At 60.1% G+C, this 111,475-nt stretch carries 117 protein-coding genes, 2 tRNA genes and 4 pseudogenes; 80 read left to right on the plus strand and 43 right to left on the minus strand.

The genetic code is table 11. From position 1 onward, the window contains the following. Positions 1–25: 25 nt before the first annotated feature. Positions 26–102 (plus strand) — tRNA-Met (locus tag BKD14_RS17055). Between the two features lie 162 nt (positions 103–264). Here BKD14_RS17055 and BKD14_RS17060 read toward each other — a convergent pair. Then, positions 265–531, minus strand: a complete 267-nt coding sequence (locus BKD14_RS17060) for a hypothetical protein (RefSeq protein ID WP_075657376.1) — start codon at positions 529–531, stop codon at positions 265–267. 211 nt (positions 532–742) lie between these two features. On the opposite strand from BKD14_RS17060, the gene BKD14_RS17065 reads away from it, so the two are divergent. Both BKD14_RS17065 and BKD14_RS17070 read left to right on the plus strand, forming a co-directional pair. Further along, positions 743–1,633 (plus strand): nucleotidyltransferase, encoded by an 891-nt coding sequence (locus BKD14_RS17065; RefSeq protein WP_075657377.1) that lies wholly within the window; start codon positions 743–745, stop codon positions 1,631–1,633. Further along, positions 1,588–2,139 carry a hypothetical protein gene (locus BKD14_RS17070; RefSeq protein WP_075657378.1) on the plus strand — a complete coding sequence of 184 codons (552 nt, stop codon included), beginning with the start codon at positions 1,588–1,590 and terminating at the stop codon, positions 2,137–2,139. The genes BKD14_RS17065 and BKD14_RS17070 overlap by 46 nt, the downstream gene beginning before the upstream one ends. A gap of 79 nt (positions 2,140–2,218) precedes the next feature. On the opposite strand, the gene BKD14_RS17075 is transcribed toward BKD14_RS17070, so the two are convergent. The 7 genes from BKD14_RS17075 to BKD14_RS17100 all read right to left on the minus strand — a co-directional run bounded on the left by BKD14_RS17075 (position 2,219) and on the right by BKD14_RS17100 (position 5,553). Next, positions 2,219–2,443 (minus strand): hypothetical protein, encoded by a 225-nt coding sequence (locus BKD14_RS17075; RefSeq protein WP_075657379.1) that lies wholly within the window; start codon positions 2,441–2,443, stop codon positions 2,219–2,221. Continuing rightward, entirely contained in the window at positions 2,427–2,804 is a 378-nt protein-coding gene (locus BKD14_RS17080) for a hypothetical protein (RefSeq protein WP_075657380.1), read from the minus strand. The genes BKD14_RS17075 and BKD14_RS17080 overlap by 17 nt, the downstream gene beginning before the upstream one ends. 107 nt (positions 2,805–2,911) lie before the next feature. Beyond that, on the minus strand, positions 2,912–3,343 hold the full coding sequence (locus BKD14_RS19200) for a sel1 repeat family protein (RefSeq protein WP_139316468.1): 432 nt from the start codon (positions 3,341–3,343) through the stop codon (positions 2,912–2,914). 340 nt (positions 3,344–3,683) lie between these two features. Further along, entirely contained in the window at positions 3,684–3,890 is a 207-nt protein-coding gene (locus tag BKD14_RS17085) for a hypothetical protein (protein ID WP_075657381.1), read from the minus strand. 330 nt (positions 3,891–4,220) lie between these two features. Beyond that, positions 4,221–4,541, minus strand: a complete 321-nt coding sequence (locus tag BKD14_RS17090; protein ID WP_075657382.1) for a hypothetical protein — start codon at positions 4,539–4,541, stop codon at positions 4,221–4,223. 73 nt (positions 4,542–4,614) lie between these two features. Then, entirely contained in the window at positions 4,615–5,157 is a 543-nt protein-coding gene (locus BKD14_RS17095; RefSeq protein WP_139316469.1) for a hypothetical protein, read from the minus strand. A gap of 9 nt (positions 5,158–5,166) precedes the next feature. Beyond that, positions 5,167–5,553: a hypothetical protein gene (locus BKD14_RS17100; RefSeq protein ID WP_139316470.1), complete on the minus strand. Its 387-nt coding sequence runs from the start codon at positions 5,551–5,553 to the stop codon at positions 5,167–5,169. 77 nt (positions 5,554–5,630) lie between these two features. Here BKD14_RS17100 and BKD14_RS17105 point away from each other — a divergent pair, with 77 nt between their 5' ends. Next, positions 5,631–6,011 carry a hypothetical protein gene (locus tag BKD14_RS17105; RefSeq protein WP_075657385.1) on the plus strand — a complete coding sequence of 127 codons (381 nt, stop codon included), beginning with the start codon at positions 5,631–5,633 and terminating at the stop codon, positions 6,009–6,011. Between the two features lie 331 nt (positions 6,012–6,342). On the opposite strand, the gene BKD14_RS17110 is transcribed toward BKD14_RS17105, so the two are convergent. From BKD14_RS17110 to BKD14_RS17160, 10 genes are all read right to left on the minus strand, one after another. After that, on the minus strand, positions 6,343–7,278 hold the full coding sequence (locus BKD14_RS17110; RefSeq protein ID WP_075657386.1) for a hypothetical protein: 936 nt from the start codon (positions 7,276–7,278) through the stop codon (positions 6,343–6,345). 380 nt (positions 7,279–7,658) lie between these two features. Next, complete coding sequence (locus tag BKD14_RS17120) at positions 7,659–8,333, minus strand: hypothetical protein (RefSeq protein WP_075657388.1); 675 nt, start codon at positions 8,331–8,333, stop codon at positions 7,659–7,661. Between the two features lie 299 nt (positions 8,334–8,632). Continuing rightward, the gene (locus tag BKD14_RS17125) at positions 8,633–9,022 is read right to left on the minus strand and encodes a DUF6074 family protein (protein WP_075657389.1); all 390 of its coding nucleotides are present in this window, start codon (positions 9,020–9,022) and stop codon (positions 8,633–8,635) included. A gap of 11 nt (positions 9,023–9,033) precedes the next feature. Further along, a complete protein-coding gene (locus BKD14_RS17130) occupies positions 9,034–10,104 on the minus strand; it encodes a helix-turn-helix domain-containing protein (protein WP_175576130.1) in 1,071 nt (356 codons plus the stop codon). 415 nt (positions 10,105–10,519) lie between these two features. Further along, on the minus strand, positions 10,520–10,759 hold the full coding sequence (locus BKD14_RS17135) for a helix-turn-helix domain-containing protein (protein ID WP_075657391.1): 240 nt from the start codon (positions 10,757–10,759) through the stop codon (positions 10,520–10,522). 274 nt (positions 10,760–11,033) lie between these two features. Further along, positions 11,034–11,246, minus strand: a complete 213-nt coding sequence (locus tag BKD14_RS17140; RefSeq protein ID WP_075657392.1) for a helix-turn-helix domain-containing protein — start codon at positions 11,244–11,246, stop codon at positions 11,034–11,036. 96 nt (positions 11,247–11,342) lie between these two features. Beyond that, a complete protein-coding gene (locus BKD14_RS17145; protein ID WP_075657393.1) occupies positions 11,343–12,110 on the minus strand; it encodes a hypothetical protein in 768 nt (255 codons plus the stop codon). Continuing rightward, the gene (locus BKD14_RS17150; RefSeq protein ID WP_075657475.1) at positions 12,103–13,377 is read right to left on the minus strand and encodes a site-specific integrase; all 1,275 of its coding nucleotides are present in this window, start codon (positions 13,375–13,377) and stop codon (positions 12,103–12,105) included. Before BKD14_RS17150 ends, BKD14_RS17145 begins: the two co-directional genes overlap by 8 nt. A 174-nt stretch (positions 13,378–13,551) precedes the next feature. Next, a complete protein-coding gene (locus BKD14_RS17155; protein ID WP_075657394.1) occupies positions 13,552–15,204 on the minus strand; it encodes a recombinase family protein in 1,653 nt (550 codons plus the stop codon). Between the two features lie 19 nt (positions 15,205–15,223). Further along, on the minus strand, positions 15,224–15,415 hold the full coding sequence (locus BKD14_RS17160) for a hypothetical protein (RefSeq protein WP_245293675.1): 192 nt from the start codon (positions 15,413–15,415) through the stop codon (positions 15,224–15,226). A gap of 292 nt (positions 15,416–15,707) precedes the next feature. Between BKD14_RS17160 and BKD14_RS17165 the strand changes: the two genes are divergently transcribed. The 28 genes and pseudogenes from BKD14_RS17165 (at position 15,708) to BKD14_RS17310 (ending at position 43,927) form a co-directional block, all read left to right on the plus strand. Then, positions 15,708–16,013, plus strand: coding sequence for a hypothetical protein (locus BKD14_RS17165; protein WP_075657396.1), 306 nt, complete (start codon positions 15,708–15,710; stop codon positions 16,011–16,013). Next, positions 16,010–16,456 carry a PIN domain-containing protein gene (locus BKD14_RS17170; RefSeq protein ID WP_075657397.1) on the plus strand — a complete coding sequence of 149 codons (447 nt, stop codon included), beginning with the start codon at positions 16,010–16,012 and terminating at the stop codon, positions 16,454–16,456. Before BKD14_RS17165 ends, BKD14_RS17170 begins: the two co-directional genes overlap by 4 nt. Further along, on the plus strand, positions 16,453–17,844 hold the full coding sequence (locus tag BKD14_RS17175) for an SIR2 family protein (RefSeq protein WP_075657398.1): 1,392 nt from the start codon (positions 16,453–16,455) through the stop codon (positions 17,842–17,844). The genes BKD14_RS17170 and BKD14_RS17175 overlap by 4 nt, the downstream gene beginning before the upstream one ends. Continuing rightward, complete coding sequence (locus BKD14_RS17180; protein ID WP_075657399.1) at positions 17,845–19,839, plus strand: DUF87 domain-containing protein; 1,995 nt, start codon at positions 17,845–17,847, stop codon at positions 19,837–19,839. 393 nt (positions 19,840–20,232) lie between these two features. Then, positions 20,233–20,619, plus strand: coding sequence for a transposase (locus BKD14_RS17185; RefSeq protein ID WP_139316471.1), 387 nt, complete (start codon positions 20,233–20,235; stop codon positions 20,617–20,619). A gap of 201 nt (positions 20,620–20,820) precedes the next feature. Then, a pseudogene (locus BKD14_RS17195) lies at positions 20,821–23,403 on the plus strand (strawberry notch family protein); the annotation flags it as partial. Further along, entirely contained in the window at positions 23,403–24,443 is a 1,041-nt protein-coding gene (locus BKD14_RS17200; RefSeq protein ID WP_075657401.1) for a toprim domain-containing protein, read from the plus strand. The pseudogene BKD14_RS17195 and the gene BKD14_RS17200, both read left to right, overlap by 1 nt. A 332-nt stretch (positions 24,444–24,775) precedes the next feature. Next, entirely contained in the window at positions 24,776–25,711 is a 936-nt protein-coding gene (locus tag BKD14_RS17205) for a DUF2493 domain-containing protein (RefSeq protein ID WP_075657402.1), read from the plus strand. A gap of 160 nt (positions 25,712–25,871) precedes the next feature. After that, positions 25,872–26,288 carry a hypothetical protein gene (locus BKD14_RS17210; RefSeq protein WP_075657403.1) on the plus strand — a complete coding sequence of 139 codons (417 nt, stop codon included), beginning with the start codon at positions 25,872–25,874 and terminating at the stop codon, positions 26,286–26,288. A 703-nt stretch (positions 26,289–26,991) separates the two neighbouring features. After that, on the plus strand, positions 26,992–27,393 hold the full coding sequence (locus BKD14_RS17215; protein ID WP_075657404.1) for a single-stranded DNA-binding protein: 402 nt from the start codon (positions 26,992–26,994) through the stop codon (positions 27,391–27,393). A 239-nt stretch (positions 27,394–27,632) separates the two neighbouring features. After that, on the plus strand, positions 27,633–27,884 hold the full coding sequence (locus BKD14_RS17220) for a hypothetical protein (RefSeq protein ID WP_075657405.1): 252 nt from the start codon (positions 27,633–27,635) through the stop codon (positions 27,882–27,884). 98 nt (positions 27,885–27,982) lie between these two features. Continuing rightward, on the plus strand, positions 27,983–28,261 hold the full coding sequence (locus tag BKD14_RS17225; protein WP_075657406.1) for a DUF2285 domain-containing protein: 279 nt from the start codon (positions 27,983–27,985) through the stop codon (positions 28,259–28,261). A gap of 110 nt (positions 28,262–28,371) precedes the next feature. Then, positions 28,372–28,659: a DUF6499 domain-containing protein gene (locus BKD14_RS19595; protein WP_075657407.1), complete on the plus strand. Its 288-nt coding sequence runs from the start codon at positions 28,372–28,374 to the stop codon at positions 28,657–28,659. Continuing rightward, on the plus strand, positions 28,637–29,143 hold the full coding sequence (locus BKD14_RS17235; RefSeq protein WP_235911234.1) for a DUF2285 domain-containing protein: 507 nt from the start codon (positions 28,637–28,639) through the stop codon (positions 29,141–29,143). Before BKD14_RS19595 ends, BKD14_RS17235 begins: the two co-directional genes overlap by 23 nt. Before the next feature lie 141 nt (positions 29,144–29,284). Next, positions 29,285–29,566: a helix-turn-helix domain-containing protein gene (locus BKD14_RS17240; RefSeq protein WP_075657408.1), complete on the plus strand. Its 282-nt coding sequence runs from the start codon at positions 29,285–29,287 to the stop codon at positions 29,564–29,566. Between the two features lie 18 nt (positions 29,567–29,584). Beyond that, complete coding sequence (locus BKD14_RS17245) at positions 29,585–30,766, plus strand: replication initiator protein A (RefSeq protein WP_075657409.1); 1,182 nt, start codon at positions 29,585–29,587, stop codon at positions 30,764–30,766. Continuing rightward, positions 30,763–31,416: a ParA family partition ATPase gene (gene parA / locus BKD14_RS17250; protein ID WP_075657410.1), complete on the plus strand. Its 654-nt coding sequence runs from the start codon at positions 30,763–30,765 to the stop codon at positions 31,414–31,416. The genes BKD14_RS17245 and parA overlap by 4 nt, the downstream gene beginning before the upstream one ends. Next, a complete protein-coding gene (locus BKD14_RS17255) occupies positions 31,413–32,159 on the plus strand; it encodes a site-specific DNA-methyltransferase (RefSeq protein ID WP_075657411.1) in 747 nt (248 codons plus the stop codon). The genes parA and BKD14_RS17255 overlap by 4 nt, the downstream gene beginning before the upstream one ends. Continuing rightward, complete coding sequence (locus tag BKD14_RS17260; RefSeq protein WP_075657412.1) at positions 32,156–32,410, plus strand: hypothetical protein; 255 nt, start codon at positions 32,156–32,158, stop codon at positions 32,408–32,410. Before BKD14_RS17255 ends, BKD14_RS17260 begins: the two co-directional genes overlap by 4 nt. Then, the gene (locus tag BKD14_RS17265; protein WP_075657413.1) at positions 32,407–32,925 is read left to right on the plus strand and encodes a DUF2840 domain-containing protein; all 519 of its coding nucleotides are present in this window, start codon (positions 32,407–32,409) and stop codon (positions 32,923–32,925) included. The genes BKD14_RS17260 and BKD14_RS17265 overlap by 4 nt, the downstream gene beginning before the upstream one ends. Further along, the gene (locus BKD14_RS17270) at positions 32,922–33,467 is read left to right on the plus strand and encodes a S26 family signal peptidase (protein ID WP_075657414.1); all 546 of its coding nucleotides are present in this window, start codon (positions 32,922–32,924) and stop codon (positions 33,465–33,467) included. Before BKD14_RS17265 ends, BKD14_RS17270 begins: the two co-directional genes overlap by 4 nt. A gap of 45 nt (positions 33,468–33,512) precedes the next feature. Continuing rightward, on the plus strand, positions 33,513–33,848 hold the full coding sequence (locus tag BKD14_RS17275; RefSeq protein WP_075657415.1) for a DUF736 domain-containing protein: 336 nt from the start codon (positions 33,513–33,515) through the stop codon (positions 33,846–33,848). Next, complete coding sequence (locus BKD14_RS17280) at positions 33,849–34,616, plus strand: lytic transglycosylase domain-containing protein (protein ID WP_075657416.1); 768 nt, start codon at positions 33,849–33,851, stop codon at positions 34,614–34,616. A gap of 243 nt (positions 34,617–34,859) precedes the next feature. Beyond that, positions 34,860–36,599 (plus strand): VirD2 family relaxase/mobilization nuclease, encoded by a 1,740-nt coding sequence (locus BKD14_RS17290; protein WP_075657418.1) that lies wholly within the window; start codon positions 34,860–34,862, stop codon positions 36,597–36,599. Positions 36,600–36,623: 24 nt separating this feature from the next. Further along, positions 36,624–38,606, plus strand: a complete 1,983-nt coding sequence (locus BKD14_RS17295) for a conjugal transfer protein TraG (RefSeq protein WP_075657419.1) — start codon at positions 36,624–36,626, stop codon at positions 38,604–38,606. 5 nt (positions 38,607–38,611) lie between these two features. Next, positions 38,612–39,070 (plus strand): CopG family transcriptional regulator, encoded by a 459-nt coding sequence (locus BKD14_RS17300; protein WP_075657420.1) that lies wholly within the window; start codon positions 38,612–38,614, stop codon positions 39,068–39,070. Positions 39,071–39,567: 497 nt separating this feature from the next. Beyond that, entirely contained in the window at positions 39,568–40,764 is a 1,197-nt protein-coding gene (locus BKD14_RS17305; RefSeq protein ID WP_075657478.1) for an efflux RND transporter periplasmic adaptor subunit, read from the plus strand. 10 nt (positions 40,765–40,774) lie between these two features. After that, positions 40,775–43,927 carry an efflux RND transporter permease subunit gene (locus tag BKD14_RS17310; protein WP_075657421.1) on the plus strand — a complete coding sequence of 1,051 codons (3,153 nt, stop codon included), beginning with the start codon at positions 40,775–40,777 and terminating at the stop codon, positions 43,925–43,927. A gap of 9 nt (positions 43,928–43,936) precedes the next feature. Here BKD14_RS17310 and soxR read toward each other — a convergent pair whose 3' ends face one another. Then, a complete protein-coding gene (gene soxR, locus BKD14_RS17315) occupies positions 43,937–44,389 on the minus strand; it encodes a redox-sensitive transcriptional activator SoxR (protein ID WP_075657422.1) in 453 nt (150 codons plus the stop codon). Between the two features lie 104 nt (positions 44,390–44,493). Between soxR and BKD14_RS17320 the strand changes: the two genes are divergently transcribed. From BKD14_RS17320 to BKD14_RS17330, 3 genes are all read left to right on the plus strand, one after another. Next, positions 44,494–45,093 carry a superoxide dismutase gene (locus tag BKD14_RS17320; protein WP_075657423.1) on the plus strand — a complete coding sequence of 200 codons (600 nt, stop codon included), beginning with the start codon at positions 44,494–44,496 and terminating at the stop codon, positions 45,091–45,093. 116 nt (positions 45,094–45,209) lie between these two features. Then, positions 45,210–45,545: a ferredoxin FdxA gene (gene fdxA, locus BKD14_RS17325; protein ID WP_075657479.1), complete on the plus strand. Its 336-nt coding sequence runs from the start codon at positions 45,210–45,212 to the stop codon at positions 45,543–45,545. Between the two features lie 12 nt (positions 45,546–45,557). Further along, positions 45,558–46,136 carry a flavin reductase family protein gene (locus tag BKD14_RS17330; protein ID WP_075657424.1) on the plus strand — a complete coding sequence of 193 codons (579 nt, stop codon included), beginning with the start codon at positions 45,558–45,560 and terminating at the stop codon, positions 46,134–46,136. A gap of 54 nt (positions 46,137–46,190) precedes the next feature. Here the strand turns inward: BKD14_RS17330 and BKD14_RS17335 are convergent, their stop codons facing one another. Both BKD14_RS17335 and BKD14_RS19205 read right to left on the minus strand, forming a co-directional pair. Further along, positions 46,191–47,090, minus strand: coding sequence for a LysR family transcriptional regulator (locus BKD14_RS17335; RefSeq protein WP_075657425.1), 900 nt, complete (start codon positions 47,088–47,090; stop codon positions 46,191–46,193). 493 nt (positions 47,091–47,583) lie between these two features. After that, complete coding sequence (locus BKD14_RS19205; protein ID WP_175576132.1) at positions 47,584–47,748, minus strand: hypothetical protein; 165 nt, start codon at positions 47,746–47,748, stop codon at positions 47,584–47,586. A 131-nt stretch (positions 47,749–47,879) separates the two neighbouring features. On the opposite strand from BKD14_RS19205, the gene BKD14_RS17340 reads away from it, so the two are divergent. The 3 genes from BKD14_RS17340 to BKD14_RS17350 all read left to right on the plus strand — a co-directional run bounded on the left by BKD14_RS17340 (position 47,880) and on the right by BKD14_RS17350 (position 51,094). Beyond that, positions 47,880–49,274 (plus strand): LLM class flavin-dependent oxidoreductase, encoded by a 1,395-nt coding sequence (locus BKD14_RS17340; RefSeq protein ID WP_075657426.1) that lies wholly within the window; start codon positions 47,880–47,882, stop codon positions 49,272–49,274. After that, positions 49,274–50,218: a flavin reductase gene (locus BKD14_RS17345; RefSeq protein WP_075657427.1), complete on the plus strand. Its 945-nt coding sequence runs from the start codon at positions 49,274–49,276 to the stop codon at positions 50,216–50,218. Before BKD14_RS17340 ends, BKD14_RS17345 begins: the two co-directional genes overlap by 1 nt. A gap of 90 nt (positions 50,219–50,308) precedes the next feature. Then, the gene (locus tag BKD14_RS17350; protein WP_075657428.1) at positions 50,309–51,094 is read left to right on the plus strand and encodes a hypothetical protein; all 786 of its coding nucleotides are present in this window, start codon (positions 50,309–50,311) and stop codon (positions 51,092–51,094) included. 113 nt (positions 51,095–51,207) lie between these two features. On the opposite strand, the gene BKD14_RS17355 is transcribed toward BKD14_RS17350, so the two are convergent. Then, a complete protein-coding gene (locus BKD14_RS17355; RefSeq protein WP_075657429.1) occupies positions 51,208–52,122 on the minus strand; it encodes a DMT family transporter in 915 nt (304 codons plus the stop codon). 199 nt (positions 52,123–52,321) lie between these two features. Further along, positions 52,322–53,899 carry an aldehyde dehydrogenase (NADP(+)) gene (locus BKD14_RS17360; protein WP_075657430.1) on the minus strand — a complete coding sequence of 526 codons (1,578 nt, stop codon included), beginning with the start codon at positions 53,897–53,899 and terminating at the stop codon, positions 52,322–52,324. A gap of 242 nt (positions 53,900–54,141) precedes the next feature. Here BKD14_RS17360 and BKD14_RS17365 point away from each other — a divergent pair, with 242 nt between their 5' ends. Then, the gene (locus BKD14_RS17365; RefSeq protein WP_083647269.1) at positions 54,142–55,503 is read left to right on the plus strand and encodes an MFS transporter; all 1,362 of its coding nucleotides are present in this window, start codon (positions 54,142–54,144) and stop codon (positions 55,501–55,503) included. A 93-nt stretch (positions 55,504–55,596) separates the two neighbouring features. Here the strand turns inward: BKD14_RS17365 and BKD14_RS17370 are convergent. Beyond that, positions 55,597–56,696 (minus strand): IS3 family transposase gene (locus BKD14_RS17370; RefSeq protein ID WP_245293676.1). Its coding sequence is split into 2 segments (ribosomal slippage): positions 55,597–56,435 and positions 56,435–56,696, totalling 1,101 coding nucleotides; the frame shifts between segments, so codons are not numbered across the junction. Between the two features lie 181 nt (positions 56,697–56,877). Here BKD14_RS17370 and BKD14_RS17380 point away from each other — a divergent pair. Further along, positions 56,878–57,684, plus strand: coding sequence for an IclR family transcriptional regulator (locus tag BKD14_RS17380; RefSeq protein ID WP_139316473.1), 807 nt, complete (start codon positions 56,878–56,880; stop codon positions 57,682–57,684). Positions 57,685–58,069: 385 nt separating this feature from the next. Then, a complete protein-coding gene (locus tag BKD14_RS17385) occupies positions 58,070–58,519 on the plus strand; it encodes a transposase (protein ID WP_210215527.1) in 450 nt (149 codons plus the stop codon). Between the two features lie 328 nt (positions 58,520–58,847). Here BKD14_RS17385 and BKD14_RS17395 read toward each other — a convergent pair whose 3' ends face one another. Beyond that, entirely contained in the window at positions 58,848–59,234 is a 387-nt protein-coding gene (locus tag BKD14_RS17395; RefSeq protein ID WP_075657433.1) for a helix-turn-helix domain-containing protein, read from the minus strand. A gap of 124 nt (positions 59,235–59,358) precedes the next feature. Between BKD14_RS17395 and BKD14_RS17400 the strand changes: the two genes are divergently transcribed. The 4 genes and pseudogenes from BKD14_RS17400 to BKD14_RS19600 form a co-directional block, all read left to right on the plus strand. Further along, on the plus strand, positions 59,359–60,204 hold the full coding sequence (locus tag BKD14_RS17400) for an NAD(P)H-binding protein (protein WP_075657481.1): 846 nt from the start codon (positions 59,359–59,361) through the stop codon (positions 60,202–60,204). A 12-nt stretch (positions 60,205–60,216) separates the two neighbouring features. Further along, positions 60,217–60,615: a DoxX family protein gene (locus tag BKD14_RS17405; protein ID WP_075657434.1), complete on the plus strand. Its 399-nt coding sequence runs from the start codon at positions 60,217–60,219 to the stop codon at positions 60,613–60,615. A 23-nt stretch (positions 60,616–60,638) separates the two neighbouring features. Further along, positions 60,639–60,827, plus strand: a complete 189-nt coding sequence (locus BKD14_RS17410) for a hypothetical protein (protein ID WP_075657435.1) — start codon at positions 60,639–60,641, stop codon at positions 60,825–60,827. 370 nt (positions 60,828–61,197) lie between these two features. Then, positions 61,198–61,707 (plus strand): annotated as a pseudogene (locus BKD14_RS19600) (NAD(P)-dependent oxidoreductase); the annotation flags it as partial. Between the two features lie 135 nt (positions 61,708–61,842). Here the strand turns inward: BKD14_RS19600 and BKD14_RS19035 are convergent. Both BKD14_RS19035 and BKD14_RS17425 read right to left on the minus strand, forming a co-directional pair. Next, positions 61,843–62,080: pseudogene (locus BKD14_RS19035) on the minus strand (LysR family transcriptional regulator); the annotation flags it as partial. A 595-nt stretch (positions 62,081–62,675) separates the two neighbouring features. Beyond that, positions 62,676–63,887 carry an IS256 family transposase gene (locus BKD14_RS17425; protein WP_064332381.1) on the minus strand — a complete coding sequence of 404 codons (1,212 nt, stop codon included), beginning with the start codon at positions 63,885–63,887 and terminating at the stop codon, positions 62,676–62,678. 56 nt (positions 63,888–63,943) lie between these two features. On the opposite strand from BKD14_RS17425, the gene BKD14_RS17430 reads away from it, so the two are divergent. The 20 genes from BKD14_RS17430 (at position 63,944) to BKD14_RS17525 (ending at position 80,561) form a co-directional block, all read left to right on the plus strand. Continuing rightward, positions 63,944–64,969, plus strand: a complete 1,026-nt coding sequence (locus tag BKD14_RS17430; protein WP_075657438.1) for an NAD(P)-dependent alcohol dehydrogenase — start codon at positions 63,944–63,946, stop codon at positions 64,967–64,969. A 16-nt stretch (positions 64,970–64,985) separates the two neighbouring features. Next, on the plus strand, positions 64,986–65,447 hold the full coding sequence (locus BKD14_RS17435) for a cupin domain-containing protein (protein ID WP_075657439.1): 462 nt from the start codon (positions 64,986–64,988) through the stop codon (positions 65,445–65,447). 11 nt (positions 65,448–65,458) lie between these two features. Continuing rightward, on the plus strand, positions 65,459–66,250 hold the full coding sequence (locus BKD14_RS17440) for a carboxymuconolactone decarboxylase family protein (protein ID WP_245293678.1): 792 nt from the start codon (positions 65,459–65,461) through the stop codon (positions 66,248–66,250). Between the two features lie 19 nt (positions 66,251–66,269). Further along, the gene (locus BKD14_RS17445; protein WP_075657440.1) at positions 66,270–66,743 is read left to right on the plus strand and encodes a cytochrome P460 family protein; all 474 of its coding nucleotides are present in this window, start codon (positions 66,270–66,272) and stop codon (positions 66,741–66,743) included. Positions 66,744–66,793: 50 nt separating this feature from the next. Then, on the plus strand, positions 66,794–67,879 hold the full coding sequence (locus BKD14_RS17450; RefSeq protein ID WP_210215529.1) for an alpha/beta hydrolase: 1,086 nt from the start codon (positions 66,794–66,796) through the stop codon (positions 67,877–67,879). 87 nt (positions 67,880–67,966) lie between these two features. After that, the gene (locus tag BKD14_RS17455) at positions 67,967–68,404 is read left to right on the plus strand and encodes a cyclophilin-like fold protein (RefSeq protein WP_075657441.1); all 438 of its coding nucleotides are present in this window, start codon (positions 67,967–67,969) and stop codon (positions 68,402–68,404) included. Positions 68,405–68,512: 108 nt separating this feature from the next. Then, positions 68,513–69,709, plus strand: coding sequence for an MFS transporter (locus BKD14_RS17460; RefSeq protein WP_075657442.1), 1,197 nt, complete (start codon positions 68,513–68,515; stop codon positions 69,707–69,709). A 26-nt stretch (positions 69,710–69,735) separates the two neighbouring features. Further along, complete coding sequence (locus BKD14_RS17465) at positions 69,736–70,287, plus strand: DUF6152 family protein (protein ID WP_075657443.1); 552 nt, start codon at positions 69,736–69,738, stop codon at positions 70,285–70,287. After that, positions 70,284–70,781 (plus strand): DUF6644 family protein, encoded by a 498-nt coding sequence (locus BKD14_RS17470; protein ID WP_075657444.1) that lies wholly within the window; start codon positions 70,284–70,286, stop codon positions 70,779–70,781. Before BKD14_RS17465 ends, BKD14_RS17470 begins: the two co-directional genes overlap by 4 nt. A gap of 147 nt (positions 70,782–70,928) precedes the next feature. Then, positions 70,929–71,909, plus strand: a complete 981-nt coding sequence (trbB, locus tag BKD14_RS17475; RefSeq protein ID WP_075657445.1) for a P-type conjugative transfer ATPase TrbB — start codon at positions 70,929–70,931, stop codon at positions 71,907–71,909. Between the two features lie 134 nt (positions 71,910–72,043). Next, positions 72,044–72,316: a TrbC/VirB2 family protein gene (locus BKD14_RS17480; protein ID WP_245293681.1), complete on the plus strand. Its 273-nt coding sequence runs from the start codon at positions 72,044–72,046 to the stop codon at positions 72,314–72,316. Next, positions 72,316–72,597, plus strand: a complete 282-nt coding sequence (locus BKD14_RS17485) for a VirB3 family type IV secretion system protein (RefSeq protein ID WP_075657446.1) — start codon at positions 72,316–72,318, stop codon at positions 72,595–72,597. Before BKD14_RS17480 ends, BKD14_RS17485 begins: the two co-directional genes overlap by 1 nt. A gap of 14 nt (positions 72,598–72,611) precedes the next feature. Then, entirely contained in the window at positions 72,612–75,068 is a 2,457-nt protein-coding gene (gene trbE, locus BKD14_RS17490; protein WP_075657447.1) for a conjugal transfer protein TrbE, read from the plus strand. Further along, positions 75,065–75,832 (plus strand): P-type conjugative transfer protein TrbJ, encoded by a 768-nt coding sequence (gene trbJ / locus BKD14_RS17495; RefSeq protein WP_075657448.1) that lies wholly within the window; start codon positions 75,065–75,067, stop codon positions 75,830–75,832. Before trbE ends, trbJ begins: the two co-directional genes overlap by 4 nt. A gap of 20 nt (positions 75,833–75,852) precedes the next feature. Continuing rightward, positions 75,853–76,140, plus strand: a complete 288-nt coding sequence (gene trbK-alt, locus BKD14_RS17500) for a putative entry exclusion protein TrbK-alt (protein ID WP_075657449.1) — start codon at positions 75,853–75,855, stop codon at positions 76,138–76,140. Between the two features lie 3 nt (positions 76,141–76,143). After that, positions 76,144–77,505: a P-type conjugative transfer protein TrbL gene (gene trbL / locus BKD14_RS17505; RefSeq protein ID WP_075657450.1), complete on the plus strand. Its 1,362-nt coding sequence runs from the start codon at positions 76,144–76,146 to the stop codon at positions 77,503–77,505. After that, entirely contained in the window at positions 77,502–78,191 is a 690-nt protein-coding gene (gene trbF / locus BKD14_RS17510; RefSeq protein ID WP_075657451.1) for a conjugal transfer protein TrbF, read from the plus strand. Before trbL ends, trbF begins: the two co-directional genes overlap by 4 nt. Continuing rightward, on the plus strand, positions 78,188–79,171 hold the full coding sequence (trbG, locus tag BKD14_RS17515; RefSeq protein WP_075657452.1) for a P-type conjugative transfer protein TrbG: 984 nt from the start codon (positions 78,188–78,190) through the stop codon (positions 79,169–79,171). The genes trbF and trbG overlap by 4 nt, the downstream gene beginning before the upstream one ends. Further along, positions 79,168–80,322 carry a TrbI/VirB10 family protein gene (locus tag BKD14_RS17520; RefSeq protein ID WP_075657453.1) on the plus strand — a complete coding sequence of 385 codons (1,155 nt, stop codon included), beginning with the start codon at positions 79,168–79,170 and terminating at the stop codon, positions 80,320–80,322. Before trbG ends, BKD14_RS17520 begins: the two co-directional genes overlap by 4 nt. Before the next feature lie 2 nt (positions 80,323–80,324). After that, the gene (locus BKD14_RS17525) at positions 80,325–80,561 is read left to right on the plus strand and encodes a DUF2274 domain-containing protein (protein ID WP_075657454.1); all 237 of its coding nucleotides are present in this window, start codon (positions 80,325–80,327) and stop codon (positions 80,559–80,561) included. Here the strand turns inward: BKD14_RS17525 and BKD14_RS17530 are convergent. The 6 genes from BKD14_RS17530 to BKD14_RS17555 form a co-directional block, all read right to left on the minus strand. Beyond that, on the minus strand, positions 80,518–81,483 hold the full coding sequence (locus BKD14_RS17530) for a LysR family transcriptional regulator (RefSeq protein ID WP_075657455.1): 966 nt from the start codon (positions 81,481–81,483) through the stop codon (positions 80,518–80,520). The two genes, BKD14_RS17525 and BKD14_RS17530, sit on opposite strands and share 44 nt — an antisense overlap. 128 nt (positions 81,484–81,611) lie before the next feature. Then, complete coding sequence (locus BKD14_RS17535) at positions 81,612–82,901, minus strand: MFS transporter (protein WP_210215530.1); 1,290 nt, start codon at positions 82,899–82,901, stop codon at positions 81,612–81,614. Positions 82,902–83,112: 211 nt separating this feature from the next. Further along, positions 83,113–83,685: a TetR/AcrR family transcriptional regulator gene (locus BKD14_RS17540; RefSeq protein WP_075657457.1), complete on the minus strand. Its 573-nt coding sequence runs from the start codon at positions 83,683–83,685 to the stop codon at positions 83,113–83,115. Between the two features lie 38 nt (positions 83,686–83,723). Then, positions 83,724–84,224 carry an NUDIX hydrolase gene (locus BKD14_RS17545; RefSeq protein WP_245293679.1) on the minus strand — a complete coding sequence of 167 codons (501 nt, stop codon included), beginning with the start codon at positions 84,222–84,224 and terminating at the stop codon, positions 83,724–83,726. 200 nt (positions 84,225–84,424) lie between these two features. Beyond that, entirely contained in the window at positions 84,425–84,970 is a 546-nt protein-coding gene (locus BKD14_RS17550; RefSeq protein WP_083647271.1) for a PTS sugar transporter subunit IIA, read from the minus strand. 95 nt (positions 84,971–85,065) lie between these two features. Further along, positions 85,066–85,479 carry a GreA/GreB family elongation factor gene (locus tag BKD14_RS17555; protein ID WP_075657458.1) on the minus strand — a complete coding sequence of 138 codons (414 nt, stop codon included), beginning with the start codon at positions 85,477–85,479 and terminating at the stop codon, positions 85,066–85,068. Positions 85,480–85,767: 288 nt separating this feature from the next. On the opposite strand from BKD14_RS17555, the gene BKD14_RS17560 reads away from it, so the two are divergent. The 3 genes from BKD14_RS17560 (at position 85,768) to BKD14_RS17570 (ending at position 88,788) form a co-directional block, all read left to right on the plus strand. Beyond that, positions 85,768–86,307 (plus strand): hypothetical protein, encoded by a 540-nt coding sequence (locus tag BKD14_RS17560; protein ID WP_075657459.1) that lies wholly within the window; start codon positions 85,768–85,770, stop codon positions 86,305–86,307. Beyond that, positions 86,307–87,560 (plus strand): MFS transporter, encoded by a 1,254-nt coding sequence (locus BKD14_RS17565; protein ID WP_075657460.1) that lies wholly within the window; start codon positions 86,307–86,309, stop codon positions 87,558–87,560. Before BKD14_RS17560 ends, BKD14_RS17565 begins: the two co-directional genes overlap by 1 nt. Positions 87,561–87,822: 262 nt before the next feature. Continuing rightward, positions 87,823–88,788, plus strand: coding sequence for an AraC family transcriptional regulator (locus BKD14_RS17570; protein ID WP_075657487.1), 966 nt, complete (start codon positions 87,823–87,825; stop codon positions 88,786–88,788). Between the two features lie 46 nt (positions 88,789–88,834). Here BKD14_RS17570 and BKD14_RS17575 read toward each other — a convergent pair whose 3' ends face one another. The 3 genes from BKD14_RS17575 to BKD14_RS17585 form a co-directional block, all read right to left on the minus strand. Beyond that, positions 88,835–89,584, minus strand: a complete 750-nt coding sequence (locus BKD14_RS17575; protein WP_075657461.1) for a MerR family transcriptional regulator — start codon at positions 89,582–89,584, stop codon at positions 88,835–88,837. Continuing rightward, complete coding sequence (locus tag BKD14_RS17580) at positions 89,577–91,472, minus strand: S9 family peptidase (protein WP_075657462.1); 1,896 nt, start codon at positions 91,470–91,472, stop codon at positions 89,577–89,579. Before BKD14_RS17580 ends, BKD14_RS17575 begins: the two co-directional genes overlap by 8 nt. Before the next feature lie 303 nt (positions 91,473–91,775). Continuing rightward, positions 91,776–92,654, minus strand: a complete 879-nt coding sequence (locus BKD14_RS17585; RefSeq protein ID WP_210215531.1) for an aspartyl/asparaginyl beta-hydroxylase domain-containing protein — start codon at positions 92,652–92,654, stop codon at positions 91,776–91,778. Positions 92,655–93,025: 371 nt separating this feature from the next. Between BKD14_RS17585 and BKD14_RS17590 the strand changes: the two genes are divergently transcribed. The 5 genes from BKD14_RS17590 to BKD14_RS17610 all read left to right on the plus strand — a co-directional run bounded on the left by BKD14_RS17590 (position 93,026) and on the right by BKD14_RS17610 (position 98,222). Beyond that, positions 93,026–94,051, plus strand: coding sequence for an NADP-dependent oxidoreductase (locus BKD14_RS17590; protein WP_348625534.1), 1,026 nt, complete (start codon positions 93,026–93,028; stop codon positions 94,049–94,051). Between the two features lie 52 nt (positions 94,052–94,103). Then, entirely contained in the window at positions 94,104–95,213 is a 1,110-nt protein-coding gene (locus BKD14_RS17595; RefSeq protein WP_083647273.1) for an alpha/beta hydrolase, read from the plus strand. Positions 95,214–95,292: 79 nt separating this feature from the next. After that, the gene (locus BKD14_RS17600) at positions 95,293–96,363 is read left to right on the plus strand and encodes an ankyrin repeat domain-containing protein (protein ID WP_075657489.1); all 1,071 of its coding nucleotides are present in this window, start codon (positions 95,293–95,295) and stop codon (positions 96,361–96,363) included. Between the two features lie 4 nt (positions 96,364–96,367). Next, positions 96,368–97,399, plus strand: a complete 1,032-nt coding sequence (locus tag BKD14_RS17605) for a saccharopine dehydrogenase (RefSeq protein ID WP_075657465.1) — start codon at positions 96,368–96,370, stop codon at positions 97,397–97,399. A 253-nt stretch (positions 97,400–97,652) separates the two neighbouring features. Continuing rightward, complete coding sequence (locus BKD14_RS17610) at positions 97,653–98,222, plus strand: TetR/AcrR family transcriptional regulator (RefSeq protein WP_075657466.1); 570 nt, start codon at positions 97,653–97,655, stop codon at positions 98,220–98,222. A gap of 61 nt (positions 98,223–98,283) precedes the next feature. Here BKD14_RS17610 and BKD14_RS17615 read toward each other — a convergent pair whose 3' ends face one another. The 4 genes and pseudogenes from BKD14_RS17615 to BKD14_RS17625 form a co-directional block, all read right to left on the minus strand. Continuing rightward, on the minus strand, positions 98,284–98,970 hold the full coding sequence (locus BKD14_RS17615; protein ID WP_075657467.1) for a type II CAAX endopeptidase family protein: 687 nt from the start codon (positions 98,968–98,970) through the stop codon (positions 98,284–98,286). Positions 98,971–99,140: 170 nt separating this feature from the next. Beyond that, positions 99,141–99,344, minus strand: a complete 204-nt coding sequence (locus BKD14_RS19605) for a prolyl oligopeptidase family serine peptidase (RefSeq protein WP_348625535.1) — start codon at positions 99,342–99,344, stop codon at positions 99,141–99,143. Between the two features lie 92 nt (positions 99,345–99,436). After that, positions 99,437–101,038, minus strand: a pseudogene (locus BKD14_RS17620) (prolyl oligopeptidase family serine peptidase); the annotation flags it as partial. Positions 101,039–101,193: 155 nt separating this feature from the next. After that, positions 101,194–101,790: a TetR/AcrR family transcriptional regulator gene (locus BKD14_RS17625; protein WP_083647276.1), complete on the minus strand. Its 597-nt coding sequence runs from the start codon at positions 101,788–101,790 to the stop codon at positions 101,194–101,196. Positions 101,791–102,023: 233 nt separating this feature from the next. Here BKD14_RS17625 and BKD14_RS17630 point away from each other — a divergent pair, with 233 nt between their 5' ends. The 7 genes from BKD14_RS17630 (at position 102,024) to BKD14_RS17660 (ending at position 109,800) form a co-directional block, all read left to right on the plus strand. Then, positions 102,024–102,932 carry a glycine betaine ABC transporter substrate-binding protein gene (locus BKD14_RS17630; protein ID WP_075657468.1) on the plus strand — a complete coding sequence of 303 codons (909 nt, stop codon included), beginning with the start codon at positions 102,024–102,026 and terminating at the stop codon, positions 102,930–102,932. Between the two features lie 43 nt (positions 102,933–102,975). Beyond that, positions 102,976–104,139: a betaine/proline/choline family ABC transporter ATP-binding protein gene (locus tag BKD14_RS17635; protein ID WP_075657469.1), complete on the plus strand. Its 1,164-nt coding sequence runs from the start codon at positions 102,976–102,978 to the stop codon at positions 104,137–104,139. A 9-nt stretch (positions 104,140–104,148) separates the two neighbouring features. Next, positions 104,149–104,988 carry an ABC transporter permease subunit gene (locus tag BKD14_RS17640; RefSeq protein WP_075657470.1) on the plus strand — a complete coding sequence of 280 codons (840 nt, stop codon included), beginning with the start codon at positions 104,149–104,151 and terminating at the stop codon, positions 104,986–104,988. A 56-nt stretch (positions 104,989–105,044) separates the two neighbouring features. Beyond that, positions 105,045–106,382, plus strand: coding sequence for an LLM class flavin-dependent oxidoreductase (locus BKD14_RS17645; protein WP_075657471.1), 1,338 nt, complete (start codon positions 105,045–105,047; stop codon positions 106,380–106,382). 362 nt (positions 106,383–106,744) lie between these two features. Further along, positions 106,745–107,416 (plus strand): response regulator transcription factor, encoded by a 672-nt coding sequence (locus BKD14_RS17650; protein WP_075657491.1) that lies wholly within the window; start codon positions 106,745–106,747, stop codon positions 107,414–107,416. Then, complete coding sequence (locus tag BKD14_RS17655; protein WP_075657472.1) at positions 107,416–108,753, plus strand: HAMP domain-containing sensor histidine kinase; 1,338 nt, start codon at positions 107,416–107,418, stop codon at positions 108,751–108,753. The genes BKD14_RS17650 and BKD14_RS17655 overlap by 1 nt, the downstream gene beginning before the upstream one ends. A gap of 222 nt (positions 108,754–108,975) precedes the next feature. After that, a complete protein-coding gene (locus BKD14_RS17660; protein WP_075657492.1) occupies positions 108,976–109,800 on the plus strand; it encodes a DUF3313 domain-containing protein in 825 nt (274 codons plus the stop codon). Positions 109,801–109,936: 136 nt separating this feature from the next. On the opposite strand, the gene BKD14_RS17665 is transcribed toward BKD14_RS17660, so the two are convergent. The 3 genes from BKD14_RS17665 to BKD14_RS19410 form a co-directional block, all read right to left on the minus strand. Then, on the minus strand, positions 109,937–110,392 hold the full coding sequence (locus BKD14_RS17665) for a MarR family transcriptional regulator (RefSeq protein WP_075657473.1): 456 nt from the start codon (positions 110,390–110,392) through the stop codon (positions 109,937–109,939). Further along, positions 110,389–110,814 carry an organic hydroperoxide resistance protein gene (locus BKD14_RS17670; RefSeq protein ID WP_075657474.1) on the minus strand — a complete coding sequence of 142 codons (426 nt, stop codon included), beginning with the start codon at positions 110,812–110,814 and terminating at the stop codon, positions 110,389–110,391. Before BKD14_RS17670 ends, BKD14_RS17665 begins: the two co-directional genes overlap by 4 nt. Before the next feature lie 372 nt (positions 110,815–111,186). Then, positions 111,187–111,249 (minus strand) — tRNA-Ser (locus tag BKD14_RS19410). Positions 111,250–111,475 lie beyond the last annotated feature (226 nt).

Consider the following 111,475-nt stretch of genomic DNA (forward strand, 5'->3'; position numbering starts at 1 on the left):
CCTCACAGGCTTGTACTAATTTTGACGCGGGGTGGAGCAGCCCGGTAGCTCGTCAGGCTCATAACCTGAAGGCCGCAGGTTCAAATCCTGCCCCCGCAACCAAATTCCGCAAGGAAGTCAAATAGTAAGCCCGGCAAGAAATTGCCGGGCTTTCGTTTTTTGTATTCCGTGCGCCACCTGTGCGCCACCATGAAAAAAGTGGAGATTGTGCGTCCGCCAAGCATGCGAAGCGGGCAATAAGCCCGCCTCGCATCGCCGATACGATCAGGCCGTTATGGCCGCCAGCAAGCGCAGCTCGGCATTCTCAACGACGGCTGCAAGCGCGCGCAGATAGCGTTCGGCGTCGGCGAGGCTGTCGATGAGTTCGATCCCTGTCTGCTCGTCCTGCTCCATCCGCCGGGCAGTCAAGCCGACTGCGTGGTCGCCTTGGCAGCACAGTAGGAGCGCCGCCCGGATCGCAGGGGCGATCTCGGTCAGGCGGGGCAGGGGATCAAAGCCGTCAAGGCTGAGGTCGAGGGGATGTTTTTGCATTGATTTCTCCGTTTTTGGTTATGAACGGCTCCCCACAATATGAGTGGATTTAATCCGCTCAAGTTGGAAAGGGTTGGATAGCAGTTGGAAATCTTCCGACGGCTTCTATATCGCTCCGGCGCTCATCCGTAGCCGGAAGAGCTGACACCCATGGTTGACAATTACAACCGGATGCTCCGCTGTGTACTCAGTTTAGAAAAGGACGATTCGCATGTGGATTGGGGTGCGACAGCGGTTCCGCCGCTTTCATGAAGAGCTTAGATTATCTGCGGATCAGATCGATGATGGCTTAGGCAAGCAACTTGGCGTCCGAAAATCGCTTCACCGGGCTTACTATGATGAGACCACAGAAACGCCACGCGGTTTCATTGTCGGATCATGGGGAAAAGAAACAGCCATCGCTCCCCCGAGCGATGTTGATATTTTCTTTGAATTGCCGACGGCGGTTTATCATCGGATCGAAACGTACCAAGGCAATAAACAGTCGGCATTGCTTCAAGAAGTCCGTGGTCACCTTCTGACCACTTACCCTCAAAGCAGCATCCGCGGTGACGGCCAAGTGGTTATCGTCGGTTTCAATTCGGTGGCAATCGAAGTGGTGCCAGCATTTAGATACGATAATAACGGGCGCTTCTATATGCCCGATACAAACGACGGTGGGCGATGGAAGCTGGTTGATCCGCAGGCGGAAATTGCATTTCTTGAAGCGGCCGATCGGAATTCAAACGGAAACGCGCGCGCGATGGCGCAAATGCTCAAAACATGGAAACGGGAATGTAATGTCCCGCTCAAATCCTACCAGATTGAATTGCTGGTGGCGGAGTTCATGACAAGCTATGAAAACCGATACTATGATTATTATTGGTATGACTGGTTTATGAGAGATTTCTTCGCCTGGCTGTGCACTAAGGCATGGGCGAATTTGACCATTCCCGGGACTTTCGAGTTGGTCAATTTGGGCAACGACTGGCTGTCGAAGGCGCAAACTGCTCGTGATCGAGCACTGACGGCATGCTCTCACGAATACAACGATTACACAATCTTGGCAGGTGAAGAATGGCAGAAGATATTCGGCAACCGAATTCCGATCCACGTTCTGTAGAAGACGTCCGCAAGGCGATCATTGCGGAGTGCAGGCGGCAGGAGGAGAGCTGCCTTTATACGTCCACCTCCCTTTACATTTGGCTTCGCAGCGTTCGCTGTCAAAAGCGGTTTTTCGTCGCTGCGCCGATCGTTATCGGTGGCATCGCCGGTTTGTCGATCTTGCAAGATTGGGGGTGGGATTGGGTCTCTGCGCTGCTGGCTCTCCTTGCCAGCTTGTTCCCCGCCCTGGCCGATGCGTTGAAGTTCGAAACCAGCGTGGACGAAACGTCGCGCTTAGCAGCGGAATTCAAGGCGCTACAGGATCGCTTCCGTCGCACAGCAAATGTCACCGCTCTAGGCGATGTGCAGGCGGCGGAAAAAGCCTTGGCTGAATTGATGGATCGAATGGATGTCGCGAGAAGCGTAAGCATCACGGCGCCAGAGTGGGCTTTCAAAGAAGCTCAGCGGAAAATCGCCGAAGGTCATTATAGCTTTGCTGTAGATCAAGTGCCTTCGGATAAGTGACAGCGAAGGGCGCTAAACGCGCCCCTTCGCATTCAAACATGATCGTTGAATACGACCTTGAGCGCTTCCGCGATATTCTTCATTGCGTCGAGCGAGCCTTCGCGCGCCCCGCTTTCCGGGCATTGAGGGCGATGATGCAGAGATCACGAAATCGCGCCATGGCCTTCGGGCTGGTGCTGACCGGATTGATTTCCATCGCCTTGAGGCCTTTGATATCGCCCGCCTTAGCGAGGGCGACGATCTCGCCGAGCTTATTGCGGAAGCGCGCATGTGTCGGCGCAGAGAAATCAGGGACGGCGGGCATCTTGCCGTTCTGCGCAGCTTCGAGGATCGCAGCGCTTGCCGCCTGCGGACTTGTCGGCCTTCGGCTTCCGCTTCGCCTTCTCGGCTTGGCGTTTCGCAGGGGCCGTGCCACTGCGTGCAGCGTCGATCATGTCTTTCGGGACGAGAACGGTCATCTTGTCGGGCGTGATGCCGTAAATGAGACATGGCTTGCCGCCGTTCTCGGCGCTGATCCGGGCCGCGATCTCGGCAGCTTTCGCAAGCGTCGGAGCTTCGCGATTGATCTTGTCGGCCGGGCCTTTGCGCAGATGCACGTTGAAGCGGATCGCGGTGGCGATCTTTGCGCGATCGGCGATGTCGGCGGGATGTGGTTTCTTCTGCATGGGGTGCTCCTTTTAGATGGAGGTGTGTTATCCCCACGTTCGAAAAGAGCAACTCCGGAAATGCAAAAGGCCGGGATAACCCGGCCTGGATATTGCCGCAGAAGTTATCAAAAATCCATACAGTCTACAAATTGACTGGTTACGCAAATATCCGCAGCCTTCTCAACGGCCTTAATCTCGATAACAGTGAGTAGAGACTCATAGCGGCTCGTTAATTCAGCCTTTTTGTTCGGTTCTTTACGGTTAGCCACGATCTTCCACATTAACGATCTCTTCCAGTCCTGTGGAACGCCTTTTCCAACTCCGTACATAGACGATATTATGCTTTGAGGATAATACCAGCCCGATTTAGCCGCCTCTCGATAAAGCCGAAATGCTTTTTCATATTCATGGAGTTCTGAAAGGCGATCTGCTTCATTAGTTAATGCAACAACTTCGTTGCTAGATTGCGCGGTTCTCGACTGCGCTATGATCGTTGCGCTTGTTAAAATGACCGACGAAGTTAGCACTAGTATGACGATATATGTTCCAACACGCACAGTTATGTTCCCCTTCATTATTGGTACATATACAGTTTTAAAAAACAATAACTCGAATATAAAATTCTTCGATCACAATCAATAAGTGGTAGTATCAAAAAAAAAAGCCAGCCGCTTCAACTCGGCCGACTTTTCAAAGTAGAAGTCCGTATGGACAACTTTCTTCAAAAGCAATTATACCTGATGCGCATCCGACAAGCAATGATATTGGAGAATTCGGCTAACAAATATGCTGCGGCAGTTCAGAAACGGCGAAATTTGTTTTATTATCCACAAGCTTACGTAATGGATTTTCCGGTTGCGTTTGATGATAGATCGGCAGGAAACCCCATCAGCACGCTTAGTTGGATTTCAGGTGATTTGGCAGCGGAAAATAGAACTTTTGCGCCAGCAGCATTTTAGCTGAAATAAAGCCAATCGCAACAGCGTGAGCGGATATCATGTCGGCCGCCGCTTTTAAAATCGATTTGTTGCCAATTATCGCCGCACAGGAGGCGTGATTTCGCGCACGCGCATCCTTCTGGTAGGTAGGTAACCCCGAAGCCATCGACTGCGCTGAAAGGGCAGATACTCAATGCTTCCAGCGGAAAGAATGCATGTCTACGGCGCGGGGAGGATCAGGCGCGATGATGAAAGCTCGCACGCGCGATTAAGCTCATTCACCCTATCACAGAATTAGCTATCTCTGAACCACTCAGAATTCAATAACAAACCAATAGTCTATAGGGCGGGCGCGTTAAGCGCGCCGCCCCGTTTATGATTTATGTGACTAGTGATGTTACAGAGTTCATACTGAGGAGTTCTGTTAACAAGTATAAGTAACTTAATCGCGCGCACGTTCGCGTACGTGAGGAAATCCCCGTCCATCGCGTCTCCGCTATTGCGCCGCAGGCTGATCCACCTTACGAGCCTTCGCCCCTAACCGATAGCCGATGTACGCCATGACAGCGATGATCCCGACTGTCCAATATAAGGGTTCGCCGACAAGCTGAAATCCGTAGAAGTCGATGTAACTGCCGACCCGCTTGCCTTCTTTGATGATGGCAGTGATTTGCTCCGGCGGAATTCCGTCCGGCATAGGCTTGCCGTCGAGTGTTTGAACTATGCTTACGCCCGGCAAACCTAACAGCATGAAACCCAAGAATGCGAAGAATGCTGTGGAAGTGAGCGGAATAATCCAATTTCTAATAAAGCGCATGTTGCCCCCGTCGAACTGCTAACCTGAATACGGAATATTCTTTTGAGGCGCAACTATGCGCAAGAGCAGCAACTTATTGCTGTCCGTAAGCGATCCCGTCGTTCGTCAGGCCGACAGCGATCAGCGCGAGCGCCTTATCGCGTCCCCTATAGGCGGTCGACCTCGACCAGCCGCGTCGTTTGATCGCTTCGCCGAACGTCATCCCCTTTGACAGTCTCGCACGCACCCAATGCTTCAAGACGCGTGCTGCGCCGGGTTCATCCTTGAGATAGGTCGCCTGCCACCACAGTGCGCGATCGAGCTGCGATACGCGAGCCGGGGAAAGTGAACGCCGCATTGGACGTGCTTCCAGATCGGCCATCGGAGGCCAGCCATCGAAATCCCGATCTGACGAGATCATAGCAAGATCAGGCATCCCTGATTTGATACGTGCCGGACCAACATAACCGGCGCTTCTGTTCGCCCAACGCACAGCTTCGAGCAATTCTTCGCCAACGATTTTTGGCGTCCATACGCCGGGATCAATGTCGTGCAATTGATATCCTTCGGGAAAGCGTGACGGGGAAAAGTGATGTGGAATGTAACGAAATGTGCGGTTTTTCAGCGAAAACGTCACGCTCCGGCGTTACCGCCAAGGCAGGATTGCGATTAGAGAAGCCCGCTTTAATCCGCCGTGATGGACGGCGATACAGCCGCGATCTGCCAGACGGCGAAGGTGGTAAGGAATGGCGGCGATATCGAGCGCGGTCGCGTCGGCAAGCTGTGCGCGCGTTACGGTGCATGTAAGCCCATCAGCCATAGCAGCGATAGCGCTGGCGACACGGAAAAGGGTTGCTGAAATGGTGCGGTCGCGACGTAGGCGGTCAAGCCATAGATCGACCATGGGGATGTCGGGATCGGCTGTGGAAACAGGTTCAAATGTGGCAGGAATGGCAGCGGCGTTCATGACAACTCCCGTATTCTTGAGCCGCTTATCAATAGCAGTTTTGCGTCCGTGTTTACAGCAAAACAATGCTCTGCCAACGGATGAAATGGCGGATTTGCGACGGTTTACCCTGAATTCTCGCGCTGCCAGCCGATTGTTCTGCGATGAAGGCGATCGCGTTCACGCTGCTCCGCGCAGGGCGTGCAGAAGCGATTGCGCTTGCCGGGACGGCGATGGAGATCGGCGCCGCACTGCTGGCACACGAAATGCTTATGGGCTTTCAGCGGCCGACAAGCATCGCAGAAGCGTGGCGGCATTCCGGCCTTCCGTTCATGCGGGATCAGCTTTGCACAGATGCGGCAGACCGGACGGCGGTCGGCTTTTGCCGCCGCCTCCTTTTCCCGACAAGACGGACATTTCAGCGGCGTCCGGCCGGGAAGCGCTTGCCGCTCGAAAAAGACACCGCAGCCACGGCATTTGATGGAAAAAGAGAGCATCAAAGTCACCTTTACAATGTGGTTTCAATGAGTTCGGCGGCTTGGTGAAAACCAACCAAAGTGCAAATTCTGAAAATGGAGAAACACTGAAATATCGGGGGGCGGCGACCCCGCAAGGCTTGGCCTTTGGGGTAAGGTACCTATTCGACCCCCTCTCGACCCCTCTCCTTGCCCCATATCAGCCCGTGCACGCGCTTCTCGCGCCTTGCCCTATGCTTGACATCATCCGTCGCCTCTCGCCTCTGTACGGCCTGCCATGAGGATTAAGGTTTTTCGTCCTTTGGGTAGATTGAGGCGAGTAGGGGCGCGGGTCCTACTCGCCCCGCTACGTCTGGGCAAGGACATGGGATGGATTACCCACTAAGCCCGGACGAACAGCTTAGGCTTCAATGCCGAGAAAGGCGCGTGGGTCGAGATCAACACGCCGGGCAATGATATGCCCATCAACTTCTGCGGTTGAGATCAACTGCTCCTCAATCCGTTCGAGTTCAAGACGTGCGGCGGCAAGATCACCGAAAGCGGCCTCGCGTTCATCATCGGTCAGCGCCCCGGTCTGTGGAAGCGCGTCGATCATTGCGCTGACCTTTTTGCGTAGTTCTTCATGCATCAGCCAGACCATCACGTCCGAGCCACCGGTGCCGACAATCGAGTTGTTATTGCCGGAATGGATGGCCAGCTTACGGGCAAGTGCCAGCGGTTCAGCGCTTCTATTGGCAGGATGTATTTTCAGAGCGCCAAGCGCGGCGATCCGATCAATCTCAGCAAATGCCCGATCTTTCAAGTCAGACGCCGGAGCCGGTGCATTCTCCGCTTTCGCGAAAGCTTCCTCGGCCTCCGCAATACGAGCGCGGACCTTTGCGACCTCTGCGGAAAGATCGGTACGGGCCGTTAGCTTGAGATCGACTGGACGCGCCTCACGGAAGCGCCCATCTGATCCGGCTCTGCGAATCCACGTTTCGATGTTATCGAGGAAGCCAAAGGCATTCTGCCGCTCCGCTGCTCGCTCGCGTGCATCGACTGCGACTTGCAAAGCGCGCTTTGCGGCTGCGACCGGCGCGTCAATGCGCTCCGCTACAGCCTGCTTGTCCTCTTGCTGCCTGTGGCCCTGAAATGAAATGGTCGAACCCTGATGGGCTTCCTTCTGTTGCTGTGCCAATCCCGAAACAAAACCAAGTTCAGCACGGGCTTCCTGTTCGCGGTCACTTGCCGCGCGATAGGCCGCATGTGCCGCATCACGATCAGAAAGTTGGCGTTCGAGTTTTATGCGAGAGACTGGTGGAAGTGTTGCTAAAATTGCTTCTGAAAGATTGAGCATTGGTAGGCTCCGGCTGGCTGGTTTGTTTCGTTGAGTATGCCGAAGCCTCTCCGGATAATCGTCTGACAGGGTGCGACAAGAACTGCCACAGAAAGAAAAAGGCGGCTCTAAAGCCGCCTCTATTGTCCGAAAAGCCTACGCTTGCTGACCCACAATCGCCCGCCAACTTTTATTGATATGTCCCGTTCTCGTACCCATCGCCACAACGTCCGTTCTGAAACTCTTGCGGCAGCCGCCGCTTGCTGCGGTGTCATCCAAGCGCCGTCCATAAGGTCGATTTCGAGGGGATCGGGAGGCCATGCCGGGTCTGTTCTGTCGAATAATTCCATTTTCGCGCCTCACAATTTGGCTGCTACGGCCGTAGGGCCGCCGCGCCGTCGTCATCCGTGGATAGTCGCCTGCGCGCCCTCGGCGTTAAGCGCGTCCGTCGTGCGCTTCCACGCTGCCCGATTGCGAGCGTTCGGGTCCGCTTTCACAAAGGGGTCAGGAGCCGGTGCGAAGCCGACGCTTGCGCCTCCGGTTGCGCCTCCGGCTTCGACCGTCGCTATAGTTCCGGCGCTTGCGTCGAAGGCAACAAGCCCACCCGGCGCGTTACACGTACGAGCTATGTGTGACGGTAGGCTTTGGAGCGTTTCAGCCTTACCGCCCGGCTTGACCGTAAATAGCAGCGCAAGGGCTTCGGATGCACGCATGTCGGTGCCGAATGCAAGATGCTTCGCGGCTTCCATACGATTTTCAGCTAAAGGATCGGTCAGGATAGCGCGGATGCGGTTACGCTCTGCGGTGGTGCCGTTTTGCTCGCCCTGTAGGCGGGCTTCCTCAAGCGCTAAACCAGAGGTCGGTTGATTTGACGCTATAGGGGCGGCGTTCGCCTGCATTCCTGCAAAGACCGCCTCGGCATGTCGTAAAATTTGATCATTTGTCGACCCATTGCCAAGTGTGCCGTAGGCTACGGCAACAGCACGGACAAAATCCGTATCTTTACCGAGCTTATGTCGCTCGCTGCCTAGAATACGCTCGGCTGCTGCCAGCAGGTGCGGTTCGATGGCTCTCATATTTTTGATCCTTTGGTCAGTTGATTGTCTTGGTTGCTATGAGCGTGTTGCCGTCGAGGTCAGTTTGTTCAGTCCGTTCCTCAATTGTGATGCGCATTGCCTCGCAGTTATCCAAAAGCGCCCGCTCGTAACCTGTCGCGAATGCTACCAACGTCTGCCGGTCATTCCAAAGCTAGGTTTCTGTCTGGCCGGGTTGGGATCGCACGGCTGCAATGAAGCCTTGCAGATATTCCGGTGTTGGGTCGCGGCCTCCGCAGATAGCCGCTGCCGTCAAAATCCATTGATCGCTTGGCGGGCGTTTAAGCTGTTTGCTTCGCATGGCTTGCCTCATTGCGTGGGGTCGAGAAATCGAAGGGGATCAGCGCGTCGTCGCGGTCGCGCCAGCGGGTCGGCGGCGGGGTCGGTCGGCGATATTCGGCGCGGATCGCTTTTTCAAAATCCATCACGTCTTCGTGCGCTTGCTTGAACGTCAGGCCGTCATCACGGCGGCTTCGAAAGAAACGGCGCGCGCAGTCGTCCATGAATTTCTTCTGCTCGGCATCGTTGCGAATTGAGCGCAAGCGGGCTGCAAGCGTTTGAACCATTAAGTTGCGCGTCAGCGGGAAGACGACAAGCTCACCCCGGCGCTCCGGTTCTGCCTCCGGCACCGGAGCCGGGATCGGTTGATTGAAATCAAGTTCGAACTGCATCGCGTTGCTCCTCAAAAGTTTATGACTTCGCTGTGGACGGCCATTTCTTCGTCGCTCAGTCCTGCTGAGGCTACGTTGTCTCGGATTGCCTCACGGAATGTTTCTTCCACGAGCCGGACGGCTTCGCCGATAGGGAGGCCGGTTGCGTCGGAAACGTTAGCGGCAAACGGCAGGACGGTTTGTGTGTTCGGCTCGTCTTCGACCTTCGAGAGATCGGTTATGCTTGCGACTAGGCGCGAGACGAAAGCGGCGAGGTCAAAGGCATTATCTCCTCGCCGGTCGGCCGTCAGGCCGTCGGGGTCGCGGGGTGTCCCCGCGTCGTCTTCCGCTTCCTCAACTTGAACGAATGCGCCTTCGCCAACTTCGATCAGGTCGCCGGTATGAGGACCGTCGGGATCGTATTCTGGCCTTTCGATGTTCGGACAGCTATCGAGATCGATTTCGTCGGCTTCCGACGGCCCTGCGTAAGCAGAGGGCCGTTGAAAGAATGAATTCTCCTCATCTATTAATTGGTGAGAGGAATGGTTATTTGTGGCGATGGCCGCTTGGGCGGCCTCGCCCCTATCTGTCGGTCCTCTGTCGTTACTATGAGACCGGCGGCCCACCGCCGGTTTTGATACGCTGGATCGCCGGTTTAACGACGCTTCATCGCCGGTTTTAATCTCATTCAAAACCGGCGGCCCATCGCCGCTTTTAACTTCAACCTCCGCGACAAACTTTCGGGCCATGCATCGCTCTCGCGTCGCTTCGTCCGGCCATGCTGGACGATAATGCAGCCCGCGCTTTGACCGAGGCCGGGTCCGATCTTTTCCCGACAGGACAATGATCCATCCGGCGGCTTCCAGAGCCTTTAAGTGATCGCGGACCTGCCGCACCGATATGGCGGTCAGTTCGGCAAGCTCGTCCTGACCGGCGAACGCTTCACGGGAGCGGTTGTTCATCAGGTCTTCGAGAACTGTTGCCAGCCGGTATGCGGAGGGGTGGATTTCTGTCGCGGCTGCAATGCCTCGACGCCACCGGCTGCGCTCGATGTGGTCGAGATGCAGCCGGATACGCTTGTTTTTTTCTCGTGGCTCTGCCATATTTGGGTCTGTCATTTTCTTACCTTCCAAGGCCGATCTGGTTGCTGTCAGATCGGCCTTTTCATTTGAGGATCAGCCCGCGATCTTTAGGATCGCAAGAGCGGCGTTGAAGCCGACGAGAGCCGCGAAAACTGCGGTGAAGATCGGCAGGCGGTTGAACTTTGCGACAAGGTTTGCCATTGTGATCTGAACCCTTCATTTCTACTGGTGGACGGTTCTTGAAGCCCGTCGCTCCCCACGAGCGGCGGGTTTTGCTTTTGCGGTATGTTCTGCGAGGAGCGCCTCAAGTTCCGCTCTTGCAAATGCTTTTGATTGACGCTTCCGGGGCGGTGTGAGGCCGCGAGGCAGGCCGTAATCGTTTATTTGATCTGTGCCATTTCGGCGGAGCCGATCAGCCTCTGCGCGGCGCTGATAATCAAATTTCGCCATCACACGCTCCATCAACGATATGATTTTGCAAGCCGAGCAGTTTCGCGAGTTTGGCAACCGGAACGAGGATTCTGTGACCGATTTTTATCGTGGGTAAATCACCTGATCGGGCAGCGTCATAGGCGGCATTTTTCCCAACACCGAGGATAATTCCGGCCTCAGTGACGCTGATTGTCGGGCGGGTTAGCGCTTCTGCAATTCTTGTGATTTCTGGCTTTTTGGCCATTTGTTATTCTCCGCAAAAGTTAAAAATAAAGCGCCAGTACGCTTTTTTGATTCATATCTTCGCGGCTTCTTTCTGGGCCGTGAATGTATAAAAAAATATAAATGGGGATGCGTCAAGCTAAACAGTTATCGATTTTCAAGAATTGAACTGTCGATCTGGGGATAATATTTTATTGATGTTTCGTTCTGTATTTGGATTTTGAATTTTTAATTAAAATCTATTATTGATTTTCAAAACAAAGCCCGCCGTTTTGGCGGGCTGTTTGCCTATTGCTTTAGGCGGCGACGTTGGATGCAAGCCAAGCGTCGAGATCGGTCTTGCGATACAGAGTTTTGCGTGACGATTGACGGATGAAGGTCGGGCCATCGCCATACATTCGATATTTCGCCAATGTCGAGGTCGAAGTGCGGAGATAAATTGCCGCTTCCACTGCGTCCATAACATCAAGGCGTGCAATAAATTTCGGATCGAGATTGCGCTTATTCATGTCGGGTTCCTTTTGTTAAAGTCGCCCGATAGTTGCTCTTGTCGTTCCGTTTTAATAGGCGGGCGTTTTTCGCCCGCTCCAATAGAAAAGTGTCGCCTAATCCGAATAGCCTTGTGATTGATCGTTCTCGTACCAGTATCGACGGGGTTCACGAAGGGCATCGAGGATTGATCGTGGCGACTTGTTTTTCAGTTTGACGAGCCGGTCAAACGAACGCTTGTCGCTGGCTGGAACGACGGCCAGCGCACGATCAGCGACCTGCACGACGAACTCAGCCGCGAATTGCACGGCTGGGTGTCGATCCGCTCCCCATTCGTTCGCGGGGAACGCCACAAGGCTCTCTGGCTTGAGTGATCCTAGAATTGCGACGCAATACTCAAAAAGCTGATCCTCACCAAGCACGAGATTTGCATCCACCCGCCGCTTTTTTTGATCCAGCAAGCCTTTAGCCAGATCGCCTATTGCGGCTGCGCCAAGCGTCGTCGTTTCATCGAGGCCGTTTGCGCGCGCCGTCACAATCAATACATCGCGGGCGCTTTGAGCGCCCTCGCTACCGGGCTGCGATAGCAGTGTCCGAGCCGGATCGGCTGCAATCCGCTTAAGCTCGGCGTTCCGCTCGTCCTCATGCTGGCCGTCGGTGCCTGCTGTGAAAAATCCGATCAGGTTTCGAGCGGATCGAGCTACCGCTTCATTCAACAGCTTTGCTTGTTCATCGTCGGCGGAAATTTCCAAACAAGACGCCAATTGCGCGATTTGGTCGGCGCTCAACGGCTCAATGACTGCGGTTGTGTTTCCTTTCTTCAATTGGTTGCGGAAGCTATCAATCGACGCCAGAAGGCCAGCGAGGGCGGTTTCCTCACTCATCGACGACCGCCTTTCGCATAGGGATCACCTCGCCCTTGCGGCCAGTCATAGACGCGGCAATACGTCCGGCGACGGTATCGGCTGCGGCCTTGAGGGGATCGTCTGCAAGGTGCGCATATCGAGCGGTCGTGGCCGGGCTTGCATGGCCGAGCATCTTTCCGATGACGGCAAGCGGTACGCCACCCGAAGCGGCGACCGAGGCGAAGCTATGGCGCAAATCGTGGAGACGAACGTCTTCAAGACCCGCATGGGCGCGGATCGCTCTCCAAGGCCGGTTGAGATCGTGCCGGGGCTTATCGCGAGCGTCGCCCCTGATCACGTAATCGCCAAGGTTCTGTATCTCTTGCAGGAGTGTAAGGGCCGGGGCAGGCAGGACGGCATAGCGCCGTCCGGTCTTGGTGTCGGGCAGGAGAGCGACACCGCGCTCGAAGTCAATGTCGATCCATCGCATATTCAGGACTTCCCGAAGCCGGAGGCCGGTCAATATCAGAAGCCGGATCGCATCGCAGGCGTGCCGGTCAATAATTGTCCGTTGGTTGCCCTTCGGTACGTGCTTGCTCTCGCTGGTCTTCCAAGGTAGGCCGTCGCTCTCAGCGAGCGCCAGAGCATCGCCGAGGCGTGCAAGCTCCTCGGCCGAAAGAAAGCGCTCCCGGCCTTCCTCGCGATAGGCTGCAATATCGTTTGCAGGGTTGTGACCTTTTGGGATGTGTCCCGCGAGGGCGGCGTGCCGATAGATCGAGGAGACAATCTCAAGCATTCGGTTTGCTGTCGTTTGCATGGTTTTACCCATCTTCCGATGAAGCCGGGCAACGTCCGCTGTTGTGATCTTATCAATCTGCAACGTGCCAAACGCCGGGATTATGTGCTTGTTGATTGCACTCTTGTAATTCGCCAGCGTTCGGGGCTTGAGACGCCCTTCCTCATCTTTGAGAAATGTATCGACTGCAAAGTCCTGAAAGCGTGGAATAGACCTTTCCTTCGACCGTTCCGCTGCCGGATCGCCGCCAAGGCGAACGGCCGCAAGAACATCGCCCGCTCGCTTACGAGCCTCCTCCGGGCTGATCTCAAGCGTTGTTCCTATCGTGAACCGCTTCTTTGCAACATTGCGGCCACCTGCGCCGGGACGATACTCAACGAAATACGTTTGCCGTCCCGTAGGCTCTACGCGAAGGCCAAAGCCCGCAAGCTCTGCGTCGTAAAAGGTCGTTCGTTTATCAACGGGTTTAATCGACGCGAGGCCGCGCCGCGTAAGCTTTGCAATTGGCATCTTCATACACCCTTTGGGGTCGTCGTTCGCCACCGTGCGCCACATGTTCGCCACGGCGGATTGAATTACATGGAACGACGTTAAGCGAAATAATATGAAAAAATCAATATGCCCCAGTTATTTAGTAGAAACATGAAACGACACGAAACGATAAAGAATAATAGAAAATCAAACTCATAACCTGAAGGCCGCAGGTTCAAATCCTGCCCCCGCAACCATCTTTACTTGCGACGACCCCGCCCCCAAGGCGGGGTTTTTCGTTTGTGCGGAAATCATAAGGATTCCAGCGAGATCGCCCTGAACGTCGATCTCAACCTTACCATCCACCGGCGTCAGCACGATCAGGTCCACGAGCGAGCGCAGAATGTCGGCCGCCTCGACCCGCTTCTCTTCTTCCTCGTGCTGCAAGGCTTCGTAGAGCTGCTGGACCCGCTTGCGGTATTGCACCGCCATCGAGGGATGCAAAAGAGGAGGTGGCTCCTCGGCTTCGGCCAGAAACGCCTTCAGCTCTGCTTTCCGAGCTTCCAGCTGTTTCATATCCTCCACTATGGCCTCGATCGGCCCGCCAGCCTTAATGGCGGTCAACAGCTTCGCCAGTTCACGGTCGGTCTTTTCGATCTCAGCCTCGGCCGAGGCGATGCCGGCGCGGCCTTCCATGCGCAGGCGGTTCATCTCCTGCGTGAACACCTCGCAGAAGCGGGCAAACATGACGGGATCGACGAGCTTGGTGCGCAGCGCGTTCAGCACGCGCGTCTCCAGCTCGTCTCGGCGGATGTTCACCCGGTTGGAGCAGGTACCCTTGTTGCGGGCCGTCGAGCAGCCGATTAGGGTGGCCGAGATCGCGGAATAGCCCCCGCCGCAGCAAGCGCATTTGGTCAGGCCCGAAAACAGATATTTGGGCCGGCGGCGATAGTTCATCGTTCGGACGTCGGCGACGCCGCTTTCGTTGCGCTCGGTGCGGTTCTCGCCCTGCCTCGCCTTCACGGCGTTCCAGAGATCGTCGTCGAGGATGCGAAGTTCCGGCGCTTCCTGAATGACCCATTCCGATTCCGGGTTGGGGCGGGCTTGTCGCTTGCCGGTATCGGGGTCTTTGACGAAACGCTGGCGGTTCCAGACGATCTTGCCGACATACATCTCGTTGTTGAGGATGCCGTTGCCACGCTTCGGATTGCCATTGATGGTGCTGAAACCCCAATCGCCGCCGGAAGGAGCTGCGATGCCGTCCCTGTTCAGGGCAAAGGCGATGGTCTTGGCGGACTTGCCGGCGGCATAGTCGCGGAAGATGCGGCGCACGACCTCGGCTTGTGCTTCGTTGATCGTGCGATCGCCGCGGATCGGTTCGCCGTTAGCGTCCAGCTTCTTCACCACGTCATAGCCGTAGGAATTGCCGCCGCCCGACTTGCCCGCCTCGACCCGGCCGCGTTGTCCGCGCCGGGTCTTGTCGGCCAGATCCTTCAGGAACAGCGCGTTCATCGTGCCCTTGAGCCCGACATGCAGATGCGAGACTTCACCCTCGGAGAGGGTGAACATTTTCACGTCGGAATAAGACATGCGCTTGAAGAGGCCCGCTATGTCCTCCTGATCGCGCGAAAGCCGATCCATGGCTTCGGCCAGGATCAGATCGAAACGCCCGCGCGTGGCGTCGGAAATCAGGGCCTGGATGCCGGGGCGCAGCAGAGACGAACCAGAGATCGCGTGATCGGAATACTCCTCGACGATCTGCCAGCCCTGCTTCACCGCATGAAGGCGGCACATGCGGAACTGGTCGGCGATCGAGGCGTCGCGTTGATTATCGGACGAGTAGCGGGCGTAGATCGCGACCTTCAATGCACCTCTCCTTTCGGCATCAGGAGGTGCGCTTTCCCCGTCGCCTCGTCATCTTGACTTCTTCCGCGTAACATTCCCGTGCCGCCTGCCGCGCCAGAAGGTCGACCAGACGCAAAAGCCGCGGGTCGGGATCGCCCCTTGGAGTAAAGGTCAGTTCCGGCTCGTCGATGAGCAGGGATTCGAGCAGCGCTTCGCGCTCGTTCCTTGTCATCTTCGCCGACGCTTGGATTGATCGTGAGGTCATACATCCAAGCATTCACCCAAATATCAGTGTAAGCAATTGACATAACACGCGTATATTGGGCGGCAAATAGCCTGTTCTCGGCGGCTTCGGTGAAGTCTGGCGTATTCCCTCGTACCGCAGCATATGGAAAATACTGGCGCAAATGCACAGTATTCTTCTGCATTACCTCACTGCGGTGGGCGGCCCAAGGCATCGCTGACATCCCTTGTTTGCAAGGCCAATATCGGCTATATGTCAGGATATAGCACGGAGGCCCGTCATGAGCAATGCGGCACAGAAGAGAGCGATCGAAAATTACCGGGCACGCTTGACGCAGCGTGGCTTCAAGCGCTTCGAGGTCTTAGCACTGGAATCCGACCGCGAGCTAATCCGGTCGCTTGCTCGCCAACTGGCGGAGGAGGGGCCGGAAGCGGAAAAGGCGCGGGCTGCGGTCAAGGCGGCCCTTGTTGCAGGTGAGCCGCCAAAATCCGGTGGCATCCTGTCTGCCCTTCGCCGTTCCCCCCTTGTCGGCGCGGATCTCGATCTGTCGCGTCCACGCGAAGAAGGGCGCCGGGTCGATCTGTGACGCGTTATCTTCTCGACACCAACATCATTAGCAACATCGTCAAACCGCAGCCATCCGAAACCCTTCTGGATTGGATGGCTGCGCAGCAGGACGAGGATCTTTTCGTCACTACGTTGACCATCGCTGAGATCCGACGTGGCATTCTGGAAAAGCCGCGTGGGAAAAAGCGCGATGCGCTCGATGCCTGGTTCTCGGGACCGGAAGGGCCACAGGAACTGTTTGCCGGTCGCATTCTCTCGTTCGATGAAAAAGCTGCCCTCATCTGGGCGCGATTGATGGCGGAAGGGAAGGCGGCGGGTCGTCCACGAAGCGGACTCGATATGATTATCGCCGCGATCGCGGGAGCATACGACTGCGTAGTCGTCACAGATAACGAAAAGGATTTCAGGGGGCTTCAGATTGTCAACCCCTTGCGCCGTGGAGCAGAGGGGGAGGAGACATGACAACAGCGGCACCTGTGCCGATAGAATACCAGCTCATTGGCCTTACGGAGGGCGGCGGCGTTGGTGATCTGCTTTCCGGGCTTGATCAGAAGCAAGGGCGCATTCGTCTACAGGCGTTGATCTCGGAATGGCTGCGTATGGAGAATCTCGTCGTCCTGACGGGATCGGGCACCTCGGTCTCGGCAGGCGGCAAGACCATGGCCAACCTGGAGAAGGACGTTCTCGCAACCATTGAAGCGCTGCCCGACCTCCCGCCCTCGATCGCGCCCATCATACAATCGCGGAAGAATGCAGTGGCGTTTGCGGACATTCTCGGTGCACCAATCGGTTTTGAGGCATGGCTGTCCTTCGTCGCCAACGCCTTGGTCGTCGCCGAATCTGCAGGCGCACCGTTTTCTGCTGTCACTTGGCCAGAAACGCCGGCCCCAAATACCGCCGATTTGGGTTGGTTCGTTCGCCGCCTGCGGATCGCCATCTTCGCGGAATGTGCGCTATCACTGCCGGACACCATGTCCGCGACTTCGGCGAAGGGGATCGCACCCCAATTGGCGTTTCTATCAAAACTGGTTGCCCGCGATAGCAATCTCGGGCGAACCCATCTTTTCACCTTGAACTACGACACCCTATTCGAACAGGCGCTGGAACTTCTGGGCGTCCAGTACTTCGATGGGTTCACGGGGCGCGCGGCGGCGCGCTTCGATCCGTCCGTCTATGGGCTCGACATCTATTATCCCGGCGAGGTGGCGGAAGGCCGTGTCCGCCGTTTCGACAAGTTTCTGCATTTCTACAAGCTGCACGGCTCGATCCACTGGTTCGAGCAGGGCGATGAAATGCGCGCCCGTCATCCCGACCTGACGCCTTTCCAGTCCTATGCAGCGAAGAGTCCGGCGGACAAGGCGGCGGCACTCGTGCCACTGGCTGACAAGACGCCCTCGGTAGGCATCCTGCCCACCGCCAACAAGTTCGCGCAGACGCTGACCATGCCCTACGCGCATCTGTTCCGGTCGTTCCAGGTTCGACTCGGCATTCCCCAAACCTTTTTGCTCGTCCTCGGTTATGGGTTCGGGGATGAGCATGTCAGCCGGATCATCGAGAATGCCTTGATGAATCCTTCGCTGGTGATGCTGGTAATCGAACCCAATCCAGAAAGTCCGGTCATCGAACGCATCCGACGCTACAAGGATCTCGGCAAACGCGCCTTCGTTCTCTGCCCCACGACAGATGCTTTCGCCGCCGCGCCTTTCACACTAGCGACGTTCGACGACTTTGCGACCTCGGTGATGCCCGACGTGCAATGGCTCGACGACTTCCTGCGGCTGCGGCGTTTCGAGAAACAGATTGCCTCCTCTGAAACGCCAACCGATCCAAACGCCGGCGTGGGGGCTTAGATGGATAATCCTCGGCTTGTCGGCCATATCGTCTCGGTCCAGGGTTTTCGGGTCAAGGTGGAGTTGCTCCCCGAAACCCGTTCGGCGTTACGTGCCACTCTGGATGGCGTTCAGGTCGCGATCGCGATCAATGCTTACCTGACCTTCTCGCTCGGAGCGGGGGAGACCGTCATCGGCATCATCACCGATCTGGAGGCCCGCGAGGCCTTCGATCCGAACAGCGGCGATGATCTCAGTCTCGAACTGATGAAGCCGCGCCGCGTCGCCAGCGTACAATTGCTGGGCACCATCGAGCATGCGGACGATGAACTCTCCTTCAGCCCAGGCATTTCCGTTCTGCCGACGCTCGATACGCCGACCGAGATCGGATCGCCCGACATATTACGGGCGGTCTTCGAGATTCCTCCCCGCCGCAATAAGCCGGAAGACTACGAAGATAAGGACTTCGACAGTGACCTCAGAATAGGCTTTCCGACTGGTCAGGCCCGCAACGTCGTGCGCGCTTCCTACAATGACCTGTTTTCGCGGCCCCTAGCTATCGTGGGTAATACCGGCTCGGGAAAGTCCTTCTCCGTAACGAGCTTGATTCAGAAAGCCATGAAGGCGCTGGATGGCGCGGCCGAGGAACCGCACGTCTTCATTCTGGATATAAATGGGGAATACGGCAAAGCCTTCCCAACGGCGGCAACGGCTGCGCGTTTGCCAGACCGTATCTATCTGAATGGCAAGGAGTTCAGTCTCCCTCTATGGTTCATGAATGCCGAAGAAATCTGTGCCTGGCTCAGTGCTGCGGAGCAGACCCAAGAGCCTGTGTTGAAAGATTGGTGGGCGATCGCCAAGGGCGGCGATGCCGCGGCCGCTGTCAACATGAACTCCCTCCAAAACGCTATGAGCGCGCTCGATCAGCTTCTCAGCGAGCTGACCAAGATCAAGAAAAAGGCAGCAGGTTCTCATTGTGATGCTGTGACAGGGCATCTGGCAGATACCGGCATTGATACCGTAGCCTTCGAGGCGCTGTTTCAGAGCCATCGCCTCGCCAACGACTTCAACACTGAGGTCATGAACAACCAAGCCGCAATTGCGGCCGAGGCGGAAAAGCTCAAGGACGCTATCCGCAGTAAGATTGTGGGAGGGAGCGCGACTGCAGAAGCCGGAGTGCGAACAGCCGACTCCCCGCTGCCAATTGGCCGGGCTACCCTGACCGATCCTTCCCTTATCAACCGCGCGGTCTCGAAGGAGGATACGTTTCGCGTTGACGCCCATCTGACGACGCTGAAACTGCGCCTCAAGACTCGTTTGGATGATAAACGGTGGCGGGTCTTTCTCAACTACGAGGATACCGACACGAAAATTGAGAATCTTTCAGGCTGGTTCCGGCGCTTCGGGCTTGGTGCGGCAATGGGACCAAAGGTTTCAGTTCTCGACCTCTCCATGCTCAGCAACGAGGTTCTGCCCTACGCCTGTGCGATAATCGGCCGTGTGTTGCTGGAGGCGCGTGAGCGGCTGCCGGCGGCTTCGCGCTACAGGAATCCCTGGGTTCTGGTGCTCGAGGAAGCACACAATTATGCTCGTCCAGCCAGATCCGATGAGGATCGGGGACATCGCCTTGCGCGTCTTACTTATGAACGGATCGCAAAGGAAGGACGTAAATTCGGTCTTTCGCTTATCATTGCCAGCCAGCGGCCGAGCGAGATCAGCCAGACCATCATCAGCCAATGCGCGAACTTCATCAGCCACCGGCTTCAGAACCCCGACGATATCGACCATTTCCGCCGGATCATCCCCATGCAAGCGCGGCGACTGTTGGATCAGGTGACCATCCTAGCCTCCGGTGAGGCGATTGTTTTCGGCAGTGCCTTCCATATCCCTACACGCGTACAGTTCGACCGGCCTGATCCGGGTCCGTACAGCCAGACTGCAGCTCCGTTCCATGAATGGTCAAAGAGTAGCACGCCATTTCCCCTCGATACCGTGATTGATGCGTGGGGCACCTGACCGGACATTTCGTCGGATAATCCACTGGGCGAGCGGTCAGTCGGGGCTGCACCCTTAGACGTTGATCTCCTCGGCATTTGGGGAGGGGAACGCCTTCCCCCTGGCCGGCGCTGCGGTCGCCGGCACACCCCCTTCTGCGGGGAGCCTCCCCGCAACGCCCCCCTAGAGTGAGAGTGCGGACGGGTTTTGCCGCGACGGGTTGAGGGCCGGAGGAGAGTCTTCCGGCGCCCGTCGCGGAGAAGCGCGATGTCCAGACATGATCGCAGCGTTCGCACCGGCTCGGACCGGACGAACCTCTATGACGAAATCACGTAACCGCTGTTTCGATCCCACATTTTCCGGCGCTGTTTGATCTGCGAAGTGCTTTTCATGGATGGATGAAGGAGTTTCCCCATGGGGCCTACGGTGGAGTTTCTCACCCCTGAGAAGAGTATTAGCGGGGGAAGCAATAAATGGACGCCGGAATTCAAGGCCAGACTGGTTTCAGAAACGCTTCTGCCTGGTGCCCGTGTGGTTGATGTGGCACAGCGTTATGGTGTTCGAGCAAACAGATTATCTATGTGGCGAACGCTAGCCAAGCGCGGTCAACTGGTTTTGCCAGCACCGGAAGACGGAATAGAATTCGCAGGGTTGGTGATCAGTGAGCCCTTGGCGGAACAATCGGGCTCTGACACCAGCTGCGTGGAGATATGCATTGGTTCCGTGACAGTACGTCTTGAATCGGGTGCGCCGATTTCGCGTATTGTTGCAGTTGCGCGTGGACTGGCAGTCTCGTCATGATCTTCCCTTCCAATCGGGTGCGTATCATGGTGGCGACAAAACCTGTCGATTTCCGTAAAGGCCACGACGGCTTAGCGTCGCTAGTGAAGAACGAATTGCGCAAGGATCCGTTTACGGGAACAGTATTCGTGTTCCGCTCGCGCAAGGCCGATCGGTTAAAACTGATCTACTGGGATGGCACAGGGATGGTTCTGGCTTTTGCGGGTCAAGCAAATCGTCGAATGGTTGGGCTCCGACTTCGATGGAGTGATCGTTTTCGACGAGGCGCATGCCATGCAGAACGCCGCTGGGGGCAAGGGAGAACGCGGTGACGTCGCAGCATCGCAGCAGGGCCGCGCCGGCCTGCGCCTCCAGCACGCGCTTCCGAATGCCCGCGTCGTCTATGTCTCCGCCACCGGCGCGACCACCGTTCACAATCTCGCTTATGCGCAGCGGCTCGGCCTGTGGGGCGGCGAGGATTTTCCGTTCGCCACCCGCGCCGAGTTCGTCGAGGCGATCGAGGCCGGCGGCGTGGCGGCGATGGAGGTGCTTGCCCGCGATCTTCGCGCCCTTGGCCTCTACACCGCCCGCTCGCTCTCCTTCGCCGGCGTCGAATACGAACTGGTCGAGCATGAGCTGACGCCCGAGCAGGTCCGCATCTACGATGCCTATGCCGGCGCCTTTGCCATCATCCATAACAATCTGGATGCGGCGATGCAGGCCGCGAATATCACCGGCGGCGGCGAAGGCGGCTCCGGCACGCTGAACAGGCAGGCGAAATCCGCCGCCCGTTCGGCCTTCGAAAGCGCCAAGCAGCGCTTCTTCGGCCATTTGTTGTGCAGCATGAAAGCGCCGACCCTGCTGCGCTCGATTGCTGCCGATCTGGAGGCGGGCCATTCGGCCGTCATCCAGATCGTGTCGACCGGCGAGGCGCTGATGGAACGGCGGCTGGCGGAACTGCCGACCGAGGAGTGGAACGACGTGCGCGTCGACATCACGCCGCGCGAGTACGTTCTCGACTATCTTGCCCATTCCTTCCCGGTGCAGCTTTACGAGCCCTTCACCGATAGCGAGGGCAACCTGTCGTCGCGGCCCGTCTATCGCGACGGCCAGCCGGTCGAAAGCCGCGAAGCCGCCTCGCGCCGCGATGCACTCATCGCAAAGCTCGTCAGCTTGCCGCCGGTTCCCGGCGCCCTCGACCAGCTCGTCCAGCATTTCGGCACGGATATGGTTGCCGAGGTGACGGGCCGGTCGCGACGCATCGTGCGCAAGCGCGGCGGCAGCGTCACCATCGATCGGCTCGTGGTCGAGACGCGCACCGGCGCCGCCAATCTTTCCGAGACGCAAGCCTTCATGGACGACCAGAAGCGCGTCCTCATCTTCTCGGACGCCGGCGGCACCGGCCGCAGCTACCATGCGGAGAAGTCGGCGAAGAACGCGCGGCTACGCGTCCACTATCTGCTCGAGGCGGGATGGAAAGCCGACACCGCCATTCAGGGGCTCGGCCGGACGCACCGCACCAATCAGGCGCAGCCGCCGCTCTTCCGGCCGATTTCGACGAATGTGAAGGCGGAAAAGCGCTTTCTCAGCACCATTGCCCGCCGCCTCGACACGCTGGGCGCGATCACGCGCGGCCAGCGCCAGACCGGCGGCCAAGGGCTGTTCCGCCCCGAGGACAATCTGGAGAGCCACTACGCCCGCGACGCTCTCCGCCAGCTCTACATGCTGCTGGTGCGCGGCAAGGTCGAAGGCTGCTCGCTCCAGCGCTTCGAGGAAGCCACCGGTCTGAAGCTGATGGACTCGACCGGCATCAAGGACGAGCTGCCGCCGATCACGACATTTCTCAACCGGCTGCTCGCGCTCACCATCGAGCTTCAGGGCATCCTCTTCACAGCCTTCGAGCAGCTCCTGACCGCCCGCATCGAGGGTGCGATTGCGTCAGGCACCTATGACGCCGGGCTGGAAACGCTGCGCGCGGAAAGCTTCGTCGTCGTCGATCGCCAGACGATCTACACCCATCCGCGCACCGGTGCGGAAACCAGCCTGCTGACGATCAACGAGCGCAGGCGCAACCGGCCGGTGACGCTCGACGCCGTGCTGGCCGAACTCGGCGATCCGCGCGCGAAGCTTCTCGTCAACGAGCGCTCGGGGCGCGCTGCCGTTCAGATCCCGGCCAGCAGCATCATGCTCGACGATGGCGAGATCGAGCGCCGCGTCCGGCTGATCCGGCCGACGGAGGCGCACAATATCCCGGTGAGGATGATGGGGGAGACCCATTGGGTCGAAGCTGATCGGGAGACCTTCGCGTCGGCCTGGAACGCCGAGATCGCCGACGTGCCGGAATTCACCGATGCGACGCTTCACATGGTCACGGGCTTGCTTCTGCCCATCTGGAAGCGGTTGCCGAACGATTCGACCCGCGTCTACCGGCTCCAGACCGACGATGGCGAGCGCATCATCGGCCGCAAGGTCTCGCCTGCCTGGGCCGCGAATGCGACCGCAACCGGCGCGGCCGCGATCACGCCGGATGATGCGTTCACCGCCCTGATGGACGGCCGCACCATCCTCGACCTCGCTGAAGGACTTCAGCTTCGCCGTGTCCGCGTCATGGGCGCGTACCGCATCGAGCTGTCCGGCTTCGACGACACGATGCGCGAGCGCCTCACGGCCTACGGCCTGTTCCACGAGATCATCTCGTGGAAGCTGCGCATGTTCGTGCCGATCGATGCCAATGGCCCGGCGGTTCTCGCCAGGGTGCTCGACCGCTGGCCGATCGAGCGCATCGGCGAGAAGGAGGCAGCGTGATGGCCCGTCACGACGCTTCCGAACTGGCATCCCGTCTCGGACGCAATGCCGAGGCGGTATGCCGCCACTACCTGTCGTCCGGCCACCGCGCTGGACGATACTGGGTCGTCGGGAACGTTCAGAACAGCCCCGGCCGCTCGATGTTCGTGCGGTTGACCGGGCCGGAATCCGGCAAGGGAGCTGCCGGAAAATGGACCGACGCATCGACCGGCGAGCATGGCGATCTCCTCGACGTCATCCGCGAAACGCTCGACCTCATCGACTTCAAGGACGTAGCCGAGGAAGCGCGCCGCTTCCTCGCTCTCCCGCATCCCGAACCGAAGAAGACGAGGACTCCGACCGGCAGGACGTCGAACATCGCTGTTTCGCCCGAAGCGTCGCGGCGGCTTTTCGCCATGTCGCAGCCGATCGGCGGCACACTCGCGGAAATCTACCTCAACGGACGGGCGATCACCTCCCTCGCGGGAACCACCGCGCTACGCTACCAGCCGCGATGCTACTATAAGCCGGACGAGCATTCGCCCACCGAGATCTGGCCGGCGATCGTCGCTTCCGTCACCGATCTTCACGGCAACCAGACCGGCGCCCACCGCACCTGGCTTGCCCCGGACGGTTCGGGCAAGGCGCCGGTCGAGTCACCGCGGCGGGCGATGGGCGACCTTCTCGGCCACGGCGTCCGTTTCGGCGTTGCCGGTGAGGTGCTCGCGGCCGGCGAAGGCATCGAGACCGTGCTGTCACCCCGTCAGGTTCTGCCCCACATGCCGATGATGGCGGCGCTCTCCGCGGCTCACCTCGCTGCCATCCTGTTCCCGGCGACGCTGCGCAGGCTCTATGTCCTCAGAGATCGCGACCCGGCCGGGGACGGCGCAAGAGACAGCCTGGTCGCCAGAGCAAGGAGCGTCGGGATCGAGGCGATTTCGGTGTCGCCCACGCGTGAGGACTTCAACGAAGATCTGCGCTGGCGCGGCATCGACGCCCTCCGGGCGACCCTGATGGAGCAGCTTCATCCTGATGACGTCCGCCGTTTCGTGGAAGGGTGAGGGATCGGCGGGAAACAAGGCGCGGTCGAGGCGTCTCCACCTGCCGTCTCCATTCATTATCGGGAGATCCTTTGAAGTCGGAGTGAGCGGCGCCCACGGCCTTCTGAGAGGGCGATCGGCCCACAAACGGTCCGGACAGGCAATGGCCGCGTTCGGGCTATTTTCCGCCGGCGGGGGCGAGCCCCACCTTTGCATCGCGAAAGACAAAATAGCCCGAACCCGGCCATCGGAGCCCTCGCGAGGGCGCGAGGGTGCCAGTCCAGTCCGCCCATGGGCTTCCGACGCCTGCGAAGGCCGCGATGGACGCGGTCTCCAGACAAAGGACGCTCCCGATGACAAACGAAGACGAAAATGCAGGCTTCGAGCCGATGCACACCTCGTCCCCCACCGATCATCTCCTCACCGAACTCCAGCTCTATGGCTGGCGGCCATATCAGGACGAACCTGATCCGAGGCCGCTCCCGGAGGGCAACGCCGTCGCCGCCGCTGTCGCAGATATCTTCGACGCCCTCGTCGCGACGCTCGGCGACACCCGCCTCGAACCCGACCTCGACGAATTGCTCTGGGGAACCGTCAATCTCTTTCACCGCGCCGCGAGCCGGGTCGAACGCGATCTCGACGACAACGAGCAGGCGCAGCGCCGCCTCCAGCGTGAACAGGACGGCAGCGAGGTGAAGTCGGTCGAGCTGGAGCGCCTCACGGCAGAAGGTCAGACCCTGATTGAGCGGCGCAACAGCATGGAACTCTTCCGCGACGTCGCCTCGGAAGCCTTCGAGCACCACACCGGCAGCGCCTGGCGACCCCGTACCGGCTCGATGGTCAACCATCGCAATCTCACCGCCGCGATGATCGACAGCCGCGATTTCCTCGCCGCGAAACACCGGGCCGAGACCGAGGTGATGCTGCCCGCCGGTCCCAAGGTTGCCTTGACCGGAGGCGCCGACTTCAATGATCACCGCCTGATCTGGGCAAAGCTCGATCAGGTCCATGCAAAACACCCCGACATGGTGCTGATGCACGGCGGCACGCCGAAGGGCGCTGAACTGATCGCCTCCCGCTGGGCAGATAGCCGCAAGGTGGCTCAGGTCGCCTTCCGGCCCGACTGGACGAAGCACGGCAAGGCCGCGCCCTTCAAGCGCAACGACGCGATGCTCGACGTCCTGCCGGTCGGTATCCTCGTCTTCCCCGGCACCGGCATTCAGGAGAATCTTGCGGACAAGGCTCGCAAGCTCGGCATCCCGGTCATGAAGTTCGACGGCGGCGCGTAAGCGCCGCCTCTGGCTGTTCCAGCCGCCAATACTTGACTATCGGAGAGGTTGACGGCTCTTATGAAACATCCTTGCAGAACCGGAACAGTAGCATAGTCGCAGGCGGAGCGTATCTACAGGCAGCCTGTCGTGATCCTCAACCGATCATGTGGAGGCTTCCATGTCGCTCATCCTGCTCGCCATCTCTTTAACGATCGCGTTCTGCATCTTTGCCTACAATCTTGCGATCTACGCTTTACCGTTCATGGTTGGGCTGTCCGCTGCCCAATATACCTGGGGCGCCGGAGGTGGCATCCTCCTGTCGGGACTGGCCGCCATCGGCGCGGCGTTGGTTTCGATCGGCCTGGTCATCGCAGTTCTCGGCTTCGCCAGGAATCCGGCTCTGCGGCTGATCGCTCTCGCCGTCTTTGCCGTACCGGCCGTCATCGCCGGATATGCGCTCATCCACGGCGTAGCGAAGAACGCCATCGATCCCGGCCTGATGCTCTACTTGCTTTCCGGCAGCGCCGGCCTGTTCATCGGCATCGCGGCAATGATCAATCTGAATGCCCTCGGCGTGTCCTTGTTTTCACGCTGATCGGGCAGCGCGATCGGGCGCAAACTGAAAAACCCGGCGGCTCGCGCCGCCAACCCCGGTTCCCCCAACAAAAGGCTGTAGCGCCGCCGCTGCGCTTTGCATCCTCCGCCTCCAGTCTACTTCGCCCGGCCGAGGATGTCGGTCATCGGCGCCAGATCCGCGGATCGTGGGCTGTCAATGCTCGCTGCGACCTCCACTTCCTGTAGTGAATGCGAACGCAAAAACCGCACATGCCTTTTCGCAAATCGTCTGGATCGCGCCTTCCACCGCCGAAACGGCGACACGGTGCTGTTCCATGCCTCGGAACCCGATAGCCGCACCATTCTCGTCCCGCCCAGCCTGTCCGGGAGATGACGCGGGGTGGCCGGAAGGGGAGAAGGTCGGGAGTCGCCCCGAACTGCGCAGGTCCGTGAGCCTGCCTGGTCGCTGTTACCGGCAAGGACGATGGTTCTGCTGCGCGTCCCCGTATTCATGCTTTCAAAGGCACCAATCCCTCCGACTGACTGATCCCCTAAGTCCGTTCTGTTTCCTCCAGCAACCCCGGCGGCTCCCAGCCGTGTTGCCGCGCAAGCGCGACTGCCCGCCCCACCTGGGGCCTTAGGGGCAAGCTGCCGAAAGGTTCGGCAGTTGCGGGAGTCTCCCGACGGCCTTGGCCGGGTCTCGTCGGAGGGATGGTCCCTCCGAGAAGCAACGGAGACTTACAATGCAGAACATCGTCATTCTCGCCGGCAACATCGGTCAGGCCCCCGAAACCCGCACCACCCAGGGCGGCACCCGAATCACCCACTTCACGCTGGCCACCTCGCGCCCCCGCTACTCGGACGGCAAGGTTGTCCGGGACGAAAGGGGCTACCGGGTCCAGGATACGGAATGGCACCGCATCACCGCCTTCAACGGCCTCGGCAAGACGATCCAGGAGTATTGCGAGAAGGGAATGAAGGTTCTGGTTCGCGGCCGCATTCACTACACGAAGTGGACGGACCAGCAGGGCAACGACCGCTACGGATGCGAGATCATCGCCGAGACGGTCGACTTCCTGAGCCGGGCGAAGCAGACCGAAAGCGAGGACGGCAAGTTCATCGACGACGATGACATCCCGTTCTGAGCGGGAAACCGGAAGCCCGGCGGCGCGAGCCGCCGGGTTTTTACGCCTAATCACGGCGGAAACATCTGGCCACCGGCCGCCCGACGGGCGGCAGCTATTCGCGGCGACCGAATCAGCCGTCATTCAAAGAGCTGTTTGTACAGCCAATCAGCCATTTCATGCTGGCGAACAGAGTGAAGAACGACTAGAATAGTCGTAGTTCTGGAGTGCGCGTAGGTCCGAGTGGGAGGTGATCATGCATGATCACCGCCCGACAATCACGGGCCGCACGCGCGTTGCTGGGTTGGACGCAGGAGACGCTCGCTGACAAGGCCCGAGTAGCACTGACCGCATTGAAGCGCCTCGAATCCGAAAACGGCCTCGAGGTGTTCGAATCGACGCGCGATCAGGTGCGCCGGACGCTCGAATCGGCTGGGATCGTTCTGCTCTCGACGGACAAGGGCGAAGGGGTGTTGCTCCTGCACGACAGGATCGACTCTCCCCGCCGGTAGGGCGGGACACCGAAATTACCAAATCCTTGTCAAGAAAAGAGTCTATCTCCTGCGGTAAGATAGTTAACGAACGTAATGCGCGTGACTATGGTGGCTTGATGGGACAGGCGACAGACACCTTTCTGGACGAACCACCGTTCAGCGAAACGCTTACATCTTATGATCGCGAGCACATGAAACTCTACATGCGGCTGCTCGATGCCGACCGCGATGGCGCAGACTGGCGCGAGGCGGTTCATGTCCTCTTTGGCCTTGACCCCGACCGCGATCCCAAGCGCTGCCGCTCGATTCATGATGCACATCTCGCACGTGCCCGCTGGATGACCGAACACGGCTATCGCCAACTGGTTCGTGAAAGCCAGCGCGGGCCTCTATAGTGATGCGCAGGGCGCATCACCTGTTGAGGCGCGACTGACTTCCGCAGATCAACCCAAACGGGAATCGTGATCTTCCCAAAGACTTAGACAGATACTTGGGAGTATCGGCGATGACACCTGATGCATCGACCTGGCGTTCTTCGGAATATGACCATCTGGATAAGCTGACCGCGTCCGATCTGGCTTGGGAATGGCTCCGCCGTAACGACGCCTACGACGCGGATTTTGAGGCTTCGGCCTCCGCTCGCGAAGTGCCCGAACCACCGACCGAGCGAATCCGACAGCGGTGGGGGTTGCGATTTCCCGGTCGATCCCCTGATACCGCCGCCGGAAGCTCCGGTTTTCTGGCTCCCGCAGGAGGATACAAGCATTATCGTGCTGACCGAGGCGCCGCTTGATCTTGGCTCACGCATCTCAAGCGTTTTCCCCGAACCATGGCGACGCGATCCGCCATTGGCAGATGACGACGCGGCGTTTCGCTTCGGTCTCGCGAACGGGCAATCGCTCCAGATCATTGACCGCGCCATTGACGGGCACACGCCTTCTGTTGCCGCGATCCCTCTCGGCATTGAGGGCTTCGACCGGATCGAAGCCGTGTATCGCCTTCTCTCGGCTTTGCACGGCCGGGCCATTCCCCCCGACACGCGGCTGACGCGACAGATGCGCTCCCGCCAGCGCCGAATGCTGCGTGCCTTTGACGGATACCGGGCCGGCGCGACGCAGCAGGAAATCGCCGAGGTCATCTTCAGTATCGATCGTCTCGACCGCGACGCATGGCAGGCGTCGGAGGCCCGTCACAAGATCAAGACCCTTCTGCGCGATGCTAAAGCCATGATCGCGGGCGGATATCGAAAACTCCTTCGTCATCGCCGACGACCCTAGCGCGGTCTCGCCCCCTTTGTGGCGGGCGAATTTGATGCCCCCTAACTTCGCCCTGCAACTCGCCGGCTCTCCTCCGCCACCGTGGTCGTTGTCCGCCGCTGATCCGCGACGGCTCTCACCGACACCACGGAGGCTCGATCCATGCCACATGATCCCGTCGTTCTCCCGCCGCGCTTCCTGCGCACCAAGGAAGCCGCCGAGTTTCTCAGCCTTTCGGCGCGCACCCTCGAAAAGCACCGGACCTACGGAACAGGCCCGGCCTATCGCAAGCTCGGCGGCCGCGTCGTCTATGCCATCGACGATCTCGAAACCTGGGCCGCTCGCGGCGCGGTGACGTCGACATCTGATCCGCGCGGCTCCGTGCTGCCGGCGAAGCGCCACGTCATTCACTCCGGGCCGCAGCTCGGCCGCTACGCACGCTGACCGCGGCCGGCTTTCTTCATGGCGGTGCGGCGTCGATCCCTTTCGGAGCGCGGGCAGCTCGATCTGTTCCGCGCGCTTCCCGGCGACTTCGCGCCACGAGACGCGCAGGATCTCATGGCCTATCCCTTCTTCTCCCTATCCAAGACCCATCGCGTTGCTCCGATCGATTTCGTCGCCGGCAACGTGACGATCCGGGTCGAGGCGGTCCCCGATCATGGCATGGCCACGATCTGGGACGCCGACATCCTGATCTGGGCGGCGAGCCAGATCGTCGAAGCCCGCGATAACGGGCTTCGCACCTCGCGGCTGATGGCCGCCACGCCCTACGAAATCCTCACCTATGTCGGCCGGGGCACCAGCTCGCGCGACTATCAGCGCCTGAAAGCCGCCCTCGACCGCCTGCAATCGACCACTGTTTCCACCTCGATCCGACAGCCTGCCGAAGGCCGCCGTCATCGCTTCTCGTGGATCAACGAGTGGCAGGAACGCACTGACCGCAACGGCCGCCCCGAGGGCATCGAGCTGATCGTGCCGGACTGGTTCTACCAGGCCGTCCTCGATGACGCGCTCGTGCTCACGATCGACCGGACCTATTTCGATCTGACCGGCGGCCTAGACCGCTGGCTTTACCGCCTGGTGCGCAAGCACGGCGGCCGCCAGCGCGATGGATGGCGCTTCGACTTCCGTCACCTTCACCAGAAATCCGGCAGCCTGTCGCCGTTCAAACGCTTCGCCTTCGAGCTGCGCGACATCATCCGGCGTCAGCCGCTGCCCGGCTACAGGCTCTTTCTCGAAGCCGAGATCGGTGGGCGCCTGCTGCTCGCCTTCGAGCCGTCTCCGGCCTGTGGACAACCTGTGGATAGCCTCGTGCTATCGGGAACCCGGACTATCGTGCTATCGGGAACCCGAGGCTCGTGCTATCAGGAACCCAAACAGGGTTTAACGCACGGAAACTCCACACGAAATCGCGCCCTTAACTTAGAGTCTAACAAAGACTCTAACCTTAAAGCGCGCGCGCGCGATGTGGAAAACCTCATCCGCGACGCCGCGAGAAGCCTCAGCGCTACCGCCAGGAAGAGCGCGCCAAGCGCGCCAGCCGAGCCGCCACAGACGGCTACAAGCCGCCCCGGTGGGGCCTCTCCATCCACTGATCCCGATACGTCCCGTCTTCCTCTCGATCCACCGGGAGGACGCCGATGATCGTCGCGCTTCTCAACCAGAAAGGCGGCGTCGGTAAGACGACGCTCGCGCTGCATCTCGCCGGCGAACTGGCGATGCGCGGCAAGCGCGTGACCCTGATCGACGCCGACCCGCAGGGCTCGGCGCTCGACTGGTCGCAGCAGCGCTCGCGCGAGAACCTGCCACGCGCCTTTGGCGTCGTCGGCCTGGCACGCGACACGCTGCATCGCGAGGCACCCGAACTCGCGCGAGACGTCGATCACGTTGTCATCGATGGCCCGCCGCGTGTCGCCGGCCTCATGCGCTCCGCGCTGCTCGCCGCCGACCTCGTGCTGATCCCGGTGCAGCCGTCACCGCTCGACGGCTGGGCCTCCGCCGAGATGCTGGCGCTCCTGGCGGAGGCGCGCATCTACCGGCCCCAGCTCACCGCCCGTTTCGTGCTGAACAGCTGCGGCGCCCGCACCGTCATCGCTCGCGAGACGGCCGAGACCCTGGCTGATCACGATCCGCCAGTGCTCGCCACAACGATCGGCCAGCGCGTCGTCTTCGCCGACGCCGCGCAGACCGGGCGGCTCGCGTCAGACATCGACCGGCGTTCGCCCGCCGCGCGCGAGATCGCGGCACTGGCGGCCGAGGTCGAGCGTCTCGGCATCGGGAGGACCGCGACATGACGGTTCTCCCCGAAATCATATTGTCCGGAGACTGCCGCGATCGCATGCCGGCGCGGGGCCCGTTCGACATGATCCTCGCCGATCCCCCTTACGGGGAGACATCGCTCGCCTGGGATCGCCGCGTCGAGGGCTGGCTGGCGCTCGCGCGCGGCGCGCTTGCCCCGACCGGCTCGATGTGGGTCTTCGGTTCGCTGCGCAGCTTCATGGCAACCGCCGACCGCTTCGCCGACGCCGGCCTGCGGCTCGCCCAGGAGATCGTCTGGGAGAAGCAGAACGGCACCGGCTTCCATGCGGACCGCTTCAAGCGGGTGCATGAACTGGCCGTTCAATTCTACCCCGCCGAGACGCCATGGCGCGCGATCTACAACGACCCACAAACCACGCCCGACGCGACGGCCCGCACCGTGCGGCGCAAGCAGCGTCCGCCCCATACCGGCCAGATCGACGCTGGCCACTATGTCAGCCACGACGGCGGGCCGCGCCTCATGCGCTCGGTCATCTACCTGCGCAACTGCCACGGCCGCGCGATCCACCCGACTGAAAAGCCGTCGGCGCTCCTCGAAATCCTGATCCGCACGAGCTGCCCGGAAGGCGGCCTGATCGGCGATTGGTTCGCCGGCTCCGGCTCCGCGGGCGAAGCCTGCCGGCTCTCTGGCCGCCGCTATATCGGCTGCGAGATAGACCCCACGATGGCCGACCGCATCGCCACCGTGCTGCCGTTCCATGACGGAGGCGCGTCATGACGGCCCCCGCCGAAAAGCGCGGGTTCGCGCAACGTCCTGCCGATCCGGACGGCTGGATCAAGGCAGGCGACACGCCTCCGCCACGCAATGGTGCAGCCGTGACCTTCACGGCCCGGCTCACCATCGACATTACACCTGAGCTCCGCGGCCGGATCAAGATCGCCGCCTTCAGCCGCGGCGTCACCGTCGCCGACATGCTGCGCGAGCTGCTCGAGCGCGAATTCCCCGACACCCAAGGAGATACACCATGACCGGCAATGCGGCGCTCCGCATCGGCGGTCGTCTGTTGCCGGACGGTCCCGCCGCTTTCACCACGCTCGTCGAGCTCACCTGGATCGAAAAGCGCATCGAGAACTGGATCAGGTTCGGCCGCGAAAGCTACGAGCAGAAACTCGACCGCCGGCACAGGGTGGTCGGCTTCGCGCCCGGCACGGTCTTCTGCCTCGTTCGCTGGGCAGCGAACGAGTACGGAACGATCATCTCGCGCCTGGACATCGTCCGCGCGGTCGATCGCGGCGAGCCGTTCCAGACGCTGCCCTTCGTGCGTCCTGGCGGCGAAATCCTGCTGAAGGTCGAAAGCTGGCCCAAGGTCGAGGACGTGCTTCGCCATGTCGACGGCATCGAGGCCCTCGGCATCGATCCCGCCGACGCCGATCCCGATCACTGGCGGCACGTCGCGCACTGGATGAATGCCGGCGAGACGCCGCGCCCGTACACGGCCGAGCGCCACCAAGCCTGGCTCCGACGGCGGGAGTTCGGACGATGACGCGGCTCGGCTATCTCGCGGCGACATCCGTCGCCGTGCTCGGCATCGCCGCGGCCGGCGCCATGCCGGTGCCGCTGAAACTCATCTGGAATGCGACGGCGAGCGCGCCGATCGGCTTCTACACGATATCGCCGGCCGAGCGGATCGAAGTGCCGGATCTCGTCGCCGTCATGGCGCCGAAGCCGTTCGCCTCCTTCATGGTCGAACGCGGCTATGTCGCCCGCGACGTGCCGATCCTCAAGCACGTCGTTGGCCTGCCGGGTCAGCGCGTATGCCGCAACGGCCGCGCCGTCACGGTCGACGACGTTCCGCTTGGCGAGGCCCGCGACCGCGACAGCCGTGGCCGCGACCTGCCGGTCTGGCGGGGCTGCCGTGTCATCGCCGGCGACGAACTTTTCCTCATGAACCTCGAGGCCGCCGACAGCCTCGACGGTCGCTACTTCGGCCCATTCCCCGCCGCGGCGGTGATCGGCCGGGCCACCCCGCTTTTCACCGACGAGGACGGCGACGGCCACTTTGTCTGGCGCGCGCCGACGCGGTGAGCGCGCGCCCTTCGCCACCCCACCGCAGCATAGGAGACCACGACCATGGCCCAGATCGGACAGTTCACGCGCACGGAAACCGGCTTTGAAGGCGAGTTCCGGACGCTCGGCATCAAAGAGGAAATGACCCTCGTTCCTGCCGAACCCTCGGAGACTGAGAACGCCCCGAAATACCGCGTCCTGCTCGGTGACGAAGACGGCCTCGACATCGGTGCGGGCTGGACGCATGTCGGCGAGCGCGCCGGCGAGTTCGTCTCTGTCACGATCTACAGCCCGCTTCTCGGCGGCACGTTTCGCGCAAATCTCTTCCGCACCGGCGACGACGGTTCCGCCTGGGTGTTGAACACCGTCCAGCCTCCCAAGAAGCGGCAGGAGGACTGAATGGTGGCGCCCCGAGACCGCGCGCCCGCCGGACGCACTTCCGCCGTCCGGCGCTCCGCGCTCCTCTTTCTTCTTTCCGGCCTGATCTTCGCCGCAGCCGCACCGCCGACGGCTCTGGCGCAAGTCTCGTCGCCGGTGCGTGCCGCGGCTGGGCATCCACATGCCGCGCATATCGCCGAGGCATCGCGCCGCTTCGGCATTCCGCCTGCATGGATCATCTCCGTCATGCGCGCCGAGAGCGCGGGCGATGTGCGCGCCGTCTCCTCGGCGGGCGCGATGGGTTTGATGCAGGTCATGCCGGACACATGGGCCGAGCTTCGCGTCCGCTACGGCCTCGGCCGCAATCCTTATGATCCGCGCGATAACATCCTCGCGGGCACGGCGTACCTGCGCGAGATGTGGGATCGCTATGGCGACATCGCCGCCATGCTCGGGGCCTACAACGCGGGGCCTGCGCGCTATGACGAACATCGCTCGAAGGGTCGTCCGCTGCCCGCCGAGACGCGGGCTTACGTCGCTTCGCTCGCGCCCGCGCTGCGCGGCGAGCGCCCTTCGAAGAGCGGTTCGGCGATCGCCCGGCCGCTCGACTGGCGCGAGGCGGCAATCTTCGTCGGGCGCGATGACGGCGCTTCACCCGTCAATTCCGCGTCTCCGGATCGCTCGCCGGGCGACGCCCGTTCACCCGTCACGGCGACACCGCAGATGCTTATCGCGGCACAGCCGGACGGGCTGTTCGTCGCTCGGAATGCCACCGGAGGCCGGCCATGAGCGGCTCGGCGGCAATTCGCATCCCACCGTGCGCTGGCGTGTTCTGGAGAGCGCCGTGGGTGGCGGCAGGCGCAGCAACCGAACGATGGCAGGATAAAAGGGCGCACGGTGCGCGTTCGTCGGTCGGTTGTTTTTGTTCATGTTTTTGGCGCGTTCCGCACCGTGCAGCGCATTCGCGCACCGTGCGCCGCACGCCCATCCTACTGTTTTTGCATGATGTTTTGCGCCGCGCGGAGATGCGCCATGTCCGATGAACGCGAATTCCGCGTCCGTCCCGGGCGCATCCGATCCACCCGCGCGCAGCAGGCCCGTCCCTTTGTCGCGCAGGCGCTCGCCGCTGCGAAGAAGGCAGGCGGCGGCGTCTCACGGTCCGGCCGCGTCACCTCGGGCAACCGATCCCGCTTTGGCCGTGGCCAGCGCGCCAGCATCCAGGCCAATCGCCTGATCACGTCGCGGACCCGCGGCGCCGTCGTCAAGGCGCGCGTGGTCCGCCACAGCTCACGGTCCGCGCCGCTGGGGACGCATCTCGATTATCTGCGTCGCGACGGTGTGACCCGTGACGGCGAGAAGGCCCGATTGTTCGGGCCAGGAACGGAGGACGCCGACGGGCGCGCCTTCGCCGAGCGCTGCGGAGACGACCGACATCATTTCCGGTTCATCGTATCGCCTGACGATGCTCCCGAAATGTCCGACCTTCGATCCTTCACCCGCGACCTCGTCGGCCAGATGGAAAAAGATCTCGGCACGCGACTCGACTGGGTGGCCGTCGATCACTGGAATACGCAGCATCCGCATATCCATCTGATCGTGCGCGGCGCGCGCGACGACGGCCAGGACCTCGTGATCTCCCGCGATTACATCAAAGAGGGGATGCGTGACCGCGCACGCGATCTCATCAGCCATGAGCTGGGGCCACGCACCGACCTTGATATCCGCCGCAGTATCGAAAGCCAGATCACGGCGGAGCGCTGGACACAGCTTGATCGGCAGCTCGTCCGCGACGCCGGCAGGTCCGGCATCATCGACCTCGCGCCGCTCGCCGAGCGCCAGCCTGATGAGTTTCATGCGCTGAAGGTCGGCCGCCTGCGCACGCTCGAAATCCTGGGCGTGGCCGGACAGGTCGGCCACTCCCAATGGTTCATCAAGCCCGAGGCCGAAACGGTGCTGCGCGAGCTCGGCGAACGCGGCGACATCATCAAACGCATGCACCGCGCGCTGACCGAGCGCGGCATTGAACGCGGATCTGCGAGCTACGTGCTGGCCGGCGAAAGCCTCGACGTGCCGGTCGTCGGCCGACTGGTCGAGCGCGGCCTTGACGACGAGCTCAAAGGCTCCGCCTACGCCGTCGTCGATGGCGTGGACGGCCGCACGCATCACATCCGGCTGCCGCACCTCGACGCAGCCGGCGACAGCCCCCCCGGCTCGATCGTCGAGCTGCGCGCCTATGAGGATGCGCAGGGTCAGCGTCGGGTCGCGCTCGCCGTTAGGTCCGATCTCGATCTCGGCGCCCAGGTGAACGCGACCGGCGCCACCTGGCTCGACCGGCAGGCCATCGCCCGTGAGCCGGTCGCGCTTTCCGAAGGTGGCTTCGGCTCGGAAGTCCGCCAGGCCATGGAAGAACGCGCCGAGCATCTGATCGGTGAGGGGCTCGCCGATCGGCAGGGCGGACGCATCGTCTTCGCACGCCGCCTGCTCAACACGCTGCGCGAGCGGGAGGTCAATGCGCTCGGCGAAAAGCTCGCCGCCGAGACCGGGCTGCCGTTCGCTCAGGCCGGGACAGGCGAATATGTCGCCGGCTCCTATCGCCAGCGCTTTGCACTCGCCTCCGGCCGCTTCGCCATGATCGACGACGGCCTCGGCTTCCAGCTCGTGCCCTGGTCTCCCTCGCTCGAAAAGCAGATCGGCCGCCACGTCTCCGGCGTCTCGCGCGACGACGGCGGCGTCGACTGGGATTTCGGTCGGAAGCGTGGGCTCGGCCTCTAACCTCAGTCAGAAAGGATTATCGCCATGTCCGCTACCAAAATCCTCTGGGGACAGATCCTGGTCGTGTTTCTGATCGTCCTCACCACGGTCTGGGGCGCGACGCAGTATGTCGCGTGGAACCTCGGCTATCAGGCGCAGCTCGGCGAGCCGTGGTTCACGCTGTTCGGCATGCCGGTTTACTTTCCGGCCGCCATCATGTGGTGGTGGTATTTCTACGACGCCTATGCCCCGGGCATCTTCGCCGTCGGCGGCATGATCGCTGCGTCGGGTGGCTTCATTGCGATCGCCGTCGCCATCGGCATGTCGGTGTGGCGTGCGCGCGAGGCGAAGAATGTCGCCACCTACGGCTCGGCGCGCTGGGCGCAGGATCAGGAGATCCGCGACGCCGGCCTGCTCGGTCCGGACGGAGTCGTGCTCGGTCGATACGAGCGCGACTATCTGCGTCACGATGGCGCCGAGCATGTGCTGTGCTTTGCGCCGACCCGTTCGGGCAAGGGCGTCGGCCTCGTCGTGCCCTCGCTGCTGACCTGGCCCGGCTCGGCCATCGTTCACGACATCAAGGGGGAGAACTGGACGCTCACCGCCGGGTTCCGGTCCCGGCACGGCAGGGTGCTGCTCTTCGATCCCACCAATCCGGAGTCATCGGCATATAACCCGCTGCTCGAGGTCAGGCGCGGTGAATGGGAGGTTCGCGATGTCCAGAACATCGCCGACATCCTGGTCGATCCCGAGGGTAGCCTGGACAAGCGGAACCACTGGGAAAAAACCAGCCATTCGCTTCTGGTTGGCGCGATCCTTCACGTTCTTTATGCCGAGCCGGAAAAGACCCTCGCGGGCGTCGCCAACTTCCTCTCCGACCCAAAGCGGCCTGTCGAGTCGACGTTGAGGGCGATGATGAAGACTGCGCATCTTGGCGAAGCCGGTCCGCACCCCGTCGTCGCCAGCGCGGCGCGCGAGCTGCTGAACAAATCCGACAACGAGCGTTCGGGCGTGCTCTCGACGGCGATGTCCTTCCTCGGCCTCTATCGCGACCCGGTGGTCGCTACGGTGACGCGCCGCTGCGACTGGCGAATCAGCGACATCGTGGGCGGCGAGCGTCCCGCCACGCTCTACCTTGTCGTGCCGCCCTCCGACATCAATCGCACCAAGCCGTTGATCCGGTTGTTGCTCAACCAGATCGGGCGGCGCCTGACCGAGGACCTGCAGGCCAAGGCCGGGCGGCATCGTCTTTTGCTGATGCTCGACGAGTTTCCCGCCCTGGGCAGGCTCGACTTCTTCGAAAGCGCGCTGGCCTTCATGGCGGGCTACGGCCTCAAGGCGTTCCTGATCGCGCAGAGCCTCAACCAGATCGAAAAGGCCTATGGCCCGAACAACTCGATCCTCGACAACTGCCATGTCCGGGTCAGCTTCGCCACGAATGACGAACGCACCGCCAAGCGCGTCTCGGACGCGCTGGGCACCGCCACCGAAATGAAGGCCATGAAGAACTACGCCGGCCACCGCCTGTCGCCATGGTTGGGCCATCTGATGGTGTCGCGTTCGGAGACCGCCCGTCAGTTGCTGACGCCTGGCGAGATCATGCAGCTTCCGCCGACCGACGAGATCGTAATGGTTGCCGGCATCCCGCCGATCCGGGCGAAGAAGGCGCGCTATTACGAGGACGCCCGCTTCAAGGAGAGGGTGCTGGCGCCTCCGGAGCCGAAACGACCTGACAGCACCGGCCCGGACGACTGGAGCAGCCTGCCGATACCACCCCGCCCGGAAGAGATCGCGACGACCACGGCCTCCTCAGAGGATGAGGACACCACAAGTTCCGAACGCCGGCTCCAACCCGAGCTGAGCCGCGTAAAGCCGGTTGAGAAGAAGACACCCATCGAAAACGAATTCGAGATCGACCTCCCGGATGACGCCGAAGAGGAGGCCGTGCGGAACCGCCGCATGATCCGGCAGATGCAGGGTATCGCACGGCAGGTCTCTCTTGATCCCAACGACGGCATGGAGCTGTAGCCACCATGACCGTTCGCCGAAAAAAGAGAAAGACAACGATCTATCTCGACCCCGAGGTCGAAAAGACGCTGGCAGATTTCGCCGCACGACGTGAGCAATCACAGTCCATGATCGCCGAGGCCGCCATCGCGTCCTTCCTCTCGCCGGACGACGCCGAACGGCGCGAGGCCATCGTTTCAAAACGCCTCGACCAGCTCGATCGTCGAATGACACGCCTCGAACGCGATGTCGGCATCGCAGTCGAGACGCTGGCGGTGTTCATCCGCTTCTGGATCACTACGACGCCCGCCCTCCCGGAGCCGGCGGCGCAGGCGGCGCGGGCGAAATCCAGCGAGCGCTATGAGGCGTTTATCACCGCCTTGGGGCGCCGCTTGGCTCAGGGTCCGAAGCTGCGTCAGGAGATTTCGGAGGACGTAGATACCACTGCCGCGACAGACAAGACACGCGAAAGCCCCGGCGTTTGAACTGACACGCTAAAATCGGACTGCCTCGGCGAGGTGGAAATATCGCGAGCCTTGCGAGGTGGAACTCAGCTTCGAGATGGTGAAGGGCGTCCTCTCAGATGGCGCCTTTCTTGATCAGTTCTAATAGACGCTCGCCACGCGCCTTCACTCTTCCGCTGCTCACCATGGCGACATACATCGAATTCACATCGATGCGACTTTGCCTATGTCGAAGGTATCCGCACAATGACGCGCTTCATATCTTGGCGAGCCAGATCGAAATGCGATTCGAATACCTCGTAAAACCAGTGATCATCTTATTGCGGTTCTATCGCCTGCGTGGAGAAGGCAACACAACACCGTCAATCACTATATTCATTAAACTATAGTCGTTCACAAAAAGAATCGTCTTGACCTCAACCATAGTTGAGGTCGTATCAAGCTTTCCGGGCCGCTCACGCGGGCTCAGTGGGCGAGCCGTATGGCCGCTACAGCCAATGACAACCCCGGAAAATCATATGTACCTGAACTTTCCCAAATTACTTTTTCTGCCACTGATTCCTTTGCTGATCACATCTTGTGATGCGCCGGACGGTTCATCAAAAGCCGCGTATCCTCCGCCGAAGGTAAAAACGGTATCGATCGAGCCCGCCGACGTTCCGCTTGAGCAAGAATATCCCGGTCGCGTCATTCCTATCAGGCTGGCAGAGGTCCGCGCGCGGGTCACCGGCATCGTTCAGGTGCGGAATTTTGCCGAAGGTAGTGATGTCAAAGCGGGTGATGTCCTCTTCCAGATCGATCCAGCGAGATTCCAGGCGGCGGTAGATGGAGCGAAAGCGCAACTCGCCCAAGCGGAAGCGGCGCTGTCGCTTGCCTCGCAGCGGGAGGAGCGTGCGGCAGGCCTCCTGCAGAAGAATGTCACCAGCAAGGATCAGTACGACGTTGCGCTGGCCACCCGGAAGCAGGCGGAAGCCGAAGTTGCTGTCGCCAAAGCCAATCTTCAGACCGCCGAGCTCGAGCTGAGCTATGCGACTGTCCGCTCGCCGATCGATGGCCGCATCGGCGCGGCGTTAGTGACCGAAGGAGCGTTCGTCCGTCAGGAAGATGGCACCCAGATGGCGACCGTCCGCGATCTCACTTCCGTCTATGTGGACTTTACAACCCCGCTCGGGGATCTATCGAAGGTACAGCACGAGAGCGCATCAGGCACTCTTGCATACTCGACCGCTGACACGGCCATCCGTTTGAGCGCCGATCGCGATCGCATTTCCGGCCAGTCTGGGCGCTTGCTGTTCTCGTCCGCTGTCGTCAATGAAACCACTGGGCAGGTATCGCTGCGGGCGGAGTTCAAGAATCCGGGCAATACACTTCTGCCAGGAACTTACGTGCGCGTGCGCATGATACAGGGCGTCGCTCAGCAGGCGCTTCTCGTCCCGCAGCGTGCCGTGCAGTGGGACACTCTCGGCCAGGCAAGGGTATTGACCGTCAAGGACGGCAAAGTCGTCTCCCAGCCGATTGTTGCTGGCAGATCGGTCGGCAATCGCTGGCTGGTTTCCGAGGGCTTGAAGCCGGGCGATCAGGTCATTGTCGACGGCGCCGAGAAGGCCATGCCAGGAACCCCGGTGACCGCCGAGGCCGCGGATGGACAGAACGCTTCGAACGCTGCGCTCAAAGGCGGATGCGCCACCTCCTGCGTTCCGCAAGCCGAGCTTTGAGGAAACACAAATGCCGCAGTATTTCATTGCACGGCCCGTCTTCGCTTGGGTCATCGCACTAGCCATCGCTCTTGCGGGTGCCATCGCCATCCCGTTCCTGCCTATCTCGCAATATCCGAATGTCGCGCCGCCGACGATAGCCATCACAACGAGCTATCCCGGCGCAACGCCGCAAAACCTCTACGACAGCGTGACCAAGCTCATCGAGCAGGAGATGAATGGCGCGGTCGGCATGCTCTATTACGATTCGGTCAGCGACAATCAGGGCAGCGTGACGATCAACGTCACCTTTCAATCGGGAACCGATCCGCAGACGGCAACCGTCGACGTCCAGAACCGCATCAGCCGTGTCGAGGCCCGCCTGCCCGCATCCGTGCGCCAGCAGGGCATCCGCGTCGAGGAGACCAGCAGCGCCTTCCTGCTATTCGTCGGGCTGACCTCCACGGATGGCAGGCTCAATGCCATCGACCTCGGAGAATTCGCGACACGCGCCGTCATCGACGATCTGCGCAGATTGCCCGGTGTCGGCAAGGCGCAGCTTTTTGCGACCGAACGGGCGATGCGGATCTGGATCGACACCAAGAAACTCGTCGGTCTCAACCTGACCGCCAGGGATATCACCGACGCGATCGCCGCCCAGAACGCCCAGGTCTCCTCGGGCAGTATCGGCGCGCAACCGAACGTCACCGGCCAGGAGATCACCGCGACGGTTTCGGCGACGGGACAACTTTCCACCGCGCAGGAGTTCGCGGAAATCGTGCTGCGCGCCAATGCCGATGGTTCGGTCGTGCGGCTGGCCGATGTGGCGCGCGTCGAATTCGGCGGCCAGAGCTATTCGAATTCGGCCACCGTCAACGGCCAGGAAGCCGCCATGATCGGCGTGCAGCTCAACGCCACGGGCAACGCGCTGGTGACGGCGGAGGCGATAAAATCGCGCATGGCCGAGCTTGCCGCGAACTTCCCGCCGGGTGTCGCCTACGATATTCCCTACGACACGACACCTTTTGTCTCCATCTCGATCGAAAAGGTCATCCACACACTGGCCGAGGCTGTGGCACTGGTCTTCGTGATCATGTTCCTGTTCCTGCAGAACTTCCGCTACACGCTGATCCCGACGCTGGTCGTGCCGGTCGCCCTGCTCGGCACGAGCGCTGCGCTGCTGCTGTTCGGCTTCTCGATCAACGTTCTGACCATGTTCGCTATGGTGCTCGCCATCGGCATTCTCGTCGACGACGCCATTGTCGTGGTGGAGAATGTCGAGCGCATCATGCATGAGGAAGGGCTGCCGCCGAAGGAAGCCACTCAGAAGGCGATGAAGCAGATCACCGGCGCGGTGATCGGCATCACCGTCGTGCTGATCGCGGTCTTCGTGCCGATGGCCTTCTTCCCTGGCGCCATCGGCATCATCTACAAGCAGTTCTCGCTGACCATCGTTATGTCGATGGTATTTTCGGCGCTGATGGCGCTGACGCTGACGCCCGCGCTCTGCGCGACGATCCTCAAGCCGATCCCGCAGGGCCACGCCCATCGGAAGAACTGGTTCTTCCGCGGCTTCGACCATGTGGTCGGCAAGACGACGAACGGATACGGATGGGTTATCGGCGGCACGGTGAAGCGCAGCATCCGCATGATGGCGCTCTACATCGCCATCTTCGCTGCGCTCGGCTACACCTATGCGCGGCTTCCGACCGGCTTCCTGCCGCTGGAAGACCAGGGCTATGCCATCGCCGCGACCCAGCTTCCCGCCGGCGCGACGGCGGAGCGAACCGCGAAAGTCCTCGGCACGGTCGACCAGTTCTTCGTCAATCGTTCCGGTGTCGACAAGATCGTCTCGATCCTCGGCTTCGGCTTCAACGGCAATGGCCAGAACGCTGGCATCTCGTTTGCAACGTTCAAGGATTGGGATGAGCGAGGCCCCGCGGACTCTTCCGACGCGATCGTCGGCTCGGCGCTCGGGGCGCTGGCGGGCATTCCCGAAGGCTCGGTCTTCACGCTGACGCCGCCGCCGATTGCCGCACTCGGCAATGCCAGCGGCTTCAGCTTCCGCCTGCAGGATCGTGCCAACATGGGCAACGCAGCACTTGTCGAGGCGGCGAACACCCTGCTCGCCAAGGCGTGGCAGAGCCCCATCATCCAGTATCCCTATATCGAGGGCCTGCCGCCCGCCGGCCAGATCATGCTCGATATCGACCGCAGGAAAGCCAATGCCTATGGCGTGACGTTTGATGAGATCAATGCGGTTCTTTCGACCTCGATCGGATCGAACTACGTCGCGGATTTCCCCAATGCCGGACGCATGCAGCGCGTCATCGTTCAGGCCGACGCTCCCGAGCGCATGGATGTGTCGAGCCTTCTGGAGCTGAACGCCCGCAACAACAGGGGCGAGATGGTGCCGCTGTCGGCCTTCGCCACCGCGCGCTGGGCGCTCGGTCCAACCCAGGTGGTCGGCTATAACGGTCTTCAGGCTGTCAAGATCAGCGGCAGCGCCGCCCCCGGCCATACCAGCGGGCAGGCCATGGCGGAGATGGAACGACTGGCGGGCGAACTGCCGCCCGGCTTCGGCTTCGAATGGACCGGCCAGTCCTATCAGGAAAAGGCATCCGGCAACGCCGCGCCGCTGCTTCTCGGCCTGTCCATGGTCTTCGTCTTCCTGTGCCTGGCGGCACTTTACGAAAGCTGGTCGATCCCGATCGCCGTCATGCTCGTCGTGCCGCTCGGCGCTATCGGAGCGGTTGTCGCGGTTATGCTGCGGGGCATTCCGAACGACATCTATTTCACGGTCGGCCTGATCACCATCATCGGTCTGTCGGCGAAGAATGCCATCCTGATCATCGAGTTTGCACGGGAGCTACGGGCGGAAGGCCACTCGCTTCTCGATGCGACGGTCGAGGCCGCGAAACTGCGGTTCCGGCCGATCCTGATGACCTCCTTCGCCTTCATCCTCGGTGTCGTGCCGCTGGCATTCGCAACAGGTGCAAGCTCAGCCAGCCAGCGGGCCATCGGAACCGGGGTGCTCGGCGGCATGATCTCGGCGACGGTGCTGGCCGTGCTGCTGGTGCCGACCTTCTTCGTCGTCGTGTCGAATCTGTTTGCTCGCAAGTCCGAACTGAAGCAGACGGAAACGCTCACCGAAACGACAGAGGAGAGCGTCATCCGCACTTGACCCTGGCGCTTACTCTCCATGCTGTAGGAGGACCGCGCCTGTCGCGGTCCTTCCCAATTCGTCCCGCGGATTGCGCAAAGGGCATTCCCTGAGCGAAAGGCAGCCGCACCCTATGCAACCGGCCATTTCATCGCGGAGGTGCGCAAGCGCTGTAATGCGCTCGTCAAGCCTGTCTTTCCATTTTGAGGAGAGTTTCTGCCAGTCCGCGGCGTTTGGTGTGCGCTCCGACGGAAGCGCGGATAAAGCCTCGCGGATCTCTGCAAGCGAAATTCCGGCGCGCTGCGCAATCCGGATGATGGCCACCCTGCGAAGGAGATTTCGTGGGTAGCGTCGTTGATTGCCGTTGTTGCGGCGCGGCAAGATTAAACCTTTCGCTTCGTAGAAATGCAAGGTTGACACCGCCACGCCTGCACGTTTGGCAAGTTCTCCGACAGAAAGTTCGTTCTCTAATCTCTCCGGCATAAAACCCTCTTGACCTAAACTATGCTTGAGGTTTTATAAATCATGTCACCTTGTTCCCGCAAGGCACACTCGCCCTTCTTTGAACAGTGACAAAGGAATTCTCGATGTCTTTCGAGCTACCCGAACTTCCATACGCATATGATGCTCTTGCGCCCTTCGGTATGTCCGAGGAGACCTTGAAGTTTCATCACGACCTGCATCACAAGGCCTATGTCGACAATGGCAACAAAGCGATTACCGGCACGAAATGGGAGGGCAGCAGTCTCGAAGAGATCATCGTTGGCACCTACGAAAAGGGCGCCGTGGCCCAATCCGGTATTTTCAACAACGCTTCGCAGCACTGGAATCACAATCTGTTCTGGCGGATCATGGGACCCGGGCAGAGCAAGATTCCCGGATTGCTCGAAAAAGCTCTCGTCGAAAACTTCGGGTCGCTTGAGAAGTTCAAACAGGATTTCGCCGCCGCCGGTGCGGCTCAGTTCGGATCGGGCTGGGCGTGGCTCGTAGTCGACACCGATGGGTCGCTGAAGATCACCAGAACGGAAAACGGCGTCAATCCGCTCGTCTTCGGGCAGACGGCGCTGCTCGGCTGCGATGTCTGGGAGCACAGCTACTACATCGATTTCCGCAATCGGCGGCCCGCCTATCTGGAAAATTTCCTCGACAGACTCGTGAACTGGGAAACTGTCGCCGCTAGGCTTTGAATTCCACTTCACTCCGGTTTCGCCAATCGCCACAGCCCCGGGTCCCCCCGCGCTGCGATTGGCGCGAGCAGCCGGGACGCCACCATCCCGGCTGCTTTTCCGACATGGAGAATGTGATGACCTATGTGGTCACTGAAAACTGCATCGCCTGTAAATACATGGACTGTGTAGAAGTCTGTCCCGTAGAATGTTTTTATGAGGGTGAAAACATGCTCGTCATTCACCCGGATGAATGCATCGACTGTGGCATTTGCGAGCCTGAATGTCCGGCTGCCGCCATCAGGTCCGATACGGAGGTTGGCCTGCATGTATGGCTCAATCTCAACCAGCGATATGCGGCGATTTGGCCGAATATACGCGAGAAGAAGGCACCGCCCGCAAACGCAGACATGCTCAACGGCGCGGCAGCCAAACTCACCATGTTTTCCAAGAACCCAGGAGCGGGCTCCTGAGCCCGGTATTAGATGGTTGTCGAGGATCTGCCGCATCCGCATGTGAGCCACGCCCACTTGTCCTTTCGCCACCCAATGACGCCATCGATCAACGAGCGCGAATTCAGGAACGCGATGGCAAACCTCGTTTTCTCGGTCGCGATCGTAACGGCGAAGTGGAGTGACGAAGAAATTGGGCGGACAGTTACGTCGTTCATGCCATTGAGCGCCGTACCGCCGCGCATCATGATTTCCATTGATGCGCGCAGCCGTCTGATCGACGTCATCGGTGCATCCAGAAGGTTCTCGATCTCTTTTCTTGACCCGCACAATGAAGCGGTCGGAGATGCATTTGCCGGCAAGGGGCATCAGAATGATCGGTTCGCGACAGCCGACTGGGATTGCTGGCCTTCGGGAAATCGGAAACTGGTCGGCGCCTGCCTCTCGCTTGATTGCGAACTCTCCGGCTCGCTCGATGCCGAAGATCACATTGTTTTTGTAGGCACCATCGTTGAGGCAGATGCTTCGTCTGATGCCCCGGCCTTGCTTTGGACCAATCGGTCCTATCGCTACATCGCGCGCGATCGGATCAACGATAACTCCGGAGCGTAAATCCGTGGCGGAAACGGATTTTGGTGCAAAAAGGCTGTTCGTGGCGGACTGGTCTTAGGATTTGTCTCTATAGCGCAAAGCCTCTACCAGGAGCGCGAAAGCGGGCGTCGGCTGGCGACGGCTCGGATAATATAGGTGATAACCAGAGAAAGGTTCGCACCAGTCCGAAAGCACGCGCACGAGACGCCCTTCTTCCACATAGGGCGCCAGTTGACCTTCGGGCAAATAGCAAAGGCCGCGTCCTTGCAATGCAGCGGTCAAGATGAGGCTCCCGGTGTTGAATACAAGTTGGCCATCCACACGCACGCTGAGTTCGCGGCCGTTCTTCTCGAATTCCCACGCATACAGACCTCCATGCCCCGACAAGCGCAGGTTGATGCAATTGTGACTCGTAAGCTCCTGCGGGGTTTTCGGCGGGGGTCGGCGAGCGAAATAGTCCGGCGAGCCAGCAATTGCCATTCGCATCCGCGGCCCGATCCGCACGGCAATCATGTCCTTGGCGATCGTCTCGCCCGGACGCACACCGGCATCGAACCTGTCTCTGACAATGTCCGTCAGACCGTAGTCAGTAATGATCTCGACTTTGATATCAGGGTATTCCTGAACCAGCTTAGAAACCACCGGCCATAGAATAGACGCGGCAGCATACTCGGTTGAAGTAAGCCGAATGACGCCGGAAGGCTTTTCCCGTAGCTCACTGAGGACCATGAGTTCTCGCTGAATCTCTTCGATCCGGGGGCCAATCGATCGTAAAAGTCGTTCGCCTGCCTCGGTCGGGACGACGCGTCTGGTTGTACGGGTCAGCAGACGCAGCCCCAGGCGGGCTTCCAGAACGCGAACGGTCTGGCTCAACGCTGATTGAGACACCCCGAGGCGTTTTGCAGCCTTCGTGAAGTTCAGCTCTTCCGCGACGACCAGAAAGGCCGCCAAGTCGTTCAGACTCTCTCCTGCCATTTAGAATTTTTCCTTATTTGTCCAACTTAATTCTATCATATAATCACACAATCTGTCTTGCCTTATCTTTATTGGAGAAGCGTTTGGCTCGTACTGGCTGACCATCAGGAGTGGCGCGGAGAACGGTCCGAACGAGCGCAAAAGTTCTCGGTGAATGTCTCGGTGTCGTCGAAACGACCGAAACCAAAGACGCATGCGAGGCGACATATTCCGCGACCTCGGCCATGGCCGAGATCTGGCGTCTCTGGCCGGCGCATAGCACTCTTATGCGTCGCTGGTCCGGTGGCAGCAGCGCCTTTCCTCACCGATTGATAGGAAACGTCCAAGCCCAGGATGCAGCAGTTTCAGCCGCAAGCGGGCCTTGACGCGTCCGCGCCTACTGCAGCAAGAGCGCAAGCGGACCGTTCGAGATGATCGAGCTTCCGCGCCTCGCGCTGCGTCCGAACGATTTGATCAGCGACATCATCTATTGTGCGACCTGCCATTCCGACATTCATATCGCCCCGCAGGAGTGGAGTCCGCCAACGTCATAGCTGATTTCGGGCGGCCTCTGCGTCGTCGCGCGGCCGCCGAGCGCCGCAGCGGAAAAAATGAAGGCCGCGAATGTGTGGATGCGAAAGGCTGCTTCTCCGGCTTTACGGAAGATCGGCAGGTTCATTGCTAGTCAGCCCGGCAGCCGAAGACTTCAGTACGCGTCTTTGATCATGTTGACGAGACGACACGACTTCTCTATTTATGGTCGCATTATGAACGCGACGTTCAAAAATCGACCATTACGAGGAGGTTACGATGGCCGGAGAGCTGAGATTTTTCGCATTTGACTTCAATGGTCCCGCGCATTTGTCTGCGGGGCTGTGGCGTCATCCGCAGGACCGCGGACGCGAGTACAAATCCGTGAAATTCTGGATCGAATATGCAAAGATGCTGGAGGCTGCCTGCTTTGACGGCATCTTCTTTGCAGACAATGTCGGGTATCACGATGTCTACAAGGGGAGTGTCGATGCAGCGTTGCGCGACGCCGCGCAGATCCCTGCGAATGATCCTGCTTACATCATTCCGGCCATGGCGGCCGCGACGACGCACCTCGGTTTCGGCGTAACTTCGACGACCGCGTATGATCACCCCTATTCTCTGGCGCGCAAATTCGCGACGCTCGATCATCTGACCGACGGGCGCATCGGCTGGAATGTCGTGACGTCTTACGCCGATAGCGCAGCGCGCAATCTGGGTAGTGGCATTCAGAATGCCCATGACGATCGTTATGGCATTGCCGAAGAATTCATCGAAGTCGCCCTGAAGCTGTGGGAAAATTCGTGGGAAGAGGACTCTGTGCCGGTCGATGCCGCAAACTCGACTTATGCCGATCCGACGAAGATTCACGAAATCCAGCACAAGGGCGACAGGTTCACCGTGCCGGGTATTTTCCTGTGCGAGCCCTCGCCGCAACGGACGCCGGTAATCTTTCAGGCAGGGGGGTCCAGCCGCGGGGTGGCTCTGGCGGCGCGGACGGCAGAAGCCGTGTTCATGAATGCGACTTCCAAGGCTGGCTTGAAGAAGCAGGTTGATGCCCTGCGCGCAAAAGCTGTCGAAGAAGGCCGCAAACCGTCCAGCATCGCGGTGCTGCAGATGATTACGGTCATTGTCGCGGCCACCGACGAAGAAGCTCAAAAGCGTTACGACGAGTATCGGGGTTATGTCGATTACGATGGCGCGATGGCGCGCTACAGCGGTTGGGCGGGTCTCGATATGGACACGTTTGAGCCGGACGTGCCGCTGAAGCATGTGAAAACCAACGCAGGTCAGACCATGGTCGATCTGTTCTCGAAGATGGATCCGAGCAAGGAATGGACGCCGCGAGACATTGCCGATTACATCGGGATAGGCGGCACGGCGCCCGTCATTGTCGGCGGTCCCGAGACTGTTGCGAATGAGCTGAAGTCCTGGGTAGACGACACCGGGATCGACGGGTTCAACCTCGCTCACGGCCTGAAATTCGTCGATGTCGCGAATTTCGTAGAACATGCGGTACCAGAGTTGCAGCGGCGTGGGTTGATGCGCAGCAGTTACGACGGCGCAACGCTGCGTGAAAGCCTGTTCGGGGCAGGTAATGCGCGGCTGGCTGACGATCACCCTGGTGCTGTCCATCGCAAGGCCCGTTCTGAAAAAGTCGAGGAGCCTGCGTGATGAACATACACTCGTCTCCGGAATTTTCGTCTGCCGACCAGCGCAGGATGTTCAGCCTGCTTCCCACCAGTGTGGTTGCGATCACGGGCGTCACTGTTGACCAGAAGCCCATGGGGTTTGTCGTTGGTACGTTCCAGTCGCTGTCCCTTGAACCGCCGCTGGTCACTTTCAATGTGGACAGGTCGTCCAGCACCTGGCCTGTCCTGCGGAATGCGGGACGGTTCACCGCCAATATTCTTGCGAATGACCAAATAGCGGTGAGCAAGGCTTTGGGCCGGAAGGGCGACGAAAAGTTCGTTGGCCTTGAGCATCGTGAAAGCACTATCGGAACGCCGCATATAGGCGGTTGCGTCGCGTGGATCGACTGTGAGGTTCTCTCTGAGATCGTCGCCGGCGATCACTTCGTGGTCGTGGCTTCAATTCATTCGATGTTGCCGGGTCGGGGATCCCCGATGGTCTTCAGCGAAGGAAGGCTTGGTGCGTTCGCGGACTTGCCGGCGCCGAACGCTACGAGCGAAGGACAGGCGCCAGCAACGCTGTTTGTGGACCGGCTGATCGACGCGTGGTCACGGGCTTGGGGGCAAGGCGAAACGGTCGCCTTCGAAAACATCGCTGCAGCGACCTATGTACGCTATTCGCGCGACGGCAAACAGGTGCGCTTGCCCGACATGCTGCGGCAGATCGAGGAATCGCACAGCGCATTCAGCGACTTCAGGGTGAGCGTCAACCATACAGTGGCTGAAGGCGACATGATTGCGATCGAATGGCGAACGGTGGCCAAGCACACCGGGAGCTTCATGGGGGTTCCTCCGACACAGCGTGACGTCGTCGTATCCGGTGCGTCGTTCTTGCGTCATAAGGATGGCCGCATCCTGGAGGAGTGGGTGGCCTGGGACCCGCGGGACCTGCTTGCTTCGATGCGGATCTGGCATCTCGGAAATTAAACCACAGCTGCCGCGGCCTTGGCCGCGGCTTTTACAGGTGCCGACCTTGAGCCGTGCCTGTTGCGCTAGATCCAGAAAGGAAGTCATGCAATGACAATCGACATCAATGCCCTGGCCGATCGCCTGATCGAGGCGAGGCGAAACAGCGCTCCGCTGGAAACACTGACGGAGCCGGGTGAGACGAAGGCCCTCGATGACGCCGTGCGTGTGGCGCAAGAGGTTGTCCGGAAAGAAGTGCAGTCGGGCGATCGCGTGATCGGCTTCAAGCTTGGCAATATCGCCAAGGCCATGCAGGACAAGTTCGGTGTTGCCGAGCCGGATTTCGGTTACCTTTTGTCCAGCCAGCTCCTGTTCGAGGGAATGCGCGTGGCGCCAGAGCGCTTCATTGCGCCCTTCGTTGAATTGGAACCGGCATTCGTGCTGAAATCGGAACTTGGCGGTGCGGATGTTAACGTTCTCGATGTTATTGCTGCCACCGATTACGTAATCCCCGCGCTTGAGATCATCGATTCCCGCGTCAAGGACTGGAAAATCGACAGTTTCGAAACAACGGCGGATGGCGGTTCGGTCGGTGCGGTTGTCCTCAGCGCTCAACCCAGACAAATCGGCGAACTGAACCTTGGCAATATTGCCGGCGAGATCCTGATTGACGGTGTTCCTGTGGCGCAAGGCAATACCAGTGCACTGGCTGGGCATCCGGTTCAGGCAATCGCATGGCTATGCCGCCGTATCGCGGAATATGGGATCACCTTCAAGAAGGGCGATGTCATCCTGGCAGGAAGTGTGTTGGCCGCCGTGGAGATGACACCCGGGACTCGCATCACCGGACGTTTCGAAGGCTGGGGCGAGATCGGTTTCTCCTACGGCGACGTCTGAGATGTGCCTGCTTTGAAGATCTGCCGACGGCTTGCCTTCAACCAATAGATGGGCAGAGACCTGCAACTGAACAAATGGCGCCATCAGGTCCGTCATGAAACGAGGTGCGGGCCTCATAGTTTTGATCGGCGGCGCGAAACGTACAATCCGATCAGCGTGCCGCCGATCAAAAGCGCAGCGCTGGTCGACTCGACGGCACTCGGTAGCCGGCGATCGAGTAAGAATGAGTAGAGCAGAGCGAACAGGGTCTCGGATACGAGTAGATAGCCTAGAACAACGGACGGTACGCTTGAACCGGCGATGTTCCAAAGCCAGGTCGCCAACCACGACGCTAGTCCGCCCAGGATGATTCCCCAAAACAGCAATGGTGTGTAGGCGGCGATCTCCAGGCTGAATAGCGAACCATGACGCAGAGTTAGCGCTACAGCTAGCAAGGGAAGACTCAGCAGCGTCCCTATTCCTATCAGCGCCGCCCAAAGCATTGGCGTGAGACTGTGGTCGGATGCCATGTAAGCAGAGTTGCCAAGCCCATATATGAGCCAGCTGGTCATTGCGGCCAGTGCAAATACGATACCGATCATAATGGATCGAGGACCAGCATCCGCGGCGCCTTGGTGTGCCAGTAGAACCACGCCTAGGGTGATGGGTGCGACAGCCATTAACAAGTGCAACCAGGGCGTGGTGGGGTGGCGTAGATTTCCCACGATGGCGAAGAGGACGGGCAAGGTGCCAATGACCAGCGCTGTGGTAGCGGCGTCGCCCGCCTGAACGGACATGACAGTCAGAAAATAATAGATCGAATTACCAAGTGCTCCGAAAAGCACGGCACGAACCCAGTCGGCAAGACCTAGTCTTCTGAATGGATCATATCCTGTCAGCCACAGGTAAGCGATTGCCATGAGGCCATAGACGGCATACCGCGCGATGACCAGTTCACCGGCAGATGCGGCTCCAATGAAATTGGGGGCGATAAAGGCGAGGCCCCAAAGAGCACCCGCGGTGATTCCTGCGAAAATTCCATGACTCATATGCGGCCGTTATGGGTGTGGCGATGTTAGGCTCGGGGGTGCCATGCCATGAGGTCATGACATGGCGACTCCATGAGGGAGAACATCGCCCATTGGTAACGATGAAAAGGCCAGGTTCGGGGAACGCTGGTCTGGCCTTTGTAGTCTGTGGATCATTCGGTACTCGGGAGTGATCCGGCGCCGAGGCTCGAATGTGGACTCAGGGTTTGACCAACTGGCCGTCTTCTCGGCGCCACAGGCCAAGCGGGTTTGAGTCCTTCAGCGCGTCGGGGAGCAAGCTGTCGGGGAGATCCTGATAGCTGACAGGCCGTAGGAAGCGTTGAATCGCCAAGGTTCCGACCGAGGTTGTCCGCCCGTCCGACGTAGCCGGGAATGGTCCACCATGAACCATCGCATGTGCTACCTCGACCCCGGTGCCAAAGCCGTTGACAAGAATACGACCGACGAGTTTCTCAAGCACCGGCAGGATAGCGCGCACAGCTTCGGTATCGGCCTCTGCCATATGGACCGAGGCGGTCAGCTGGCCCTCAAGGCTCTCAAGAACCCTGGATAATTGTTCGTTGTCGCGGCAACGTACCACGAGAGCGGCGGCGCCGAATACTTCCGCCTGCAGCGCTTCGTCCTTGAGGAATGCGTCGGCGGTGGTAGTGAAAATTCCAGCCTGACCCTGATAGTTCGTGCCCTCAAGGCCACGGGCCACGGTCTTGACGGCGTCATGCCGTTCCAATCGACCGACGGCCTCGGCGTAGGACTTGTGGATACCCGGCGTAAGCATGGTCGCCGCCGCAGCTTTGCCAACGGCGTCGGCCGCGCTGTCGAGAAAACCTTCCAGGTCTGCGCCATCAACGGCCAGGACAAGACCTGGATTTGTGCAGAACTGGCCGGCGCCAAGCGTCAGCGATCCGACAAAGGCCTGCCCGATTTGGGCGCCGCGCTCGGAAAGTGCATGCGGGAACAGAATTACGGGGTTGATACTGCTCATCTCGGCATAAACCGGGATCGGGACAGGTCGTGCTGCGGCGACCTTCATCAGTGCCGTGCCGCCTCCGCGAGAGCCCGTGAAGCCGACAGCGGCGATGCGCGGATCGGCCACCAGGTCCTGGGCCACCTGATATCCGCTCGTAAAGAGCAGCGAGAATACGCCCTCGGGCAGACCTTGATCGCGTACCGCTGCCTGTATGGCCCGTCCGACCAGCTCCGAGGTGCCTGGGTGAGCGGAATGGGCTTTAGCGATCACAGGGCAGCCGGCGGCCAGCGCTGAGGCGGTATCCCCACCGGCAACGGAAAATGCGAGCGGAAAGTTCGAGGCGGCAAATACCGCGACAGGTCCTACTGGAATATTGCGCAGCCGCAGATCGACGCGTGGCAGCGGTGTACGCTCAGGCTGTGCGGGGTCGATGCGGGCGTCCAGGAAACTGCCCTCGCGTACGACACTGGCGAACAGTCGAAGCTGACCCACGGTGCGCGCACGTTCGCCTTCAAGGCGGGCGCGCGGGAGACCACTTTCGGCCATGCAGCGTGTAATCAGCTCATCTCCGATCGCCAGGATATTTTCTGCGATCTGCTCGAGAAACCGGGCGCGCGTCTCAAGCGGCAACTCGCGATAGCTGTCGAAGACGTCTGCTGCAAGCGCGCACGCACGGTCCAGCTGTGCGAGTGACGCTCCCCAGAATGCAGGCTCCAGCGTTTCGCCGCTCGTCGCATTGACAGCGTGGATTGGTTTGTCGTCGCCCCGGACGATCTCAGAACCTAGCAGCAAGTTACCGGTCGGCATCATTTCTTCTCCCTAAAACGCGCAGAAAATCAAGGCGATGTTCATTAGGCGACCGGTCCCATGCAGGTGTTGTCGTCAAGCCCGGTCACGAAATCCCAACAGTTTAAGTTGACATCTGTCTAAACCTTAGCATTTATTGAACGCGATGTTCAATAGTCGAACGCACGCAAGCGGCCTTGGGAGAGGCGTGCGGCGGCGGCGATCCAGGGAAGGGAGCGTTTTGGTGCTTCTAAGAAGGAGGGAGGATGACTTTGGAAATCTGCGAAACAAGAAACGATGTGCATGAAGCGGTAGAGCCGCACATGACGGATGAACAGCGTAAGTTCATTGCCAAGCTGACAGTTTTGATCTCCGGAGGCATGTTCATCGACGGGTTCGTGCTCGGCAGTGTCGGCATTGTCATGCCAGCTATTACCGCCGATCTTGGCCTGTCACTGGCATGGCAAGGGTTGATCGGCGCTTCTGCCCTGATTGGCATCTTCATCGGTGGCCCTCTTGGAGGGTATCTTGCCGACAAAATCGGTCGCAAGCCGATGTTCACGATCGATCTTGCGGTATTTTTCATTTGCTCGGTACTGCAGTTCTTCGTGACCGACGCGACCCAACTGTTCCTTGTCCGGTTGGTGATGGGTATGGCGATTGGCGCCGATTACGCAATAGGATGGCCCATCCTTGCTGAGTTTGCCCCGCGACGTCTCCGTGGCCGGCTGTTATCCGTGCAGGAAATCGGCTGGTATGCGGGCTATCTGGCCGCTTACGCTTCCGCCATGTGGCTGACGGTTTCGACGTCCGCAAACTGGAACATTATTCTGGGCCTAAGCGCTATCCCGACACTGATCGTTTTCCTTTTGCGACTTGGAACGCCGGAATCGCCGCGCTGGTTGATCAGCAAGGGGCGTCGGGACGAAGCACTTGAGATCGCGCATCGATATATGTGCTCGGCCGAGCAGAAGGACTTGCTTGTGCCAACCGGCACCGAGAACCACGGCTTCAAGGATCTGTTCGCGCCGGATTATATCAAAGCGACAATCTTCGTGTCAGTATTCTGGGTCTGCAACGTCACGCCGTATTTTGCCATTGGCAGCTTCGCCCCGACTGTGTTGCAGCAGTTGGGACTGGGCGACGGGATGGCAGGTGGCCTGGCATTGAACGCAATCGCTCTTTTGGGAACGGTGGTCGTAGCCCTTCTGATCGAGCGTGTCGGGCGCCGGCGTCTGGGCATTCCGCCATTCTTCATTTCGACCGTTGCGCTGATTCTTCTGGCCTTTTACTCTGATCAATCTGTGACGCTGGTCGTAGCGTGCGTACTTGTCTTCGCGTTCGTGAACGCTGTGTCCACGACGCTGACAGGTGTTTATCCCGGTGAAGTATTCCCGACCGAGATTCGCGGCGTCGCTGTCGGCTTCGCCACCGCCGTTTCCCGGATTGGTGCGGCTATGGGGACCTTCCTGCTGCCGCTTTCGCTGACCTATCTCGGTATCACAGGGACAATGCTGATAGCGGCGGGAATTAGCCTCGTGGGCGGCATTGTCTCCTACCGCCTTGCGCCAGAAACGATGGGAAAGAAGCTGAGCGAGACATCGGCACCGTCAGGTCGAGCTGTGTGATCCGTAGGAAGAGGCTGCCCTGGTTGATGGGCGGTGACCTGAGCCCCAATTTCCCTCCGGTTTCCGGGAGAGTCTTGGGTTTTCAATCTGGCCTCATGCGGCCTGTTTTTCCATAGCCATTTTCATTGCAAACTCGCTGGGGGTGATGTTGCCCAGCGACGAGTGGGGTCTGTTCCTGTTGTAATCCTCCTTCCATGCTGTGATGGCGGCACGTGCCTGGGCGAGCGACGAGAACAGGGTCTCGTTAAGACACTCGTCGCGGAAGCTGCCGTTAAAACTCTCGACAAAGCCGTTTTGCATCGGCTTGCCAGGAGCGATGTAGTGCCATTCGACCTTGGTCACCTGGCACCATTTGAGGATGGCCATGCTGGTCATCTCCGTGCCGTTGTCAGAGACAATCGTCTTCGGCTTTTCCCGTCTGGCGATGAGACTGTCCAGTTCGCGGGCAAGCCTTGCACCTGACATTGAAGTGTCGGCGACCAGGCACAGGCATTCACGGGTGAAGTCGTCGACAACCGCCAGAACCCGAAAGCGGCGACCGTCGGTGAAGGCATCGCTGACGAAGTCCAGGCTCCAGCGCTCGTTGGGACGTGAGGGCAGAGCCAGCGGACGCCTCGTTCCCAAGGCCCGCTTTCGGCCGCCACGCTTGCGCACCGTCAGCTTCTCCTCCCGATAGAGACGTCGAAGCTTCTTCAGGTTCATCACGATCCCCTGCCGGTCGAGCATGACGTGGATGCGGCGATAACCGAAGCGACGCCGCTCGGACGCCACCTTCTTCATCGCTTCCCGAATGGTCGCATCGTCAGGCCGCACGCTGCGGTATCGCATGCTCGACCGATCCAACGATAGAACCTCGCACGCCCGACGCTGGCTCACTCCATGCTGCGCACAGACGTGAGCCACCGCATCCCGCTTCACATCGGGCGTCACCATTTTTTTGAAGCGACATCCTTCAGGATCGCATTGTCCAGCATGGCTTCGGCGAGCAACTTCTTCAGCTTGGCGTTCTCGTCCTCCAGCGCCTTCAGCTTGCGGGCATCGGACACGTCCATGCCCCCATACTTCGCCTTGTATTTGTAGAAGGTTGCATCCGAGATGCCGTGCTTGCGGCAGACGTCGACCGTCTTCGCACCCGCCTCCTGCTCCTTCAATATCCCGATGATCTGTTCTTCCGTGAACCGTGAACGCTTCATGCCGTCCGTCTCCTTGATGTGACGGACTCTACCAAATTCTGGAGGAAGTTCAGGGGCTCAGGTCAGCGGCCTCCTGGTGGACGGTGGAGGAAATGCGGTTCAATACCTGACCGTATTATGATATCGGCAGTGTACGCCCGGTATGATCGGGCGCTGTATCATAATGCAAGAAGGCTAGCTTTTGTCCGATCTCATCGACGATACCTCCGAACCCACTGAACTGAGTAACAAATCCGTCGTGAAGGCGACGGTCATCCTCAGCGCATTGGGCCGTCATCTGGAGGGCTTGTCGGTGACAGATCTGGCTCATGTGGTTGGCATGTCGCGACCTACTGCGTTCCGCTTGCTGCTAAGTCTTGAAAAGACCGGTTTCGTGGAACGAGACGAAGCCGGGAGATATCGGCTGGGTTGGCAGATTGCCCGTCTCGGCCGGTTGGCAGATCCGCATCGCGATTTGATCAAGCGCCTTCAACCCATTCTCGATACTCTGGCCGAGCAGATGAATGAGATGATCGGTTATGCCGTGGTTAACGGTGATGCAGATTTTGACCTGATTTCCGAAGCGCACGGCTCGCGGTTGCTCACCTTATCACAAGGTTATGTCGGGCGGGACTTTCCCCTGCATGCCAGCGCAATGGGGAAGATGGTACTAAGTGAAATGACTGACGCGGCAGTCGAGGCGCTTCTGCCACCAAGTTTGCCCGTCATGGCCAGCCGCACTATTACCAGGCGTACGGACCTGCTGCGTGAGTTGCATCAAGTGCGACAACTGGGCTTCGCAATCGTTGACGACGAATTGGAAGAAAGCCTTTTTGCCATGGCAGTGCCGGTACGGGACCTTTATGGAAGAATGGTGGGCACGCTTGCAGTGACCGGGCCAACGCCACGAATGAAAAGCCGCCCGATAGAACAGATTGCGGCCGATTTGAACGTTGGGGTTCGGCAAATCGCTGATCGGCTTGGGATCCTGCCAGAGGAAAGCCGCTGAGATTGCCGTGAGATCGATTTCAGGGTTCGATGTCGTAACGGCGTTCCATTCGGATCCGCTGCCTTTTTAGCTGTTTGACGAAGAAAGTGTTCCACTTACAACCAAGCGCCACGTCGCTCCCGGGGGTCTCTCTGGAGCATCATATGATAGAGTGGTACCACTATCCATTAGTACCGGTTTTATTCTTCGCCTGCATCTGTAGGATTGGAAGGTAGGAATTATTTGAGCGTCGTTACGGCTGGATGATCATTTCCAAATTTCTGCGATTTGTCGGACCTGATACAATCCTAGGTGGTGTGGACGGATTGCCGCATGAAGGGCAGATAGGATCCCTTTGAGATATTTTGTCTGATTCATGGAGAGCCGACTGATTTGGATGTCGGCGATGTCCGCGAAGATGGCGGAAGCGGATTGGTTGATGGCGCTGGAGGTATTTCGCGCCTCACTACCAGGTCGTGGCAACAAGGGTCGGGACGACCGGCTCTTTCTCGAAGCAGTGTACTATTTCTCGGTCCACAAGATTTCCTGGCGGGCGTTACCGGAGCGGTTCGGCAACTGGAACAATGTGTGGAAACGCTTCGATCGGCTGAGCAAGGCGTGCGTATTCGAGACCTTCTTCGACCATCTCGCATCGCTGTCGCCGTCGGCATATCTGGTGCAGATTTTCGACAGCACCATGTGCGCGCCCATGTCTCGGCGGCCGGCGACAAAGGGGGCAAACGGGTCAGGCGCTCGGTCGCTCGCGTGGCGGCTTCTCGACCAAAATCCACCTGAAGACCGATTTCGACGGCCATCGCATCGCCTTCGATCTGACTGGCCGTCCTGCTCGGACTAGGCCCGGACGCTGGTCCGCGCGCGGCCGTTGGCGACGAGGGCTATGCCAGCAACACGAACCGGCAGGCGGCACGAGCCCGTGGCATCATTCCCGTCATTCCGCAGAAGGTCAACGAGAAGGGCAGGCCCGGCTTCTTCGCAAAGGCCCTCTACAAAGGCCGAGCCCGCATCGAGCAAGCCGTCGGGAAGCTTAAACGCTTCAAGCGGGTGGCGTTACGTTGCGAGAAGACGCAGCGGAACGTTGCATCCATCGTCGCTCTCGCCGCAGGCTTTATCCTGATAAAATCCGTCCACACCGCCTAGAACACAAAAAGAAAGTTTGCGCCTTCTCAATGAGTACGGTCGTACTCTACGCGAGATTGCTCGATGACAGGCTGATAGGCGACAGCCCACGCGCTGAGGACGCCCAAGGGTTCGATCAGGGAGCGTCCCGCTTCAGTCAACTCATATTCGACCTTGGGCGGGATTGTCGGGTAGGCGGTCCGAGAAACCAGGCCGTCGCGTTCCAGACTACGAAGAGTCAAAGTCAGCATCCGGTGCGAGACGCCTCCAATCGTCTTCATCATGGCGTTGAATCGGACGGGTCCACTTGAAAGAACACCGACGACCATGATCGTCCATTTGTCGCCGATACGATCCAATATCTGACCGAGTGCTTTGCAGGTCTCGTGGTCGTCGGCCTCGTCACGTTCAACACACTTTACCGCAGCGACCATGAGGCTGTTCCTTTCAATACGAACATCGATGTGCGTGGTGCACTTGAATGTGCATTCTTGTGGCTCTACCAAATATCAGACATATCGTCACGAACAAATTGTTCGTGACAACAAGGACGACGATATGACGATCGGTGTAAGCGGCGCCAGCGGCAAGCTGGGTAAGGCAATCGTACAGGAATTGAAGGTGCGGGGCGCGGAAGGCATCATTGCCATCTCGCGTTCGCCGCAGGCTGTGGAAGCCTCGGTGGAAACGCGGGAGGGCGACTACAATAAGCCGGAAACCCTGGCGAGCGCCTACAGGGGACTTGATCGGGTCGTAGTGATTCCGAGCGCCGATCTGGAGCCCGGCGCACGCGGCATTCAGCTAACGAACGCCATCAACGCGGCCGTTGCCGCGGGCGTCAGCCACATCTTCCTCGTTTCGGCCGCCGGCACACGGGAGACACATCTGCCGGAACTGGGCGAGGCGTTCTGGACCGCCGAACAGCATCTGGTGAAGACCGCGAAGCGCTGGACGATCCTGCGAATGAACTATTACAGCGAATCTATCGCCGATGAAATTCTCCCCGCCCAGGACCAGGGCGTGATTGCCGGACTCGGCGACGCGCGTGTCGCCTTCGTCTCCCGAGATGATCTGGCGGCCGCCATCGCCGGCGCGCTTCTGAGCGACGGACATGCCGGAGCCATCTACAACATCACCGGGCCAGCCGCTCTCACCGGTCCGGACCTCGCCGCGGCCGCTGCGGAAGCGCTCGGCAAGCCGTTTGCCTACGTCGTGATCACCGAAGAACAACTGCGCGCCAGCCTTGTCCAGGCCGGTCTTCCCGCTCCGGTGGTCGACGTCGTCGTCGACATCAAGAACAACTTTGTTAGGGGCAATTTCGATGTGGTGACAACCGATGTCGAGCGACTTTCCGGTCGTGCCGCACGCCCCTTGCGCGATGTTCTTGCTGCGGCAAAAAGCTGACCGAGGGATAACATGGTGCGCAAAATCTTATACTGGATCAGCACCGCTCTTCTGAGCCTGATGTACCTCGTTTCCGCCACGATGTACGTCACGCAAGGCGACGTGGTGCGCCAAGCCCTGGGCGCTCTCGGCTACCCGGGATATCTTGTCCCGGCGCTGATCACGGTGAAGCTCTTAGGCATTGCCGCGGTCCTGTCGCGGGTGAATGTAAAGCTGAGTGATCTGGCTTATGCAGGCATGTTTTATCACCTGCTGCTGGCTTTCTCCGCTCACATCAACGCCCATGATTACGGCGGCGCGGTTCCAGCTATCGCCGGGTTCCTAGCGCTCGTGGCTTCTTTCCTCACGCAAAACGTCGCCCGAGCAAAGAAATCGCCCAACGCACCCTCGGCCGCGCTCAAGGCAGTCTGATCAGGGCACCACCGAAGGCGTTGATGTTCAGTGTCACCAACGCCTTCGGATTTCGCGGAACTAACGCCGATTGCATGTCGCGAGCATACAAGAAGGGCCTGTCGACTCCGAAAGGCGTCGAGAAGCCGATCGACGAATTGGCACGGCAGCGCGAAGTGCACGCGGACCAACGCATTTCCAGCCACTGGCTGGGCCAAGATCTCTTCTACTGACCTTCTTGCATATTGAGCTTTCCTGCGAAGTTTGCGAGCATCCTGTATGCAAATCGCCTTCCATCCGAGTTTCCCCGGATTTGATCCGGCGGGCGCTTGTGCTGACCTTGGCTTCAGTTTCCGAAGCTCGGCCGATCCTCTCGAACTCGCCGCCCTCGCTCGCGAGAGCGACGCCTTGATACTGCTCGGGCCGCGCTATACCCCCGAACTGGCCAAAAAGCTTGCTGAACCCGGACATCGACTGAGGCTACTGCAGTTCTTGTCGGCCGGTTACGAGAACGCGGAGTCCTTTGGCGTTCCTCAAGGAACGGCGGTCTCCAATGGAAGCTCGATCTGGGCGCCTGCGGTGGCGGAGCACGCCGTCGCACTGATGCTGGGACTGCTGCGTCGGTTGCCGGAGCTCGAGCGCAACCGGACCTCCAGCACATGGGACCGCGAGGGGTTGGCGCCGAGACTGGGCTCTCTTGACGGTGCCCGAGTGGGAATCCTGGGGTACGGCACAATCGGACGCGAGATCGCCCAGCGTGTGCGCCCCTTCGGGGCCGAACCAATTGGCATTGCCCGCACCGCCAAGGCAGATGAATTTGCACCGGTGGCTGGGCTGGCCGAACTCCAAACGCTCATTCCAACGCTGGATGTCTTGATCAATGGTTTGCCATCCACCGCCACGACCCGCCATCTCGTTGGCGAGGACGTGTTAGGCCGCCTCAAGCCGCGCGCGATCCTCGTGAATGTCGGTCGAGGATCAACGACCGACGAGGCAGCCCTTTACGAGGCGCTGGCGGACGGCAGGATTGCTGGTGCAGGGCTGGATGTTTCCGACGTTGAGCCGCTGGCCCTTGAAAGCCCGCTCTGGTCGCTGGCAAACGTGATCATATCGCCACACTGCGCCGGATATGGCAGTGTTGGGATAATTCGCCGCGCACATGAACTTTGTAGAGCAAACCTGACTGCTTTGCGTGACGGCGCACCCTGCAAAGTCGGGTGGCGCTCCGGTTACTGTAAGAAGAATGAGCTTTTCACGCGATCCGCTGAGAATCATCAGTTCTCGCTGAATCTCTTCAATTCCGGGACCAGTCGATCGCAGAAGTCGTTCGCCAGCCTCGGTGGGAACGACGCGTCTGGTGGTGCGGGTCAGGAGACGGAGCCCGAGGCACGCTTCCAGAACGCGAACGGTTTGGCTCAATGCCAATTGGGATGCTCCGAGGCACTTTGCGCGCCTTCGTGAAGTTGAGCTCTTCTGCAGCGACCAAGAAGGCCGGCTAGTCGTTCAGACTCTCTCCCACCATTTAGAATTTTTACTTATTGGTCCAATCTCTTTCTAGCATCTAATCACGCAGTCTGTCTTTCCCTATCTTGGTTGGCGAGGCTTGTCTCGAAATGGGCTGGCTATCAGAAGCGGCGCGGAGAGCTGTCCGATCGAGCACGTAGGCTCTCGGCGAACGCCTTGGTGTCAGCAGAACGACCACAACCAAGGAGGCATGCGATGTGCGACATATGCGGCGACGTTAGCCATCGTGGAGACCTCACGTCTCCCGACCGGCGCAAAGCCCTGTTGGGCGGTGCTGGGCTGGTCGCCGCGGCGCCATTCCTCACCGGATTGGCAGCAAGCGCCCAAACCCAAAACCCAGGAGCCTCGGCGGGCAGCGGCCCCTGGCGGGTACGTGCCTACGGCAACAAAAGCGCTAGCGGGCCCTTCGAAGCAATCGAGATCCCGCGCCGAGCGCTTCGTCCGAACGACGTGCTGATCGACATCATGTATTGCGCGATCTGCCATTCGGACATCCACATCGCGGATAGCGTCCGTCAAGATGGTGTAATTTCGGGTGTGGCCCCGGGCTGTCATGATCAGGCGGCTCTGGGTGTAATCTGAAGTGTGGTTTCCTCCTCGATTGTTGGTGGATTTATCTCGGCCATCGCCTCGACCTGCATGTATCGGCTGAGGAGTTGCCATTCGTCGTTGGCTTCGAGCAGGACCGCGCCGATGAGGCGGACGATGCTGTCCTCGTTGGGGAAGATGCCGACGACATCGGCGCGACGCTTCACTTCCTTGTTCAGCCGCTCCAGCGGGTTGGTGGAATGCAATTTGGTACGGTGCTGCGCCGGGAAGGCCATGTAGGCCAACACATCGGCCTCGGCATTGTCCATGAAGGTGCCGAGCTTGGGCCATCTGGCGCGGAGTTGGTCGGCGACATGCCGCCATGTCTGCACGGCGCTGTCGTGGTCGGGCTGGATGAAAGCCTGCCGGATCGCGGCGGCGACCATGGTGTGCTGGCCCTTGGGAACGTAGGCAAGCGCGTTGCGCATCGCATGAACGCGGCACCTCTGCCATGTCGCGCTGAGGATGCGGGTGATGGCGGCCTTCAGCCCCTCATGAGCGTCGGAGATGACCAGCTTGACGCCGGTGAGACCCCGGCGCACCAGATCGCGCAGGAAGCTCGTCCAGAACGGCTCGGCTTCGGAAGGGCCGATGTGCAGGCCGACGATCTCCCTCTTTCCGTCCGTATTGACGGCCACCGCGATTATCGCCGCCACCGAGACGATGCGCCCGCCCTCGCGCACCTTCAGATAGGTCGCGTCGAGCCAGAGATAAGGCCAGTCGCCCGAAAGCGGGCGCTTGAGGAAGGCGTTCACCCGCTCATCGATGTCCTTGCAGAGCTTGGAAACGGAGGATTTGGAAATCCCCGTCATGCCCATCGCCTGCACCAGCTCATCGACCTTGCGCGTCGAAACGCCGTTGATCCATGCCTCCTGGATCACGGCCACCAGTGCCTTCTCCACCATCTTCCTCGGCTCCAGAAAGCCGGGGAAATAGGCCCCTTGCCGCATCTTCGGTATCTTCAGGTTCAGCGTGCCGAGCCGGGTGTCGAGCGAGCGGTCGCGGTAGCCGTTGCGCCAGGTCTGGCGGCCATCGCCCCGCTCATAGCGGCCAGCGCCGATCAGGCCGTCCACGTCGGCCTCCATGATCAGTTGCAGCACGCTTTCGGCAATGGCCCGCAGAAAATCGCTGTCGCCACTCTTCGCGGCAAGCTCGGCAAGGGGTAATCTATCGTCGGTCATCGGAGTTCCTTTCGGCAGGTTGAAGTCGAACAACTCCACCTTATCCGACAGGCCCGGTGACCACCCGGCGCTCGGCAAAAGCGGCAGCGCATTCTCCACCGCAATTTCCACTCAATGCGCCCCCGAAATTACACCACGAACGTGGACGCTACCACATCGCGCGGCAGGAATGGGGCCCCCCTTATCCTGCCACCAACTTTCCCTGCGTGCCCGGGCACGAGATCGTGGGGCGTGTTGCAGCGGTGGGTAGCGGCGTCTCGAAATTCCGCGTTGGCGACATTGCTGGCGCTGGCGCGATGATCGACTCGTGCGGGGAGTGCGAGAATTGCCTCAACGATCTTGAGCAGTATTGCGTCAAGGGTTGGACACTCAACTTCAATTCGCCTGACAAGATTTCAGGCGGATATAATTTTGGCGGCTTTTCGGAACGGGTCGTCATTCCTGAACGGTTCGTTGTTCGTGTTCCGCCGGGCATGAATCTGGCGGCGACCGCGCCGCTTCTCTGCGCTGGGATCACGACCTTCTCACCGATGCAACACTGGTCGGTCGCGTCTGGCCAGCGCGTTGGGGTGATCGGCTTCGGCGGTCTCGGTCACCTCGCCGTCAAGCTTGCTGTCGCTCGTAAAGCGGACGTCACCGTATTCACCACGACACCAGGAAAGGTCGAGGACGCCAAAAAGATGGGCGCTCGTGATGCGGTCGTATGGACCGATCCGGCGGCGCTGCAATCCTACGCCAACCGGTTCGACTTCTTGATTTCGACGGTCCCTACGAACGTTCCGACCCATCCGATCACCAACATGCTCCGCATCGACGGAACCTATGTGATCGTCGGCGCGCGTGAGCCGATCGAGGATGTGCGCGGTTCAGGCCTCTGGTTGCAGCGTCGGAAGGTGTCGGCCTCGCTGATGGGCGGAATGGCCGAAACGCAGTCCTTCATCGACTACTGCGCGAGCCGCAACATCGCTTCCGACATCGAACTCATCAATCCAGACCAGATCGCTCAAGCGTTCGATCGGATCAAGGCGAAGGACGTTCGCTACCGCTTCGTCATCGACCTGACCCAAGGACGCCAAGGCTAACAACAGGAGAAACACCATGAAGACAATACTCGCAGCAGCAGCAATGACCGCGATGGGCGCAGTTTCGGCAGGCGCCGAGGGTGTCGAGATCCGTCCCAATGGTGGAACACCTTCAGTCCTTGGCAAGTCGCCGGAAAACTTCACCGGGACTGCGGTCATTACGCCGCTCTTCCCGCCGAATGATACCACGCGGGCCAATGCTGGCCTCGTGACCTTCGCCCCCGGCGCGCGCACCACCTGGCATACCCATCCGGCGGGGCAATTGCTGTTCATTACGTCAGGCCAGGGATGGGTGCAGGAGGAAGGCCAGGAACGCCGCACGGTCAATGCTGGCGATACGGTGTGGTTTGCGCCTGGGGTCAAGCACTGGCACGGCGCGACCGATACAAGCCCAATGGCGCATATCGCCATGACCTACATGGTGGACGGCAAGAACGTCGATTGGCTGGAGCCTGTCTCCGACGAGCAATACCGCTAGGGGTGGCACAGATGAAAGGCTTCATCATGAAAACTTCGACCGCCCTGGCCCTTGCCATTTCCATGGGAGCCGTTGACGCTGCCGCGCAGACGGGTTCGCAAACCGGCAATCTGTCCCGCGAGGACGTGCAGGCGGTTTCTCCGGCGCTTGAGCACTACGCGACCGACACGCTCGCGAACGCGCTCTGGAAACGCCCCGGTCTTGCGCCGCGTGATCGCAGCGTCATCACCGTGGCGGCCGTTATATCCCGTAATCAGACGGTGTTGCTTCCCGAACAATTGCGGCTCGCCCTCGACAATGGCGTGAAGCCCGCCGAGATTTCCGAGATCATCACGCATCTGGCTTTCTATGCCGGATGGGGCAACGCCATCGCCGCTACGGCAATCACGAAAGACGTTTTCGCCGAGCGTGGCATCGGTCCCGACCAGCTTCCCAAGGCTTCCGTCGAATTGCTGCCGCTTGATGAGAAGGCGGAAGCCGCCCGCGCTGAGCGGGTGGAGGAATCGACCGGCCCGGCTTCGCCCGGTTTGGTGCGTGACACGACGGATGTGCTGTTCAAGGATTTGTGGCTTCGCCCCGACCTCGCACCGCGCGACCGTAGTCTGGTGACGGTGGCTGCGCTGATCGCGAACGGGCAAGTCCAGCAAATTCCGGTCCATCTGAACAAAGCGATGGATAACGGCCTCACGCGCGAGCAGGCGGCCGAGATGGTCAGCCATCTCGCTTACTACGCCGGCTGGCCAAACGCTTTTTCGGCGTCGTCGGTCGTTCGTGGCGTCTTTGAGAAGCGCCCACAGCAATAGCGTCGCGAGGTGAAGCACCATGTCATTAATCAGGAGGCTTTCCCGCACGTCTGCACTCGCCGTGGCGGCCATCGCGACATTGGCCGTATGGCAGGCGTGGGCCGCGAACGACCGCGTTCAATTTCCCGAAAACTATAAGGACGGGGTTCATTACGCGACCGTGAATCGCGGCGGGATTCGCGAGGAAATCTACGCGAATCTCGAAGCCATCACGGCGGCCAAGGCAGGCCAGCCTTTGCCCAATGGCACCGTCATCATGATGGAAGATTACCGGGGCGGAAAACTCCACCGCTATATCGTGATGGAGAAACAGGCCGGTTGGGGCGATGCCTACCCGGAGAATGTCCGCGCCGGCGATTGGGAGTTTCGGGAGTTCGCCCCGGATCGCACTCGTAACACAACCGAGAACGGCCAGCGCTGCATGAGCTGTCATCAGAGCCAGGCGGGACAGGATTTCGTGTTCACGCTGGACCGGATGCGCAACGCGCATTGAGCGACCAAATGCAAACACATCGTCAGCAATCAGGAACAAAGGAGCGTCCTATGTCCGAAACAGGCAGAAATCTCGATATGACCGACCTGCAATCCCCGGAGCGCAGAACAGTTCTAGTCGGCGGGGCCGCATTGGCTGCCGCCTCATTGGTAGGAGGTAACGCCATGGCTCAGGAAGCCGCTGGTCCCGATATGTCGCGCGGTGCCGACAATTTCTACAAGAGCGACCGCGTAAATGCCGAAGATGTTCGCTACAAGAACACCTACGGCCTGGAAGTCGTCGGCACTCTGTTCACACCGAAGCAGCTTGAGGCTGGCAAGAAGTATTCCGCTCTTGTGGTCGGCCATCCCTATGGAGCCGTCAGGCAGCAGGCGGCAAACCTCTACGCCACCAAGATGGCCGAACAGGGCTTCGTGACCCTGACCTTCGATCAGTCGTTCTGGGGCGAAAGCGCCGGCTCGCCGCGCGGTGCGGTGCTGCCGGATGTTTACACCGAGAACTTCAGCGCAGCCGTCGATTTTTTGGGTACACGCGATTTCGTATCGCGGGAAAAGATCGGTGTCATCGGGGTTTGCGCCAGCGGCGGGTTCTCGCTTGCGGCGGCGAAGGTCGATCCGCGCATCAAGGCGGTCGCCACCGTCAGCATGTATGACATGGGCGAGTATTACCGCACGGGCATCAAGAACGAGCGCACGGTCGAGACCAGAAACAGCGACCTGCAAAAAGCGGCAGCGAACCGCTATACCGAGTTCGAGACCGGCCAGCCGGTTCATGGCCCCGGCCAGAACGATCCGGTGTTTCTGGAAGCCAAGGAATCGAGAGACTTCTACGAAACGGTGCGCGGTAAGGTCCCGTCCAACAATCGCCGGACAACGCCCGCGACTTACGCGAAGTTCTTCAACTTCCAGCCATTCGCCAATATCGATTCAATCTCACCGCGACCGATCCTGTTCGTGGTGGGCGAGATCGCTCCGTCGCGCGGCTACACCGAGACCGCCTTCAAGATCGCGGCGGAGCCGAAAGAGCTTGTCGTCATTCCCGGTGCGAACCGTATCGACCTCTATGACCGCACGGAGATCATTCCGTGGGCCAAGCTCAATTCGTTCTTCAACGAGCATCTGAACGACGCCGCGTGAGATTTGCTTCGGCAATCCTCGTCGGGCGACGCTTCAAGCGTCGCCCGACAGCGCGGATGCCATAACCGCATGTAAAGGAGTGCTCGCATGCTGAAAGGAATACTGCTGGCCGTGGCATCCATGGCCCTCCTGCCCATGGCGGCTATGGCCGCTGAAAACGATGGCCGACGCATCAAGGTCAAGGTGACGGCTGCAAGCCATGTGGCGACGGCGACATTCCTCGACAACGCCACCACCAGAGCGCTGATTACTCGCTTTCCGCTTACTGTTCCGATGATGGATCGATATTCGCGCGAGCTGGTTTATCGCTTCCCGGAAGCGCTGCCCGCCAACGAAACGACGACAAGCGGCTATGAAGTGGGCGACATCGTTTATTGGACGCCCCGGCACAGCTTCGTCATCATGTATGCGCAGAACGGCGAGCGCATCAGCAATTTACAGAAGATCGGCCGCATTGACTCCGGCGTCGAAGTATTCGCACGCACGGGCGACACAAACGTTACGTTCGAGCTTTTGAAGGAATAGCGGCGGCGCAAGCAAGAGCGGCGCCAACAAACCGCCGTGACGACTTGCTCCGATTCCACGACATGACTTTTCACTTTTATCGGGGCAAGCCGCCTCCAGGGTTCTTCTATGTCACATGTCACTTCCAAACGGTCCGATCCATCGCGATCCGTCTTCGTCACGCTTCTACCGATCATGGCGGCGGTGCTGGCCGGCTTCGTCATAATCGGCCTCGCGCTCCCCGTGCTGCCGTTGCATGTCCATGACGACCTCGGCTTTGGCACCTTCGTCGTCGGTCTGGTGGCAGGCGCACAGTTCGCCGCCTCGCTCATATCCCGCGTGTGGGCCGGCTCCTTCTCGGATAAATACGGCGCAAAGCGCGGGGTCGTCACCGGCCTGTTCGCGGCCGCCGTTTCCGGCCTCCTTTACCTGCTATCGCTCGCCTTCGTCAGCCTTCCGGTTGTGTCGGTCGCGATCCTCCTCATTGGCCGTGCTCTGCTCGGCGGCGCGGAAAGCTTCATCATCACGGGCGGCGTCAGTTGGGGGCTTGGACTCGTCGACAAGGAACATGCGGGTAAGGTGATCGCCTGGGTCGGAACGGCGATGTTCGCCGCGATGGCCTTCGGCGGCCCGTTCGGCACTATGATGTTCGAGTCCTATGGGTTCGCTTCAATCTCGCTCGTCACGACGCTGCTGCCGCTTGCTGTCCTCCTGGGGCTGATCCGCATGCCCGCCGTGCCTCCGCATCCGCACAAGGCGCAATCCGCCTTGAAATCCGTCATGGGTTCGGTGTGGTTGCCTGGGCTTGGCGCGGCCACCGCCAGTATTGGTTATTGCGCGATCCTGGCCTTCAGCTCGCTTTTTTATTCGCAGCAGAATTGGCAACCGATCTGGATGGCGTTTACTGCCTTCGGCGCGGCTCTCATCGTCGCGCGTCTGATCGCCGGCCATCTGCCCGACAAATTCGGCGGCGCTCGGGTTGCGTTGATCTTCGTGCTCGTTCTGACAGTCGGCCTCGTTCTGATGTGGCTGGCCACAAACGCCGTGATCGCTTCGGTCGGCGCGGCCGTCGCCGGCTTCGGCTACTCGCTCGTTTATCCCGGCCTCGGCGTCGAAGCCGTACGCGGTACGTCCCCTGAAAACCGGGGGCTCGCCATGGGCATCTACACGGCGTTCCTCGACGTTGCCATGGCGGTCGGAAGCCCGGCGCTTGGCTGGATTGCAGGTCACGTCGGCCTGGGCGCGGTCTTCCTCGCCAGCGCCATCGTCGTGTTCTGCACAGCCGGAATCGCCCTCCGCCTGATGCAACGCTCCACACCTGCATGACCAACCAAAACGGAGAAAGGAAAGCCATGCCCCGTTTCAATCGAAATGCGCCGTTCTCACCGGCTCGTCGGAAAGTGCTGCTGCAAGGCACCAGTCTTGCCGCCGCCGCCTTGATCGCCAGCATTGCCGGTGCTCCGGCCTTCGCCCATCATGGATGGGCATCGTTCAACACACGGCATGCCTATTTTGCCGCTGGCACTGTCACCTATGTCCGATGGGGCAACCCGCACAGCGAGGTCCATATCCGCGTCGAGCGAACCAGATTGCCGGCGGACTGGAAGCAGCGGCCGCTTCCGCAAGGGGGCAATGAGCGAGACGGGCGTGAGACGATGCAATCGGCCCGTCCCTATGGCGGCGAGAACAAGGAACTGCATCTGGTGCTCGCCGGGCCGAGCTGGATGGAGCGTTGGGGTCTCGACCGTCAATTGCGGGTCGGGGAAAAGATCGAGGCAGTCGGTTTCCTTGGCACGGCCGAGAGCGTCCAGTTTCGTCCCGTCATGTTCTGGCTCGAAAACGGCCAAGGCGTCTGGCAGCAGCTCACGGCCTTCCCTGACCGGCCGGAAGCTGTGACGGAATGATGGAAACGAGCTGGTTTCCGGAATTTCTGACCGCAATCGAGCGTTCAGGATTTGGGGAATGGGTGCGGCTAACGCCGCACCTGTATCCGATCCTGATGAGCCTGCATGTCGTCGGTATTGCTCTGCTTGTCGGGCCGGCGATCGCCGTCGACCTGCGGCTATTGGGCGTTGCCAGAAACGTCGTTCCGGTAACGGTCGTCACGCGCTACCTCCTGCCGATTTCGCATGTCGGCTTTGCAATTGTCGCGCTCACTGGCCTGACGATGTTTTCGGGCGTCGCTCTCACAGTCGGAATGAGTTCGGCCGCTCCGTGGAAACTCGGCCTCATCATTCTGGCCGGGCTGAATATCGTAACCTTCCACGGCGGGATCTATCGAACCGTACGGGAATGGGATCTCGCAGCACCCACGCCGATTCGGGCGAAAACCGCCGCCGTAGTATCAGCATCCACTTGGACAGGAGTGGTGTTCGCAGGCCGCTTCCTCGCGTACTGAGTAAACAACGCCACCGCCGTTCTCCTGTATTTGCACGCTACGATACTACTACGACCGAAACTTGTTGAATCAGCGTGATTTCGGGCTCTTTTAATCATCCCCGATCCGGGGATCATTTGTTGCGTCCCCATGAGAAATGGGGACGTAATGGCATCCACTCACCAGAGACAGGAAGCGATCCAGCGCGGCGCACGCATGTTGCGCACCGCGCTTGGGCCCGCCATCGCGCGGTTTCTGGAAGAGCCGGCGGTGGTCGAGGTCATGCTGAACCCGGACGGCCGGATCTGGGTCGACAGGCTTTCCGAAGGGCTCGCCGACACCGGCGAGACGATGACGGCCGCCGACGGCGAACGCATCGTGCGGCTCGTCGCGCACCATGTCGGCGCCGAAGTGCATGCGCGCTCCCCGCGCGTATCGGCCGAACTGCCCGAAACCGGCGAACGGTTTGAAGGCTTGCTGCCTCCCGTCGTCGCGTCTCCAGCTTTCGCCATCCGCAAGCCCGCCGTCGCTGTGTTCACTCTCGACGACTACGTGGCGGCGGGCATCATGACCGCCGATCAGGCCGCCGCCCTCCGGCTGGCAGTCGCTTCCCGTGCCAACATCCTCGTCGCGGGCGGCACATCGACGGGCAAGACAACACTCACAAATGCACTCCTCGCCGAAGTGGCGAAGGGCGCCGATCGCGTCGTCATCATCGAAGACACACGCGAGCTGCAATGCGCAGCGCCGAACCTCGTCTCGATGCGGACGAAGGACGGCGTGGCGACGCTCTCGGATCTCGTCCGCTCCTCGCTGCGCCTGCGACCCGATCGTATTCCGATCGGCGAGGTACGTGGCTCCGAAGCCCTCGACCTTCTCAAGGCATGGGGCACCGGCCATCCCGGCGGCATCGGCACGATCCACGCGGGTTCCGGCATCGGCGCGCTGCGGCGCCTCGAGCAACTGATCCAGGAAGCCGTCGTCACCGTCCCGCGCGCGCTGATCGCCGAGACGATCGATCTCGTCGCCGTCCTCTCCGGTCGTGGTTCCGCCCGCCGGCTGGCCGAGCTCGCCCGCGTCGAAGGGCTCGGTCAGGACGGCGATTACCGTATCACCACCGCAACCACCCCGAACGGAGAAGCTGAATGAATTCGCCCGCCATTCCGGATGTCACCAATCCACCCGTCCTGTCCAAGATCCCCGCCCATGCAGAGCCGCCGGCCGGCTCGATCATGCGCGGCGCCTACAAGCGACTTTCTGCATCGACCGCGCTCGTCACCATCATGACGCTGGCTTCTATGCCGCCAGCCTATGCGTCCGGCTCATCGATGCCCTGGGAGCAACCCCTTCAACAGATCCTTCAGTCGATTGAAGGGCCGGTCGCCAAGATCGTCGCGGTAATCATTATCATCGCCACCGGCCTCGCGCTCGCCTTTGGCGACACGAGCGGTGGGTTCCGCAGGCTGATCCAGATCGTCTTCGGCCTCTCGATCGCATTCGCCGCGTCGAGCTTCTTCCTGTCGTTCTTCTCCTTTGGCGGCGGGGCGCTCGTCTGATGGCCGTCGCGCTCGAACAACTGGACGAGGTGCCCGGTTACACGGTGCCGGTCCACCGCGCTCTGACCGAACACATCCTGCTCGGCGGCGCCCCGCGATCGATCGCCATCATGAACGGCACACTGGCTGGGGCGGTCGGCCTCGGCCTTCGGCTCTGGCTGGTCGGGATCGCCATCTGGGCGATCGGTCATTTCGTCGCCGTCTGGGCCGCCCGCCGTGACCCGCTCTTTGTCGAGGTCGGCCGCAGGCACCTGCGCATCCCGGCCTTCCTCGCGGTCTGAGGGAGGCGGCGCCTATGATGAACCTTGCAGAATATCGCCGCTCAGCGTCGCGTCTTGCGGACTATCTGCCCTGGGTCGCGCTCGTTGCTCCAGGCGTCGTGCTCAACAAGGACGGATCATTCCAGCGCACCGCGAAGTTTCGCGGTCCCGATCTCGATTCCGCCGTCGCGGCCGAACTGGTCGCCGTCGCCAGCCGCATCAATAACGCCTTCCGTCGGTTGGGCTTGGGCTGGAGCATCTTCGTCGAGGCGCAGCGTCACGAAGCCGACACCTACCCGGACAGCAGCTTTCCCGATCCGGCTTCCGGCCTGATCGATGCCGAGCGCAAGGCCGGCTTCGAGGAAGCGGGAGCCCATTTCGTCTCCAGCTACTTCCTGACCTTCCTGTTCCTTCCGCCGGCGGAGGAAGCCGCACGCACCGAGTCCTGGCTGTACGAAGGCCGCGACCGTTCGGGCATCGATCCGCACGAGATCTTGCGGGCCTTCACCGACCGCACCGACCGCGTGCTGGCGCTTCTCGACGGCTTCATGCCGTCTTGCCGCTGGCTCGATGACGGCGAAACGCTGACCTACCTGCATTCGACGATTTCGACGAAGCGTCACCCCGTCCGCGTCCCCGAAACCCCGGTCTACCTCGATGCGCTTCTGGCCGACCAGCCGCTGACCGGCGGGCTGGAACCGCGCCTGGGCGACCAGAACCTGCGCATTCTCACGATCATCGGGTTCCCGACGGCAACGACGCCCGGGTTGCTCGACGACCTCAACCGGCTGGCCTTTCCATATCGCTGGTCGACGCGCGCAATCCTGCTCGACAAGACCGACGCGACGAAACTCCTGACCAAGATCCGCCGGCAGTGGTTCGCCAAGCGCAAGAGCATTGCGGCGATCCTGAAAGAGGTGATGACGAACGAGCAGTCCGTGCTTGTGGACACCGACGCGGCGAACAAGGCGGCGGATGCCGATCTCGCGCTGCAGGAGCTCGGCGCGGACGTGGCCGGGCTGGCCTACGTAACGGCGACCATCACCGTCTGGGACGCCGACGCGCGCCTTGCCGACGAGAAATTGCGGCTGGTCGAGAAGGTCATCCAGGGTCGCGACTTCACGGCCATGATCGAGTCCGTCAACGCCGTTGACGCATGGCTCGGCAGCTTGCCGGGCCATGCCTACGCCAATGTCCGCCAGCCGCCGATCTCGACACTCAATCTCGCCCACATGATCCCCCTGAGCGCCGTGTGGGCGGGGCCGGAACGGGACGAGCACTTCGATGCGCCCCCCTTGCTTTATGGCAAGACCGAAGGCTCGACCCCGTTCCGGTTGTCTCTGCATGTCGGCGACGTCGGCCATACCCTGGTGGTCGGCCCGACCGGTGCGGGCAAGTCCGTACTGCTCGCCCTCATGGCGTTGCAGTTCCGCCGCTACGCGCGCAGCCAGGTCTTCGCATTCGATTTCGGCGGGTCGATCCGGGCGGCCGCGCTCGCCATGGGCGGCGACTGGCATGATCTTGGTGGCGGCCTCACCGAAGGCTCCGATGTCTCGGTCTCCCTGCAGCCGCTCGCACGCATTCACGACACCTATGAGCGCGCCTGGGCCGCCGACTGGATCGTTTCGATCCTGTCCCGCGAGGGCATCACGATTACGCCCGAGGCCAAGGAGCACATCTGGACCGCGCTGACCTCGCTCGCATCCGCGCCGGTCGAGGAACGGACGATCACCGGCCTAAACGTCCTGCTCCAGTCGAACGACCTCAAGCAGGCGCTTCGTCCCTATTGCGTCGGCGGCCCTTATGGGCGGCTGCTCGACGCGGAGACCGAACAGCTTGGCTCGGCCGACGTGCAGGCGTTCGAGATCGAGGGCCTTGTGGGTACGGGCGCCGCGCCCGCCGTGCTCGCCTACCTGTTCCATCGTATCGGCGACCGGCTAGACGGTCGCCCGACCTTGCTCATCATCGACGAGGGATGGCTAGCCCTTGATGACGAGGGCTTCGCCGGCCAGCTCCGCGAATGGCTGAAGACGCTCAGAAAGAAGAACGCCTCGGTCATCTTCGCCACGCAGTCGCTGTCCGATATCGACAATTCGGACATCGCCCCGGCGATCATCGAGAGCTGCCCGACGCGGCTTCTGTTGCCGAACGAACGCGCCATCGAACCACAGATCACGGCGATCTACAGGCGGTTCGGCCTGAACGACCGCCAGATCGAGATCCTCGCGCGGGCGACCCCGAAGCGGGACTACTACTGCCAGTCGCGCCGCGGAAATCGCCTGTTCGAGCTTGGCCTTTCCGAACTCGGCCTCGCGCTCTGCGCTGCCTCCTCGAAATCCGACCAGACGCTGATCGCAAGCCTGGTCGCCGAGCACGGCCGCGACGGCTTCCTCGCCGCATGGCTCGATGCCCGCGAGGTCGGCTGGGCAATCGATCTTCTTCCCGGTTTTCAAACGCTCACCCCCCAGCCCGAAAAGGAGCTTCAGCCATGATCGTCCGTCGTCTTCGCAAATCCTCCGCCGTCCTCGCAGCCTCCATGCTGGCGGCTATGCCGGTCGCGATGCCGCCGCTTGCGATTTCGCCCGCCTATGCCTGGAGGATCGTCTACGACCCCACCAACTACGCGCAGAATGTCCTGACGGCCGCGCGCACGCTTGAGCAGATCAACCATCAGATCACCTCGCTTCAGAATGAAGCGACCATGCTCATCAACCAGGCGCGCAATCTCGCGAACCTGCCGTTCTCCTCGCTCCAGACGCTTCAGCAGAATGTCCAGAAGACCCAGCAGCTCCTGAAGCAGGCGCAGAATATCGCCTTCGACGTGCAGAACATCGATCAAATCTTCCAGCAGCAATATGGCAGCGTCTCGATGTCGGCGAGCGATCAGCAGCTCGTCAGCGCCGCGCGCAGCCGCTGGCAGAACACCGTTGGCAGCTTGCAAGACGCGATGCGCGTGCAGGCCGGCGTCGTCGGCAACATCGACAGCAACCGCACGCAGATGAGCGAACTGGTGAACCAGAGCCAGGGCGCGACCGGCGCGCTTCAGGCGACGCAGGCGGGCAACCAGCTCCTCGCCCTCCAGTCGCAGCAGCTCTCGGATCTCGTCGCGCTGCTCGCAGCCAACGGCCGTTCGGGCGCGTTGACGGAGGCCGAGCGCACCGCGGCCGCCGAGCAGGGGCGTGAGCAGCGCCGCCGCTTCCTGACGCCCGGTGCCGGCTATCAGGCCGGCAGCGCGCGGATGTTCAACGGCAATTGAGGCCGGAAAGGAGCACCGTCATGGACAGCAAGATGCTGGCCCGGCTGGCCGCTGTCGTCTTCGTCGCTATCGCCATCACTGCGGCGGTCGTCGAGATGACCCGCGAGGACGAGGCGCCGGCGGGACCGTCGGCGCCTATCGTCGAGCCCGCGCGCGATCCGCTGCGCGAGGGCCAGCGCCGGTGCCAGCAGCTTGGGGCAACGGCCGCGAGCGACAGCGAATGCTTGCGCGTCTGGGCCGAGACACGTGATCGCTTCCTCGGCCGTCCAGTTGCGCCTGGGTCGCCCTCGTCAGACGACAGGCGGTGATCCATGGGCGGCTCAGGGGTAATCGACAGCTTTCTTGGGACATTCACCCAGTACATCGACAGCGGCTTCGGCCTGCTCAGCGGCGAGGTGGCCTTCATCGCAACCACGCTGATCGTCATTGATGTGACGCTCGCGGCGCTGTTCTGGAGCTGGGGCGCTGATGACGACATCATCGCACGTCTCGTCAAGAAGACGCTGTTCGTCGGTGTCTTCGCCTATCTGATCTCCAACTGGAACAACCTCGCCAAGATCGTCTTCGACAGCTTTTCACGTCTCGGCCTCAAAGCCTCCGGCACAGGCTTTACCGCACAGGATCTCCTTCGCCCCGGCAAGGTTGCGCAGACTGGCCTCGACGCGGCTCGACCATTGCTAGAATCCATCTCCGAGCTGATGGGCTGGATCGCGTTCTTCGAGAATTTCATCCAGATCGCCTGCCTGCTTTTCGCCTGGGCGCTCGTCATCCTCGCCTTCTTCATCCTGTCCGTGCAGCTCTTCGTGACGCTGATCGAGTTCAAATTATCCACGTTGGCCGGCTTTGTTCTGATCCCGTTCGGCTTGTTCGGGAAAACCGCCTTCATGGCCGAGCGCGTGCTCGGCAACGTGATCTCCAGCGGCATCAAGGTCCTCGTCCTCGCCGTCATCGTCGGCATCGGCTCGACGCTCTTTAGCCAATTCACGCAGGGGTTCGGCGGGCAGACCCCGAGCATCGACGACGCGATGGCGGTCGTGCTGGCTGCGCTCTCGCTCGTTGGCCTCGGAATCTTTGGACCCGGCATCGCTTCCGGCCTCGTCAGCGGCGGTCCGCAGCTTGGCGCAGGCGCCGCGGTCGGCACGGGTCTCGCCGTCGGCGGCGCCGCGCTCGCCGCTGGCGGCGGTGCGATGCTCGCCGCAAAGGGAGGAGCAGCCCTTCTTTCGGGCGGGGCCGCGGTGGCCCGTGGCGGAGCAGCGGCCGCCGGGGCGGCATCGTCAGCCTATACGCTCGGTTCCATGGGGCAGTCCGGTGCGTCGGGCGTTGCATCCGGCGTCGGCGGTGTCGCACGCGCGGCCGGTTCAGGCGCCACATCACCCTTGCGTCGCGCCGCCTCGCGCGCGTCCGAGAGCATGAAATCCAGTTTCTCCGACGGTGCCCGCGCCGGGCTCAGTGCCACCGGTGGCACGTCCACTATGGGGTCGGTCGGCGGCGAGGCAGAGCCTTCTTCCGTCGCGCCCGCGACGACGACCGAGCAGCCTCCCGCATGGACCCAGCGCATGAAGCGCGGCCGCCATGTCTCCCACGGCGTCAGCGCCGCCGCGCATGCCGTCCGTTCCGGCGACAGCCACGGATCCGGCGCATCCGTCAATCTCTCTGAAAGTGACCGCTCATGAATCTCTTCAAAAGGCCCGCCGTTCACTACGGCAAGACACCCCAACCGGAAACGCCCTACCAAAAGGCCGCGCAAGTCTGGGACGAACGCATCGGCTCAGCCCGCGTCCAGGCGAAGAACTGGCGCGCCATGGCTTTCGGCTCGCTGATCCTGTCGGCCGGCTTCGCCGCCGCCCTGGTTTACCAGTCCGCCCGCGGCACCGTCGTGCCGTGGGTTGTGCAGGTCGACAATCTTGGTCAGGCGCAGGCTATCGCGCCTGCGACGGCCGATTTCCGCCCGGCCGATCCACAGGTCGCCTGGCATCTCGCACGCTTCATCGAGCAGACACGAAGCATCCCCGCCGACCCGATCATTGTCCGGCAGAACTGGCTTCGAGCGTATGAATGGACGACGGATCGCGGCGCCGCCGCCCTCAACGACTATGCCCGAGCCAATGACCCCTTCACCAAGGTCGGCAAGCAGCAGATCGCCGTGGAGGTATCCAGCGTCATACGGGCATCACCCGACAGCTTCCGTGTCGCCTGGACGGAGCGGCATTTCGAGAACGGCCAACTCTCCAGAACGGAACGATGGACCGCGATCCTGACAATCGTGATCCAGCCGCCCCGCGATGCCGAGCGGATCAAGGTCAATCCGTTGGGAATCTATGTCAACGCCATCAACTGGTCGCGGGAGATGAGCCAATGAAGCCGGCTTTCTGCATCCACGCCATTCCGGCTTTCCGTAAATCCGTGCTTCCGGTTCTGCTGCTTTCCGCCACTACGTTGGCCAGCTGCGCGACGCCACAAAAGCCGCCGGAGATCAGCTACGATCGCGATGTGCCAGCGTTGCCGGCCGTGCCCGTGGCTGTCACCGAGGATCGGCCGCGCCCGATCCATGTCCCACCGGGCTGGACACCGGCGAAAGGCGGCGCGGCCGCCGGCACGCCGACAGCCCGCGTCGAAAACGCCAATGCCGCCGCTCGCGTGCAGCCGCGCCGGGAGGGTTATTTCAATGCCATCCAAATCTATCCGTGGTCCGAAGGCGCGCTTTATCAGGTATATGCCGCGCCTGGTCAGATCACGAACATCGCGCTGGAGCCGGGCGAAAGCCTAACCGGAGCCGGGCCGATCGCGGCCGGCGATACGGCGCGCTGGATCATCGGCGACACCGAGAGCGGCGCAGGCACGACGCGGCGTGTCCATGTCCTCGTGAAACCGAGCCGCGCCGACATATCGACGAACCTTGTTGTGACGACCGACCGGCGTGTCTACATGATCGAGCTGCGCTCAGGCGCCAAGCCCTATATGCCTTCAGTGGCATGGGCGTATCCGCAGCCGCGAGGCGGACAGGGCCAGGCCATTCCGGCAACCCCGGTCATCCCCGCCGTCGCAACGCGCAACTATCGCTATGGCTTGAGCGGCGGCAACCCGCCCTGGAAGCCGCTCTCCGTCTACGACGACGGCCGGCGTGTCTATGTCGAGTTCCCAGCCGGCATCGTCCAGGGCGAGATGCCGCCGATCTTCGTCATCGGACCGGAGGGCGAGGCCCAGATCGCCAACACTCGCGTCTATCGCCACATCCTGATCGTCGATCGTCTGTTCGGCGCGGCTGAACTGCGCCTTGGTAGCGGCGACCGGCAGCAGGTCGTCAGGATCGTCCGTACCGATGGGAGGCCCGCGTCATGAGCGACAATAGCAATACGAGCGCTCCGATGCGTCTTCGGGCCGAGACGCCGCGCGTGACCCGTCTGTCACGCAAGGTGTTGGCGAGCGTCGCTGCGGTTGCATTGGTCGGTATCAGCGGTTCGCTCATCTATGCGCTTCAGACCCGGAATTCCGACCGCGATGGGGAAGAACTGTATTCGACGAGTAATCGCCAGACGGCTGACGGGCTTTCTGGATTGCCGCGCGACTACACCGGGCCGGTGCTTGGTCCCCCTTTGCCAGGGGATCTCGGGCGGCCAATCCTTGATGCGCAGAATCGCGGGCAGCCTGTCGTACCGCCGGCCATGCCGACGCCAACCGTCGACGACGCGGAGCAACGTCGCCTTGCCGAGGAAGAGGCTGCGCGCACGTCGCGCGTCTTCTTCCAGACTCAGCCCGGCATGACCCCGGCATCGCCGGGAGGTTCAACCACTCCAGGCATTCCAGGGATCGATCTTGCCGGCCTTGCGGGTCAGCCCGGTCAGCCGACCGCACAGGACCGGCAACTCGCGTTCCTCAATGCGCCGGTCGATCGACGCACCACCTCGTCGGATCGGGTCATGGCCCTGGCGTCGCCCTTCGTGCTCCAGGCCGGCGCCGTGATCCCAGCCGCCCTCATCACGGGTATACGCTCCGATCTACCCGGCCAGATCACCGCGCAGGTGACGGAGAACATCTATGACAGCCCGACTGGCCGCAGTCTCCTCGTTCCGCAGGGAACGAGGATCATCGGCCAGTACGACAACAATGTGCAGTTCGGCCAGAGACGGGTCCTACTGGTGTGGAGCCGTCTGATCTTCCCGAACGGCCGATCCATCGTCCTGGAGCGGCAGCCGGGCGCGGATACGCAAGGCTATGCCGGTCTAGAGGACGGTGTCGATTATCATTGGTGGGATCTCGCCAAGGCTGCCGGCTTGTCAACCTTACTCGCGGTTGGGACAGAACTCGCCGTCAGCGATGAGGACCGCCTCGTTGCGGCGATCCGCGATGGCGCGCAGGACACGATTAACGACGCCGGGCAACAGATCATCCGCCGCCAATTGCAGGTCGCACCGACGCTCACCATCCGGCCCGGTTTCCCGGTCCGTGTGATCGTCACCCGCGATTTAGTCCTCGAACCCTACAGAGGTTGACCATGGCAAAGCTAAAACTCGGACCAATCGCTGACGACAAGCCAGTCAAGGTGACGGTGGAGCTGCCCGCGCCCCTCCATCGGGATCTTGTCGAATATGGTCGTCTGCTCGCGGAGCCCGGCAATCCACCTATCGACCCGGTTCGCCTGATCGTCCCTATGCTTGAACGTTTCGTCGTGACGGACCGCGGATTTACTAAGGCGCGGCGTTCAGTCCCGTCTGCGAAGCCAATCGTATAGCGCCGTTAGCGTTGCCCGTTGTTGCCATAGAGCGCGCCATGCTGAGCAGTCGCCGAAAGGCGGGATTGTCGTTTCGAGGGGACCACACCGCGCTGAACGGGAGCACTTCAGCGACAATCGGACGGTAGGCGATGCCCGGGAACTGCGCCACCGTCATCGCCTCGCTGACCAGCGTCAATCCTCGGCCGATCGCCACCAACGGCAACAAATTGTCTCGCCCGACATACTGCACCTGGATTGCGGGGTGCCGATCGAGACCGGCCAAGCGACGCACGAGGTAATCCCGGATCTCCTGACCCGGAGGCGCTTCGCTTACAATAAATGACTCCCCGGCGAGAACTTGCCACTCCAGCTCGTCGCACCGTGCTAGTCTGTGTTCGAGCGGCAGCACGGCAAACACTCGCTCAGACCATAAATGTACAGTATCGCAGCCAGCCCATTCCTCGGTCCCGGTCAGGAAGGCCACATCGACTCTTAGCTTACGAATGGCAGCAACATGCTCTGCAGCGTTTCCGTCGACTAGATTGATCTGCACTCCCCCATGTCGAGCGTTATAAGCGCGTAGCAGTTCCGCGAGGAAACCCGAGGCGATCGAGGAATAGATGCCAATGTGGATACTGCCATACTCAGATCGCCCAATTGCAGCCGCATCGTCCGTACCAGCGTCGATCGTTCGAACGACGTGACGAGCGCGACGGAGGAAGCGCTGGCCCGCATAGGTCAGCTCTACGCCCCATGTGTGCCGGTGGAACAGGGACGCGCCGATCTGGTCTTCAAGATCTGCGATCGATCGGCTGACCGCTGATTGGGAAAGGCCGAGAGCAACTCCCGCCTTGCGAAAACTGCCATGCTCTGCTGTGGCGATGAAGTGCCGCAGATGACGAAACTCGATCGTCCTTTCCTGTTTCGTCAGTCTTTCCATCGTGCTGCCGCCTTTCGTGTTCCTCGCGGTGCAAACGCATCCCTGGGCTAAGGACGATGCCGATTGCAGCAAGCCTGAAGACGACGAGTTGCATGGATGGACCGGCTGCCCATTTCGTGGATACCTCTTCAATCTGAAGCGCGATCCGAATCTGTTCGACTGTCCGACTCCGCCGGCGGCAGCCGTTGTGGACGTTCGTTGATCCACCGGCTCCGCCCGAGCGTCAGCATGAGCAAGGCGGCGGTCATCAAGACGATTGCAGCGTAGAGAAGTAGCCCCTGCGATCCGACGCCATCGATCAGGATGCCACCCACTGCGCCGCCGGTGCCGAGCGCCACATGAAAGACAGTGGAGTGAAGTGCTCCCGAACTTTCAGCCAGGTCGGTTTCGGGCGTGGCGCGCGCGTTCCAGATGGCTGCGGATACGGGGAAGCCGCCGAACGCGAACCCCCAGAGCGCCGTTGCCGCGAAGGCTACCCCAGGATGCGTGCCGGCGACCATCAGTGCTAGGATGCTGAGGGCAACCCCTAACGTCGAACTCGCCGTTGCTATTGCCGCGCTTCGGGCTGCGATAGCGCCCCAGACGAGATTGCCGACAAAGCCGCCGCCGCCATAGGCGAACAGAGCGAGGGATATCGTGGAGACTTCGAGACGAGGCGTGGTTTCCAGGAAAGGACGAATGAACGTGAATGCAGCCAGATGGCCCGAGACTCCAAGGAGCACCGTGGCGAAGCCCAGGAGCACCCGCGGCCGCGCCAAGACGGTTGTAAAAGATCGCACACTCGGAGCGGCGGTGGCAGGTAGTGAGGGAAGCGTGAAAAGCTGGATGGCGAGGGTCACGATACCGAGGCCGGCCGTGAGGAGAAAGGTCGTGCGCCATCCGAACAGATCGCCGAGCATTGCGCCGAGCGGTGTAGAGACCGTCGTGCCAACCGAGATGCCCATCAGGATCACGGCCATGGCGCGGGGCACCTGATGAGGCGGCACGAGGCGCAGCGCGAGCATGGTCAGCATCGCCCAGAAGCCACCGACCGCAAAGCCAAGCAGCGCACGAGCCAGAAGGAGGACGGCCATGTCGGTCGCCAATGCCGTGATCGCGCTGGAAATGACGAGCAATCCCAGCAGGCTCCATAGGACCATGCGTCGATTGAGGCGGCCCGAGCCGAGGATGAGAACCGGGCCCGCGATCGCTGCGGCGAGGGCCGCAACCGTCATCGTCTGACCAATGACTCCGTTCGAGACACCAAGATCGATAGCCATCGGCGTCAGTAGACTAACGGGCAACAGCTCCGATGTCACAAGGCCGAAGGCTCCGAGGGAAAGAGAATACACTGCGGGCCACGAAGCGCGATCCGGAACGTGTTTACGTTGTTGTGATTTGCTGAAGTAGGGGGGGTTCAAACTACTGGTTTTGGCCAAGGCGGTCGCTCCGAATAAAAAAATCAGTTCCGCGGAAGCTATTCATCCCCGCCTGGATTTTGAATGCTATTAAGTCTCTAATGATTGATTATTCGTCCAATCTTCCGCCGCCGGCCGGACTGGACGCGCTGAGTTACCCCTCTGACGCTAGCCACTGGCTTTCGATACGCAACGCCTGTACCGAGCAGTTGCAAGAATCGGGGCGCTGGGATTAGTCCTGTTCGACCGTCATTCGTTCAAGCTGTCGGATGACTTCGGCTTTCAGCGTTGGTGACATCTCGATCGATCCAAGCAACTCGTTGATCCAGATGCCGTCCGCCGCGAGGCGACATATCATCAGCCTGGCTGCGCGCTCTTCAGGCAAAGGGTCGGGCCGGTTCATCTGTCGCAGCCGTCGTGACCATGGCTCGCGGATTTTCGGCTCCGCCATCATGGCCGCGAGCAGGACACGCCAGGTGTTTTGATATCCACTCTCGCTGGCCTCCCTGGTCGTGACGGTCAGATAGGTGCGTGCTTCCCGCCCGTGTTCATCGGGATCGTCTGCGATCGTGGCGGCCAGAGCCTCGGAGGTCGCGGCCGAGACCTCATCAAACAAGGCGTCGAGCAGCTTCTGCTTGCTTGGGAAGTGGTACTGGAGCGCTCCCTTGCTGACGCCGGCATGCTGGGCGACGGAATCCATGGTGACCGCCTGAACGCCTTGTCCGACGGCGATGTCCGCCGCAGACTGCAGGAGCTGCGAGCGGACGATCTGGGGTTGCTTCTTGCGCCGATGGGCTACAGACATGGCTCAATCATTCCATCTCTATGGATTGTTGATGCCCACTATAAGCCATCGGGTTCACCTTCTCCAGCCCATGTCTGCGCAAGATCCTGGAGGAACTGTGCCAGGCCGGGTTCCGAAACCGCGCCGACGGCTTCGGGAAGGCTGAACCATTTGCGCCGGCGGTCTTTGCTCTCGCGCCAGTCGACGAGGGTCGCCTTGACGAGAAGCGGATAGATCGTGACGCGGCAGGCGATAGCCTGGCCGTCCGCCAGAACTTTCGCATAGCGATAGCTGCCGCAGGGTTCGGCGCTGATCGTCCCGAACACGCCGGCCTCCTCGAGTGCTTCCCGGGCCGCCGTCCGGTGTGGGCTCAGCCCCGGCATCGGCCAGCCCTTGGGCAGGATCCACAATCCCCTTTCGCGAGAGGTAATGAGTAAAACCCTTAACCCCTTCGTCCGGCTCTTGCGCCAGGCAAGCGCGCCGTACTGCTCAGCAAGAGGAGGGCCCTCGGACGTTTCGGGCGCACGCAGGCTCGCGCTGGCGTCGTAGGCGCGACGCACCGGAACTCCCCTGAAAGATTGTTTCCAGAAAGGTCTTGGTCCTGAATAGTGCATGATGATTACTCGCTAGATGAGTTGTAATTCTGACCAGAAGGGTCGTGGTTGGCGTCGCATCGGTGTCTTGCACCAGATGCAGCGGATCGCCGCTTTCGGAAGGCGTCGCTGGCAAAGACGGCAGATCGGCAAGGGCGGTCTGGCACTCATGCGACCCTCCTTGTGCCGTCACCAGAGGGCCCGGAGAAAAGCTCCTCGTCGACAAGCGCCGCATATGCTTCGGAACCGGTCGAGGCCTTGCGCAAGGCTGCGCAGAAGCGGGGAGAACGCAGGATCCTGGCCGCGGCCGCAAGAATTCGTAGAGCCTCAGCCGTATTGCCTTTAGGCGTCAGCATCAGGAACACGATATCGACGGGCATAGTGTCGAGCGCATCGAACTCTACAGGCCGCGCGAGCCGCGCCAGTGCGACATAGGGGCGGACAGGGGTGTCCGTTTCGCCGCAGGAAATGGCGGCGTTGATCGCGACGTCGGCAGAATGTGGCAGAGCGACGCCGCTCCCGACTCCGGTCGAGCCCAGGGCTTCGCGCGCGTGCAGCTTCGACAGGATGCCCGCCTTGTCGATGCCGAGCGCAGCCGATGCTCTCGATGCCAGATGATCGAGCGCTTCGCTCTTGGTCGGGACATCGAGGTTGACCTCGATGTCTTGAGGCGTCAGGAGGTCCGAAATTCGGATAATGACAGTTTGTTTCATGGCAGTTCTCACATGGATCGACCAGACAAGAAAAGTTCTCGTCTTAGAAACATCCATCTGGATGGATTGTTTATGATGCTAGTTGCAGCGGCTTTTCAGGCCGCCTTCGGCTGTGGGGCAGGGTTGCCGTCGCCAACGAGCTGGACAATGGTCAGCCTGCGGGAGCGACCGTCGTTGCCCAGGACTTCAACCGTGTCGCCGGCGGCGCGGCCGAGCAGAGCAGATCCGATCGGGGTCAGCACGGAGACCTTGCCAAGAGCAATATCGGCCTGTTCCGGGTAGACCAGCGTCACCTGCCGGTTCTCGCCGTTGTCGCTCGCGTACACGAGCGTCGAACCGATCTGGACGGTTGTGTCCGACTGCTCCACAAGCTTGGCGGCGCCGAGCTTGGCAAGCAGATCGTCCCCGAAATCCGGACGGCTGGCCATCCAGCCATTCGCAAGCTGCATCAGGCGCGCCTGGTCGCGCCGAAGCAGGACGATTGTCGCTGTTGCCTTGATGCGCTTCATGGATGTTCTCCTTTACGACCGTTTCGGGCCGTGGGCTTCCACACGGGAAGACATGTCGGTCTCGTCAATAACTGGGAATTGAACAGTTTCCCCCGGTCTCGGGGGATCCGAGGCTGGGCTACGCCGTTCGTGGGGCGTCTCGAAAGACGCACTTGTGCTCGAAAGTGTTCATGCTGTAACAATCCATCTGTACGGCTTGTTTGTCAATAGGCCTGGATGTGAATGTGGCGTCGCAGTCTTTAAGACACAGCGACGGCACCTCGATGCGGATGAGCGAAAGTATTCGATATGTTGGAGACTGCGGGGTTTATCAGCGACGTTGTAACGGCTCTTGCCCTTCCTGCGGCGATCCTTTCGTTCTGGATCCAGCGCACCAACGAGCGTGAGAACAAGGAGCGCATGATCTATGAAAGCCTGTCGTCGAGCTACGATGACTTCCTGAAGCTGGTGCTGGCAAACCCCGACCTCAAGCTTTGGACGAAGGAGGCCTCGAGAAACCTGTCCGACGAGCAGGAAGAGCGGTTGATCGTTCTCTTCGAGCTGCTGGCGTCGCTCTTCGAGCGGGCCTACCTTCTGACGTATTCCGAGAAGATGACCCTCGACCAGTCCCGGCGCTGGGCGTCATGGGACAACTACATGCGGCAATGGTGCCGGCGGGAAGACTTTCGCCTCAGGCTGCCGCGGCTGTTGCGCGGCGACGATCCCGACTTCGTCACCTACATTATGCGGCTTGCCGACGAGGAATGCGTTGGCGCCGCGGCCCGGGAAACGGGCACCCACAACTCAAGCGATCAGGAAGGCCCTGCGGTCAGGGGACAGGATACGTAATGCGCGCCACCGTCATACCGATCGCTGCCTTGCTCATCTCCACCTTCTTCATGATGGTGGGAGTTGGCCTTTTCGGCATCGTGCTGCCTGTGCGCGGCTCGCTGGAGGGCTGGTCGATCTATGAGATCGGCATGCTCGGCACGGGTTATGCGCTGGCGTTCACGGGAGGGTGCCTCATCGCGCCGCGTATCGTGAGACGGGCGGGGCATGTCCGGGCCTTCGCATCCCTGGCGGCGCTTCTGGCCATCCTTGCCTTGCTGCATGCGCTGATCGTCCATCCCTTCATCTGGGTGCTGCTTCGCGGGTGTTCGGGATTTGCGCTTGCCGGAGCGTTCATGATCATCGAGAGCTGGCTGAACGAACGCGTCTCGAACGAAACGCGCGGGTTTGTCTTTTCCCTGTACATGATAACCAGCCTGGGCGGCATGATGACGGGGCAGTTCATCATGCCGCTGAGCGATCCCCGTTTGACGACACCGTTCATGATCTGCGCGATGATGTTCGCGGCCGCGGTTATTCCGACCGCCATGTCGCGCCAGGCCCATCCGCAACCTCTGACCGAGGTCAGATTGAATCTTCGCGCCCTGTTCAATCTGTCGCCAGCTGCCGCAATCGGCGTCATCATGGGCGGTATCATGGAGGGCGCCTGGAACAATATGGCGCCCGTATTCGGCAAGAGCATCGGCTTCAGCACCTTTCAGATTGCCGCTCTTCTCATCGTGACCATGGCAGGGGGGATCATGTTCCAGTATCCGCTTGGACGAGTGTCCGACCGCCTGGACCGGCGCCTCGTCATGGCCGGAGCGGGAATACTCTGCTGTGCGGTTGCAGTGCTCGCTGCCAGCCTCGCTCCGACGACTCCGATACCGGTGTTCGTGTTGGTATTCTTTCTCGGTGGGCTGGTCTATCCGATCTATTCCATTGCGGTTGCCCACGCCAATGACCACGTCGACAGCACGCGCTTCGTGCAGGTTTCCGGGGGACTGCTGATCCTCTATGGCATCGGGACAATGTTCGGGCCGCTGCTCGCAGCAAGCCTCATGCAATGGCGTGGAGCACATGGAATCTTTCTAACCCTTGCGGGATGCAGTGCGCTCCTGGCGCTATACGCGACGCTGAGACTTTACCGTGGCAAACCTGTGCCGGTCGAAACCCAGGACGATTTCTCCGCCATATCCATCGCGCGCACGCAAACGCCTGAAACCCTCTCACTGGACAAACGTGCGGCAAGTAACGAGCCCCCCGGCCAGTGAATGTCATTCTTCAGCCGTTTCTTGACCATCGTCGCGGCGCTCAACTGTCTCACCTCAACTGTGAGCTTACGTTGATCACCGCGTAGAGAAAACGAGCCTTCCGGTCAGGCACCGTCGGATCAGGATGCGACCCGGTGTACCGACTGCGCCGTGCGCTAAAGCTTCGTACTGCGGGCAATGCGGCGCGATCTCTCCGGATGAGCTGTCGGTCCCGCGAGAGCTATCCTTCACACGATGGATTTTGAATGATACAAAGATCCTTATGATTGATTATTCGTCCAATCTTACCCCGCCCGGCGGACCAGATGCCTTGAGCCAGATGCTGTGCGGCCTTCGTCTCGATGGAGGGGACTACGGCCGCTGTCGCCTGTCCGGGGAGTGGAGCTTCTTTTTTCCAAAGCAGGCGGAAGCGCACTTCCACTTCATCGCCGGTAAGGGGTGCTGGTTTTCAGGGCCCGATGGAGAATGGAGCGAACTGGAAGCGGGCGATGCCGTGCTAATGCCGCGCGGCGCATTCCATGTTCTCGCAAGTGCGCCAGGCCTTGAACCTCGCCCGTTTCCTCGCCGTGAAGGCTCCCCGATCTGTGAGACGGTGTTCGATTTCCCCCACCGGGAGCCCATTGGAGGCGATGTATCGATCTTCTTCTGCGGCACCATGCAATTCAATCTCGATGAGTTGCATCCCCTTATGAGGATGATGCCGGAGGTCATGCAGGCCAGGGATCTGATGACCAACGAGCCCGCGATCATGCATCTCATGGAAGCGATGATCGCCGAATGCGCGATGAATCGCGCGGGGGCGAGCGGTATTCTTGCCCGGCTTGCCGACGTCATGGCGGCGCAGATCATCCGATCCTGGCTTGAGCACGGTTGTAGTGATAGCGAGGGTTGGATCGCCGCCATGCGCGATCCGCAAATCGGTCAGGCTCTTGTGGCTATCCATGCCGACCCGAAGCGAGATTGGACCCTGCCGGGGCTGGCCGCGTTGGCAGGCATGTCGCGATCTGCTTTCGCGGCAGCTTTCGCCAAAGTCGTGGGTCAGACACCAGCGCGTTACCTCACCGAAGTCCGTATGCACCTGGCTCGGCAGTGGATTCTGCGCAACGAGATTCGCATTGCCCAATTACCGGAACTGCTCGGGTACGACTCGGAAGCCGCATTCAGTCGAGCCTTCAAGCGCGTCATAGGCGCTCCGCCCAGTTCTTATCGGAAACGAGATATGCGCTGAGCTCAGCCTGCGCACCGCGGCCTCCACGGATATGGCCGGGCAAGCTTCATATTCTGCCATCCACCCGGCTGGAAAGACGGGCCAACATGCGTTGCTGTTGCAGATTGGACGCCTCCATGGCGTGCGTCCAGAGCAACGCCCCGGCGCCCTTCACGGCCGATGATTGCAGGACGGCCTCGAACTCCCTGAGCCATGGACCGAGATGTCCCATGTAGGATTCGACAAGGCTCGATATCTCGTCTTCGGCACTATGCGGACCCAACGCGTCGAAGCGTTGCCCAAGCTCCAGCGAGATCGGCGCGAGATCGGGTCCGTTCAAGCGTTCATACAGGCTGGCCAAGGCTTTTCGGCCTTCCTCGTCGACCATGTGGCCAAACAATACTGACTGCTCGCGTCCGGCCTTCAATGCGGCGGCCGAGCGTCCGGCCTCGAGGGCGAGCAAGGGCGCGGCAAGCTCGGGCGGGATGTCGAAAGGTGCGCGCCCTTCCCGTAATGATGCGACCATCTGGCGTTGGCGTTCCAGCACTGTGATCTGACAGGCGAGAGAGTCATCCAGTGCATCGAGGGTCGACATGTCCATTCCCTTCTGGCCGTCGAGCACCGTGGGGATGTCGGACAGGGGCAGTCCAAGCGCCGTCAATTGCCGTATCCGCAGGAGTCGCACGAGGTGCTGCCACCCGTACAGCCGGTATCCGTTTGCCTTTCGATCGGGCTCCGCCAGGATACCTGTCTGGTGATAGTGACGAAGCGTGCGGACGCTCACGCCCGCCAGCCTGGCGATATCCTTGCTATGCATCGGTCCTTCCGCCTTCATTGCCGAGGTGGCGCGACAAGAACCGTTCAAGGGTACGGTACAGCTCGAAATTGCTGTCCTGGTTGATGAACCAGTGCCCCTCCCGCTCGTTCACGAGATACTCCACTTCCACCCCGTTGCGTCGCACCGCTTCGACCACCGCGTCTGCCTGCGCTTTGGCCACGCGAACGTCGTTGGTTCCATGAATCACCAGCAAGGGCTTGCGGATACAATCCAGCCGGCTGGCAGGGGAACGTGCCAGCATGTCTGCGTTCTGCTCGGGGACCGCCGGATCGCCCATATAAGCGATATAGTTGTTGACCAGCGCCGGATAAACGAACGGGACCGCGCCTTCCACGAGCGATCTGAGGTCCGACATGCCCGAATAATCGATTGCCGCGGCGAAGCGCTCGGGCGTGAAGCTCGCGCCGATCAGCGCCGAATAGCCGCCGTACGAGCATCCGTAGATGGTCACGCGTTCCCTGTCCGCGATTCCTTCGTCGATCAGCCAGTCGAGACCGTCGATGAGGTCGTCATGCATGCGTCCGGCGAATTCGCCGATGGCGGCCTGCGTGAACGACTTTCCATATCCGGTGGAGCCGCGAAAGTTGACCTGAAGCACGGCGTACCCTCGGCTAGCGAGGAACTGGACCTCGGGATCGTAGACGCAGGCGTCGCGATACCAAGGGCCGCCATGGACGAGCAGCACGGTGGGAAGGTGTCGCGGCGGTACATCGACGGGAAGCGTGACATGACAGGGGATATCCAGATCGTCGCGGGATTTTACAGTCACCGGACGGACACGCGCGAAGCGATCGGGGACCATATCAGGATGGCGTTCGCCCAGCAGGCGGCTTTCGCCCGTCGCGTGATCGTAGAACCAGGTGGTTCCGGGATGGCGGTCATCCGTGAACTCGACCACCCATCGTCTGCCGATGGCGTCGCAGGAGATGTGGCCCAAATCATTGTCCGAGAGCACTCGCAATCTTTCGAGAACGGAAGCGAAGTTCGGATCCAGCGGATGGATCACCTGCCGCTCTCCCAGATATCGCGCGCCCAGCAATTGCCCGGTGACGGGATTCACGATCAGGCTCGAGGGATAGCGTGGGTCGGCCTCCGGGCGGGGCGTGTCGAGACTGTAGGATGGATGGCTGTCGATCTCGGTCTCCGTGCCCGTCGCGAGATCGATGCGCGCCAGGCGCGTGCGGTCCGTTCCGGTGTTCGAGCCGATAAGGATGGCTTTGCCGTCCGGCGTGGCGCGGATCGGCATCGGACCGAGTGGATAGTCGTGGCCCTTGAAGGTCGCTACGGCGGTGAACCATCCATGTTCGTAACGGGCCAGTTCGTAATCGCCCCGTTCGTTGATGATCAGCGTGTGGAGCTTTCCACCGGGGACGATGATCCAGCCAACGTAACGGCCTGGGTTTTCGGCGACGGTGTTCAAAGCTCCCGTATCGATATCTATCTCGTAGAGGTCGATAAACTCGGGGCTTCGATAGTTCATCTGCACGAAAGCTTTTCCGGGACGATCAGTGGAAAGCTCCAGGCTTATGACCCGGACGCCGGGAAATGGCGTCAGGTCCGCCGTGGTGCCATCGACATCGACGCGATGCAGATGCCAGTTCTCGTCGCCCTTGGTGTCCTGGACGAAGAGGATGTATTTGCCGTCCGGCGTCCAGCAGAAGCTCTCGACGTTGCGGGTGTCGTCACCGGTAAGGCGCTTCGCATCCTCATGTGCAAATGCTGCGTCAACCGGACGGACCCAGATATTCAGTCGGCCGCTCCAGGGAGCGAGATAGGCGACATTTATGCCGTCCGGCGAGACTTGAGCTCGCGAGAACAAGGGAATGCCGAAAAGGGCTTCAATGGCAGGTATATTGGTTGTCGTCATGTCGAGCCTCTTGGCGGCACTGGTTCGCCGCTGAAGTTATTTCGACATTTACCATGAACTATGACGTTACGTCTGGGTCAAGCTCTTCCCGGTCTGGCAGTAGCTGCTGACTGACACGACGCCCGCCATCGGCGCGCTGATTGAAAAGCTGAAAATTAGGGGTAATGTGCCGGTCCCACTGCCGTGTCCTGTAGTCGGGGCCAATCCAAGCGCCCCCGTTTGGACGGCTTCGGCCCGATAATGATCGCGTCGGCGCGCGACGACGTTCAGACCGCTGGCGCACTCGCCAGTATAATCCATCTCTCAAACCAGTCGGCCAATCAAATGACCCAATGCGGCAACAACGGTCACGAACACCAGCAGGATCAGAATGTTCACGGACCACTTCACGACAAGGTAAAGCGGCCGGTTCGTCGATTTCAGTCCTTTTGTGTACGCCAACACCGGCGCAAGGCCGGCAAAAACCTTGTTGGCCAGGCCGCGACGATCTTCCGTCGTGTTCGGTACGATCGAGGCGCGTGTCACTCCTTGGTAGAAAATGTTGAAGAGTGACCCCAGGGGATTCAATGGTCGTTTGACGTCGCACATCAGAATAAGTCGATCGGACTCGGTGTCATTGCGAACATAGTGCAGGTAGGTTTCGTCGAACATCAGCACATCACCATCGCGCCAGCTCAGGTTCTGGCCATCCACATTGATGAAGCATTTTTCCGAGTTCGGAGTTGCAAGGCCAAGATGGTAGCGTAGTGACACAGCAATCGGATCGGCATGTCGCGTAAGCTGTCCGCCGGCGGGCAGGAAGGCGAACATGGCTCCGTGCACCGTCGGTACTTCCTTCAAGAGTTCAATGGTTTTCGGGCAGAGCCGTTTCGCTGAATGGTGCGTATAGCCGTACCATTTGAGATAGAACCGGCTCCAACCATACTTGAAGAACGTCCGAAACCCGACGTCGTAGTACCCTGCCGTTCCTGGGCGTTTCGTCGCGTCGAAATAGCTCTCTCGTATAAGCTCCAGCCCCTCGTCACGAATGGTCTGCCAGTTCCGGCGCAACACGTCGAGTTCAGGGAAGTGGTCGGGATCGAGCACCGCTCCGGAGCCTCGCCTCAGCGTCGTCGCGTAGAGTATGCAATTAAACGGCGTAAATATCGGCCATCCCTTGCGGAAATATTCGTTGAGGCTCATGTAACGGGCCTCTCCGCGGAAACGGTATACATACACGATGCTCGCGGCCATCATTCCAAATACAACAATGAGAGCTTGCATAACTTAACCTCGATATCCCTTGATTGGGAGACCGTGGGGGGCATGCATTGCGGCAGCATTACAAAGTGTGCCGTCGTTGAAGGCGAGCGCTCCCAATGTCAATGCATCCGTATCGAGTTCGCGCGTGATCTCCCGGGCCGTTTCCAGCAATTAGACCCTTCGCTCAGCTCTCGGCAGTTTTTCTGACAAAGCTCCTCCCGCACTTGACAACGAGGCCGAACCACATATTACTAATAGTAACTTACCCTTGGTAGTATATTCGAAACCTGGTGACCATGCCGATAAGGAGCATCTCCGTGACCGCAATTTCCCGTCAATTTCACCTTGCCAGTCGGCCCGGCGGCGCGCCGGCGCTGGAGAACTTCAAACTCGTCGAGCGCGAACTTGACGCTCCTAGCGAGGGCCAGATCATTGTCAGGAACCTCTGGCTCTCCGTCGACCCTTATATGCGCGGACGTATGGTCGATCGGTCCTCGTACATCCCGCCTTTCGGCATCGATGAGCCGATGGATGGCGCGGCCGTCGGTATCGTCGAGGCGAGCAAGGACGAGAAATTCGCCGTGGGCGACACGGTCAGCCACTTCGCCGGCTGGCGCGATCTGGCTTTGATCGAGGCGCGCTCTGCGACGCGTATCGATTCGGCAGCCCCGCCGCAGTCCTATCTTGGACCATTGGGGATTCCGGGCCTTGCCGCCTATGCGGGACTGCTCAGTATCGGGGAGCCGAAGGCCGGCGAGACCGTCTTCGTTTCGGCAGCGGCGGGCGCCGTGGGCGCGGTGGTCGCTCAAATTGCCAGGATCAAGGGCTGCCGCGTAATCGGTTCGACAGGTTCCGAGGACAAAGCACGCTGGCTGACCGACGAAGCCGGTATCGACGCGGTGATCAATTACAGGCAGGTCAACGATCTCTCCGCAGCGCTAGCGAAAGCCGCTCCCCAAGGCGTGGACGTCTATTTCGACAATGTCGGCGGCGATCATCTGGAGGCGGCAATCAACGCCGCCAACGATTTCGCACGCTTTCCGCTTTGCGGGATGATTGCGCAATATAACGGCGAACCTTCGGGCCCGCGCAATATCTACCGCGCGATTGAAAAACGAATCAAACTCCAAGGATTCATTGTCACCGACCATCTCGGCCTTTGGAGCGATTTCCAGCGCGACGTCGGACAATGGATTTCGGAAGGGAAGGTCAAATGGACCGAGACCGTCGTCGACGGTTTTGAGAACGCGCCGCAAGCGTTTGTCGATCTCTTCTCGGGAAAGAACACCGGCAAGATGCTCGTCCGGCTGGCTGATGCCGAGGACAGCCGCGCTTGACCGTCGGCCGATCCCTGATCTTCGAATACCGGTTCCAGGAAGGAATTCTTTCATGTCACTTTTGTTTTCCGGACGACGCTCGGTCGATCGGAGTGATGCCGCTGCGTGGTGCCCGTCCAGACGCGAACTCTTGCGCGGTGGCGCTGTCCTCGGGCTGAGCGCCGGCCTCGCACACGTCTTGACAGGTACGGCCGCTGTTGCCGCAGACTCGTTCCCGCTGCGGCAAGCGATGATGCAGATCAACGGACAGATGTTCCGCATTATTGAACAGGGAACCGGCGGCGCCGTTCTGTTTTGCCACGGTTTTCCGGATACCGCCGCAACGTGGCGCAGCCAGATGCGCGCCGTCGCCGAGGCCGGGTATAGGGCTATCGCACTTGACATGCGAGGCTACGGAGACAGCTATGCGCCCGCTGAAGCCGACCTCTACACTTCCCTGCACATCGTGGGGGATCTGGTGGGCGTTCTCGATGTGCTGGAAATCCCCTCAGCAGTCGTCGTCGGCCATGATTGGGGCGCTGATCACGCCCAGCGTGCAGCGCTGCTGCGTCCCGACCGTTTCCGTGCGCTGGTCAGCCTGAGCATACCTTATGCGCCGCGCGGTGACGTGAATTACTGGGATTTCCTGCGTTCTAACGGCTTCGGTAAACGTTACTATGCCCTCGATATGCTGCATGCCGGTGCGGAACAACAGTTCGAACCTGCCGCCCGGTCAATTCCCAGTATCCTTTACTGGCTGTCGGCCAGCCCTGAAGCGGGAACCGGATGGGATCCGGTCGACCCGCCGCGGAACATGCTGCGTCCTTCACCGGTCACAGTGCCGGACTGGGCCGACCCGAGCTACGTCAGCCACACCATTCGGGCGTTTGATAAAACCGGTTTCGGAGGCGGCCTGAACTATTATCGGGCGCTGCCGAAAACTTTCGATCTGACGCCAGCCTTCAAGAATGCCGGGATCTTGCAGCCGAGCCTCTACATCTGGGGAGAGGCCGACGGTTTGTGCCAGTTCTTCCACCCCGGTGCGCCATCGGTTGATGACCTGCGCAAGGCGCAGCCGGGGCTCGTCGGCGCGATCAAGATTGAGAAGGCCGGCCACTGGCTTCAGCACGAAGCCGCCGATCGCGTCAACGCGGAACTGCTGAGGTTCCTTCGTTCGATCTGACCAAACAGCGCACTCGAGACTCGCGAGGTGGACCACCACACCGCCTCGTTCAAAGTATCATGATGGCATGGAGGCCAATATGCCCCTCACAGAAGCAATACGGAAAGGCGATCTTGCCGCCGTAATCGATCAGGTCAGGACAGGCGCCGATATCAACCGTCCGGATGCGGATGGTTTCACCCCTCTGATGATCGCGTCGGGTCTTGCGTTGCCGCAGATCGTGGAGTGCTTGCTTGCCGCCGGTGCCAACGTCCTTGCGCTTGAACCGAACATGGGAGCTACCGCGCTGCACAAGGCAGCGCTCTCGGGGAATGCCGACGTCATCGCACTCCTGCTCGACCATGGTGCATTCATCGATCAGCAGAGCCCTTCGATCGGTCATACGCCACTGATGGACGCTGTGCTGCACAAGCACGAAGGAGCGGTGAAGATCCTGCTCGATCGCGGTGCACGCACGCGCTTGCGCAGCCATGCCGGGCATACTGCGCTCGATTATGCCCGGGCAGACGATCTGGGCGCGATCGTGCAGCTCATCGAGGCGCGTGATGCTCAGGACGCGCGCCGGATTGCCGACCAGTCGCTGATGGCGGCGGTCCGTCGCGACGATGTCGCCGGTGTCAAGGCGGCGCTCGATGCGGGCGCGATCGTCGACGAGCGGCTGCCGGTCATTTGTCACGACGATGACGACTTCACCCCGCTGGGCCTGGCCGCGCGCGAGGGGCGGGTGGAGATCGTCCGCCTTCTGCTGCGGGCCGGAGCCGATGCGCGGGCCGTAAATGGCATGATGCAGGGAGCGGCCGCGCATGAGGCGGCCTATTTCGGTCACGCAGATGCGATCCGCACGTTGGCCGAAGCGGTCCCGCAGAACTCCGAGATCCGGGCCGCGGTTCTCGACGCACAAGGGGTGTATAACGGTTTTACACCCCTACACGATGCGGTGTGGCATGAACATATCGAGGCGGCGAAGGCGCTCGTTGATGCCGGCGCGCGCGTCGATCTCAGGACTCATGCCGGCCTGACGCCACATGAGTTGGCGCTTCATTGCGGCTATGAGGACCTTGCCCGTTTGCTGAGCGCTGCGGAACGGAATAGTGGGGCCCGGCGAACAGCAGCGACCGACAGTCGGCTATCCTCTCGCGGAGAAGGATAACCACATGTCGCTCGACCCTATTCTGCTCGTAGGCGGCTCCGGCGTCGTCGGCAGGTGGACGGCCAGACATCTAAGAGACGTTCATCGTGAAGTTCCGCTTCTGATCGGAGGCCGTGACCTCGAAAAAGCAAAGCAGGCAGCGGCCGAGATCGGCAATGCCGAAGGGGTCGCATTGGATCTCGAAGCGGAAGATTTGGGTCTCGGAGGCAGGCGTGTCAGCGCTCTCGCTATTTTCTTCATGGACGAAACCCTCGCCGGCCTGCATTTCGCCCAGACGCGCCGGGTGCCCTATGTCAGCATATCGTCCGGCCTTCATGAAATCGGCCCGGACGTCGCCGCCTACATCCATCGTCCGGACGCCGCGCCATTGGTCCTAGCTACGGAATGGCTCGTCGGCGCAACGACGATTCCGGCGCTCGAATTCTGCAAGGAATTCCGGCGCATCGACAGTATCTCGATCGGGGCGCTGCTGGACGAGCAGGACGTCGGCGGTCCGGCACAGGCCGATGATCTGGAACGGCTGACGAAAAGCATGCCGGCTGCCCTGGCGCGTCGAGACGGTGCCTATGTCTGGCGAACCGGCGAGACAGCGAAGGCCCGTTTCCGTGCTGCTGACGACACGGAGATGGAGGCGTCTGCGCTTTCGCCTTTCGATGTCGTCGGCCTTGCGGCAGCGACGGGAGCGAAGAACGTCGAGTTCAATCTCGCCACCGGCGTCAGTTCCAGCAGGCGGCGCGGCGAGCCGATCTCGACCGAGATCATCATCGAGCTCACAGGCGAAGATCACGCGGATCAACCGTTTCACACCCGTCACGCCGTCATTCACTCGGGTGGCCAAATGCCACCTACGGGTCTCGGCGTGGCAATGCTCCTCGAACGGCTCGTCGGTCTCGATGGCCGGGATCCACCGAAAGCCGGGCTATTTTTCCCATATCAACTGCTTGACGCGGCCTCATATCTCGGTCGCTTCAGCAAATCCGGCGGTACGATCCGGCCGCTGGGACTGCATGAAGAGGAGATACCTCCAAGGACTTAACCAGGAACAGTACGAGCGCGCTGCACCAACTATCGCACTAAGTAAGCCGCCCATTTTTAGACATGTCCAATTATCTTTCAGCGGCCAGAACCCCATGCAGTGGATCAACTTGCGCGCGATGGAACTGCTGAGCGGCACGAGTCGCGTTCCGCCAGCCCTCGGTTGGCCATCCAAACTGCTTTATGTTACGAGCATCAAATTACTCATGGTAACATCTGTGTATCGGTCGATCTGTCGAGCGTAGGGAAAAGAATTGTCCAAGAAACTGCCGAGAGCTGAGCGAAGAGCCCAATTGCTGGAAACGGCCCGGGAGATCGCGCGCGAACTTGGCACAGATGCATTGACATTGGGAGCGCTTGCCGAGCGCGCTGGCGTAAGCAAGCCGATTGCCTACACCCATTTCGAGAGCCGCTCAGGCCTGATGATCGCGCTTTACAAGGAAATCAACGACCGCCAGATCCGCGACCAGCAGGAGGCTCTGAAGCGTCAGCCCGCCGAGCTGGACGAGGTCGCGCATGTCATGGCGCAGGCTTACATGGACTGCTACGCAGCCGTCGGCCCCGAATGGCATGCAATCGGCGCCGCGTTGAAGGGCGATGCACAGATGGAAGCCTATCAACGGGAAATGGTAGACGGGCATGTGGAGTTTTATCGAGCGACCCTAGCTCCCTTGTCTCCCCTGCCCAATGAGGAGGTACGACGTCGTTGCATCGCAATCATCGGTGCAGCGGAAGCGTTGTCGCAAGGGATAACGCATGGCTGTATTGGTAAGGACGACGCAGTAACCGAATTGACCTCACTTATAACGACATGGCTTCGTTAAGGTGGCGTCTGGCCACTTACCAGCAAGTGATCATATCGTGGCCAACGGCAAGAAAATAGCATCACGCCAATGCGTAGGTCGTAAGCCACAGCCCATTGTAGATCACATGGGTGGCAAGGCCTGGCCAGACAGAACCGGTCTTTCGAAGCAGGATGCCGGTCAGAATCCCCACGAGAAAGGCATCCAGGAAAATCACGCTCGGACCATGGGCGGCGGCGAAAATGGCGGCACTGCCTACCACGCCTGCCCATGGCCCATAGCGGTTCAGAACATTCCCAATGACGCCCCTGAACACCGCTTCTTCACCAAGCGGCGTCAGGAGGGCGCCGGTAAAAAGCAGGATGCCGAAGGACCATAGCCCACCCGTCGCGGCGGCCTGGAAGTCACCTTGCGTATTCGGCTCCGTCACGAAGTGAAAGTATATGCCTTCCACAACGTGACTGAGAACGTATGCGAGAACGCCAAGAGCGGCACCGATAAGAAGCCACCGACACGACGTTACCCGAAACCCAAAAGCACGCATGTCGCGGATGCGTAAGAGGCATGCAACAAGAACGGCAGCAATACCGGCTATGCCGTTTGATGCCATGCTGAAGATCCCGCGTAATGCCGCGTAATCATCGGGCGTGCGCAATATTACAGCGGAGATCACCACGAGTAAGACGACATAGGTAACTATAGCGCCCGTCACCTCGACCCAGCCGAAACGAGGTGACGAAGACCATTCGGTGCGTGACCTTGTCGTCATTTGTCTGACCCCGATACTTCCAGTCCTGTCCAGTAAGCGGCAAATGCCCACATGTCGGCGTGGCGCGCGATCATTTTGTCCAGCGGAGCGCCCGAGCCATGCCCGGCACGGGTTTCAACGCGGATGAAATGCGGCTTCGGACCGATGTCCGCCGCCTGCAACGCCGCGATCTATTTGAAACTGTGAGCCGGGACGACGCGATCATCGGCGTCGGCGGTCGTGACAAGGATCGCCGGATATTGTTGGCCCGCTTGGATGTTGTGATAGGGAGAATATGAGAGAAGGTTGCGGAACGCGGCTTCCTCTGACGGACTCCCATACTCGGTCGACCAAAGATTGCCTCTGGTGAACTTGTCGTAGCGCAGCATGTCCATGACGCCGACACCCGGCAGAACGGCGTCGAAGAGTTCGGGGCGTTGGTTGTAACCGCTCCCACGAGGAGACCGCCTCCCGACTCCCCTTGAATGGTCAGGCCGCGCGGCGTGGAGATGCGTTCGGCCTTTAGAAACTCAGCGGCAGCGATAAAGTCATCGAAGACGTTTTGCTTGTTCTCTCGCTGTCCGGCGCGGTGCCAGGCTTTGCCGTATTCTCCCCCGCCGCGGATATTGGCGACCGCCAGGATGCCGCCTTGCTGTACCCAGGCGAGGCGGAAGGGATTGTAGTCCGGCAGAAGACTGATGCCAAAGCCACCATAACCATACAGCAATGTCGGAGCTGCTTCAGTTGCGTCGGCACGGCGCGTGATGAAGATCGGTACCCGCGTGCCATCCTTGGAATGGTAAAAGCGCTGCTCGACGACGATCCGAGCAGAATCCACCTTCACCTCCGGCTTCTCCCAGAGGAGGGGTGCCCCGTCAGCCACGCGATAGCGATAGATGCTCGTCGGGACATCGTAGCTCGTGAAAAGGAAAAAAGCCTCGTTCTCAGACGGATCGACGGAAAATCCCCCAGCCGTCCCAATGCCCGGCAATTTGATCGGGCCTTCCTCGGTCCCGTCCAGATCGAAGCGGCGAAATTCCGTTTTCGCATCGACAGTGTAGGCGATCAGGAGCTTGCCGCCGACCACGGCTGCGTCATTGATAATCGCGCCATTGGCATCTTCCGGGATGAGTTCGACAGGACGAGGCTCGGGTTCAGAGACGTCGAGTGTCACGACGCGTCGGCGTTCCGAACCATGCGTTGTCACAAGGATCAGGCGGGTTCCATCGTTTCCGATGACCGACCATTCAGAATTCATATCCGGGACGACGGTCTTGGGGGTCCAGGCATCGGATGCGAGGTCGATGACCGTGAGCGCGCTCTCTGGAGTGCCAGGCGTCGTGGTAATGTGCAGATATCGGCCGTTCGTAACACGCTCTGCAATATTCAGAAGCTTCGGATCCTGTGGTGTCGAATAAACCAGACGGTCGACGTCCTGCGTCGTGCCCAACTTGTGGAAATACACAGCTTGATTGGCGAGACTGGCATCCATCGCGGTCCCTTCCAGAGGGGCAGGGTAGCGCGAATAGAAGAAGCCCGATCCGTCCGGAGCCCACGCGATGCGTGTGAACCGCGCCCGCTCGACCACATCTTCTGCAGTTTCTCCGCTGTCGACGTCGAGCACTTTGATGGTACGCCAGTCGGTGCCGCCATTCTGGACGCCGAAAGCAACGTAACGGCCATCGTCGGAGGCCGACCATTCACCGAGCGCATCAGCCTCGTCTTCGGACCATTTGTTCGGATTGAGAAGCAGACGGTCAACGCCATTTACATCCTCCCGCACGTAGAGTGCCGCCTGGTTCGAAGTGCCATCGCGGCGCGTAAAGAAGTAGCGATCGGCCCGCTTGAGTGGAATCGTAAAGCTCTCGTAATTCACCAGTGCTGCGATCCGCTGTCTGAACGCGTCACGCGCGGGCAGTGTTTTCAGGTGCCTTTCTGTAATGGCGTTCTGCGCAGCGATCCACTCGGCAACCCGAGAGCTTGCAGTATGATTGTCCTCCAGCCATCGGTATGGGTCGGAGACGCTCTCTCCAAAATGCTTTTCGAAGGCTGTTTCACGTGCGCTTTGGGGATAATCGATATCGAGCATTGTGTCCTCTGAGGTCGTCTGAGCGAAAGCAGGGCCGGTGAAAGCCACGAGCGTCGCAGCGAGCAAAAGTCGTGTGCGAAAGTCCGACTTACGCGACTGACTTTTGCGACACGTCGCGGCCAGGATTCCGGGCCGCTGCGGACGTGGTGCAGGTTTCAGGAGTCTTGCGACGATAAATAATTATCGAGAAGACGGAGCGCAGCTTGTTTAGCAATTGGTATCAGCGCAGGGTCGCGATGAATGGTGAGACCGGCTAAAGCACCGTCATAAACCATGGCGATCTGAGTTGCACACTCCTCTCGTTCTAACATGCTCTTTGAAAGAAAGCTGAGAAAGTGTTCCCGTATAGCCCGCTTGTGTCTCTGCGCGAGGGCGACGATGGCAGGGGCATTAGGATACTCCGAAACAGCAAGCAAAAAAGCACACCCTCGAAACTCAGGATTTGCGGCCTTCTGTTCCAGCAAATTGAACATATGGGAAACTTCGGACGGACCGGCGTCTATTAGAGACCCAAGAATCTTATTATGGCGTGCTTCGAGATAGGCGAGAACAATATCCTCTTTCCCACTAAAATGATGGTAAAGGCTCGCTTTGGCTACTCCAGCCTTCTCGGACAAGCGATCCACCCCGACCGCGCGAATTCCCTCCCGATAAAACAAGCTGTCGGCAGTCTCCAAAATTGCTTCCCGTACGCTCATCTGCCCCGGTGCTACTGAAGAGCCCTTCGATTGTTTCAAACGTCTACCGAGCATCTAGAATTTCCTTCCATACAGGTCTGTACGCCTGACATTCTCATTTGCGCTAAAAATAGAGAAACTTCTCCTACTTAGCTTAGAAAAAATGGGGTTTTGATCCACAGTAAATCTATAGACTATCACCATACCGATCGGTATGGTTCATTCATTATAGGCCACCGACATTTCCTCCGACAAGAGTGCTTGATGCGAGGGGCACGTTGGGCATCACGATAGGAGAGAAGTAAGATATGCCGAGCAATCAATTTAACATTACGCGCCGGTCGCTACTGAAAGCTGGAACGATGGTGGCTATTACTGCCGCCATACCGTTCAGCGTAAACGCAAATGCTAATCGCCCGTTGAGATATGCCTTTTCGCACAGCTGGTCGAACATCGTTGCCCAAACCTACATCGGCGCACAGTTGATAAGAGAGCGTGTGGGCTATCCGGTCGAGTTGGTAACCCTTGAGCCTGCTCTTGCATTTGCCGCCCTGCAATCAGGGCAGGCCGACCTTTATTCGGACACGTACCTTGAAGGCCTCGACGCGTTAAACGGCGACTACCGTGGTGGGATGGCTGAATATGTGAAAAAGGTCGCCGACTCCATAGACATAGTCGGCATCGCGCAAGGGCCGCAGTCTCAAGGACTTGCCGTGCCGAAATACGTGACGATCAACTCCATAGACGAGTTGAACTCTTCTGCAGACAAGTTCTCGAACCAGATCATCGGCATAGAACCCGGATCTGGTGTGATGAATACGGTCGAAGAAGTTATCAAGGCTTATGATTTAAAGTTACAGTTACGGCCGGGTAGTGACGCTACTGTGGCCGCTGCCGTCAAGCGTGCTGTGTTACGCGAAGAGTGGATTGTCGTTACCGCATGGGAGCCGACACCGATCTGGAACCAGGTCGAGCTCAAATATCTTGAGGATCCCAAGAAATTGCTGATGAAAGAATCCTACTACAATTTTCATTCAGTCCGGAAGGATTTCGTTTCGAACTTTCCCAAAGCTCTCGATTTCCTGAAGAAATTTCAGATGTCGGTAAAAGACATTGCGCAAGTGATGGATTGGATTGATGGCGGGCAGGCGCCCGATGCTGCCGCTGACAGATGGATCAAATCCAATGCGGAGAAGGTCGAAAAATGGTTTTCGTAATCATGAGCCATTTCGCGCCTGAGTGGCCGCAAGTGGCAACCGCATGAACGATCAGAAGCCAATCATCGAGATCAAAAATCTTACGAAGACCTATCGCACTGATCGGAAGCGCTCGATAGTCGAGCGTTTCCGGCGGCGTGCGTCAGGATCTACCGAAGATTTCCACGCGCTGAAGAACGTCAGCCTGACCGTCCAGTCCGGCCGCATCTTTGTTATCATGGGTCTGTCGGGGAGCGGCAAGTCAACGCTGCTGCGGTGTGTCAACCGACTTCTCGAACCATCGGAAGGCGAGGTCACAATAGACGGGAAAAATGTCATTGGCCTAACGAACAAGGAGCTGCGGCATCTCCGAGCGACGAAGCTAAGCATGGTGTTCCAGCACTTCGCCTTGTTGCCGCATATGTCGGTGGTGGACAATGTTGCCTTCGGTCTCCGGATCGCGGGCGTGCCAGTCAAGGAGCGTCGCGCACGCGCGACAGAAATCCTGAATCTTGTCGGCTTGTCGGGATGGGAGCATCGCCGTCCCTCGGAACTCAGCGGCGGTATGCGCCAGCGCTTGGGAATCGCCCGAGCCCTGGTGATGGATACTCCCATCCTCCTGATGGATGAACCGTTCAGCGCCCTTGATCCTCTCATTAGAGCGGAACTCCAGCAGGAACTGCTGCGGTTGCAGCGGTCGCTGCACAAGACGATTGTGTTCGTGACTCACGATCCGAACGAGGCCGCTATCCTGGGCGACGATCTGGTCATCCTGAAAGATGGCGAGATTGTCCAACAGGGTGCAGCGAAAGACGTGCTGCTGAAGCCACAGAACGATTACGTGAAGCGATTCATCGAAGGTGTAGACAAAACCCGCCTCCTGACCGCAGAGCATGGGCTGGATCGGGAATTTCCCGTGACCGTAGCCGATACCGCTCATCCTTCATTCGACAAGCCATCGAAATATGGTGGTCTCATCGCAGTTGTGGATTCGGACCGCCGACCGATCGGTATCATTCGATCCTCCTCGGCTGACCAAACCTATTCGGAAACCGCAAAACGCCACCTGATTTCCGATTTCATCCAGCTTCAGCTCGACAGCCCGCTCGCTCCCGTCCTTCCCCAGCTCTCGGGCCATGCAACCGCAGCCCTCGTCGTAAACGAGGAAGGCCGATTCATCGGAGCCGTTACGGCGCACTCGGTCGTGCGCGCATTACAGGCTCAGTGAGGGGAAACAATGGACTTCGCAGCTACTCTCGCATCGGCAATCGACACTTTCACAACCTTTATTTCGATCCATTTCTCGTTCGTTTTCGATACGATCTCGTTTATCATCCAAACGCTCGAACACAGCATCTCCTTTACACTGATGGCAACGCCTCAGTGGCTATTGATCGTGATTGTTGCAGTCGTGGCGCTCCTGGTGGGAAGCATAGGCCTCAGTGCCTTCAGCATCATCGGGCTGACGTTCATAGCCGCCTTGGGGCTGTGGGCTCCCGCCATGTCCACCCTCTCACTGGTCCTCGCCTCTGCTCTTTTGTCCCTGATCATAGGCATTCCGCTTGGGATTCTGATTTCCGAGTCAAAGCGCCTGCTGACGCTCCTGGAACCTGTCCTTGACTTCATGCAGACCATGCCTCCTTTCGTCTTGCTGATCCCCGCCGTTCTGATTTTCGGCGTGGGGACCGTTCCGGGCGTGGTGGCGACGATATTTTTCGCTATGCCTCTCCCGGTCAGGTTTACGGCTCATGGCCTGACTTCGGTGGAAAAGGATGCGGTGGAGGCCGGAGAGGCTTTTGGCGCAAACCGGTGCCAAATCCTGTTTCTGATCAAACTGCCTCTTGCCGCAAAGTCCATCATGGCTGGCGTGAACCAATGCGTGATGATGTGCCTTTCGATGGTCATCATAGCGTCCATGATCGGCGCTGGTGGCCTCGGCGATGAGATAATGCGTTCCATCTCGCGGCTTCAAGTCGGTCGCGGTGTGCTGGCCGGCCTTGCCGTGGTCATCCTGGCCATCCTCATAGACCGCCTTACCAAACGGATCGCCTCACGCGAAAAACCGGCATCAAGATAGGAAATCCGGTTCTTCGATCGGGTATTCCCCGCAACATCAAAATTATCGAGTTTAGAATGTCCAAGAAACTGCATCTTGCCGGCTATCTCAACCCGTCGCCCACGCTTCATAGCGATGCGTCGTGGAAACATCCCCGAGCCAGCCAAAAGTATCCAGACCCTAAAATCTATCAGGACGTCGCCCGAACGTTGGAACGCGGATTTTTCGACTTCGTGTTTTTTGCAGACGTTCTGTCTGCGCCACTTCGGTATGGCGACAGTATCAAGCCAGCGGTCGAAAAGGGAGTGCAGTTTGTCGCGAGCCTCGATCCGTCCTATATCGCACTGACCATGGCTAACGTTACACGCCACCTTGGTCTCGGGGTAACTCGCACGACGACGTACGGTCATCCCTTCGATCTGGCCCGCTCGTTCGCGACACTGGATCATCTAACAGAAGGACGCATTGCCTGGAACGTGGTCACATCGGTATCGAACTCCGAAGCGCAGAACTACGGCGTCGAACGGCTCCTCGACCATTCAGTGCGATACGAACGTGCGCATGAATTCCTGGAAGCGGCATTCAAGCTCTGGTCGAGCTGGGAGCCTGACGCTCTAATTCTGGATAAGGAGAAGGGGATTTTTGCCGATCCGGAAAAAGTCCACCCGGTCAATTTTAATGGCAAATGGTTCAAGACACGCGGGCCCCTGACGGTTCCTCATAGTCCGCAGGGCCGTCCCGCGATCATGCAGGCAGGTTCATCAGATCGGGGAAGAGATTTCGCTGCGAAATGGGCAGAAGTGGTATTCCTGATCGACCCGACCGAAGAAGGACGCCGCAAGCATTACAAAGACGTAAAATCAAGACTCGCTGCCGCCGGACGTGATCCGGAAGGGACGAAAATCTTCCCGGCATTTATCCCTTTCATTGGCGAAACTGAATCGATCGCCAGAGAAAAGCAGGCCTTCCACAACTCACTCGTTGATCCAGTCGCGGGGTTGATTGGCCTGGCCATTCAGCTCGACGTTGATTTCTCGAAATACTCGCTGGATGAGCCTTTCGAGAACGTCCCAGATGCTGGCGGGATACAGGGAATGCTGAACATCGCTCGAAAACTTTCCAAGAAAGACAATCTCACGATCGGGGATGTCGGAAGGCTATACGGCGAGGGAACGTTGCTTCCTCAAATCGCCGGTACACCCAAGCAGATCGCGGACCATCTTGAACACTATTTCAAAGACGAGCAGGGCGATGGCTTCATTATTTCGCCGGCCTATTTGCCCGGCTCATTCCAGGAGTTTACCGATTTCGTCGTGCCGGAACTTCAGCATCGCGGTTTGCTCCGGACGCGCTACGAAAGCACTACCCTCCGTGAGAATCTAGGTCTCTCACCGAAGGCTGATTTGAGCCGATAGAATTAATTGGAACTGGCAAATCAACGCTCGAAAAGATTTGCCAGTTCTAGCTACTGCATCGGTGCCGGCACATCGCTGATCCTTCCCCGTCTTCTTTGCCGTTTCCACCCACTGCGGGGACGTATTGCTGCCGCAACACTCGTAAATCTTTGGGCTTCCGTCGCTTACACAAAGCGATTGTCAACCGAAGCAACCATGATTGACCGAGCAACGTCTTTTCCTGAGGTCATCGAATCGCTGCGACGGTCGCTCGCTACGACCGTGGCACATCGAAGCAACGCGACTGCCGCCAAACTCAGCCTTCTGTAATGTTGCCGCAACCTGCGACGAGGATAACGACAGAGCAGAAAGGCGACCGGGCGATGCGACTTCTAATGATAGAGGACGAAAAGGAGCTGGCAGTGGCCTTAGCGGCCGCCCTCGGCAAGCACGGTATCGTCACCGACCACACAACACATCTCGCCGACGCGTTCGAACTGACGCTTCAGAACGACTACGACGCCATCCTGCTCGATCGGCGCCTGCCCGACGGGGAAGGGCTGACATTGGTTCCGAAGCTGAGGCGGTCGGGGCGGGATACGCCGATCATTGTCATGACCGCGCGTAACGAACCGCTGGAGCGGGTCGAGGGGCTGGATATCGGCGCAGACGACTACATCGGCAAGCCATTTCTGGTCGAGGAACTCCTGGCTCGCGTGCGTGCGGTTCTTCGACGGCCGGTAAACCTGGCCGAGCCCGCAATCACTGCCGGACGGATGGTCATCGATCCGCTGCACCTCAGCGTGGCGATCGACTCGCTGCAATTCGACTTTCCACGGCGCGAACTCTTGGTTCTCGTCGCCCTCGCCAAGCGAAAGAACAAGACCGTCCTTCGGTCGACGCTGGAGGAGGCGGTCTATAACTACGAGGAAGAAATCCAGTCTAACGCAATCGATGCACATATCTCGCGATTGCGGAAACGATTGACGGATGCCGGTTCCGGCGTGGCGATCCACAACATCCGTGGCGTCGGGTATCTCCTGAAGGAAGAGTGATGGGCATAGCAGCGCAATCGAACCCGTCACTTCGATGGAGACTGAGTTGGCAACTCAGCCTGGTCATCGTCGTTGTGGTTGGAGCGGTGATTCTCGGACTTTGCGTATGGGCCGCGACCATCATGTCGCCCAACATCGCCATGGAGGAAACGGTCGGCTCCGCGATTGCAGAGTCGGCCGTGCGCGACAGCCGGGGAAATCTGGCGCTACAGGAAACGCCGCGACTCAGGGCGCTCAAGGAACAGAACTCTGCGCTTTGGTGTGTAGTGGCGACAACTGATGGCACTTCCGTGTCTTTTGGCGCAATCCCGCCGGCATATGCCGAGCTCGTCAATTTCGTTCATCTCTTCGATGATGCAGATATACGGGGATCCTCTGCGACCAACGAGGTCGCAACAATCGACAGTGCCGAGACTGCCGTCGGTACTGTGCGAATTCTGTTCGGCGGCGTTGCGGACAAAGGCTCACCAGTCCTTGCGCTCCTTGCCAGGGCGTACCCTATCTACGCCTCGCTCTTGGCGGTCGCCTTGCCTGCGATTTTCATTGCTGTGCCGCGGATCGTCGGCCGCGCGCTTGGGCGGATCAGTGACGTCGCCGAGAAGGCTGCTCGAATCGAACCACGCCAGCATGGGACACGCCTTCCGGTTGACGGCATCCCCAAGGAAGTCGCGCCCCTCGTTACTGCCTTCAACGGAGCACTTGAGCGCCTCGAAAACGAGGCACGGAAACGTCAACGCTTCCTGATCGACGCAGCCCATGAACTCAGAACGCCGATTGCCATCATGCAAACACGGATTGACGGGATGCCAGACGGGCAAGAGCGTAGCCGCCTGTTGGACGACGTCGCTCGGCTGGCGGATACCGCCGAGCAACTCCTGGATTTTGAGCGGAACGATCAGGTAACGGATGTCGATGGTTCGGTGGATCTGGTTGAAATCGCGCAAACAGTCGTGGCGGAGATAGCGCCAGTAGCGATCGCGGCGGGCTACCAGATCTCCTTTCAAAGTGATGTTGAAAGGCTCGAACGGGCCGGAAACGCGCCGGCACTGGCGAGAGCAATCACCAACCTCATTCGCAACGCAGTCGATCACTGCGGCGGCAAGGGAGAGATTGCCGTCTCTGTCTTATCAGACGGCGCGGTCGCGGTATCCGACCAGGGGCCGGGAATACCGGCGGAACATCAGGAGCTGATATTCGAACCGTTTTACCGCGTGACCCCGAAAAGTCAGGGGACCGGGCTTGGTCTGAGCCTGGTCAAGCAGGTTGTCACCAATCATGGGGGTCGCGTCCTCGTCCAAAGCGGCGAACAGGGTACGACGATAACGATCCGACTTTAACGATCCGCGTCTCACTAAGTCATGAACTTAAATCACTAGCTGCGCTCGATTTTCCTGAAGCGGCGCGCTACGTTTCCTAAGACCCCCTTGTAATGCTGCGGCAATCCTGCGCGCCGACTGTCCTCCCGAAGCTAGATACGGAGGCCGTCGAAAGTGCGCATCAAACTCAATCTCTCCCGACGATCGGTCGACATCGCCTCGAAGCGATTCTTTCCGCTACTCATGCTGGGCATCGGCCTGGCCGCAACGGGGTGCACCTCGATGCCCTTGAAGGAAAGCGGGACACTCACCTCCTATGGCAATCTCGGCGCGCCGACTGACAAGCTCGGAAAAAAGCGGCGACTCTACGTTGACGGTCCACACATGGCACAGGTGAAGACCATCCGCATCTTGCCGGCCGGCTTCACCTCCGTTGCCGCTTCAAGGGTCAAATCGGAGGGCGATCGTTCTCTGGTTACGAACGCACTCGATCGAGCTCTGTGCGTCGCACTGAGCGACAAATATCAGATGGTTCCTTCTAACCAGCCGGCAGATTTGACGATCCGCTCCGTCGTGACAGATATCGTACCGACGAATAAGGACGTAGCGGCCGCCGCAACCGTGGTAAGTGTGGGTGGCGGGTTTGCGCTTCCGGACAACATACCACTTATTGGAATACCGCGCATTCCGGTCGGCCTCGGCGGTCTCTCCGTCGAGGCGGAAGCCGTCGATACCGCGAATGTTCAGCGCGCTGCAATGATGTGGGGTCGTGGTGCAAACTTCATACAGGACAAACCTCGTTATTCCGAGGTGGCTGACGCGTACAGCCAGGCGACGCGGTTCGCGACCGACTTTTCTCGCTTGTTAGTCACCGGCCGGGAACCGAAAATGCTCGATATTTCGCTTCCAACGAGGCACGGTGTGCAGTCCTGGTTCGGGGGAAAGCCGAAATACCCGGCGTGTGAGGCGTTCGGGCGCGCGCCCGGCGTACAAGGTCTTGTGGCTGGCAAGTTCGGCCTTCCGCCCGAGTGGACCGATGGGAAGCCCAAGCCCCTCGCATCACAATGAGCCTGGACGATCGCACATCGCCGCCACGGAGCGCATCGACCACGCGGAAGATCTCAGGTCCGTGCGGCACGCGCAGCGGCTTTTCGAACCGTCCTGTCGGGACCGCATCACCGTCCGAACCCATCGCATGCATGGCTCAGGCGGGGGCTCTGGCGAGCTTAGTGATCAGGCCAGGCATCAACGCGCGGAGATCATCTGCTTCGGCGGTACTCATACCAGTTCGGCTCGCGATTTCCGCAGGGATTGGGACCGCCCGATCGCGCAGCGCGCGACCACGCGCGGTTGGATCGATCAGGACGCGCCGCTCGTCGGTGACGTCACGCCGGCGGGTGATGAGATCGGCGCGCTCCATCCGCTTGAGAAGAGGGCTGAGAGTACCGATGTCGAGATGGAGGCGCTCGCACAGCCCACCGATAGGGACGGGCGAGCGCTGCCACAGCACCAGCATGACCAGATATTGCGAATAGGTCAGTCCGAGCGGCTCGAGCAGCGGCCGGTACAGGCGCTGTAGAAGGTTCGTTGCAGCGTAAAGCGGAAAGCAAAGCTGGGAATCGAGTTGCAGCGGGTCCGATGCAGCCTCCGACGCACTCATTGTACCTTCACGGAAAGGGTCACATCGATGTTGTCGCGCGTGGCATTGGAATAGGGGCAAACCTTGTGCGCCTCGGCGACGATAGCCTCGGCCGTTGCCTGATCGACGCCCCGGATCGTCACGTCGAGCGCGACCGTCAACGCAAACCCGCCACTGCCGTTCGACTCCATGCCGACCGTCGCTGCGACGTCGATATCATCGTCTTTGATCTTCTGCTCCTTATTGCGCGTGATGTGGATCACGGCGTTGCCGAAGCAGGCGGCATAGCCAGCGGCGAAAAGTTGCTCTGGATTAGTAGCGTCTTCCTTGCCGCCGAGTTTCTTCGGCAGTGCCAGCCTGAGGTCGAGAAGGCCATCCGTGCTGCGTACGGTTCCGCTTCGGCCGCCAATGGCATTCACTGTGGTGGAGTAAAGTATGCTCACGGCTCTGTTCCTGACATTTGTATGGTTACAAGATATATTGCTAACAATATATCGGTCCGTGTCAACACGTAGCCGCTTGCAAGCCTTGGGCAGGAGCCTGAGGTAGAGCTGAGCCAGATGTGCGCCATGGCATACTGCGATGCACTACCCGACGAAGCGATCGACGCAACCGTCGCAGCTATACGACTTTATCCGATCTCCAACATTTCCCGGGAGACTCAGTCGCACCTACCCCAAGGGGTCTCCGCACCGAATCTGGAAACTCAGATCGCAAATGGCTGTTCGGTGTTGACCAGGTGTTGACCAGCCAAGAAAAGGGAAGGGCCGCCCGAAGGCAGCCCCTGATTACACCCCTGATTTTCTTATAAAATCTGGAGCGGCGAAGGGATTCGAACCCTCGACCCCAACCTTGGCAAGGATCGGAACCTATGCCGCTGTCCGGAACAGCAAGTGAAGGTGAGTGCATGCTCCCGCAACCATCTTTGCTGGCGTCGATCGCAAGTTATGATCGACGCCGGTCCCCGCAACCATCTTTACTTGCTCGGGCAGCAAGTAAAGATTAGATCTTGCCCCCGCAACCAAACAAACAGCCCGCTCTTTGAGCGGGATTTTTTTTGGTAACGGGTCGTAGATTTTAAGCCTAATCAGGGGCCCGCAAGGA

It is taken from the genome of Pseudochrobactrum sp. B5 (assembly GCF_001939785.1).
Lineage (GTDB): Bacteria > Pseudomonadota > Alphaproteobacteria > Rhizobiales > Rhizobiaceae > Pseudochrobactrum > Pseudochrobactrum saccharolyticum.

What these genes read in the sequence shown, in the direction of transcription:
- BKD14_RS17060 (WP_075657376.1), bottom strand. Translation starts at nt 531, where the DNA reads ATGCAAAAACATCCCCTCGACCTCAGCCTTGACGGCTTTGATCCCCTG.
- BKD14_RS17065 (WP_075657377.1), top strand. Translation starts at nt 743, where the DNA reads ATGTGGATTGGGGTGCGACAGCGGTTCCGCCGCTTTCATGAAGAGCTT.
- BKD14_RS17070 (WP_075657378.1), top strand. Translation starts at nt 1,588, where the DNA reads ATGGCAGAAGATATTCGGCAACCGAATTCCGATCCACGTTCTGTAGAA.
- BKD14_RS17075 (WP_075657379.1), bottom strand. Translation starts at nt 2,443, where the DNA reads ATGCCCGCCGTCCCTGATTTCTCTGCGCCGACACATGCGCGCTTCCGC.
- BKD14_RS17080 (WP_075657380.1), bottom strand. Translation starts at nt 2,804, where the DNA reads ATGCAGAAGAAACCACATCCCGCCGACATCGCCGATCGCGCAAAGATC.
- BKD14_RS17085 (WP_075657381.1), bottom strand. Translation starts at nt 3,890, where the DNA reads ATGGCTTCGGGGTTACCTACCTACCAGAAGGATGCGCGTGCGCGAAAT.
- BKD14_RS17090 (WP_075657382.1), bottom strand. Translation starts at nt 4,541, where the DNA reads ATGCGCTTTATTAGAAATTGGATTATTCCGCTCACTTCCACAGCATTC.
- BKD14_RS17105 (WP_075657385.1), top strand. Translation starts at nt 5,631, where the DNA reads ATGAAGGCGATCGCGTTCACGCTGCTCCGCGCAGGGCGTGCAGAAGCG.
- BKD14_RS17110 (WP_075657386.1), bottom strand. Translation starts at nt 7,278, where the DNA reads ATGCTCAATCTTTCAGAAGCAATTTTAGCAACACTTCCACCAGTCTCT.
- BKD14_RS17120 (WP_075657388.1), bottom strand. Translation starts at nt 8,333, where the DNA reads ATGAGAGCCATCGAACCGCACCTGCTGGCAGCAGCCGAGCGTATTCTA.
- BKD14_RS17125 (WP_075657389.1), bottom strand. Translation starts at nt 9,022, where the DNA reads ATGCAGTTCGAACTTGATTTCAATCAACCGATCCCGGCTCCGGTGCCG.
- BKD14_RS17130 (WP_175576130.1), bottom strand. Translation starts at nt 10,104, where the DNA reads ATGGCAGAGCCACGAGAAAAAAACAAGCGTATCCGGCTGCATCTCGAC.
- BKD14_RS17135 (WP_075657391.1), bottom strand. Translation starts at nt 10,759, where the DNA reads ATGGCCAAAAAGCCAGAAATCACAAGAATTGCAGAAGCGCTAACCCGC.
- BKD14_RS17140 (WP_075657392.1), bottom strand. Translation starts at nt 11,246, where the DNA reads ATGAATAAGCGCAATCTCGATCCGAAATTTATTGCACGCCTTGATGTT.
- BKD14_RS17145 (WP_075657393.1), bottom strand. Translation starts at nt 12,110, where the DNA reads ATGAGTGAGGAAACCGCCCTCGCTGGCCTTCTGGCGTCGATTGATAGC.
- BKD14_RS17150 (WP_075657475.1), bottom strand. Translation starts at nt 13,377, where the DNA reads ATGCCAATTGCAAAGCTTACGCGGCGCGGCCTCGCGTCGATTAAACCC.
- BKD14_RS17160 (WP_245293675.1), bottom strand. Translation starts at nt 15,415, where the DNA reads ATGACAAGGAACGAGCGCGAAGCGCTGCTCGAATCCCTGCTCATCGAC.
- BKD14_RS17165 (WP_075657396.1), top strand. Translation starts at nt 15,708, where the DNA reads ATGAGCAATGCGGCACAGAAGAGAGCGATCGAAAATTACCGGGCACGC.
- BKD14_RS17175 (WP_075657398.1), top strand. Translation starts at nt 16,453, where the DNA reads ATGACAACAGCGGCACCTGTGCCGATAGAATACCAGCTCATTGGCCTT.
- BKD14_RS17180 (WP_075657399.1), top strand. Translation starts at nt 17,845, where the DNA reads ATGGATAATCCTCGGCTTGTCGGCCATATCGTCTCGGTCCAGGGTTTT.
- BKD14_RS17185 (WP_139316471.1), top strand. Translation starts at nt 20,233, where the DNA reads ATGGGGCCTACGGTGGAGTTTCTCACCCCTGAGAAGAGTATTAGCGGG.
- BKD14_RS17200 (WP_075657401.1), top strand. Translation starts at nt 23,403, where the DNA reads ATGGCCCGTCACGACGCTTCCGAACTGGCATCCCGTCTCGGACGCAAT.
- BKD14_RS17205 (WP_075657402.1), top strand. Translation starts at nt 24,776, where the DNA reads ATGACAAACGAAGACGAAAATGCAGGCTTCGAGCCGATGCACACCTCG.
- BKD14_RS17210 (WP_075657403.1), top strand. Translation starts at nt 25,872, where the DNA reads ATGTCGCTCATCCTGCTCGCCATCTCTTTAACGATCGCGTTCTGCATC.
- BKD14_RS17215 (WP_075657404.1), top strand. Translation starts at nt 26,992, where the DNA reads ATGCAGAACATCGTCATTCTCGCCGGCAACATCGGTCAGGCCCCCGAA.
- BKD14_RS17220 (WP_075657405.1), top strand. Translation starts at nt 27,633, where the DNA reads ATGATCACCGCCCGACAATCACGGGCCGCACGCGCGTTGCTGGGTTGG.
- BKD14_RS17225 (WP_075657406.1), top strand. Translation starts at nt 27,983, where the DNA reads ATGGGACAGGCGACAGACACCTTTCTGGACGAACCACCGTTCAGCGAA.
- BKD14_RS19595 (WP_075657407.1), top strand. Translation starts at nt 28,372, where the DNA reads ATGACACCTGATGCATCGACCTGGCGTTCTTCGGAATATGACCATCTG.
- BKD14_RS17240 (WP_075657408.1), top strand. Translation starts at nt 29,285, where the DNA reads ATGCCACATGATCCCGTCGTTCTCCCGCCGCGCTTCCTGCGCACCAAG.
- BKD14_RS17245 (WP_075657409.1), top strand. Translation starts at nt 29,585, where the DNA reads ATGGCGGTGCGGCGTCGATCCCTTTCGGAGCGCGGGCAGCTCGATCTG.
- parA (WP_075657410.1), top strand. Translation starts at nt 30,763, where the DNA reads ATGATCGTCGCGCTTCTCAACCAGAAAGGCGGCGTCGGTAAGACGACG.
- BKD14_RS17255 (WP_075657411.1), top strand. Translation starts at nt 31,413, where the DNA reads ATGACGGTTCTCCCCGAAATCATATTGTCCGGAGACTGCCGCGATCGC.
- BKD14_RS17260 (WP_075657412.1), top strand. Translation starts at nt 32,156, where the DNA reads ATGACGGCCCCCGCCGAAAAGCGCGGGTTCGCGCAACGTCCTGCCGAT.
- BKD14_RS17265 (WP_075657413.1), top strand. Translation starts at nt 32,407, where the DNA reads ATGACCGGCAATGCGGCGCTCCGCATCGGCGGTCGTCTGTTGCCGGAC.
- BKD14_RS17270 (WP_075657414.1), top strand. Translation starts at nt 32,922, where the DNA reads ATGACGCGGCTCGGCTATCTCGCGGCGACATCCGTCGCCGTGCTCGGC.
- BKD14_RS17275 (WP_075657415.1), top strand. Translation starts at nt 33,513, where the DNA reads ATGGCCCAGATCGGACAGTTCACGCGCACGGAAACCGGCTTTGAAGGC.
- BKD14_RS17280 (WP_075657416.1), top strand. Translation starts at nt 33,849, where the DNA reads ATGGTGGCGCCCCGAGACCGCGCGCCCGCCGGACGCACTTCCGCCGTC.
- BKD14_RS17290 (WP_075657418.1), top strand. Translation starts at nt 34,860, where the DNA reads ATGTCCGATGAACGCGAATTCCGCGTCCGTCCCGGGCGCATCCGATCC.
- BKD14_RS17295 (WP_075657419.1), top strand. Translation starts at nt 36,624, where the DNA reads ATGTCCGCTACCAAAATCCTCTGGGGACAGATCCTGGTCGTGTTTCTG.
- BKD14_RS17300 (WP_075657420.1), top strand. Translation starts at nt 38,612, where the DNA reads ATGACCGTTCGCCGAAAAAAGAGAAAGACAACGATCTATCTCGACCCC.
- BKD14_RS17305 (WP_075657478.1), top strand. Translation starts at nt 39,568, where the DNA reads ATGTACCTGAACTTTCCCAAATTACTTTTTCTGCCACTGATTCCTTTG.
- BKD14_RS17310 (WP_075657421.1), top strand. Translation starts at nt 40,775, where the DNA reads ATGCCGCAGTATTTCATTGCACGGCCCGTCTTCGCTTGGGTCATCGCA.
- soxR (WP_075657422.1), bottom strand. Translation starts at nt 44,389, where the DNA reads ATGCCGGAGAGATTAGAGAACGAACTTTCTGTCGGAGAACTTGCCAAA.
- BKD14_RS17320 (WP_075657423.1), top strand. Translation starts at nt 44,494, where the DNA reads ATGTCTTTCGAGCTACCCGAACTTCCATACGCATATGATGCTCTTGCG.
- fdxA (WP_075657479.1), top strand. Translation starts at nt 45,210, where the DNA reads ATGACCTATGTGGTCACTGAAAACTGCATCGCCTGTAAATACATGGAC.
- BKD14_RS17330 (WP_075657424.1), top strand. Translation starts at nt 45,558, where the DNA reads ATGGTTGTCGAGGATCTGCCGCATCCGCATGTGAGCCACGCCCACTTG.
- BKD14_RS17335 (WP_075657425.1), bottom strand. Translation starts at nt 47,090, where the DNA reads ATGGCAGGAGAGAGTCTGAACGACTTGGCGGCCTTTCTGGTCGTCGCG.
- BKD14_RS19205 (WP_175576132.1), bottom strand. Translation starts at nt 47,748, where the DNA reads ATGAACCTGCCGATCTTCCGTAAAGCCGGAGAAGCAGCCTTTCGCATC.
- BKD14_RS17340 (WP_075657426.1), top strand. Translation starts at nt 47,880, where the DNA reads ATGGCCGGAGAGCTGAGATTTTTCGCATTTGACTTCAATGGTCCCGCG.
- BKD14_RS17345 (WP_075657427.1), top strand. Translation starts at nt 49,274, where the DNA reads ATGAACATACACTCGTCTCCGGAATTTTCGTCTGCCGACCAGCGCAGG.
- BKD14_RS17350 (WP_075657428.1), top strand. Translation starts at nt 50,309, where the DNA reads ATGACAATCGACATCAATGCCCTGGCCGATCGCCTGATCGAGGCGAGG.
- BKD14_RS17355 (WP_075657429.1), bottom strand. Translation starts at nt 52,122, where the DNA reads ATGAGTCATGGAATTTTCGCAGGAATCACCGCGGGTGCTCTTTGGGGC.
- BKD14_RS17360 (WP_075657430.1), bottom strand. Translation starts at nt 53,899, where the DNA reads ATGATGCCGACCGGTAACTTGCTGCTAGGTTCTGAGATCGTCCGGGGC.
- BKD14_RS17365 (WP_083647269.1), top strand. Translation starts at nt 54,142, where the DNA reads ATGACTTTGGAAATCTGCGAAACAAGAAACGATGTGCATGAAGCGGTA.
- BKD14_RS17385 (WP_210215527.1), top strand. Translation starts at nt 58,070, where the DNA reads ATGTCCGCGAAGATGGCGGAAGCGGATTGGTTGATGGCGCTGGAGGTA.
- BKD14_RS17395 (WP_075657433.1), bottom strand. Translation starts at nt 59,234, where the DNA reads ATGGTCGCTGCGGTAAAGTGTGTTGAACGTGACGAGGCCGACGACCAC.
- BKD14_RS17400 (WP_075657481.1), top strand. Translation starts at nt 59,359, where the DNA reads ATGACGATCGGTGTAAGCGGCGCCAGCGGCAAGCTGGGTAAGGCAATC.
- BKD14_RS17405 (WP_075657434.1), top strand. Translation starts at nt 60,217, where the DNA reads ATGGTGCGCAAAATCTTATACTGGATCAGCACCGCTCTTCTGAGCCTG.
- BKD14_RS17410 (WP_075657435.1), top strand. Translation starts at nt 60,639, where the DNA reads ATGTTCAGTGTCACCAACGCCTTCGGATTTCGCGGAACTAACGCCGAT.
- BKD14_RS17425 (WP_064332381.1), bottom strand. Translation starts at nt 63,887, where the DNA reads ATGACCGACGATAGATTACCCCTTGCCGAGCTTGCCGCGAAGAGTGGC.
- BKD14_RS17435 (WP_075657439.1), top strand. Translation starts at nt 64,986, where the DNA reads ATGAAGACAATACTCGCAGCAGCAGCAATGACCGCGATGGGCGCAGTT.
- BKD14_RS17440 (WP_245293678.1), top strand. Translation starts at nt 65,459, where the DNA reads ATGAAAGGCTTCATCATGAAAACTTCGACCGCCCTGGCCCTTGCCATT.
- BKD14_RS17445 (WP_075657440.1), top strand. Translation starts at nt 66,270, where the DNA reads ATGTCATTAATCAGGAGGCTTTCCCGCACGTCTGCACTCGCCGTGGCG.
- BKD14_RS17450 (WP_210215529.1), top strand. Translation starts at nt 66,794, where the DNA reads ATGTCCGAAACAGGCAGAAATCTCGATATGACCGACCTGCAATCCCCG.
- BKD14_RS17455 (WP_075657441.1), top strand. Translation starts at nt 67,967, where the DNA reads ATGCTGAAAGGAATACTGCTGGCCGTGGCATCCATGGCCCTCCTGCCC.
- BKD14_RS17460 (WP_075657442.1), top strand. Translation starts at nt 68,513, where the DNA reads ATGTCACATGTCACTTCCAAACGGTCCGATCCATCGCGATCCGTCTTC.
- BKD14_RS17465 (WP_075657443.1), top strand. Translation starts at nt 69,736, where the DNA reads ATGCCCCGTTTCAATCGAAATGCGCCGTTCTCACCGGCTCGTCGGAAA.
- BKD14_RS17470 (WP_075657444.1), top strand. Translation starts at nt 70,284, where the DNA reads ATGATGGAAACGAGCTGGTTTCCGGAATTTCTGACCGCAATCGAGCGT.
- trbB (WP_075657445.1), top strand. Translation starts at nt 70,929, where the DNA reads ATGGCATCCACTCACCAGAGACAGGAAGCGATCCAGCGCGGCGCACGC.
- BKD14_RS17480 (WP_245293681.1), top strand. Translation starts at nt 72,044, where the DNA reads ATGACGCTGGCTTCTATGCCGCCAGCCTATGCGTCCGGCTCATCGATG.
- BKD14_RS17485 (WP_075657446.1), top strand. Translation starts at nt 72,316, where the DNA reads ATGGCCGTCGCGCTCGAACAACTGGACGAGGTGCCCGGTTACACGGTG.
- trbE (WP_075657447.1), top strand. Translation starts at nt 72,612, where the DNA reads ATGATGAACCTTGCAGAATATCGCCGCTCAGCGTCGCGTCTTGCGGAC.
- trbJ (WP_075657448.1), top strand. Translation starts at nt 75,065, where the DNA reads ATGATCGTCCGTCGTCTTCGCAAATCCTCCGCCGTCCTCGCAGCCTCC.
- trbK-alt (WP_075657449.1), top strand. Translation starts at nt 75,853, where the DNA reads ATGGACAGCAAGATGCTGGCCCGGCTGGCCGCTGTCGTCTTCGTCGCT.
- trbL (WP_075657450.1), top strand. Translation starts at nt 76,144, where the DNA reads ATGGGCGGCTCAGGGGTAATCGACAGCTTTCTTGGGACATTCACCCAG.
- trbF (WP_075657451.1), top strand. Translation starts at nt 77,502, where the DNA reads ATGAATCTCTTCAAAAGGCCCGCCGTTCACTACGGCAAGACACCCCAA.
- trbG (WP_075657452.1), top strand. Translation starts at nt 78,188, where the DNA reads ATGAAGCCGGCTTTCTGCATCCACGCCATTCCGGCTTTCCGTAAATCC.
- BKD14_RS17520 (WP_075657453.1), top strand. Translation starts at nt 79,168, where the DNA reads ATGAGCGACAATAGCAATACGAGCGCTCCGATGCGTCTTCGGGCCGAG.
- BKD14_RS17525 (WP_075657454.1), top strand. Translation starts at nt 80,325, where the DNA reads ATGGCAAAGCTAAAACTCGGACCAATCGCTGACGACAAGCCAGTCAAG.
- BKD14_RS17530 (WP_075657455.1), bottom strand. Translation starts at nt 81,483, where the DNA reads ATGGAAAGACTGACGAAACAGGAAAGGACGATCGAGTTTCGTCATCTG.
- BKD14_RS17540 (WP_075657457.1), bottom strand. Translation starts at nt 83,685, where the DNA reads ATGTCTGTAGCCCATCGGCGCAAGAAGCAACCCCAGATCGTCCGCTCG.
- BKD14_RS17550 (WP_083647271.1), bottom strand. Translation starts at nt 84,970, where the DNA reads ATGAAACAAACTGTCATTATCCGAATTTCGGACCTCCTGACGCCTCAA.
- BKD14_RS17555 (WP_075657458.1), bottom strand. Translation starts at nt 85,479, where the DNA reads ATGAAGCGCATCAAGGCAACAGCGACAATCGTCCTGCTTCGGCGCGAC.
- BKD14_RS17560 (WP_075657459.1), top strand. Translation starts at nt 85,768, where the DNA reads ATGTTGGAGACTGCGGGGTTTATCAGCGACGTTGTAACGGCTCTTGCC.
- BKD14_RS17565 (WP_075657460.1), top strand. Translation starts at nt 86,307, where the DNA reads ATGCGCGCCACCGTCATACCGATCGCTGCCTTGCTCATCTCCACCTTC.
- BKD14_RS17570 (WP_075657487.1), top strand. Translation starts at nt 87,823, where the DNA reads ATGATTGATTATTCGTCCAATCTTACCCCGCCCGGCGGACCAGATGCC.
- BKD14_RS17575 (WP_075657461.1), bottom strand. Translation starts at nt 89,584, where the DNA reads ATGCATAGCAAGGATATCGCCAGGCTGGCGGGCGTGAGCGTCCGCACG.
- BKD14_RS17580 (WP_075657462.1), bottom strand. Translation starts at nt 91,472, where the DNA reads ATGACGACAACCAATATACCTGCCATTGAAGCCCTTTTCGGCATTCCC.
- BKD14_RS17585 (WP_210215531.1), bottom strand. Translation starts at nt 92,654, where the DNA reads ATGAGCCTCAACGAATATTTCCGCAAGGGATGGCCGATATTTACGCCG.
- BKD14_RS17595 (WP_083647273.1), top strand. Translation starts at nt 94,104, where the DNA reads ATGTCACTTTTGTTTTCCGGACGACGCTCGGTCGATCGGAGTGATGCC.
- BKD14_RS17600 (WP_075657489.1), top strand. Translation starts at nt 95,293, where the DNA reads ATGCCCCTCACAGAAGCAATACGGAAAGGCGATCTTGCCGCCGTAATC.
- BKD14_RS17605 (WP_075657465.1), top strand. Translation starts at nt 96,368, where the DNA reads ATGTCGCTCGACCCTATTCTGCTCGTAGGCGGCTCCGGCGTCGTCGGC.
- BKD14_RS17615 (WP_075657467.1), bottom strand. Translation starts at nt 98,970, where the DNA reads ATGACGACAAGGTCACGCACCGAATGGTCTTCGTCACCTCGTTTCGGC.
- BKD14_RS19605 (WP_348625535.1), bottom strand. Translation starts at nt 99,344, where the DNA reads ATGGACATGCTGCGCTACGACAAGTTCACCAGAGGCAATCTTTGGTCG.
- BKD14_RS17625 (WP_083647276.1), bottom strand. Translation starts at nt 101,790, where the DNA reads ATGCTCGGTAGACGTTTGAAACAATCGAAGGGCTCTTCAGTAGCACCG.
- BKD14_RS17630 (WP_075657468.1), top strand. Translation starts at nt 102,024, where the DNA reads ATGCCGAGCAATCAATTTAACATTACGCGCCGGTCGCTACTGAAAGCT.
- BKD14_RS17635 (WP_075657469.1), top strand. Translation starts at nt 102,976, where the DNA reads ATGAACGATCAGAAGCCAATCATCGAGATCAAAAATCTTACGAAGACC.
- BKD14_RS17640 (WP_075657470.1), top strand. Translation starts at nt 104,149, where the DNA reads ATGGACTTCGCAGCTACTCTCGCATCGGCAATCGACACTTTCACAACC.
- BKD14_RS17645 (WP_075657471.1), top strand. Translation starts at nt 105,045, where the DNA reads ATGTCCAAGAAACTGCATCTTGCCGGCTATCTCAACCCGTCGCCCACG.
- BKD14_RS17650 (WP_075657491.1), top strand. Translation starts at nt 106,745, where the DNA reads ATGCGACTTCTAATGATAGAGGACGAAAAGGAGCTGGCAGTGGCCTTA.
- BKD14_RS17655 (WP_075657472.1), top strand. Translation starts at nt 107,416, where the DNA reads ATGGGCATAGCAGCGCAATCGAACCCGTCACTTCGATGGAGACTGAGT.
- BKD14_RS17660 (WP_075657492.1), top strand. Translation starts at nt 108,976, where the DNA reads ATGCTGGGCATCGGCCTGGCCGCAACGGGGTGCACCTCGATGCCCTTG.
- BKD14_RS17665 (WP_075657473.1), bottom strand. Translation starts at nt 110,392, where the DNA reads ATGAGTGCGTCGGAGGCTGCATCGGACCCGCTGCAACTCGATTCCCAG.